Source organism: Klebsiella sp. CN_Kp073, from assembly GCF_040065495.2.
Taxonomy (GTDB): domain Bacteria; phylum Pseudomonadota; class Gammaproteobacteria; order Enterobacterales; family Enterobacteriaceae; genus Klebsiella; species Klebsiella aerogenes.
The window spans coordinates 2065439-2180781 of sequence record NZ_CM198051.1 but is presented as its reverse complement, the minus strand read 5'-3'; the positions used below and the strand labels follow the sequence as shown (position 1 = coordinate 2180781).

107 protein-coding genes, 3 pseudogenes and 1 other annotated feature (3 of these 111 only partly in view) are annotated in these 115343 nt (G+C 54.7%); of the genes and pseudogenes, 52 read left to right on the top strand and 58 right to left on the bottom strand.

Going from position 1 to position 115343, the window contains the following annotated elements:
- The 4 genes from ABLV66_RS10515 to rnm all read right to left on the bottom strand — a co-directional run.
- Positions 1-1631 carry the 5' portion of a bifunctional diguanylate cyclase/phosphodiesterase gene (locus ABLV66_RS10515; protein WP_348876438.1) on the bottom strand. Its footprint begins 850 nt before the window's first position, so only the first 1631 of its 2481 coding nucleotides appear in the window; its start codon is at positions 1629-1631; its stop codon lies off the left edge, out of view.
- A gap of 66 nt (positions 1632-1697) precedes the next feature.
- Positions 1698-3125: a GGDEF domain-containing protein gene (locus ABLV66_RS10510; protein ID WP_063414217.1), complete on the bottom strand. Its 1428-nt coding sequence runs from the start codon at positions 3123-3125 to the stop codon at positions 1698-1700.
- 149 nt (positions 3126-3274) lie between these two features.
- Entirely contained in the window at positions 3275-3895 is a 621-nt protein-coding gene (locus ABLV66_RS10505) for an L-threonylcarbamoyladenylate synthase (RefSeq protein ID WP_020078571.1), read from the bottom strand.
- Entirely contained in the window at positions 3892-4773 is an 882-nt protein-coding gene (gene rnm / locus ABLV66_RS10500) for an RNase RNM (protein ID WP_047066979.1), read from the bottom strand. The genes ABLV66_RS10505 and rnm overlap by 4 nt, the downstream gene beginning before the upstream one ends.
- Before the next feature lie 159 nt (positions 4774-4932).
- Positions 4933-5028, top strand: a sequence feature (Trp leader region).
- Between the two features lie 35 nt (positions 5029-5063).
- Between rnm and ABLV66_RS10495 the strand changes: the two genes are divergently transcribed.
- The 5 genes from ABLV66_RS10495 to trpA are packed head-to-tail and all read left to right on the top strand — an operon-like array spanning position 5064 to position 11600.
- Complete coding sequence (locus ABLV66_RS10495) at positions 5064-6626, top strand: anthranilate synthase component 1 (protein WP_047045030.1); 1563 nt, start codon at positions 5064-5066, stop codon at positions 6624-6626.
- Positions 6626-8221: a bifunctional anthranilate synthase glutamate amidotransferase component TrpG/anthranilate phosphoribosyltransferase TrpD gene (gene trpD / locus ABLV66_RS10490; RefSeq protein ID WP_047045032.1), complete on the top strand. Its 1596-nt coding sequence runs from the start codon at positions 6626-6628 to the stop codon at positions 8219-8221. The genes ABLV66_RS10495 and trpD overlap by 1 nt, the downstream gene beginning before the upstream one ends.
- Positions 8222-8224: 3 nt before the next feature.
- Complete coding sequence (gene trpCF / locus ABLV66_RS10485) at positions 8225-9583, top strand: bifunctional indole-3-glycerol-phosphate synthase TrpC/phosphoribosylanthranilate isomerase TrpF (protein ID WP_348876439.1); 1359 nt, start codon at positions 8225-8227, stop codon at positions 9581-9583.
- A 14-nt stretch (positions 9584-9597) separates the two neighbouring features.
- Positions 9598-10791, top strand: a complete 1194-nt coding sequence (gene trpB, locus ABLV66_RS10480; protein WP_015366207.1) for a tryptophan synthase subunit beta — start codon at positions 9598-9600, stop codon at positions 10789-10791.
- The gene (gene trpA, locus ABLV66_RS10475; protein WP_045374732.1) at positions 10791-11600 is read left to right on the top strand and encodes a tryptophan synthase subunit alpha; all 810 of its coding nucleotides are present in this window, start codon (positions 10791-10793) and stop codon (positions 11598-11600) included. The genes trpB and trpA overlap by 1 nt, the downstream gene beginning before the upstream one ends.
- Before the next feature lie 30 nt (positions 11601-11630).
- Here the strand turns inward: trpA and ABLV66_RS10470 are convergent, their stop codons facing one another.
- Positions 11631-12086 carry a MarR family winged helix-turn-helix transcriptional regulator gene (locus ABLV66_RS10470; RefSeq protein WP_348876440.1) on the bottom strand — a complete coding sequence of 152 codons (456 nt, stop codon included), beginning with the start codon at positions 12084-12086 and terminating at the stop codon, positions 11631-11633.
- A 75-nt stretch (positions 12087-12161) separates the two neighbouring features.
- Here ABLV66_RS10470 and ABLV66_RS10465 point away from each other — a divergent pair, with 75 nt between their 5' ends.
- Positions 12162-13109, top strand: coding sequence for a quinone oxidoreductase family protein (locus ABLV66_RS10465; RefSeq protein ID WP_348876442.1), 948 nt, complete (start codon positions 12162-12164; stop codon positions 13107-13109).
- 174 nt (positions 13110-13283) lie between these two features.
- Here the strand turns inward: ABLV66_RS10465 and ABLV66_RS10460 are convergent, their stop codons facing one another.
- From ABLV66_RS10460 to ABLV66_RS10450, 3 genes are read right to left on the bottom strand one after another with little or no spacing between them, the layout of a single operon-like run.
- Complete coding sequence (locus ABLV66_RS10460; RefSeq protein WP_348876443.1) at positions 13284-14420, bottom strand: HlyD family secretion protein; 1137 nt, start codon at positions 14418-14420, stop codon at positions 13284-13286.
- Positions 14421-14429: 9 nt separating this feature from the next.
- Entirely contained in the window at positions 14430-14780 is a 351-nt protein-coding gene (locus ABLV66_RS10455; protein WP_045393202.1) for a DUF3302 domain-containing protein, read from the bottom strand.
- Positions 14781-14817: 37 nt separating this feature from the next.
- The gene (locus tag ABLV66_RS10450; protein ID WP_047077948.1) at positions 14818-15081 is read right to left on the bottom strand and encodes a hypothetical protein; all 264 of its coding nucleotides are present in this window, start codon (positions 15079-15081) and stop codon (positions 14818-14820) included.
- A gap of 138 nt (positions 15082-15219) precedes the next feature.
- Between ABLV66_RS10450 and ABLV66_RS10445 the strand changes: the two genes are divergently transcribed.
- Complete coding sequence (locus ABLV66_RS10445; RefSeq protein WP_045393208.1) at positions 15220-16155, top strand: LysR family transcriptional regulator; 936 nt, start codon at positions 15220-15222, stop codon at positions 16153-16155.
- Between the two features lie 42 nt (positions 16156-16197).
- Here ABLV66_RS10445 and ompW read toward each other — a convergent pair whose 3' ends face one another.
- Positions 16198-16836, bottom strand: coding sequence for an outer membrane protein OmpW (gene ompW, locus ABLV66_RS10440; RefSeq protein ID WP_045374891.1), 639 nt, complete (start codon positions 16834-16836; stop codon positions 16198-16200).
- A 269-nt stretch (positions 16837-17105) separates the two neighbouring features.
- On the opposite strand from ompW, the gene ABLV66_RS10435 reads away from it, so the two are divergent.
- From ABLV66_RS10435 to yciA, 5 genes are all read left to right on the top strand, one after another.
- Positions 17106-17519, top strand: coding sequence for a YkgJ family cysteine cluster protein (locus ABLV66_RS10435; RefSeq protein WP_045393211.1), 414 nt, complete (start codon positions 17106-17108; stop codon positions 17517-17519).
- A 27-nt stretch (positions 17520-17546) separates the two neighbouring features.
- On the top strand, positions 17547-18290 hold the full coding sequence (locus tag ABLV66_RS10430) for a YciC family protein (protein ID WP_047045053.1): 744 nt from the start codon (positions 17547-17549) through the stop codon (positions 18288-18290).
- A gap of 51 nt (positions 18291-18341) precedes the next feature.
- A complete protein-coding gene (locus ABLV66_RS10425; protein ID WP_015366196.1) occupies positions 18342-18881 on the top strand; it encodes a septation protein A in 540 nt (179 codons plus the stop codon).
- A gap of 286 nt (positions 18882-19167) precedes the next feature.
- On the top strand, positions 19168-21351 hold the full coding sequence (locus ABLV66_RS10420; protein WP_348876445.1) for a TonB-dependent siderophore receptor: 2184 nt from the start codon (positions 19168-19170) through the stop codon (positions 21349-21351).
- Between the two features lie 101 nt (positions 21352-21452).
- A complete protein-coding gene (gene yciA / locus ABLV66_RS10415; RefSeq protein ID WP_015705756.1) occupies positions 21453-21851 on the top strand; it encodes an acyl-CoA thioester hydrolase YciA in 399 nt (132 codons plus the stop codon).
- Positions 21852-21884: 33 nt separating this feature from the next.
- On the opposite strand, the gene ABLV66_RS10410 is transcribed toward yciA, so the two are convergent.
- Positions 21885-22421, bottom strand: coding sequence for a YniB family protein (locus ABLV66_RS10410; RefSeq protein WP_047045057.1), 537 nt, complete (start codon positions 22419-22421; stop codon positions 21885-21887).
- A 151-nt stretch (positions 22422-22572) separates the two neighbouring features.
- Between ABLV66_RS10410 and hxpB the strand changes: the two genes are divergently transcribed.
- The 3 genes from hxpB to ABLV66_RS10395 all read left to right on the top strand — a co-directional run bounded on the left by hxpB (position 22573) and on the right by ABLV66_RS10395 (position 25484).
- On the top strand, positions 22573-23241 hold the full coding sequence (gene hxpB, locus ABLV66_RS10405; RefSeq protein WP_045393217.1) for a hexitol phosphatase HxpB: 669 nt from the start codon (positions 22573-22575) through the stop codon (positions 23239-23241).
- 127 nt (positions 23242-23368) lie between these two features.
- Entirely contained in the window at positions 23369-23959 is a 591-nt protein-coding gene (locus ABLV66_RS10400; RefSeq protein WP_015705758.1) for a metal-dependent hydrolase, read from the top strand.
- Positions 23960-24092: 133 nt separating this feature from the next.
- Positions 24093-25484, top strand: coding sequence for an L-cystine transporter (locus tag ABLV66_RS10395; protein ID WP_015366191.1), 1392 nt, complete (start codon positions 24093-24095; stop codon positions 25482-25484).
- 59 nt (positions 25485-25543) lie between these two features.
- Here ABLV66_RS10395 and cedA read toward each other — a convergent pair whose 3' ends face one another.
- Positions 25544-25783 carry a cell division activator CedA gene (gene cedA, locus ABLV66_RS10390; protein WP_045393220.1) on the bottom strand — a complete coding sequence of 80 codons (240 nt, stop codon included), beginning with the start codon at positions 25781-25783 and terminating at the stop codon, positions 25544-25546.
- A 205-nt stretch (positions 25784-25988) separates the two neighbouring features.
- On the opposite strand from cedA, the gene katE reads away from it, so the two are divergent.
- Entirely contained in the window at positions 25989-28247 is a 2259-nt protein-coding gene (katE, locus tag ABLV66_RS10385; RefSeq protein ID WP_289578395.1) for a catalase HPII, read from the top strand.
- A 41-nt stretch (positions 28248-28288) separates the two neighbouring features.
- On the opposite strand, the gene chbG is transcribed toward katE, so the two are convergent.
- The 8 genes and pseudogenes from chbG to osmE all read right to left on the bottom strand — a co-directional run bounded on the left by chbG (position 28289) and on the right by osmE (position 34201).
- On the bottom strand, positions 28289-29047 hold the full coding sequence (gene chbG, locus ABLV66_RS10380) for a chitin disaccharide deacetylase (RefSeq protein WP_047045065.1): 759 nt from the start codon (positions 29045-29047) through the stop codon (positions 28289-28291).
- A gap of 12 nt (positions 29048-29059) precedes the next feature.
- Entirely contained in the window at positions 29060-30406 is a 1347-nt protein-coding gene (locus ABLV66_RS10375) for a 6-phospho-beta-glucosidase (RefSeq protein ID WP_045374759.1), read from the bottom strand.
- Between the two features lie 102 nt (positions 30407-30508).
- Positions 30509-31333 (bottom strand): transcriptional regulator ChbR, encoded by an 825-nt coding sequence (gene chbR, locus ABLV66_RS10370; RefSeq protein WP_072251555.1) that lies wholly within the window; start codon positions 31331-31333, stop codon positions 30509-30511.
- Between the two features lie 27 nt (positions 31334-31360).
- Complete coding sequence (gene chbA, locus ABLV66_RS10365; protein WP_015366185.1) at positions 31361-31708, bottom strand: PTS N,N'-diacetylchitobiose transporter subunit IIA; 348 nt, start codon at positions 31706-31708, stop codon at positions 31361-31363.
- 52 nt (positions 31709-31760) lie between these two features.
- The gene (gene chbC, locus ABLV66_RS10360) at positions 31761-33119 is read right to left on the bottom strand and encodes a PTS N,N'-diacetylchitobiose transporter subunit IIC (protein WP_015366184.1); all 1359 of its coding nucleotides are present in this window, start codon (positions 33117-33119) and stop codon (positions 31761-31763) included.
- 11 nt (positions 33120-33130) lie between these two features.
- Positions 33131-33196 (bottom strand): annotated as a pseudogene (locus ABLV66_RS10355) (hypothetical protein); the annotation flags it as partial.
- 70 nt (positions 33197-33266) lie between these two features.
- Positions 33267-33587 (bottom strand): PTS N,N'-diacetylchitobiose transporter subunit IIB, encoded by a 321-nt coding sequence (gene chbB / locus ABLV66_RS10350; RefSeq protein ID WP_015366183.1) that lies wholly within the window; start codon positions 33585-33587, stop codon positions 33267-33269.
- Between the two features lie 275 nt (positions 33588-33862).
- On the bottom strand, positions 33863-34201 hold the full coding sequence (osmE, locus tag ABLV66_RS10345; protein WP_045393231.1) for an osmotically-inducible lipoprotein OsmE: 339 nt from the start codon (positions 34199-34201) through the stop codon (positions 33863-33865).
- Positions 34202-34496: 295 nt separating this feature from the next.
- Between osmE and nadE the strand changes: the two genes are divergently transcribed.
- Together nadE and cho are read left to right on the top strand one after the other, a co-directional pair.
- Positions 34497-35324, top strand: coding sequence for an NAD(+) synthase (gene nadE, locus ABLV66_RS10340; RefSeq protein ID WP_047077943.1), 828 nt, complete (start codon positions 34497-34499; stop codon positions 35322-35324).
- Between the two features lie 101 nt (positions 35325-35425).
- Positions 35426-36286: an excinuclease Cho gene (gene cho, locus ABLV66_RS10335; RefSeq protein ID WP_320482685.1), complete on the top strand. Its 861-nt coding sequence runs from the start codon at positions 35426-35428 to the stop codon at positions 36284-36286.
- 71 nt (positions 36287-36357) lie between these two features.
- On the opposite strand, the gene ABLV66_RS10330 is transcribed toward cho, so the two are convergent.
- The 6 genes from ABLV66_RS10330 to astC all read right to left on the bottom strand — a co-directional run bounded on the left by ABLV66_RS10330 (position 36358) and on the right by astC (position 44439).
- Positions 36358-38388, bottom strand: coding sequence for a DUF2207 domain-containing protein (locus ABLV66_RS10330; RefSeq protein ID WP_047045071.1), 2031 nt, complete (start codon positions 38386-38388; stop codon positions 36358-36360).
- A 441-nt stretch (positions 38389-38829) separates the two neighbouring features.
- Complete coding sequence (gene spy, locus ABLV66_RS10325) at positions 38830-39312, bottom strand: ATP-independent periplasmic protein-refolding chaperone Spy (protein ID WP_045393240.1); 483 nt, start codon at positions 39310-39312, stop codon at positions 38830-38832.
- A gap of 367 nt (positions 39313-39679) precedes the next feature.
- The gene (gene astE, locus ABLV66_RS10320) at positions 39680-40642 is read right to left on the bottom strand and encodes a succinylglutamate desuccinylase (protein ID WP_047045078.1); all 963 of its coding nucleotides are present in this window, start codon (positions 40640-40642) and stop codon (positions 39680-39682) included.
- A 73-nt stretch (positions 40643-40715) separates the two neighbouring features.
- The gene (gene astD, locus ABLV66_RS10315; RefSeq protein WP_047045082.1) at positions 40716-42191 is read right to left on the bottom strand and encodes a succinylglutamate-semialdehyde dehydrogenase; all 1476 of its coding nucleotides are present in this window, start codon (positions 42189-42191) and stop codon (positions 40716-40718) included.
- Positions 42188-43222 carry an arginine N-succinyltransferase gene (gene astA, locus ABLV66_RS10310; protein WP_032711851.1) on the bottom strand — a complete coding sequence of 345 codons (1035 nt, stop codon included), beginning with the start codon at positions 43220-43222 and terminating at the stop codon, positions 42188-42190. Before astA ends, astD begins: the two co-directional genes overlap by 4 nt.
- Positions 43219-44439 carry a succinylornithine/acetylornithine transaminase gene (astC, locus tag ABLV66_RS10305; protein ID WP_348876446.1) on the bottom strand — a complete coding sequence of 407 codons (1221 nt, stop codon included), beginning with the start codon at positions 44437-44439 and terminating at the stop codon, positions 43219-43221. The genes astA and astC overlap by 4 nt, the downstream gene beginning before the upstream one ends.
- Positions 44440-44885: 446 nt before the next feature.
- Between astC and xthA the strand changes: the two genes are divergently transcribed.
- The 8 genes from xthA to ABLV66_RS10265 all read left to right on the top strand — a co-directional run bounded on the left by xthA (position 44886) and on the right by ABLV66_RS10265 (position 52529).
- The gene (gene xthA / locus ABLV66_RS10300) at positions 44886-45692 is read left to right on the top strand and encodes an exodeoxyribonuclease III (RefSeq protein ID WP_315710841.1); all 807 of its coding nucleotides are present in this window, start codon (positions 44886-44888) and stop codon (positions 45690-45692) included.
- A gap of 239 nt (positions 45693-45931) precedes the next feature.
- The gene (locus ABLV66_RS10295) at positions 45932-46552 is read left to right on the top strand and encodes a TVP38/TMEM64 family protein (protein WP_161801924.1); all 621 of its coding nucleotides are present in this window, start codon (positions 45932-45934) and stop codon (positions 46550-46552) included.
- A complete protein-coding gene (locus ABLV66_RS10290; RefSeq protein ID WP_063415179.1) occupies positions 46545-47249 on the top strand; it encodes a TVP38/TMEM64 family protein in 705 nt (234 codons plus the stop codon). The genes ABLV66_RS10295 and ABLV66_RS10290 overlap by 8 nt, the downstream gene beginning before the upstream one ends.
- A complete protein-coding gene (locus ABLV66_RS10285; RefSeq protein ID WP_015366168.1) occupies positions 47246-47809 on the top strand; it encodes a carboxymuconolactone decarboxylase family protein in 564 nt (187 codons plus the stop codon). The genes ABLV66_RS10290 and ABLV66_RS10285 overlap by 4 nt, the downstream gene beginning before the upstream one ends.
- A gap of 9 nt (positions 47810-47818) precedes the next feature.
- Positions 47819-48997: an ABC transporter substrate-binding protein gene (locus tag ABLV66_RS10280; protein WP_315710844.1), complete on the top strand. Its 1179-nt coding sequence runs from the start codon at positions 47819-47821 to the stop codon at positions 48995-48997.
- Positions 48970-50502, top strand: a complete 1533-nt coding sequence (locus ABLV66_RS10275; protein ID WP_348876448.1) for an ABC transporter permease family protein — start codon at positions 48970-48972, stop codon at positions 50500-50502. The genes ABLV66_RS10280 and ABLV66_RS10275 overlap by 28 nt, the downstream gene beginning before the upstream one ends.
- Entirely contained in the window at positions 50502-51146 is a 645-nt protein-coding gene (locus ABLV66_RS10270) for an ABC transporter ATP-binding protein (RefSeq protein WP_047045092.1), read from the top strand. The genes ABLV66_RS10275 and ABLV66_RS10270 overlap by 1 nt, the downstream gene beginning before the upstream one ends.
- A 75-nt stretch (positions 51147-51221) precedes the next feature.
- The gene (locus ABLV66_RS10265) at positions 51222-52529 is read left to right on the top strand and encodes a sulfurtransferase (protein ID WP_348876449.1); all 1308 of its coding nucleotides are present in this window, start codon (positions 51222-51224) and stop codon (positions 52527-52529) included.
- Positions 52530-52534: 5 nt separating this feature from the next.
- On the opposite strand, the gene ABLV66_RS10260 is transcribed toward ABLV66_RS10265, so the two are convergent.
- Entirely contained in the window at positions 52535-53167 is a 633-nt protein-coding gene (locus ABLV66_RS10260; protein ID WP_047045098.1) for a CDP-alcohol phosphatidyltransferase family protein, read from the bottom strand.
- A 100-nt stretch (positions 53168-53267) separates the two neighbouring features.
- On the opposite strand from ABLV66_RS10260, the gene ABLV66_RS10255 reads away from it, so the two are divergent.
- A complete protein-coding gene (locus tag ABLV66_RS10255; RefSeq protein ID WP_047045100.1) occupies positions 53268-53666 on the top strand; it encodes a pyrimidine (deoxy)nucleoside triphosphate diphosphatase in 399 nt (132 codons plus the stop codon).
- Between the two features lie 193 nt (positions 53667-53859).
- Complete coding sequence (gene gdhA, locus ABLV66_RS10250; RefSeq protein WP_015705776.1) at positions 53860-55203, top strand: NADP-specific glutamate dehydrogenase; 1344 nt, start codon at positions 53860-53862, stop codon at positions 55201-55203.
- A 43-nt stretch (positions 55204-55246) separates the two neighbouring features.
- Here the strand turns inward: gdhA and ABLV66_RS10245 are convergent, their stop codons facing one another.
- The 5 genes from ABLV66_RS10245 to selD all read right to left on the bottom strand — a co-directional run bounded on the left by ABLV66_RS10245 (position 55247) and on the right by selD (position 60991).
- Positions 55247-56224: an NAD(P)H-quinone oxidoreductase gene (locus ABLV66_RS10245; protein WP_045393270.1), complete on the bottom strand. Its 978-nt coding sequence runs from the start codon at positions 56222-56224 to the stop codon at positions 55247-55249.
- 26 nt (positions 56225-56250) lie between these two features.
- The gene (gene hchA / locus ABLV66_RS10240; RefSeq protein ID WP_348876461.1) at positions 56251-57102 is read right to left on the bottom strand and encodes a glyoxalase III HchA; all 852 of its coding nucleotides are present in this window, start codon (positions 57100-57102) and stop codon (positions 56251-56253) included.
- Between the two features lie 32 nt (positions 57103-57134).
- The gene (locus ABLV66_RS10235) at positions 57135-57857 is read right to left on the bottom strand and encodes a PA1136 family autoinducer-binding transcriptional regulator (RefSeq protein ID WP_052766188.1); all 723 of its coding nucleotides are present in this window, start codon (positions 57855-57857) and stop codon (positions 57135-57137) included.
- A 136-nt stretch (positions 57858-57993) separates the two neighbouring features.
- Positions 57994-59943: a DNA topoisomerase III gene (locus ABLV66_RS10230; protein WP_015366158.1), complete on the bottom strand. Its 1950-nt coding sequence runs from the start codon at positions 59941-59943 to the stop codon at positions 57994-57996.
- Positions 59944-59947: 4 nt separating this feature from the next.
- Positions 59948-60991, bottom strand: coding sequence for a selenide, water dikinase SelD (selD, locus tag ABLV66_RS10225; RefSeq protein WP_045360482.1), 1044 nt, complete (start codon positions 60989-60991; stop codon positions 59948-59950).
- Between the two features lie 226 nt (positions 60992-61217).
- Here selD and phoC point away from each other — a divergent pair, with 226 nt between their 5' ends.
- Positions 61218-61964, top strand: coding sequence for an acid phosphatase PhoC (phoC, locus tag ABLV66_RS10220; RefSeq protein ID WP_015705781.1), 747 nt, complete (start codon positions 61218-61220; stop codon positions 61962-61964).
- 218 nt (positions 61965-62182) lie between these two features.
- On the opposite strand, the gene ABLV66_RS10215 is transcribed toward phoC, so the two are convergent.
- Positions 62183-62734 carry an NAD(P)H nitroreductase gene (locus ABLV66_RS10215; protein WP_348876450.1) on the bottom strand — a complete coding sequence of 184 codons (552 nt, stop codon included), beginning with the start codon at positions 62732-62734 and terminating at the stop codon, positions 62183-62185.
- 164 nt (positions 62735-62898) lie between these two features.
- On the opposite strand from ABLV66_RS10215, the gene sppA reads away from it, so the two are divergent.
- From sppA to chiD, 4 genes are all read left to right on the top strand, one after another.
- Entirely contained in the window at positions 62899-64752 is a 1854-nt protein-coding gene (gene sppA / locus ABLV66_RS10210) for a signal peptide peptidase SppA (RefSeq protein ID WP_047045111.1), read from the top strand.
- 140 nt (positions 64753-64892) lie between these two features.
- Positions 64893-65909, top strand: coding sequence for an asparaginase (gene ansA, locus ABLV66_RS10205; protein ID WP_045393280.1), 1017 nt, complete (start codon positions 64893-64895; stop codon positions 65907-65909).
- 10 nt (positions 65910-65919) lie between these two features.
- The gene (pncA, locus tag ABLV66_RS10200; protein WP_045393282.1) at positions 65920-66561 is read left to right on the top strand and encodes a bifunctional nicotinamidase/pyrazinamidase; all 642 of its coding nucleotides are present in this window, start codon (positions 65920-65922) and stop codon (positions 66559-66561) included.
- A 172-nt stretch (positions 66562-66733) separates the two neighbouring features.
- Complete coding sequence (chiD, locus tag ABLV66_RS10195) at positions 66734-67990, top strand: chitinase ChiD (protein WP_348876451.1); 1257 nt, start codon at positions 66734-66736, stop codon at positions 67988-67990.
- Positions 67991-68069: 79 nt separating this feature from the next.
- Here the strand turns inward: chiD and ABLV66_RS10190 are convergent, their stop codons facing one another.
- Together ABLV66_RS10190 and msrB are read right to left on the bottom strand one after the other, a co-directional pair.
- Entirely contained in the window at positions 68070-68348 is a 279-nt protein-coding gene (locus tag ABLV66_RS10190; RefSeq protein WP_015366149.1) for a YeaC family protein, read from the bottom strand.
- Positions 68349-68389: 41 nt separating this feature from the next.
- Positions 68390-68803 carry a peptide-methionine (R)-S-oxide reductase MsrB gene (gene msrB / locus ABLV66_RS10185; RefSeq protein WP_045393286.1) on the bottom strand — a complete coding sequence of 138 codons (414 nt, stop codon included), beginning with the start codon at positions 68801-68803 and terminating at the stop codon, positions 68390-68392.
- 338 nt (positions 68804-69141) lie between these two features.
- Here msrB and gapA point away from each other — a divergent pair, with 338 nt between their 5' ends.
- Positions 69142-70137 carry a glyceraldehyde-3-phosphate dehydrogenase gene (gene gapA, locus ABLV66_RS10180; protein WP_004203784.1) on the top strand — a complete coding sequence of 332 codons (996 nt, stop codon included), beginning with the start codon at positions 69142-69144 and terminating at the stop codon, positions 70135-70137.
- Between the two features lie 71 nt (positions 70138-70208).
- Positions 70209-71093, top strand: coding sequence for a D-hexose-6-phosphate mutarotase (locus ABLV66_RS10175; protein WP_047077932.1), 885 nt, complete (start codon positions 70209-70211; stop codon positions 71091-71093).
- A 332-nt stretch (positions 71094-71425) separates the two neighbouring features.
- On the opposite strand, the gene ABLV66_RS10170 is transcribed toward ABLV66_RS10175, so the two are convergent.
- Entirely contained in the window at positions 71426-72172 is a 747-nt protein-coding gene (locus tag ABLV66_RS10170) for a MipA/OmpV family protein (protein ID WP_045393290.1), read from the bottom strand.
- A 427-nt stretch (positions 72173-72599) separates the two neighbouring features.
- Between ABLV66_RS10170 and yeaG the strand changes: the two genes are divergently transcribed.
- From yeaG to ABLV66_RS10140, 6 genes are all read left to right on the top strand, one after another.
- On the top strand, positions 72600-74534 hold the full coding sequence (yeaG, locus tag ABLV66_RS10165) for a protein kinase YeaG (protein WP_015366145.1): 1935 nt from the start codon (positions 72600-72602) through the stop codon (positions 74532-74534).
- A 117-nt stretch (positions 74535-74651) separates the two neighbouring features.
- The gene (locus tag ABLV66_RS10160) at positions 74652-75935 is read left to right on the top strand and encodes a YeaH/YhbH family protein (protein WP_015366144.1); all 1284 of its coding nucleotides are present in this window, start codon (positions 74652-74654) and stop codon (positions 75933-75935) included.
- A 638-nt stretch (positions 75936-76573) separates the two neighbouring features.
- On the top strand, positions 76574-76789 hold the full coding sequence (gene ymcF / locus ABLV66_RS10155; RefSeq protein WP_047077931.1) for a cold shock small protein YmcF: 216 nt from the start codon (positions 76574-76576) through the stop codon (positions 76787-76789).
- A gap of 205 nt (positions 76790-76994) precedes the next feature.
- Complete coding sequence (gene dgcJ / locus ABLV66_RS10150; RefSeq protein ID WP_289578407.1) at positions 76995-78485, top strand: diguanylate cyclase DgcJ; 1491 nt, start codon at positions 76995-76997, stop codon at positions 78483-78485.
- Between the two features lie 60 nt (positions 78486-78545).
- Entirely contained in the window at positions 78546-79046 is a 501-nt protein-coding gene (locus tag ABLV66_RS10145; RefSeq protein WP_348876453.1) for a YbaK/prolyl-tRNA synthetase associated domain-containing protein, read from the top strand.
- 140 nt (positions 79047-79186) lie between these two features.
- Positions 79187-79633 (top strand): DUF441 domain-containing protein, encoded by a 447-nt coding sequence (locus ABLV66_RS10140; protein ID WP_045393296.1) that lies wholly within the window; start codon positions 79187-79189, stop codon positions 79631-79633.
- On the opposite strand, the gene ABLV66_RS10135 is transcribed toward ABLV66_RS10140, so the two are convergent.
- Positions 79617-80411, bottom strand: coding sequence for an AraC family transcriptional regulator (locus ABLV66_RS10135; RefSeq protein ID WP_348876454.1), 795 nt, complete (start codon positions 80409-80411; stop codon positions 79617-79619). The genes ABLV66_RS10140 and ABLV66_RS10135 overlap by 17 nt on opposite strands.
- Positions 80412-80508: 97 nt before the next feature.
- Between ABLV66_RS10135 and ABLV66_RS10130 the strand changes: the two genes are divergently transcribed.
- Complete coding sequence (locus ABLV66_RS10130) at positions 80509-81690, top strand: CynX/NimT family MFS transporter (RefSeq protein WP_213797709.1); 1182 nt, start codon at positions 80509-80511, stop codon at positions 81688-81690.
- A gap of 33 nt (positions 81691-81723) precedes the next feature.
- On the opposite strand, the gene ABLV66_RS10125 is transcribed toward ABLV66_RS10130, so the two are convergent.
- Positions 81724-82416 carry a CTP synthase C-terminal region-related (seleno)protein gene (locus ABLV66_RS10125; protein WP_047066927.1) on the bottom strand — a complete coding sequence of 231 codons (693 nt, stop codon included), beginning with the start codon at positions 82414-82416 and terminating at the stop codon, positions 81724-81726.
- A gap of 140 nt (positions 82417-82556) precedes the next feature.
- On the opposite strand from ABLV66_RS10125, the gene ABLV66_RS10120 reads away from it, so the two are divergent.
- Positions 82557-82904, top strand: a complete 348-nt coding sequence (locus tag ABLV66_RS10120; protein ID WP_047045364.1) for a DUF488 domain-containing protein — start codon at positions 82557-82559, stop codon at positions 82902-82904.
- A gap of 10 nt (positions 82905-82914) precedes the next feature.
- Here ABLV66_RS10120 and ABLV66_RS10115 read toward each other — a convergent pair whose 3' ends face one another.
- On the bottom strand, positions 82915-83163 hold the full coding sequence (locus tag ABLV66_RS10115; protein ID WP_045374851.1) for a putative hemolysin: 249 nt from the start codon (positions 83161-83163) through the stop codon (positions 82915-82917).
- 292 nt (positions 83164-83455) lie between these two features.
- On the opposite strand from ABLV66_RS10115, the gene ABLV66_RS10110 reads away from it, so the two are divergent.
- From ABLV66_RS10110 to ABLV66_RS10095, 4 genes are all read left to right on the top strand, one after another.
- On the top strand, positions 83456-84478 hold the full coding sequence (locus ABLV66_RS10110; RefSeq protein WP_063415163.1) for a sensor domain-containing diguanylate cyclase: 1023 nt from the start codon (positions 83456-83458) through the stop codon (positions 84476-84478).
- 47 nt (positions 84479-84525) lie between these two features.
- Positions 84526-84630: a YoaK family small membrane protein gene (locus tag ABLV66_RS10105; RefSeq protein WP_045374857.1), complete on the top strand. Its 105-nt coding sequence runs from the start codon at positions 84526-84528 to the stop codon at positions 84628-84630.
- Entirely contained in the window at positions 84627-84701 is a 75-nt protein-coding gene (gene yoaJ, locus ABLV66_RS10100) for a protein YoaJ (RefSeq protein ID WP_100279139.1), read from the top strand. The genes ABLV66_RS10105 and yoaJ overlap by 4 nt, the downstream gene beginning before the upstream one ends.
- A 132-nt stretch (positions 84702-84833) precedes the next feature.
- On the top strand, positions 84834-84953 hold the full coding sequence (locus ABLV66_RS10095; RefSeq protein WP_072201265.1) for a hypothetical protein: 120 nt from the start codon (positions 84834-84836) through the stop codon (positions 84951-84953).
- 47 nt (positions 84954-85000) lie between these two features.
- On the opposite strand, the gene ABLV66_RS10090 is transcribed toward ABLV66_RS10095, so the two are convergent.
- The 3 genes from ABLV66_RS10090 to lpxP all read right to left on the bottom strand — a co-directional run bounded on the left by ABLV66_RS10090 (position 85001) and on the right by lpxP (position 87023).
- The gene (locus tag ABLV66_RS10090) at positions 85001-85264 is read right to left on the bottom strand and encodes a DUF2534 family protein (protein ID WP_015366132.1); all 264 of its coding nucleotides are present in this window, start codon (positions 85262-85264) and stop codon (positions 85001-85003) included.
- A gap of 114 nt (positions 85265-85378) precedes the next feature.
- Positions 85379-86017, bottom strand: a complete 639-nt coding sequence (leuE, locus tag ABLV66_RS10085; protein ID WP_047045141.1) for a leucine efflux protein LeuE — start codon at positions 86015-86017, stop codon at positions 85379-85381.
- 91 nt (positions 86018-86108) lie between these two features.
- Entirely contained in the window at positions 86109-87023 is a 915-nt protein-coding gene (gene lpxP / locus ABLV66_RS10080; RefSeq protein ID WP_047045144.1) for a kdo(2)-lipid IV(A) palmitoleoyltransferase, read from the bottom strand.
- A gap of 924 nt (positions 87024-87947) precedes the next feature.
- On the opposite strand from lpxP, the gene ABLV66_RS10075 reads away from it, so the two are divergent.
- The gene (locus tag ABLV66_RS10075) at positions 87948-89135 is read left to right on the top strand and encodes an HD-GYP domain-containing protein (RefSeq protein ID WP_047045147.1); all 1188 of its coding nucleotides are present in this window, start codon (positions 87948-87950) and stop codon (positions 89133-89135) included.
- Positions 89136-89209: 74 nt separating this feature from the next.
- Complete coding sequence (locus tag ABLV66_RS10070; RefSeq protein ID WP_348876455.1) at positions 89210-90994, top strand: diguanylate cyclase; 1785 nt, start codon at positions 89210-89212, stop codon at positions 90992-90994.
- A gap of 43 nt (positions 90995-91037) precedes the next feature.
- Here ABLV66_RS10070 and ABLV66_RS10065 read toward each other — a convergent pair whose 3' ends face one another.
- The gene (locus ABLV66_RS10065; protein ID WP_047045152.1) at positions 91038-91466 is read right to left on the bottom strand and encodes a glycine zipper 2TM domain-containing protein; all 429 of its coding nucleotides are present in this window, start codon (positions 91464-91466) and stop codon (positions 91038-91040) included.
- Positions 91467-91541: 75 nt separating this feature from the next.
- On the bottom strand, positions 91542-91952 hold the full coding sequence (locus ABLV66_RS10060; RefSeq protein ID WP_348876456.1) for a Spy/CpxP family protein refolding chaperone: 411 nt from the start codon (positions 91950-91952) through the stop codon (positions 91542-91544).
- Between the two features lie 215 nt (positions 91953-92167).
- Between ABLV66_RS10060 and ABLV66_RS10055 the strand changes: the two genes are divergently transcribed.
- Positions 92168-93196 (top strand): diguanylate cyclase domain-containing protein, encoded by a 1029-nt coding sequence (locus ABLV66_RS10055; protein WP_047077923.1) that lies wholly within the window; start codon positions 92168-92170, stop codon positions 93194-93196.
- A 16-nt stretch (positions 93197-93212) separates the two neighbouring features.
- On the opposite strand, the pseudogene ABLV66_RS10050 reads toward ABLV66_RS10055, so the two are convergent.
- From ABLV66_RS10050 to ABLV66_RS10010, 9 genes and pseudogenes are all read right to left on the bottom strand, one after another.
- A pseudogene (locus ABLV66_RS10050) lies at positions 93213-93350 on the bottom strand (sugar-binding protein); the annotation flags it as partial.
- Between the two features lie 626 nt (positions 93351-93976).
- A complete protein-coding gene (locus tag ABLV66_RS10045) occupies positions 93977-94501 on the bottom strand; it encodes an SMI1/KNR4 family protein (protein WP_321140162.1) in 525 nt (174 codons plus the stop codon).
- Positions 94502-94517: 16 nt separating this feature from the next.
- Positions 94518-94598: an HNH endonuclease gene (locus ABLV66_RS10040; RefSeq protein ID WP_080687169.1), complete on the bottom strand. Its 81-nt coding sequence runs from the start codon at positions 94596-94598 to the stop codon at positions 94518-94520.
- 303 nt (positions 94599-94901) lie between these two features.
- Positions 94902-94985, bottom strand: a pseudogene (locus tag ABLV66_RS10035) (RHS repeat-associated core domain-containing protein); the annotation flags it as partial.
- A 127-nt stretch (positions 94986-95112) separates the two neighbouring features.
- Positions 95113-95580: a hypothetical protein gene (locus ABLV66_RS10030; RefSeq protein ID WP_047045164.1), complete on the bottom strand. Its 468-nt coding sequence runs from the start codon at positions 95578-95580 to the stop codon at positions 95113-95115.
- Between the two features lies 1 nt (position 95581).
- Complete coding sequence (locus tag ABLV66_RS10025; RefSeq protein WP_348876457.1) at positions 95582-99688, bottom strand: RHS repeat-associated core domain-containing protein; 4107 nt, start codon at positions 99686-99688, stop codon at positions 95582-95584.
- A 10-nt stretch (positions 99689-99698) separates the two neighbouring features.
- Complete coding sequence (locus tag ABLV66_RS10020; protein ID WP_015366119.1) at positions 99699-99827, bottom strand: hypothetical protein; 129 nt, start codon at positions 99825-99827, stop codon at positions 99699-99701.
- Positions 99824-101377, bottom strand: coding sequence for a hypothetical protein (locus tag ABLV66_RS10015; protein WP_320482671.1), 1554 nt, complete (start codon positions 101375-101377; stop codon positions 99824-99826). Before ABLV66_RS10015 ends, ABLV66_RS10020 begins: the two co-directional genes overlap by 4 nt.
- Before the next feature lie 12 nt (positions 101378-101389).
- Positions 101390-103606, bottom strand: coding sequence for a type VI secretion system Vgr family protein (locus ABLV66_RS10010; protein ID WP_320482670.1), 2217 nt, complete (start codon positions 103604-103606; stop codon positions 101390-101392).
- Between the two features lie 652 nt (positions 103607-104258).
- Between ABLV66_RS10010 and ABLV66_RS10005 the strand changes: the two genes are divergently transcribed.
- Both ABLV66_RS10005 and ABLV66_RS10000 read left to right on the top strand, forming a co-directional pair.
- Entirely contained in the window at positions 104259-104678 is a 420-nt protein-coding gene (locus tag ABLV66_RS10005; protein ID WP_015705808.1) for a translesion error-prone DNA polymerase V autoproteolytic subunit, read from the top strand.
- A 2-nt stretch (positions 104679-104680) separates the two neighbouring features.
- Positions 104681-105946: a Y-family DNA polymerase gene (locus ABLV66_RS10000; protein WP_045398194.1), complete on the top strand. Its 1266-nt coding sequence runs from the start codon at positions 104681-104683 to the stop codon at positions 105944-105946.
- A gap of 94 nt (positions 105947-106040) precedes the next feature.
- Here the strand turns inward: ABLV66_RS10000 and tssJ are convergent, their stop codons facing one another.
- Positions 106041-106580, bottom strand: a complete 540-nt coding sequence (gene tssJ / locus ABLV66_RS09995; RefSeq protein WP_348876458.1) for a type VI secretion system lipoprotein TssJ — start codon at positions 106578-106580, stop codon at positions 106041-106043.
- On the bottom strand, positions 106558-107643 hold the full coding sequence (gene tssG, locus ABLV66_RS09990) for a type VI secretion system baseplate subunit TssG (RefSeq protein ID WP_315710886.1): 1086 nt from the start codon (positions 107641-107643) through the stop codon (positions 106558-106560). Before tssG ends, tssJ begins: the two co-directional genes overlap by 23 nt.
- Positions 107607-109367, bottom strand: coding sequence for a type VI secretion system baseplate subunit TssF (tssF, locus tag ABLV66_RS09985; RefSeq protein ID WP_348876459.1), 1761 nt, complete (start codon positions 109365-109367; stop codon positions 107607-107609). Before tssF ends, tssG begins: the two co-directional genes overlap by 37 nt.
- A 72-nt stretch (positions 109368-109439) precedes the next feature.
- The gene (locus tag ABLV66_RS09980) at positions 109440-112823 is read right to left on the bottom strand and encodes an ImcF-related family protein (RefSeq protein WP_348876460.1); all 3384 of its coding nucleotides are present in this window, start codon (positions 112821-112823) and stop codon (positions 109440-109442) included.
- Between the two features lie 97 nt (positions 112824-112920).
- On the bottom strand, positions 112921-115343 hold the 3' portion of the coding sequence (locus ABLV66_RS09975; protein WP_512174048.1) for a Tle1 family T6SS lipase effector. It continues 19 nt past the right edge of the window; 2423 of the gene's 2442 nt are visible here — the last part of the coding sequence; the start codon falls outside the window, past its right edge; its stop codon occupies positions 112921-112923.
- Positions 115335-115343: the end of a Tli1a family immunity protein gene (tli1a, locus tag ABLV66_RS09970; RefSeq protein WP_348876404.1), read on the bottom strand. Its footprint extends 564 nt past the window's final position; the window shows 9 of its 573 coding nt (coding positions 565-573); its start codon lies off the right edge, out of view — the gene reads right to left on this strand; it ends in the stop codon at positions 115335-115337. Before tli1a ends, ABLV66_RS09975 begins: the two co-directional genes overlap by 28 nt.

Below are 115343 nucleotides of genomic sequence, written 5' to 3'. Positions count from 1 at the left end.
GCATGCTGTAAAGCCAGGCTAACATTCATCAGACATTCGCTGATATTCTCCGGCGTGAGCGACTCAATCAACATGCCAATATGGCCTGTAAATATATGCGATTCACCCGGCATATCAGAAGTAGACATACGAAAAACGGAAGCAATTAGCGCACTATACCAGGCGACATCTTTTTCGGCATAAATGCCGTCAAAAGCAATGATGAACAAGTCTTCGCGATCGCGGCAACATAGCGCCCCTGCAGGCAACATTTTCCGAATGCGTAAAGCAAACTGATGAATAAACTGCCGCGCCTGGGCGGTACCAAGTACATGCTTTACCGAGTTGTAATTGTTGACGTGAATCATCGCCAACATATTGCGGTGATAGTAAAGAGATTCACAATTCAGTAGACCACTACGGGTTAAAAAACCGGTTTCGCTATCCTCTTCCAGTTTCCGGCGTTTTAATTCAAACGTATCAGGAATAATTGAACAAAGATTGCTCAAGGCCGTATCCAGTGACGCTATTTCCGGAAATACTCGTTTAGTTTGTTTCTTCCACGGCATCAATCCGAGACGCACTTTATCTGCAACATCCTTTAAGGCACCGGTAAAATGCGAAATAATCATCAGCAGAATCAACATCAAAATAAAAATAAACAGCGTCGTGGCGAAGGTCAAAAGTAGACGCTGCTTATTCATTTCAGCCATTTCCGCATGCTGCGGGGCGATAAGAACCGCCTTCCAGTTCAACAGATGTTGGCTGTCCTGCACGCTAAAGGCGGTCGCCAGCAAAGTCTTCTCCCCAGCACGTAAGGAAAATGACGTTGGCGACGGTGGCGCGGAAGTCAGTTTTTCTATCAGTTGGCGATCCTGCTGCCAGATCTGTTGGCTACCGGTACGCGCGACAATACGATTGTTGTCATCAATAAGCAGGAGAGCATAGCTTTTGTCCGGCAGGAGACTCTGTAAATAAGCGGTCATATCTGCGGGTGTGGCGCCACTGGCGATCGCCCCGACAAAGCGACCTTGCTTGTCGTACACCGGCTGGTTCCAGCTCATGATGATGCTGCCGGTAGAGAGGGAGCGTTGCCAGAAACCGCTCGTTTGCTGGCGTGCGCGGCGAAACTGCGGAAAATCAGCGACATTAAAGGCGTTATTAACTTTGACAATATTGGTCTGCGGGCTTAAACCGCTGTATTTTACCAGGGAGTGATGATTATCGCGCTGGGTTCGCTGCAAATAAATTTGATTACTGTGATTGTCGCGAATGACAGCAATACAGGCGCCATTTTCTGCAAACCACGACAGGCTTTGAAAGGCAGGCATGGTTTTAAACGCGCTCGCGGTCAAATACACCATTTCAGGAACCAAAGCATCCTTATCGATGTTGTTACCTTCCCCCTGAATATATTGTAAAAATAGATTCGTTATTTGTCGCGGGCGGTCAACGGCATCCTCAAGTTTATGCTGAATCAACGCATACTGAGTTCCGATGATTTTTTTATCAATGGCGGTACTGACCTGACGCGACTGATAGTTAAACAGGCCGGTCAGGCTGACAATAATCAGCATTAACGCCAGCAGTGAAACAACCAACACGCTTTTTACCAGGGTGATGGGATAAGTATTTGGGGTCAGTTTGAGCATAAATTAACTGTATTCAATCACAAGCAAAAGGTCATTATTATTGAGTTCCACCAGCTTTAATCTTGACTATGAGCCGGTAACAATATTATTTATTAGAGGAGAGGCGCTGATACGATTGCGCCCCGTTTTTTTAGACTGATAAAGATAGCTATCTGCCTCAGATAATAACCGATCAAAGCTGTCAACAATATTCCAGCGCATCACCTGCCCGTAGCTAAGACCAATACTGACGGTTAGCGATAAATTCGCACTTTGCCAGGCAATATTCATCTCTTCAATCGCCTGACGAATATCTTCAGCTAAACGATAGCCATCTTCACCCGGTTTGCCCGTCATCACCACGGCAAACTCTTCACCGCCCAGTCGGGCAATCACCCCTCGATCGGCTACAGTGTTTTTGACCCGCCGGGCGAAAGTCATCAAAACATTATCGCCACAATCATGGCCCCAGGTGTCGTTAATTTTTTTAAAATGGTCAATATCAAGCACCAGCACGTTTAGCGACGTCTCATTGTCCGTTACTTCCAGTTCACGCAGATGTTCATAAAGACCAAAACGAGAATGAACCCGGGTCAGGTAATCGTAGCGAACCTGTCGCGATAGCTGTTTCACCATCTTGTTGACCGCCTCCACGCTGACCGCGACGATAACCGGACTAATGGCAATAGATGCGATGCCAAGGCGCGTGGAGATAATCATAGGCAGAAACGACGTCATGTTCGATTCAATAGCGTGCCGATCGATCAGCATCATTTCCACCATACCGGAGCACAAAGTCAGCAAGCAGGTTGTTGATAATGAATAGTTTAGCGCGCACCAAATTAACGCCGGAAGAATCATCGCCAGCGTTCCCATACTTCCCGTCACTCCGCTGAGAATAGAGACCAGCAGCGAGGCCATTAACATGCCAACCGGTACTAACCGCCGCAAATTCAATGCGCTAAAAAACTCTTTTTTCTGACACAACAGCGTAAAAGGTAGAATGAGCACACTAGTGGTAAACTCCTCGCTAAACCAAACAGGATAGATTTGCCAGAATTCAGCGTGAATACCGCAGGAATAAATATAACTCCCCAGGGCTGAACATAATAACGCGGAGATAAAACAATAGCTGTAAATTCGAAAGATGGTTATTTTTAAATTATCTTCATCTGCCTTCTCTTCTCTGATTATCAGCCAGTACATTATTAACATAAATAGCACATCGGAGAAATCCACCAGAATGCTATAGACTCCTCGCTCGCCCGTAGCAAAGCTTGATAATAGCATTGCGGCTAAAACAACTGCGGCGTATTTTTTATAACGTAACGCCTTATGCCTGATAAATAATCCGACAATGACTGCATTCAGTGGCCAGAACAAAGCAATATCGCTATGGCGTATGGCTTTTCCCACCAGATATAAAGTAACGGTAATGCTTGAAAGTATGAAAAAATTGAATAGCACTTTCTCCCTCTTAATAACATCAGAGGGTTGAATAGTCAGCTTATGCATGATGTTGAGTTTCTTTCTGGAAGCGATATCAATGAGTAATATCGTAAGCAGGCTAATAATATACCAGGAAAGAAATGACTCAATATGAAAGGTGTTTTAAATTAAATTTAAGCCGCGGGCGGCGGGTGAAACGCCGCCCGCGAGAAGCATCACAGGAAGGGTTTGATATCACCGACGCCTTCACGCAGCACCACCGGAGCGTCTTCGGTCAGGTCGATAACCGTCGTCGGCTGCTGGCCGAGATAACCGCCGTGAATAATCAGATCGACCACCTTTTCCAGACGGTCTTTAATCTCTTCCGGATCGGACTCCGTGAATTCATTACCTGGCAGCATTAATGATGTCGAAAGCATCGGCTCGCCAAGCGTTTCAAGCAGCATCTGGGCGATAGGGTTCGCCGGCACGCGCATACCAATGGTTTTACGCTTTTCTTGCAACAGGCGTCGCGGCACCTCTTTCGTTCCCTTAAGAATGAACGTGTAGTTGCCCGGCGTGTTGTTTTTGATTAGACGAAACGCCACGTTATCGACAAACGCGTAGGTCGACAACTCGGAGAGATCGCGGCACATCAGGGTGAAATTGTGGCCATCCGGCAACTGACGGATACGGCAGATCCGCTCCATCGCCCCTTTATCTTCGATTTTGCAACCCAGGGCATAGCCAGAGTCCGTTGGATAAACGATAACCCCGCCCTTACGCACGATTTCCACCGCCTGATTAATCAACCGCGCCTGCGGATTATCGGGATGGATATAGAAAAACTGGCTCATACTTCCCTCTCAATTTGTTCAGCGGCCACTTCCCAACTGCGCCAGATCCCTTCCACGCCAGCGGGTAGCCAAAGTTTACGCCCCAGTTCAATCCACGGGCAGGGCTGGTGGAAATCTGAACCCTGCGACGCCATCAAACCAAACTGTTTCGCGTAGCTCGCCAGCTGCGCGCGCTCATGCGGCGCCTGCTGACATTGGGCGACCTCCATCGCGTCGCCGCCCTGCTCGCTAAAATGGGCCAACAGCCGTTTCAACCATTTGGCGGAAAGATCGTAGCGCCCTGGGTGGGCGATCACCGCTTTGCCGCCAGAATGATGAATGACATCAATCGCTTGTTTTATTGTACACCACTGCGGCGGAACGTATCCGGTTTTCCCGCGGGCGAGATATTTTTTGAATACGTCGGCGATATTGCCGGCGAAACCCGCTTCAACCAAAAAGCGCGCGAAATGGCCGCGGGTGACCGCGCCGCCATCGGCGAGCTTTAACGCCCCTTCCCAGGCGCCGGGGATACGCGCTTTCTCCAACCGTTCGGCAATCATCCGCCCGCGCTGGTTGCGCCGCTCTTTCTGTTCGCAAAGGAGTTGCGTCATCGCCGGATGGTCGATATCAATATTCAGTCCCACGATATGAATTTCGTGATTTTCCCATAGGGTGGAAATTTCTACCCCGGTGATAAGCGTGAGCGGCAGTCCAGCCCGCGCAATTTCGGCACGTGCCGCCGGTATGGCCGCCACGCTATCGTGATCGGTGATAGCCAGCGTACCCACCCGCATCTCATGCGCGCGGTGTACCAACTCTTCTGGAGTCAATCGCCCATCGGAGGCGACGGTATGGCTGTGCAGGTCATAAATGACCGCGTAATTAGTGTCGCTCAAGATGGCTCCTGGTGGACCTGAACTGAAATAAGCGCATTATGATAACGACTGAGAAAGAAAATCTGCAAACAAGGGTTGACTTTATTTTCATGAACCAGTTAACTAGTACGCAAGTTCACAAAACGGGTATCTCTGATGAAAACGCAAATTATTACTCTTCATAGCTGGTGGCGTCGTTCCTGGAATCGGGCGGCGTAATCGCGTTTTGCACTCAGCAAACAGATACCTGGCCCGCCACTGAGCGGGCTTTTTTTTGAACAAAATAATGAACAGAACAGGCGAGAATGATAATGCAAACATCAAAACCAGCGCTCGAGCTTCTCACCAGCGACGCCATCTATCGCGAAAACCCGACGGCGTTATTCCATCAATTATGCGGCGCGCGCCCGGCAACCCTGCTGCTGGAATCGGCCGACATCGATAGTAAAGACGACTTAAAAAGCCTGCTGCTGGTCGATAGCGCCCTGCGCATTACCGCGCTTGGCAATACCGTCACTGTCCAGGCGCTGTCGGCGAACGGCGCCGCGCTGCTTGAACTGCTGGATAATGCATTGCCGTCCGGCATTGAGAATCTGCGCCAGCCGAACAGCCGGGTACTCACCTTCCCACCGGTTAGCGCCCTGCTGGATGAAGACGCTCGCCTGTGTTCGTTATCGGTGTTCGATGCGTTTCGTCTGCTACAAGATTTGGTCAGCGTCCCGCAGGCCGAGCGCGAAGCGATGTTCTTCGGCGGCCTGTTCGCTTACGACCTGGTGGCCGGTTTCGAGGATTTACCGCCGCTCGACGCCGATACCGCCTGCCCGGATTACTGTTTCTACCTGGCGGAAACGCTGCTGGTCATCGATCATCAGACCAAAAACACCCGCATTCAGGCGAGCCTGTTCACGCCGCTGGAGAATGAGAAACAGCGTCTTCTGCAACGTATCGCCCAGCTTCGCCAGCAGTTAAATGAACCGCCTGCGCCGCTGCCGGTCACTACCGTCGCCGAGATGCGTTGCGACGTCGATCAGAGCGATGAAGAGTACGGCGCCGTGGTGCGCAAAATGCAGCGCGCTATTCGCGCGGGCGAAATTTTCCAGGTCGTGCCGTCGCGCCGTTTCTCCCTCCCCTGCCCGTCGCCGCTGGCCTCTTACGATGTGCTGAAAAAGAGCAATCCCAGTCCGTATATGTTCTTTATGCAGGATAACGATTTCACCCTGTTCGGCGCCTCGCCGGAAAGCTCGCTGAAATACGACGCCGTCAGCCGCCAGATTGAGATCTACCCCATTGCCGGCACCCGTCCGCGCGGCCGCCGCGCCGACGGTTCGCTGGATCGCGATCTCGATAGCCGTATTGAGCTGGAGATGCGTACCGACCACAAAGAGCTTTCCGAACATCTGATGCTGGTTGACCTGGCCCGTAACGACCTGGCCCGCATCTGTACGCCGGGTAGCCGCTACGTGGCGGATTTGACTAAAGTCGATCGCTACTCCTTTGTGATGCATCTGGTTTCCCGCGTGGTTGGTGAACTGCGCCGCGACCTGGACGTCCTGCACGCCTACCGCGCCTGCATGAATATGGGCACTCTTAGCGGCGCGCCGAAAGTTCGCGCCATGCAGCTAATCGCCGCCGCAGAAGGCAAGCGGCGCGGTAGTTATGGCGGCGCGGTCGGCTACTTTACCGCCCATGGCGACCTCGATACCTGCATCGTGATCCGCTCAGCCTACGTTGAAGATGGTATCGCCACCGTGCAGGCGGGCGCCGGTATCGTGCTCGATTCCGTTCCGCAATCCGAGGCGGATGAAACCCGTAATAAAGCTCGCGCCGTGCTGCGCGCCATTGCTCAGGCCCATCACGCGAAGGAGACTTTCTAATGGCCGACATCCTGCTGCTCGATAATATCGACTCCTTTACCTATAACCTCGCCGACCAGCTGCGGGCTAACGGCCACAACGTGGTTATTTATCGCAATACCGTTCCGGCGCAATCGCTGATTGAACGTATCGGCACCATGGATAACCCGGTGCTGATGCTCTCTCCGGGGCCGGGAACCCCAAGCGAAGCCGGCTGCATGCCGGAGCTGCTGACCCGCCTGCGCGGCAAGTTACCGATTATCGGTATCTGCCTCGGCCACCAGGCCATCGTGGAAGCCTACGGCGGCTATGTCGGCCAGGCGGGAGAAATCCTTCACGGCAAAGCCTCCAGCATTGAGCATGACGGCCAGGCGATGTTCGCCGGTCTTGCCAACCCGCTGCCGGTGGCCCGCTACCATTCACTGGTCGGCAGCAATATTCCGGCCGGGCTCACCATTAACGCCAATTTCAACGGTATGGTGATGGCGGTTCGCCACGACGCCGATCGCGTCTGCGGCTTCCAGTTCCATCCGGAGTCGATTCTGACTACCCAGGGGGCGCTGCTGCTGGAGCAAACGCTGGCATGGGCGCTGCAGAAACTGGAACAGACCAATGTCGTACAACCGATTCTGGAAAAATTGTACCAGGCACAGACGCTGAGCCAGCAGGAGAGCCACGTGCTGTTTTCCGCCGTCGTGCGCGGCGAAGTGAAGCCGGAACAGCTGGCCGCGGCGCTGGTAAGCATGAAAGTGCGCGGCGAGCAACCGCAGGAAATTGCCGGCGCTGCCACCGCGCTGCTGGAAAACGCCGCGCCCTTCCCGCGTCCGGATTATCAGTTTGCCGATATTGTCGGCACCGGCGGCGATGGCAGCAACAGCATCAATATCTCAACCGCCAGCGCCTTTGTCGCCGCCGCCTGCGGTTTAAAGGTGGCGAAACACGGCAACCGCAGCGTCTCCAGTAAATCCGGTTCGTCCGACCTGCTGGCCGCGTTTGGTATTAATCTGGATATGAATGCCGATAAATCGCGCGCCGCGCTGGATGAACTGGGCGTCTGCTTCCTGTTCGCGCCGAAATACCACACCGGTTTCCGCCATGCGATGCCGGTCCGCCAGCAGTTGAAAACGCGCACCCTGTTTAATGTATTGGGGCCGCTTATTAACCCTGCGCACCCGCCGCTGGCGTTGATTGGCGTCTATAGCCCGGAACTGGTGTTGCCGATTGCCGAAACCTTACGCGTACTCGGCTATCAACGCGCCGCCGTGGTACACAGCGGCGGTATGGACGAAGTCTCGTTGCATGCGCCGACCGTGGTCGCCGAACTCAATAACGGCGAAATTCAGAGCTATCAGCTGACCGCCGCCGACTTCGGCCTGACGCCTTATCATCAAGAGCAACTGGCCGGCGGCACGCCGGAAGAAAACCGTGACATTCTCACGCGCTTGCTACAAGGTAAAGGTGAAGCCGCTCACGAAGCCGCCGTCGCCGCCAACGTCGCCATGTTGATGCGTTTACACGGGCATGAAGACCTGAAAGCCAACGCCCGGCAGGTACTGGATGTGCTGCACAGCGGAGCGGCCTATGACAGAGTGACCGCATTAGCGGCAAGAGGGTAAATAATGCAGACCGTTTTAGCAAAAATCGTTGCCGACAAAGCGATTTGGGTAGAAGCCCGCAAACAACAACAACCGTTAGCCAGTTTTCAGAATGATATCGTGCCGTCCGAACGCCATTTTTACGATGCGCTGGCCGGCGCCCGTACCGCCTTTATTCTTGAGTGCAAAAAGGCGTCGCCGTCGAAGGGACTGATTCGGGAAGATTTCGACCCGGCGACCATCGCCGGGGTTTATAAGCACTACGCTTCGGCAATTTCAGTACTGTGCGATGAGAAATATTTTCAGGGCAGCTTTGATTTTCTGCCGATCGTCAACAAGGTCGCGCCGCAGCCGATTCTGTGTAAAGACTTCACCATCGATCCTTACCAGATTTACCTCGCGCGTTACTACCAGGCCGATGCCTGCCTGCTGATGCTCTCGGTGCTCGATGATGACCAATATCGGCAGCTCGCCGCTGTCGCCCACAGCCTCAATATGGGCGTTCTGACCGAGGTCAGCAACGAAGAGGAGCTGGAGCGCGCGATTGCGCTGAAGGCCAAAGTCGTCGGCATTAACAACCGCGATCTGCGCGATATGTCGATTGATCTGAACCGCACGCGTCAACTGGCGCCGCGTCTCGGCCCGGATGTCACCGTGATCAGCGAATCCGGAATCCATACCTACGGCGAAGTCCGCGAACTGAGCCACTTCGCCAACGGCTTCCTGATTGGCTCGGCGCTGATGGAGCAACCGGACCTCAGCGCTGCGGTGAAGCGCGTGCTGTTAGGTGAGAACAAGGTCTGCGGCCTGACTCGTCCGCAGGATGCGCAAGTCACCTGGGAGGCGGGCGCTATCTACGGCGGCTTGATTTTCGTCGCCAGTTCGCCGCGCGCCGTTGACGACCAGCAGGCACAGGCGGTAATGGCCGCCGCGCCGCTCAGCTACGTTGGCGTATTCCGCGATGCAGCCATTGAAGAGGTCGTCACCCGTGCGACCAACTTGAAACTCGCCGCGGTCCAGCTTCATGGGAGCGAAGACCAGGCCTGGATTGATGCCCTGCGCGCGGCGCTGCCGGAGCAGATCCAAATCTGGAAGGCGCTGAGCGTCGGCGAAACGCTGCCGCCGCGTAACCTCAATCATGTGGACAGATATGTCTTTGACAACGGTCAGGGCGGTAGCGGTCAACGCTTCGACTGGTCGCTGCTGCAGGGCCAGGACCTGCGTAACGTGATGCTGGCAGGCGGCCTCAGCGCCGATAACTGCGTAGAAGCCGCGAAAAGCGGCTGTGCCGGACTCGATTTCAACTCAGGCGTAGAGTCGCAGCCGGGAATAAAAGAGGCAAGCCTGGTGGCTGCCGTTTTCCAGACGCTGCGCGCATATTAAGGAGCAATGCAATAATGAGCACTTTACTGAACCCGTATTTCGGCGAATTCGGCGGTATGTACGTTCCGCAGATCCTGATGCCCGCCCTGCGCCAGCTGGAAGAAGCTTTCGTCAGCGCGCAAAAAGATCCTGAGTTTCAGGCCGAATTCACCGACCTGCTGAAAAACTACGCGGGCCGCCCGACGGCGCTGACCAAATGCCGCAATCTGACCGAAGGCACCCGCACCACGCTATACCTCAAGCGTGAAGATCTGCTCCACGGCGGCGCGCACAAAACCAACCAGGTGCTGGGCCAGGCGCTACTGGCCAAACGTATGGGCAAAACGGAAATTATCGCCGAAACCGGCGCCGGCCAACACGGCGTCGCCTCGGCGCTGGCCAGCGCCCTGCTCGGTCTGAAATGCCGCATCTATATGGGCGCCAAAGACGTCGAGCGGCAGTCGCCGAACGTGTTCCGCATGCGCCTGATGGGTGCGGAAGTCATTCCAGTGCACAGCGGCTCCGCCACCCTGAAAGATGCCTGTAACGAAGCGCTGCGCGACTGGTCCGGCAGCTACGAGAAGGCGCACTACATGCTCGGCACCGCCGCTGGCCCGCACCCATTCCCGACTATCGTGCGTGAATTCCAGCGCATGATCGGCGAAGAAACCAAAGCACAGATCCTCGAGAAAGAAGGACGCCTGCCGGACGCGGTGATCGCCTGCGTTGGCGGTGGTTCTAACGCCATCGGCATGTTCGCTGATTTCATTGATGAATCCCGAGTTGGCCTGATTGGCGTCGAGCCTGCCGGCCACGGTATCGAAACCGGCGAGCACGGCGCGCCGCTGAAGCATGGTCGCGTCGGCATTTATTTCGGCATGAAGTCGCCGATGATGCAAACCTCCGACGGGCAGATTGAAGAATCTTATTCTATCTCCGCCGGGCTGGATTTCCCGTCAGTGGGGCCTCAGCATGCGTTCCTTAATAGCACCGGGCGCGCTGAGTATGTGTCAATTACCGACAACGAAGCGCTGGATGCCTTTAAAGCGCTCTCCCGGCATGAAGGCATTATTCCGGCGCTGGAGTCGTCGCACGCTCTGGCGCACGCGCTGAAGATGATGCGCGAGAATCCGGATAAAGAGCAGCTGCTGGTGGTTAACCTGTCCGGCCGCGGCGATAAAGACATCTTCACCGTACACGACATTTTGAAAGCGCGAGGGGAAATCTGATGGAACGTTACGAGACGCTATTTGCACAGTTAAAAAACCGCCAGGAAGGCGCCTTTGTTCCCTTCGTCACCCTCGGCGATCCGGGGCCGGAACAGTCGCTGAAAATCATCGATGCGCTGATTGAAGCCGGCGCCGATGCGCTGGAATTGGGGATCCCCTTCTCCGACCCGCTGGCCGACGGCCCGACGATTCAGGGCGCCACATTGCGCGCTTTTGCCGCCGGTGTTACCCCGGCGCAGTGCTTCGAGATGCTGGCGGCGATCCGCCACAAGCATCCGACCATTCCAATCGGCCTGTTGATGTACGCGAACCTGGTGTTCAGCCCGGGGATTGATGAGTTCTACGCCGAATGCGCGCGTGTCGGCGTGGATTCCGTGCTGGTCGCCGACGTGCCGGTCGAAGAGTCCGCCCCGTTCCGTCAGGCAGCGCTGCGCCATAACATTGCGCCGATTTTCATCTGCCCGCCAAATGCCGATGACGATTTACTGCGCCAGATTGCCTCCTATGGCCGCGGCTATACCTACCTGCTATCGCGCGCTGGCGTGACAGGCGCGGAAAACCGCGCCGCGCTGCCGCTGCATCATCTGATTGAAAAATTGGCGGAATATAACGCCGCGCCGCCGCTGCAGGGCTTTGGTATCTCGGCGCCGGAGCAGGTTTCGGCCGCTATTGACGCCGGTGCCGCCGGGGCAATATCCGGCTCGGCCATCGTCAAGATTATCGAGCGCAACCTTGAACAGCCGCAAAAAATGCTCGAAGAGCTAAAAACCTTCGTGCAGAGCCTGAAAGCGGCAACCAAAACCGCCTGACCCTTTGTCGCCCGGCCTCACGCCGGGCGGCTATTTCCGCTGCAGGCTGTTGGCGTATTTTCGCGTTAAGCGAAACAGCGCCAGCACCTCGTCTTCTGACCATCCAGCCAGCACCTGATTCATTAACTGCCGCCGCGCAACGGCAATAGCGTCAATCATCCGCTGCCCCTTTTCGCTGAGCGTCACCTCGCTAATCCGCCGGTCTTTGGCATTGGCCTGCTTGCAGGCAAGCCCCTGAGCCTCCAGCTTTTTCACCTGACGACTGACGGTGGTGTAATCGCGGCCTAAATGATCCGCCAGCTCAACTACCCCCACCGGGCCATAGCGCCCTACCGCCACCAGTAGCGGAAATAGTATCTGTTCAAGCTGCACCCTTGCCGCCTGCAATATCTGCTCATCGCGCAAAGGTTGATTCATCACGCTAATGATATCCAGCAGCGCGCCGTGAAAGTCGGTGATGTCGTAATTATTATGTGCATCTTGCATATATTAGTTAACCGCGTATATTGCTCCTGAAGAATATGTGCATATTACACATAATTATCATCAGGAGATAATGTTATGAAAGCCGCCGTGGTATTTGATCTAAGCGAAGGCCCGGTATGGGCCGATTTTAGCGAACCGCAGCCCGCCGTCGGACACACGCTGATCGACGTTCGCGCCGCCGCCATTAGCCACGTGGTAAAGGGCCGGGCATCAGGACATCATTATAGTTTTGACGGCACTCTGCCGTTTGTCGTCGGTATCGATGGCGTCGGTATGACCCATGACGGCCAGCGCGTCTATTTTGCTTTCCCCAGCGCCCCGTTCGGCAGTATGGCGCAACGCGCGCCGGTCGCAATGCAGAATTGCCTGCCGCTGCCGGATGAACTTGACGATATCAGCGCCGCGGCCATGGCCAATCCGGGCATGTCTGCCTGGGCTGCGCTTGTAAAGCGGGCGCAGTTTCAGGCCGGCGAAACGGTACTGATTAACGGCGCCACCGGCAGCGCCGGGCAGCTGGCGGTGCAGATTGCCCGCTACCTCGGTGCGAAAAAAATCATTGCCACCGGGCGCAATGCGCAAGCGCTGGCCGCCCTCGCAGCCGATGAGTGTATTGATTTAACCGCCGATGAGCAGACGCTTAGCGCACAATTCGCCGCCGCCAGCGCCGGGCAAGTTGATGCGATCGTGGATTATTTGTGGGGACGCAGCGCAGAGTTGCTGCTGCCCATGCTGGCGAAATATACCCCCGGCGATAAGCCGGTGCGTTATGTGCAGGTGGGTTCCCTTGCCGGGGCGGATATCGCGTTAAATGGCGCCGTGCTGCGCGCCGCGCCGCTACAGCTTATGGGCAGCGGCATCGGCAGCCTGACCATGCCGCAACTGCTGGCGGCAACCGGGGAGATGCTGCAGGCTGCGGTTCCCGGTCAGTTTACCATCGCCACCACGCCGCTGCCGCTCCGCGATGTCGCTGCGGCCTGGCCGCGTGATAACAGCCAGAAACGTACGGTTTTCACCCTTGATTAAAAAAATTCGCCTCCGCACAAAATCTGGGGTTGATATCTCAAATGAGAAATATTATCTTTCTCATTACCGAATAGTTGAGTGAACAACTCAGGTATTCGGTACGACATTGCTCACATTGCTTCCAGTATTTTTGCCCGCGTTTATCGCGGGCTTTTTTTCGCTCAACTTCAGCTTTTAGTGGTCGAGATACAGATAATGCAACCAGCTGGTCATCCGTAACAGCACCTTACGCATCACCGACACGTGGGCAAAATGGTCGGTATACACCGCCGCCTGGGCACTGACGCCATCAGGGAGATGGGCGAGATCGCGGCTCGCCGCGAGGTCAATCATCACATAAACCCCTTCCCGACCGGGCGTGGCGCTTAAACCCTGTAACGCGCCGCTGGCCTGGTAGCTGCCGTCGGGAATAGTTGGCAATACTTTTGTGACCTTGCCGGCATACACCTGCCCCGGTAGACCATTGAATACCACCTCTGCCTCGTCCCCCTGCTCCAGGCGCAGGATAGCGTTCTGGCGAAATACCGCCACCACCTGCCGTTTCTGCTGCGGAATAAAAATCATCACCGGTTTGAACGGCAGACGAACTGCCGTGGTTCCCGGTCGCGCCAGCACCTGGGTAACATAACCATCGCTGGGCGCGCGGAATACCGTCTGTTCAAGGTCATAACGCGCCTCGGCAATCTGCGATTTCAGGCTGGCGATTTGCGCATCCTCGCCATTGAAACGCGCAGAAAGTCTTTCTAACTCCTGTTGATACTGTGCCTTAGCCGCCCGCAGGGCCGCGGATTGCGCCTGATATTGCTGCTCGGCGTGATTCACGTCCTGCTCAGAAAAAGGGTTAACCGGCATGGCCGCGCCTTTCGCATAGCGTTGATAATCCTGACGGGCACGTTCATATTCCGCCGTCATCCGCTGGACGTTAGCGGCGGATTCACTTAATGCCGCTTTCCGGGTTCTGATATCCGCTTCGGCGGCACTGAGATCCGCCTCCAGTTTATTCAGTCGCGCGCGATAGCGGCTATCATCAAGACGAAACAGTACCTTGCCTTTGCGTAATAACACATTCGTTTTATCGGTAACTTCTACGATGGCCCCCGACACCTGCGGCACAATCGGGATCGACAGAGCTATTTTTTGCGCCCGGTCGGTGTACGGGTGATTATAATTCATAGTCAGAATTAGCGCGCCGACAATAAACACTCCACCAAGGACCGCCGTCGGTACCGTCCATTTATTTACCGGGATACGGAAAATTTTAAATACGCCATAGGCCAACGCCACATAGCAAAGAATAATGAGTAAATCCATATATTAGCCTTAGCGGTTATTTGACGAGTTTGTCGTTACAGTTATCTGTTGCTCCTGCAGACGCTTTAGCTCGCTTTCAAGTTGCCTGATTCGCTGATGCATTTCGGCGCTATCTTCGACTTTATGCGCCATTCCCCACCCGCGCTCGGGGCGATACAGCGTTGCCCAGATCCATAACAGCGGCCAAATCGCATGCAGGGTAAACAGGCTCACCCAGCCGGCCACATGGATCGCATCCTGATGAGGATGCTGACGTTTTTTGGCTAATAAATAGGGAATATCATGAATAATAATAATGCCGTAAAATAAAATCAAAAACACGGCAATTAACACGCCTAAGGCGAAGTAGTTAAGGAACATAATAACACCTGGTAATAAAAAAGGTAAACCGTACTAACTACGCTGTTTTATAATTAGCAATGCCACTCACTGCAATCGTGGGGCTGTGCCGAGAATAATCATTTTCCGACTGATAGACCAAATATTGGTAACGGTAAAAATCAGTACTTTTATCTTTCCGGTATAATATCTCTTCCCCCGAAACCGATAGTCCCTTGATAATATCGTCATATTCAATATATTTTTCTTTTTCGGTTACGCTGGAAGCGCACGCAGCCAGCAGCAACATTGCAGATAACGCAGCCATTCTTGTTATTTTCATCGAATTATTTCTCTGTATTTTTCGGCTGTAACAAATAATCCACGCAAATGATACCCAGCTCCCAACCAGAAGTCATATGACAATGACAGCAAAGATGTATATCATTTTTGATATAGCAAAACCAAAAGAAGCGACCTCGTGAAAGAAAAAGACCTGCGCATAGACGAACTCCGCATCGTCCGCGTGATTGCCGAAACGGCAAGCGTTAGCAAAGCCGCCCAGCTACTGGATATGCCGCAGTCGAACGTGTCGCGGGCGCTGAATGCGCTGGAACGGCGCCTGGGGCTGGAAATCTTTATCCGCCACCCACGGGCATTAATCCTGAGCGAGTTTGGCGAGCAGTTCCTGCGCCGGGCGGACATTCTGCTGGATAAGCATAATGACCTGCTTGATATGTCCGGTACCTGGAAACGCAGCCTCAACGGTATGGTGACGCTCGGCGCGCCAATCGGCATTCAGGCTTTCCTTGCCCGATATCTTTTGCCGCCGGTGCTGCGCTCAGCGCCGGAATTAACCGTAAACCTTCTCACCCGCAATCCCGACGAGCGCGAACAGAAACACGGGACGCTTTTCGATAGCGATTGCGATCTGCTGATTAGCTTTTTCCAGCCCCAGGACGAAAGCCTGATCGCAAGGCCTCTCACCCGCTTTCGCATGGGGCTGTTTGCCTGCGCGGATTATATTACGCAGTCGCCTCTGCACGATGTTGATGAGCTTGCGCAGCATCGTTGCATCACTTTGCGTACGTTGGGCGGGATCCGCAACAGCTGGCATTGCTATAACGCAGCGGGTGAAAGCATTCAGGTGGAGGTCAACGGTTCCAGCGTATGCGATAACATTTTGCCGGCCATCGAGCTTGCCAAGCAGGGTCTGGGCATCGTTTATGCCCCTTTTTACTCCGTCGCGGCGGAATTGGAGGCCGGTACGTTACAACCCTGTCTGCCACGGGAACGCGGCGTGAATATGCAGGCGTGGTTGATTTATCGTCAGCGAGGCGTGTTGCCGCATCGCGTGCAGGTGATAATGGATAGCATTATGGAAAGCGCCAAACTGCACGCCCATCGGCTGGTCTGAAGAGGATAAAACTGGCCGCAGGCGGCCAGTTTTTTTAAAGCATTAGAAGCGATAACCGGCAGAGAACATAAACACCCACGGATCCAGACGGGTACTGACTTTCTGGTCAACGCCGTTAGCTTTAAATTTCACATCGGTGTCGATATCCATGTACCAGACCGACATGTTAAGCAGCCAGTTGCGGTCAATCAGATAATCCAGGCCAACCTGTCCTGCCGCGCCCCATGAATCTTTCAGACTCAGGTCGGAAAGCCCGGCGTCCTTACCGGTATCGTTGAAATCATTGTTAAAGAAGGTCGTATAGTTAATACCGGCGCCGATATACGGGCGCACTTTACTTTGCGCATCGCCAAAGTACCACTGCGCCATCAGCGTCGGCGGCAGCTGATGTACGGTGGCGATAGTGCCGGTCGGCCCGGTACCGACCTTATGGCGGAACGGCGTTGCCGCCAGCAGTTCGATACCGATATTGTCGGTCGCCATATAGGTAAAGGTTAAACCCAACTGGGTGTTATTACTGACGTTAAAACCGCCGAGACTACCCAGCACGTTGTCAGAGCCCTCAGTCGGGCGAACCGTCGCCGAGCCCGCGCGAATAAAAAACTCCCCCGCTTCATGCGCCCAGGCGCTACCACCAGAAAGCGTACCTAAGATCAATGCCGCCGCTGCTATTTTCTTCATATCCATGTCCCCATTATGGTTTTTATCAGCGGCTGCAAATATACCTACAATGAGTTAGCTTTGATCTGTTTTAGATCACACCAGGCCATTAGATTTAACATTTATTGATCCAGATTAATTTTTGCAGCAGTTAGTAACGTTCTGATTTGTCTTTACATCAATTTTTACCCATGAGAAAAATTTTTGCTTGCCCCTCTTGTCGCCGATCGCGCGGATAGCTAATTTAATTGCCGACAATTTGTGTTGATGCGTTTTTTTCAGGTGTAATTATGAGTGAAATCAACCCGTGCATGACGTGCGGTGCCTGTTGTGCGTATTTTCGAGTCTCCTTCTACTGGGCTGAAGCCGACGACGCTGGCGGCGTGGTACCCACACAGCTCACCGAACCCCTTACCCCTTTTCTGCGCTGCATGAGCGGTACCAATCAGCGGCAAAGCCGCTGTACCGCCTTAAGCGGTGAAATCGGCGAATCGGTACACTGCTCCATCTATCACCAGCGGCCTTCCCCCTGCCGCGAGTTTGCCATGTCAGGCGAAGGCGGCGAACTCAACGAAGCGTGCGATCGCGCCCGTGCCCGCTATGGCCTGCCGCCGCTGGGAACTCTTTACAAAGATATACCTACCGTGACCTCGGCAGAGACTGCTACCCAACCACGTTTTGCGGTACAATCCCCGGCTAGTTAAAACACCTGCAAGACTCAAGGAGAATGCATGTCTATCACGGCGAAGTCCGTCTACCGTGACACGGGGAATTTTTTTCGTAATCAGTTCGTTACTATTCTGCTGATTGCGTTGTTATGCGCGTTCATCACGGTAGTCATTGGCCATGCCTTTTCGCCCAGCGACGAGCAGTTATCGATTCTCAGCGAGGGCGATAACCTCGTGGGCAGCGCCGGCTTGTTTGAGCTGGTGCAGAACATGACGCCGGAACAGCAGCAGATCCTGCTGCGCGCGTCGGCAGCCTCAACCTTCTCGGGCCTGGTGGGGAATGCCATTCTCGTCGGCGGCGTACTGTTGCTGATTCAGCTGATCTCCGCCGGGCATCGCGTCAGCGCGCTGCGGGCGATCGGCGCGGCGGCGCCGGTTCTGCCGAAGCTGTTGCTGCTTATTCTGTTCACCACCTTCGTGGTACAGATGGGGATGATGCTGGTGCTGGTGCCGGGCGTGCTGCTGGCGATTGTTCTGGCGTTCGCGCCGGTGATGCTGGTGCAGGATAAAATCGGCATCTTTAGCGCAATGCGCGGCAGTATGCGTCTGGCGTGGACGAATATGCGCCTGGTGGCGCCTGCGGTACTCGGCTGGCTGCTGGCAAAAACGGCGCTGCTGCTGCTTGCTTCAAGCTTTGCAACGCTGTCGCCCAACGTTGCCGCCGTGGTCATTAATACCATCAGCAATCTGTTCTCTGCGCTGTTGCTGATCTATTTGTTCCGCTTGTATATGCTTATTCGCAACTAACTTTAATCAGGGCCGGGCATTCCGGCCCTTCCTGAACGACGGAATTGATGTATGAAGCAGTTTCTCGATTTTTTACCGCTCGTAGTCTTCTTCGCTTTTTATAAGATTTACGATATCTACGCCGCAACCACCGCGCTGATCGTCGCCACCGCGGTAGTCCTCATTTATAGCTGGGTGCGCTATCGTAAAGTTGAAAAGATGGCGCTGATCACTTTTGTGCTGGTCGCCGTATTCGGCGGGCTGACAATCTTCTTCCACAACGATGAATTTATTAAGTGGAAAGTGACCGTCATCTACGCCCTGTTTGCCGGCGCCCTGCTGTTCAGCCAGTGGGTAATGAAAAAGCCGCTGATCCAACGCATGCTTGGTAAAGAGCTGACGCTGCCGCAGCAGGTGTGGTCGCGGCTGAATCTGGCCTGGGCGCTGTTCTTTATTCTCTGCGGGCTGGCTAATATCTACATCGCGTTCTGGCTGCCGCAGAATATCTGGGTCAACTTCAAAGTCTTCGGTTTAACGGCATTGACCCTGGTCTTTACCCTGTTGAGCGGCGTTTATATCTACCGCCACATGCCACAGGACGATAAGCACTAATACCTCTCAACGGTACGCGCTAGCCGGCGCGTACCGCCTCCCTTGTGCTTTTCATTTCTTTTCTCTACCTCCTATCCCGTTCAGTTCAAATTTAACTTCCGAAAGAGTGGGTAAGCCACCTCTTATTACGCCATTCCCCAACGGCTCGCCTTCACGCTTTCTTCATCAAACTGGAAAAATTGCGCCAATTGTGAGGATTTGATGAAGTTTCGTCTCGCCTCATTGTAATGATAATGATTATTATTAATATTCACGTTCTTGTTTTATTTTGATACGGATATTTACAATGAGAACGAACACCGCATTCCCCCTCGCTCCCCTTACCATCATTATCGCCAGCTTCTTTTCAGCGGAGAGTTTGGCCGAAGAAGCCGAACAGGATACTGAAACCATGGTGGTCTACAGCACCGCCGAAGAAGCGTTAAAACAACAGCCCGGCGTTTCGATTATCACTGCCGAAGATATTGCCAAAGAGCCGCCGGTTAATGACCTGTCAGAAATCATCCGTAAAATGCCCGGCGTGAATCTGACCGGCAACAGCGCCAGCGGTAGCCGCGGTAACAACCGTCAAATCGACATTCGCGGGATGGGCCCCGAAAACACGCTGATTTTGATCGATGGCGTACCGGTTACCTCACGAAATTCGGTACGTTACAGCTGGCGCGGTGAACGCGATACCCACGGTGATAGTAATTGGGTACCCGCTGAAATGGTTGAACGTATTGAAGTCCTGCGCGGACCCGCTGCGGCCCGCTATGGGTCCGGCGCGGCCGGCGGCGTGGTGAATATCATTACCAAACGACCAACCAACGACTGGCACGGCTCACTGTCGTTCTTCACCAATCAACCGGAGAATAACAAAGAAGGCGCCACCAACCGGGCCAACTTTAACCTCAGCGGGCCGCTGGCAGGCGATGCCCTCACCATGCGTTTGTACGGCAACATCAATAAAACCGATGCTGACGCCTGGGATATCAACCATGCGCAGAATGGCTCATACGCCGCCGGTCGCGAAGGCGTGCGTAATAAAGATATTAACGCCCTGCTGTCGTGGAAAATGACCCCACAACAGATCCTCGATTTCAACTATGCCTACAGCCGCCAGGGCAATATTTATGCCGGCGATACCCAGTACAGTAACGGCAACCTTAGCCCCAATGGCCTGGTTGATTCACTCTACGGCCATGAGACCAACCGCCTGTATCGCCAGTCGTGGGGGCTAACCTATAACGGAATTTGGGATTGGGGACAGTCAAAAGCCGGCGTTTATTATGAAAAAACCAATAATACCCGCCTGCAGGAAGGATCAACCGGCCGCGTCGAGGGGATGATCAATAGCGATGAATACGCCACCAGCCGTCTGGAATCATGGCGCTCCACAGGCGAGTTAAACATTCCGTTCTACTGGTTGGCGGATCAGACGTTGACGCTTGGCATGGAGTGGAACCGCGACGAACTCAACGATCCGGCGTCGATGCAGGCCACTGACGTGAGCGGTGAAACCATCGCCGGCACCAGCGGCAATGCCGCCGATCGTAGTAGCAAAAACAGCGCCACGTTAACCGGGATCTACCTGGAAGATAATATCGAGGCCACGCCGGGAACTAACATTATTCCCGGCCTGCGTTTCGATTACCACAACCAGTTCGGCAGTAACTGGAGCCCAAGCCTCAACCTGGCGCAGGCATTAGGTGAGTGGTTTAAAGTCAAAGCCGGTATTGCACGGGTATTTAAAGCACCGAATTTATATCAATCCAGCGAAGGCTATCTGCTCTCCACCCGCGGCAACGGATGCCCGAACGCCATTGCAACAGGCAGTTGCTATCTGCTCGGCAACCCGGATCTGGATCCGGAAATCAGCATCAATAAAGAGCTTGGGCTGGAATTCAACGCCGGAGGCTATAACGCCGGGATCACCTGGTTCCGTAATGATTACAAAAACAAAATCGTCTCCGGCACCGAGGTGCTTGGCTACACTTCCAGCGGCAACAACATTCTACAGTGGCAGAACGGCGGCAAAGCCGTAGTAGAAGGACTGGAAGGGACCGTGCTGATCCCATTGATTGCCGACACCCTGAACTGGCGCACCAACGCGACCTGGATGATTAAATCGGAAAGTAAAGATACCGGCAATCCGCTGTCGGTGATCCCGAAATATACTATCAATACCATGCTTGACTGGCAGGTAAACAGCAAACTGTCGGCTAACATAAACTGGACAATGTATGGCCGTCAAAAGCCGCGTCAGTACGCGGAAATTCGCAACGAGACCGGGGTTCTCGCCACCAATGAAGTCGGCGCTTATTCGATAGTCGGGATCGGCGGCAACTATCAGTTGATGAAAGATATTCGCCTGAACGCCGGCATCAGCAACCTGTTTGATAAGCAGATTTATCGCGAGAACGCCGGTGCGTCAACTTACAACGAGCCGGGGCGCGCCTATTACGCCGGCGTTACCCTAAGTTTCTAATCTGCCGACGCCCGTACCGACGGGCGTATTCCCCTATTCTCTCTGCGCCGTTTTCATAGTAGCATCGCGCCTGATCTCCTTTGACTAGTACAGAGTATAGAATGACAACAACAGATCTCGCCCCGAAGGGCGAATTGGTTTTACGCACCCTGGCCATGCCGGCGGATACCAACGCGAACGGCGATATTTTTGGCGGCTGGCTGATGTCGCAGATGGATATCGGCGGCGCGATTATGGCCAAAGAGATTGCCCGCGGCCGCGTTGTGACTGTCCGTGTTGATGGTATGACTTTTTTACGCCCGGTCGCCGTTGGCGATGTTGTGTGCTGCTATGCCCGCTGCGTAAAGCGCGGCAACACCTCGATCACTATTAATATTGAGGTATGGGTGAAAAAAGTATCGACGGAACCTCTGGGCCAGCGTTATAAGGCGACGGAAGCCCTGTTTATTTATGTGGCGGTAGACAATGAAGGCAAGCCGCGAGCGCTGCCTGCCGAGTAAGGCATTGCCCGGCTTGCCGGGCAGATCTTCTGCTTAAAGAAAGCCAAGCAGCGAGAAGAAAATATAACCGATCACAATCACCACAATCGGCAGCACGTAAAGCGTGAAATACTGCTTCAGAATAGTATGACGCGGAACGACAATACGTTCGGCAAGCTGTTCGCGCGACAGGCCTTCCGCGCCTTTAGCCTGTTCCAGAATCAACTGATCTTCCACGCCTTCGCGTAGAAACTTCGCCTGGCGGGCCATCCGCGCGCCGGAAGCCTGCAACGCCATACCGACAAACACCAGCGCGTAGATAATCCAGAAACCGATGTTCAACGCATGTTTGAACTCCGGCAGCGGCGAGTTGTACCAGAAGAAATTCAGGAACGGCGTATTGAAACGCACCATCTCAATCATCAGGTGGGCGAAATCCATCATCACCGCATCAATACCCGGTTTCTTTTCGCTATGCTCGTACATAAACTTCAGTACGGAAATCAGCGTAGACAGCACGGCTGGAATGAAGATGACCCATCCCAAAATGCGTTTAATGACCGCAATGCGTCCAGCTTGTTGATACGTCATGAGTTCCCCTTGTTTAAAACGCCAGACTCTCCATGCCGACATAGAGTCAGGTATAAGTCTATCTTCCGCAGCGAATTTCGCCTGCTTCAGCGCGGTATGATATACCATATGGACAATTTCGTTATCTACTTACGCCAATGGAGAGGAACTTATGTCAGCAAAGCGTCAGATTCTTGCCGCTATTTTCGATATGGATGGCCTGCTTATCGATTCAGAGCCGCTATGGGACCGCGCAGAGCTGGAGGTACTGGAAAGCCTCGGAGTGGATATTAGCCGCCGTGATGAATTACCTGACCTGCTGGGGCTGCGCATCGACCTGGTGGTCGATTTATGGTTTGCACAACAGCCCTGGCGCGGCCCGGACCGCGCGGAGGTAACCGCCAGTATTATCCGCCGGGCCATTCAGCTGGTCGAGGAGTCACGGCCGTTGCTGCCCGGCGTGCGTGAAGCCGTGGCGTTGTGTAAGGCCGAAGGACTAAAAATCGGCCTCGCCTCCGCGTCGCCGCTGCATATGCTGGAAAAAGTGCTGGAAATGTTTGAACTTCGCGACCAGTTCGACGCGCTGGCCTCAGCCGAACATCTGCCTTACAGCAAACCGCATCCCCAGGTCTATCTTGATTGCGCCGCAAAGCTTGGCGTCGCGCCAATGTCCTGCGTGGCGCTGGAGGATTCTGTTAACGGCATGATTGCCAGCAAAGCGGCGCGGATGCGCTCGATTGTGGTTCCGGAAGCAGAAAACAGCCGCGATCCGCGCTTCGTACTGGCCGATGTGAAACTGGCGTCTCTGCAGCAGCTGACGGTAGCAGACCTGCGCGGCTAAACGACTTGCGCTGGCATTAATGTCGTCAAAATATGTCAACCTTGTGACAAAGAGTTACACCGTCACCTCTTCCGTATACTGTATAAAAACCCTATACTGTATGAATTGACAGTTTAGGGTTTTTATCATGACGGCGGAAGGCCACCTCTTCTTTTCTATCGCCTGTGCGGTATTTGCAAAAAATGCAGAATTAACCCCCGTGCTGGCGCAGGGGGACTGGTGGCATATCGTTCCTTCCGCCGTGCTGACCTGCCTGCTGCCCGATATCGACCATCCTAAATCTTTCCTCGGGCAGCGTTTAAGCTGGGTCTCAAAACCGGTAGCCCGCGCCTTTGGCCACCGGGGCTTTACCCACAGCCTGCTGGCGGTATTCGGCGCGCTGGCGCTGTTCTATCTAAAAGTGCCGGAGAGCTGGATAATCCCGGCCGATGCGCTGCAGGGTTTAGTGCTTGGCTACCTCAGCCATATACTCGCCGATATGCTCACCCCGGCCGGCGTACCGCTGCTGTGGCCTTGTCGCTGGCGGTTCCGCCTGCCGATCCTCGCGCCGCGCAAAGGCAATCAGCTCGAGCGCGCGCTGTGCATGGCGCTGTTCATTTACGCCGTCTGGATGCCGCAAAGCATGGCCGAAAATAGCGCCGTGCGCTGGTCATCAAATATGATTAATTCGCTGCAAATAACCTTTAATCGTTTTATTAACCATCAGGCTGAACGATAAATACGCTAAATGATTTTTTGGTTATAACCCATTCCATTTGAGTATAAGAAAGCAATAAGGCCTTCTGCTACTCTTGGCGCCATAAGAGTTGGTTTCAGACCAACCCAGGTAACAAGATATCAGGAGAACGGGGATGAATTTTCCATTAATAGCGAACGTTGTCGTGTTCGCGGTTTTACTGTTTGCGCTGGCTCAAACCCGCCACAAACAGTGGAGCCTCGCTAAAAAAGTACTGGTCGGTCTCGTTATCGGCGTTATCTTTGGTCTTGGCCTGCAGCTGGTTTACGGCTCCGACAGCCAGGTTCTGAAAGATTCTATTCAGTGGTTCAATATCGTCGGTAACGGCTATGTACAACTGCTGCAGATGATCGTTATGCCGCTGGTCTTCGCCTCCATTTTGAGCGCGGTGGCGCGCCTGCACAATGCATCACAGCTGGGGAAAATCAGTTTCCTGAGCATCGGTACGCTGCTGTTCACCACCCTAATCGCTGCGCTGGTCGGCGTGCTGGTGACCAACCTGTTTGGCCTCACCGCTGAAGGCCTGGTGCAGGGCAGCGCGGAAACCGCTCGTCTGAACGCCATCCAGAGCAACTATGTCGGTAAAGTATCAGATCTGAGCGTTCCGCAGCTGATCCTGTCGTTTGTGCCGAAAAACCCGTTTGCCGATCTGACCGGCGCTAACCCGACTTCTATCATCAGCATCGTTATCTTCTCGGCGTTCCTTGGCGTCGCGGCGCTGAAACTGCTGAAAGACGATGTGGAGAAAGGCCAACGCGTCCTGACCGCCATCGACACGCTGCAGGGCTGGGTGATGAAGCTGGTGCGTCTGGTAATGCAGTTGACCCCGTACGGCGTACTGGCACTGATGACCAAAGTGGTTGCCGGTTCCAACCTGCATGACATCATCAAGCTCGGCGGTTTCGTGGTGGCCTCTTACATCGCGCTGGGGATCATGTTTGTGGTACACGGTCTGCTGTTAGCCGTCAATGGCGTCAGTCCGCTGAAGTATTTCCGTAAAGTCTGGCCGGTGATTACCTTCGCTTTCACCAGCCGTTCCAGCGCGGCGTCTATTCCGCTGAACGTGGAAGCGCAGACGCGCCGTCTGGGCGTGCCGGAATCTATTGCCAGCTTCTCCGCCTCATTTGGCGCGACGATTGGTCAGAACGGCTGCGCCGGTATCTATCCGGCGATGCTGGCGGTAATGGTAGCGCCAACCGTTGGCATCAACCCGCTGGATCCAATGTGGATTGCCACCCTCGTGGGTATCGTCACCGTAAGCTCCGCGGGCGTAGCCGGCGTTGGCGGCGGCGCGACCTTCGCAGCCTTGATCGTGCTACCGGCGATGGGTCTGCCGGTCACGCTGGTCGCACTGCTGATTTCCGTCGAGCCGCTGATTGATATGGGCCGTACCGCCCTTAACGTTAACGGTTCAATGACCGCCGGCACGCTGACCAGCCAGTGGCTGCGCCAGACGGATAAAGCCATCCTCGATAGCGAAGAAGACGCCGAACTGGCGCATCGCTAACGTTAACAGCCACAAAAAAGCCGCTGAATTTCAGCGGCTTTTTTATTTTACCCGCGAGGTCAGGCCTCTATTTCACCTTCCTGGCGTATCTGATTAGCCCAACGCTGCGCCGATTCCGGCACGGTGAACGCCGGTGAACGGCGGAAACGCTCGCCCATCAGTACAAAGGCGACATATTTGCCCCGCAATATCCAGACATCGCGAAAATGGTCCATTTTAACGGCATGATCCGGCGGCGCAGGCTCGACGCGCGGCACGTAGCTAATGACAGGGCGATTTTGTTGGCGCAATGTTTTCATAACAGATGGATTCACTAAGCAAAGCGGGAACATAAACCCCTATCATAGCCGATCGCCCCCCTTTTCGTCGCCCCTCCTCCGCTAATGCGCATTTTAGGATAACTCTATTCGTTTCTGCCCGGCGAACCCAGAACAATGTTCTATAGTTAGAAGGGTTTTGGTTTAGCAACGACCACTTTTAGCAATGAAAGCAGGAGACGAGCAGATGTCAGAAAAACACCACGACCCACACAGCCGACAGGCACCGGTACACGATAGCGATGAAGCAAAACCGGGCCTTGATTCGCTGGCGCCCGAAGACCGCGAATGGCGCCCTACTCCCCAGCCAACCGCGCCCGGGGAGGAACCGACGTCGCCCGGCAGCCTGAAAGCGCCGGATACTCACAGCATAAAATTAGATACGCTTGAGCCGCAGCGTAAAGGCGGCGAAAACTTCCCGCTGACCACCAATCAGGGGGTACGCATCGCCGACGATCAAAACTCGTTACGCGCCGGCAACCGCGGACCAACGTTGCTGGAAGATTTTATCCTGCGTGAGAAAATTACCCACTTTGACCATGAACGCATTCCCGAGCGTATCGTTCATGCTCGCGGTTCCGCCGCGCACGGCTATTTCCAGCCTTACAAAAGCCTGAAAGAGATTACCAAAGCCGATTTTCTGTCCGCGCCGGAAAAAATCACCCCTGTTTTTGTCCGCTTCTCCACCGTTCAGGGCGGCGCGGGCTCGGCCGATACCGTGCGTGATATCCGCGGCTTTGCCACCAAATTCTATACCGAAGAGGGCATTTTCGACCTGGTGGGCAACAACACGCCGATTTTCTTTATCCAGGATGCGATTAAATTTCCCGACTTTGTCCATGCGGTGAAACCCGAACCGCACTGGGCAATTCCGCAGGGACAAAGCGCCCATGACACCTTCTGGGACTATGTTTCGCTGCAGCCGGAAACATTGCATAACGTGATGTGGGCCATGTCCGACCGCGGCTTGCCGCGCAGCTATCGCACGATGGAAGGTTTCGGCATACATACTTTCCGTTTCATCAACGCCGAAGGCAAAGCCACCTTCGTACGCTTCCACTGGAAGCCGGTGGCCGGTAAAGCATCCCTGGTGTGGGATGAGGCGCAGAAATTGACCGGCCGCGACCCGGATTTTCATCGCCGCGACCTATGGGAAGCCATCGAGGCTGGCGATTATCCGGAGTTTGAGCTCGGCCTGCAGTTAATTCCAGAGGAAAACGAGTTCGATTTCGACTTCGATCTGCTGGATCCGACCAAACTCATTCCGGAAGCGCTGGTGCCCGTGCAACGAGTCGGCAAAATGGTGCTTAACCGTAACCCCGACAACTTCTTCGCTGAGAACGAACAGGCGGCATTCCATCCGGGTCATATCGTGCCGGGTATCGATTTTAGTAACGACCCGCTGCTGCAAGGGCGACTCTTCTCCTATACCGATACGCAAATTAGCCGCCTCGGCGGGCCAAATTTCCACGAAATTCCGATTAACCGCCCTACCTGCCCGTATCATAATTTCCAGCGTGACGGCATGCACCGAATGGAGATTGATACTAATCCAGCAAATTATGAGCCTAACTCTATCAACGATAACTGGCCTCGCGAAACGCCGCCGGCGCCGAAACGCGGCGGCTTTGAATCACTGGCGGAACGCGTTGATGGCGAGAAAATCCGTAACCGTAGCCCCTCCTTCGGCGAGTACTACGCCCAGCCTCGCCTGTTCTGGCTCAGCCAGACGCCGATTGAGCAGCAGCACATTATCGGCGGCTTTAGTTTTGAGCTGAGCAAAGTGGTCAGAGTCTGGATCCGCGAGCGGGTGGTCGATCATCTGGCGCATATTGATATCGGGCTGGCGGAAGCGGTAGCCAACAATCTCGGTATCGAACTCAGCGATGAGCAGAGGAATATTGCCCCGCCAGCGCCGGTTAACGGCGTGGAGAAAGATCCAACCCTCAGTCTTTACGCTGATGGCGATGGCGACGTAAAAGGACGAATTGTCGCGGTATTACTCAACGAGAAGACCTGCGCGCAGGATGTACTCAACCTGTTGCAAGCGCTGCAGGCCAGAGGCGTCCACAGCAAACTGCTCTATTCGCGTATGGGCGAAGTCAGCGCCGATGATGGATCGCAGCTACCGATCGCCGGAACCTTCGCCGGCTCGCCATCGTTGACGGTTGATGCGGTTATCGTTCCCGGCGGCGATCTGAGCAGCATCAGCGATAACGGAGATGCCCGCTACTATCTGCTGGAAGCTTATAAGCATCTGAAGCCTATTTTACTGGCGGGCGATGCGCGGCAGTTTAGTTCGCTGCTACAGGTGCCCGCTGCGGGTGAAGAAGGGGTTATCGAATGCGACGCGATTAATACGCTTAGCGTCGATAAACTGCTGACGCTACTGGCCGCGCATCGCGTCTGGTCAAGAAGCAGTAAAGTTGCGGCCATACCCGCGTAACAAAAAGCCCGGCAGTTCATGGCTGCCGGGCTTTCCTCTCTTTATACGTCGCGATAGTTTCCGAGCCGGTAGCCGCGTTCCGCAATAGCGTACTTCAGTTCGCCGGACGTCAGCACGTCCAGTTCGGTCAGCCGCGGATAGCAGTAAGCGCTGCCCATAATGGTGTTATCGACAAATGCCGGATGACACATCACTTCCAGCGAGTTTTCCTGCCGTTCAAGTGAGGCATCCAGCGTCTGCAGGAACAGCGCTTGTGAAACCGCTTCACCGTAAAATTCGCTGCTGAAGCCATCGCTACTGCGAGCCGCATCCTGATCGAGGCCATTCAGCGCCGCCACCTGGCGGTCGATACGCAAAGCAACGCCCTTTTCGCGCGCAAAAGCGGCGACGATGGGGTAGATCTGCGCGATCATATGCACGTGGTGGTGGCTGTCGATATGGGTCGGTTCGCAACCAAACAGTTCGATAAAACGCCGATACTGACACTCCAGTTCGTGGGCGATCTCATCCAGCGGCAGGCTGTCTTCTTCCGCCATCTGCCAAATCCATTTGCCCAACCGCCCGTCGCGGGTTAACCCCGGCATCGCCGATAATGGCTCGCCCAGCGTCAACACAAAGTGCATCCCCACCGCCAGCTCGGGCAGGCTGCGACTCAATTGGGCGGCGTGGCCGATAGCCGCGCCGTTGACCAACGCCGTGGTCGACGTCACCAGTCCGTTCCTGCAGGCTTCGATAATACCGTAGTTCTGCCCTTTGCTCAGGCCATAATCATCGGCGTTAACGATCAATACGCGTTCCATCGGCCGCTCCCGTTACTGTTTCAGTTTTTCGATAGTGGCTGCAAAGTTCGGCAGCCACTTCTCATGGGCGAGGATCATCTCCCGCGCCAGCTGCTCGGCATCGCGATCCGAATGAATCAGCGGGCTTAAATTGAGCGCCAGCAGCACATCATTGAGCTCGCCGCTTATTGCCGCCTGGCTGGCCGCCACTTCAAAGCCTTTGATGGTATAAATCAGCCCCAGCACTTTTTCATCAAAATGCGTGATTCGCGGCGTGGGTTTCGCGCCATCGCGGCCCAGCGTACAGGTCATTTCTACCGCCCAGTCGGCCGGAATATTATCAACGTGGCCATGGTGCGGAATATTCACATAGTGCTCGGCCTGCTTATCATTGTAAATGGCGTTAATCACCTCGCAGGCGGCATCAGAGTAGTAAGCGCCGCCTCGCTGCTCAAGCTCCTTCGGCTTAATGTTCAGATCCGGATTTTTGTACAGTTCGAACAGCTGTTTTTCAACCTTCTGTACGACCTGAGCGCGCGCGCCGCCTTTGTAGTACTCGCCCATCTCAATCGCCAGCATCTCTTTCGGCTTGAAGTAATAAAGCAGATACGAGCAGGGGATCAGGCGCAGTGAGCGAATCAACCCTTCGCTAAACGGCAGGTCGAAGATGTTTTTCACCGAGTTCGCGGTCAGGCGGCCAGAAGCCACGCCGTCCAGCAGTTCATCGAAGCGCGACACGCCATTGACCAGCACATCGCGAACGAACACCAGGTGGTTAAGGCCGAACAGATCGATATTCAGTTCATCGCTCGGGCTCAGCTGCAGCACATCGGTAATAAACATCTTCATACCGATTGGAATGTTGCACACGCCGATAAAGCGTTTGAAATTGGTGTGGCGATATACCGCCTCGGTGACCATACCCGCCGGGTTGGTAAAGTTAATGATCCACGCATCGGGGCAAATTTCCTGCACATCTTTGACAATATCGAAAATCACCGGGATGGTACGCAGGCCTTTAAACAGACCGCCCGCACCGTTGGTTTCCTGGCCAAGATAGCCATGGCTTAGCGGGATACGTTCATCTTTTTCACGCGCTTTCAGCTGGCCAACGCGTAGCTGCGTGGTGACGAAATCCGCCCCTTCCAGCGCCGCGCGGCGATCCAGCGTTTTGTAGACTTTCATCGGCACGCCGGCTTTTTCTACCATCCGCTGGCACAGCGCATGGATGATATCGAGCTTCTCCTGCCCTTCTTCCACGTCCACCAGCCACAGTTCCGTTACCGGCAGCTCATGATAGCGTTTGAGGAAACCTTCCAGTAATTCCGGGGTATAGCTGCTGCCGCCGCCGATAGTCACGACTTTTAATTTCTGGCTCATATCTTTCTCCCTTAGGCGCTACGCGTAGACGTAGACCGCTCTCCGCATAAATGCGGACAGTTAACTTGAATGAATAAACCGCGCGGTAAATTCCGCTGCGAGTTAATTAATATTGGTCAGCTGTTTGCGATAACTGCTTGGCGTAAAGGAAGTCAGCTTTTTGAATGTTTTAATAAACAGACTTGGGCTGCTATATCCTGATTCATACGCAATATCAGTGACCGAATAGTTGGTAATTTCCAGCTGTTTTTTCGCGAAATTGATGCGGATATCATTAATGATCTGCATCGGCGTCTTACCATAATAGCGCTGGGTCGCCCGGGTTAAATATTCTTGCGTTTTCCCGGACAATTGCACCATATTTTCCAGCGCGCTTTCGCCAAATTTGTTTTTATCGTGCATATCCTCTACGGTATTTTTCAGCCAGTGAGGAATCACATCTTCAACGGGCTCTTCACGATAATGACGTAAGCGGTTAATGGTGTAAAACGAGACCAGTTCAATAAACTCGTCAAATTCAGTCTCGCGAAAATTCAGTGAAGCAATAACCGACTCGATATAACTGAGAAAGGCGCTTTGCACCGCATAGACCTGAGAGGCGACCAGACCGAACGGCAGCAGCGGCAGATAATGTTTCTCAAAGAAGCGTCTGCTGATGCCAACGTTAAGAATGCGCGTCGCACCAAACTCGTAAAAGCTCTGATGGTGCGACCCCATTGGGATAAAGACAAAGTCCCCGCGCTCCAGCAACACCCGCTTGCCATTAATTTCCTGATAATAGCGCCCGGTTAAAACGATAGTGAACTCGTAGTAATCATGCTGGTGAAGCCCGCTCACACTCTCCGTTTTGTTATAGATGACCACATGAAAGTTTTTCCCGTTGAAGAGCTGTTGTTCCCTGGCGGTACTGATCTCGGTGGTCATCATCTTCGGCTGCCTCATCGTTCGGATAGCCTATTGTACCTTCTCGTGCAGCTCGATCAATTCGGCCACCAGTTCACGGGCCAGCATTGAGGTCATCAGATGATCCTGCGCATGAACCAGCACCAGACTCACCTTCATCTTGCCCTCGCCTTCATCGCTTTCAATAAGCTGGGTCTGGACGCGATGCGCTTCGCTCAGCGCCATCCGCGATTGCTCCATCATCGATTTCGCGGCGGCAAAATCCCCCTGCTTCGCCTGCTTCAGCGCCGCATAGGCCAGGCTACGCGCCTGTCCGGAGTTGATAATCAGCCCCATCACCACCTCTTCGAGGTCATTTTCCGGGGTTTCTACCGCGTCGATGTTATCCAGATCAAACATAATATTTCCCTCGTTTCTCAGGCGGTACGGGAAGAGCCCGTACCGCTCGACATCAGAATTTCAGTGCGTTAGCAATATCTTCTTCGCTTTCTTCCTGCTCGATGGTGCTCTGCGCTTTGTTCGACAGGATGACGAACGGCAGGTACACGGCAGTAGCGACACAAAGGTTGAAGAGCGCGACCAGCAGGGCAGCAACGCTACCGTTACTGTTAAAGAAAGCGCCCAAACCGGTTGGCATCGTCCACGGGGCCAGGTTGGTCACCGGTGGGATAATGCCCAGGCTATAAGCGGCCAGCGTAATCGCGGCCAGAATCGGTTGGACCAGAACGAACGGGATGAACATGACCGGGTTCATGATGATCGGCAGACCGAACAGAATCGGTTCGTTAATCTGGAAGATGCCTGACGGCAGCGCCAGCTTAGCGACCTGACGATGATCGGCGCGGCGAGAAGCGATGAAGATGGCGATAATCAGACCCAGCGTCGCACCGGAACCACCCAGCAGGATGTAGGAGTCGAGCATCGGCTTCGCCCAGAAATGGAACTGTTTGCCGGCTTCGATGGCCGCGTCGACAGAACCATACTGGTTATACAGCGCGATGTTTTCCAGCGCCCACGGCGTCATAATGCCGTTATCCAGCGCGGTCAGCGCCAGCGAACCGTGCACCCCGAAGAACCACAGCAGGGAGTTAAAGATTACGTACGCCCAGCCAACGACGCTGCCCATCGCCGCCAGCGGCGTGGAGATGGAGTCCATGATGATCTGATGGAAGTTGCTGCCGTAGTTTGACAGAATCCACGAAATAATGCCGAAGACCGACAAAATCAGGAAGCCCGGGATCAGCGCCGAGAAGGAACGCGATACCGATGACGGCACGCTATCCGGCAGTTTAATGACCCAGTTGCGACGAATGACAAAGGTGAATAGTTCCGCCACCACCAGGCCGATAATCATCCCGGAGATAATGTTCTGCCCGCCGAGCCAGTTGGCGCCAACGGCGTAGGCTTCACCCACGCTATAAGGCGTGACGGTCATAAAGGCAGCGACCGCCAGCAGACCGGCAGCCATGGGGTCGACTTTACGCTCTTCGGCCAGCGCGGCGCCGATAAAGAACGGCGCCATCAGCGACATAATGCCCAACGTACCGTTATAGACATTACCGCCGATGGCTTTAAAGCCGTTTAAGGTTTCAATGGTGGAGGCATCCAGGCGAATCCCCATTGAATAAAAGAAAGAACCTTCACCAAAGCTCAGAAAAACGTTGTTGATTAATACGAACATGGCCCCGGCGAGGGTCAGCGGCATTAATTTAATAAAGCCGTTTTTAATCGCATTAATGTGCGGTTGCTTTCCTATTTTAACAGCAAAAGGAAGGAGTACCTTTTCAAGCGAATCGATCACTTTACTCATAGTCAATACCCTTAAAAGCCGCAATAAAATATTACGGCGATGATGTATGAAATTACTCTTTGACGGGAAAATAAACTGTTGAATATAGTGGCGGCTAGTATTAATTAACTACCAGACGCCAGAATATCGCGAGTTTAAAAAATAAAATTATTGTGCAGCAGCTTTCTTAATGGCCGCGACGGCCGCTTTCAATACACCTAAGCCATCAACTTTACCGTACAGAATGGAGTCAATGACCTCTACCGGCTTGTTCGGCAGCAAACGTTGGATTTCCGGCAGCATATACGCAATTTGTGGCCCTAATAATACGACATCAGCTTCCGGCCCTTTTTCACCGGCCAGCGTTTCAGGATACGCTTCAATAATTACCGGGACTTCATATTTTTCTGCCTGGGCACGCATTTTGGAGACCAGTAGTGAAGTGGACATGCCAGCCGAGCAGAACAGATAGATATGTTTCTTTTCCATGAACGCTTCCTCAATTTGTAGGACCTGGGCCTCAGCAATGACTGAGAGCCGGTAAGACTGGTAACTTTCGGTTAGTTTTGTTTATGCATTGAGTATACGGCAACATTTGGCGGCAGGATAATTCCCTGTTGAACAGAATTGTCTCTCATTGACCTCGCGTTTTGACTACCCTCACATTTCCCCCAAATAATTCGCGCAATTAAATAAGCATTAGCCGCCATAAAAAAGCCCGACCAATGGTCGGGCTTTCGTAGCTCTCAGCTTGTGACGCGTAGTTATTTGCTGTTACGCGGATCGGTGTCGTACTCGGCGCAGGTCTGGTAGCCGGAGTTCATCACGTGACCGGTCTCGTCCAGCGCGACGAAGTAGGTTTCAATTTTACCATCCCGTTGACCCAGGATATAAGTCTGGCAAGTTCCGCGTGCGTGGATCATGGTGACTTCAGATGACGGTTTACCGGCAATCTGCATAACCTGGCTGCGGGTCATGCCTTTTTTGACATCCTTAACAACTGGCTGTGTGAACTGGTCTTTGGTGCGGTCATAGGCCGTACACCCCGCCAGCATGGTTAATACTGCCGCTGCGCCCATCAATCCTGCTAATTTTTTGTTCATATTCCGTCCTCATTATGTAATCGGCGTGTTTTAAGCCTGGAATAAAAAGCGTTATTTTTCAAGCCAAACGTCGAATTCATGTAAATTCAGAACTTTTCTGGTAACCAGATATGTGCAAAAAAACAGCGGCGCAGCGCACTCTACTTCCAACTACCTTCCGCACCATAATTAAATGCTATGCCATTGGTTGCCTTCTTTTCGGTCAGTCAGCGGTACCAGCCTTGTCGTTTCAGCAGCAAAGAGGTAGTTTTAGACCATGCTGGTTGCCATACAGGCTCACTTTCCGGAGGGCGTAATGACGCTTCAACAACAAATTATTCAGGCGCTGGGCGCGAAGCCGCAGATTGATGTCGAAGGCGAAATTCGCCGCAGCGTGGATTTCCTGAAATCCTATCTGCAGACCTACCCGTTCATTAAATCACTGGTGCTCGGCATTAGCGGCGGCCAGGATTCGACCCTTACCGGCAAACTATGCCAGATGGCGATCGATGAGCTGCGTGCCGAAAACGGCGATCGCAGCCTGCAATTTATCGCCGTGCGCCTGCCTTATGGCGTCCAGGCCGATGAGCAGGATTGCCAGGATGCCATCGAATTTATCCAGCCCGACCGCGTGCTGACCGTCAATATTAAAGGCGCGGTGCTGGCCAGCGAGCAGGCGTTGCGAGAAGCGGGTATTGAGCTGAGCGATTTTGTTCGCGGCAACGAGAAAGCCCGTGAGCGAATGAAAGCCCAATACAGTATCGCCGGCATGACCAAAGGCGTGGTCGTGGGAACAGATCATGCCGCAGAAGCGATCACCGGCTTCTTTACCAAATACGGCGATGGCGGTACCGACATTAATCCTATCTTCCGTCTCAATAAACGTCAGGGCAAACAGCTACTGGCGCAGTTGGGCTGTCCTGAGCACCTTTATATGAAGCAGCCGACCGCCGACCTCGAAGATGACCGCCCTTCTCTGCCGGATGAAGTCGCGCTGGGCGTGACCTACGAAAACATTGATGACTATCTGGAAGGTAAAACCCTGGACGAGAACATCGCCAAAACCATCGAAGGCTGGTATCTGAAAACCGAGCATAAGCGCCGCCCGCCGATTACCGTCTTCGACGATTTCTGGAAGAAGTAACTACTCCCCTGCACCCCGGCCAGCGCCGGGGTTATTTTTTGTTCTTTTCGCCGTAAAACTCGCCTGCTATACTGGATACATAAACAGTATCAGGAGTTGTTGTGGCCAGAAAACAATCTGCCCCGCGTCTGGAATTTGAAGCGGCGGCAATCTATGAGTACCCCGAACACTTACGTCCATGGCTTGAGGCCTTGCCAAAGCTGCCAGGGGTGTATCAGTTCCATGGGGAAAGCGAGACGCTGCCGCTTTATATCGGTAAGAGCGTGAATATCCGCAGCCGGGTGCTGTCGCATTTGCGTACCGCTGATGAAGCCTCCATGCTGCGCCAGTCGCGACGCATCAGCTGGCAGCGGACCGCCGGGGAATTAGGCGCGCTGTTACTTGAAGCGCGGTTAATTAAAGAACAGCAGCCGCTGTTTAATAAACGACTGCGGCGTAATAAGCAGCTCTGCTCCTGGCTGCTGGAGGCGGGTAAACCGCAAGTTGTGTATGCGCGAGAAGTCGATTTCTCCCATCAGCAGCACCTGTACGGCCTGTTCGCTAACCGCCGCGCGGCATTACAGGCGCTGCAAACCATCGCCGATGAGCACCGTCTGTGTTACGGCATTCTGGGGCTGGAACCGCTGAGTCGCGGGCGCGCCTGTTTTCGTTCCGCGCTGGGGCGCTGCGCCGGCGCCTGCTGCGGTAGAGAGCGCGTCGAAGATCATAACCAGCGGCTGCTGGCGCAGATGAGTAAGCTTCAGCTGGTGTGCTGGCCGTGGGCGGGTCCGGTGGCGCTGGAGGAGCGCGGTCCGGATATGGTCCAGTACCACATCATTCATAACTGGCTGTGGCTGGGCGCGGTGGATTCGCTGACGCAAGCTGCTGAACTCACCGCACTGCCAGCCGGTTTCGATCACGATGGCTACAAGATCCTTTGTAAGCCTTTGCTTAGCGGTGAGTATCAGCTGCATTCATTTTAAAGCGTTAATTTGCGCCGGGTTCTGGCGCAAAGTAACTCCGGCAAACCTAACGGCCGTAGATCATAGCTTTACTACCAGCCGCCGCCGCCACCGTCATCTCCCCCAGAGCTACTATCGGAAAAACCACTATCGCTGGAGCCATAACTACTGTCAGGCAAATCCTGTGAAACAGCTCCAGAGTCAGGTTTAGCAGCAGCCATTGAACAAGCATGACAGCACTCGCAAAATTGAGTTATGTCGTTCCACTCAATACCAGCGAATAATTGCGAGTTCATATCGTGGTCTCTAAGGTAGTCTGCGAATGTCTCCATCCATTCTTTACCTAAGCCGAGCGCTACCGCCACGGGCAACAGCGTTTCGAAATGCGACATGATTTGAGCAGGCGGGTATCGATAGTGTAGATTTTCTTTTTGTGCTGACGCCAGATACAGTTTCACCCCTTTAGCAACGGCGAGTTCATTCAAGCCGCGCTGGGTATAGCGCGGCGTTCGCCAACTTACAAATACGAGAAATGCAAATGCCATCGCCATACCACCAAGGTATCCAGCCGGGAGCTGATTAACCGGTTGCATAAACATGAGAACGTAGCCTCCCCACGTCGTCAAGGAACCAAAAATTAATCCTAAAACAAGAGGAACTGGCCCCCAAAAACGCCACATGTCACGGCGATGACATAAAAATCTCGCCAGGAAAAACCAGATTGCCCCTCCTACCAGCCATAAGAAAAGCACCGGAATAGTGATAAGCGCAATGCGAAAATCCACCCAAATAGCGCAAACTGCAGGCATCAAAAGCGACAGGTAAATACAATGCCTGAGGGGTGGCCCCCACTTACGAAAAAGCCTCTCACGCTGCGCATCATAATATTTTTCCTGATTTCGACGCGCCTTATGTAGTGAGGGTTGATGCCCTGTACAAAGAGGAAGATTTTTTCGCTTTCCACTAAAAATCTGACTAACAAGCGCTTTGTCAGCACGATCCAGACGGCTGTTTCCTGCGGTGTTTAATAGCGAGAGCCGTAGTATTACACCGGCCTTCCTCAGAGCATCCCGTTTTCCACTTACTAACGCGACCGCCCTCTTGGTCACTAATCCAAGCACATCGCTACTGAAAGCAATATCATCATAGTCACGGCGGATAAGAAAACGCAGATAGCCCGGAGTCATACCATTTGGTACATGATCAAGCGAGAAAATAGCCGGCATCTTTAAGCCGGTTTGAATGACATTTTTTTGCCACCAGCAATAGTAATAGCCAATCATTAGCAATAATGGCAGCCATATCACCAGGGTTTCGGGTGTAGGTATCAACAAATGTACTAATGGCGCAACGGCCTTCGGCTGGGGAGCGTTAGCCAGTACCGCTTGCGGCCAGCTATAGACAACCGTTAGACCCTCACCTTTTGCCATAGAGCGTATAGTACGGACACTGCCGTCTGGTAATATGGTCGCTGCAGATCGCTTCGACCCGACCATTACGGAAAACGCTTCAATGGAGTGTAACCGGCGATCTTTTGCTTGAGCGTTCAGATTTTCACTTGCGTTCGGAAGCTGCAGACGAAAACTGGCCCTACTGATAGGCCAGGGCCAGCTACTCCCGGTAACATTCCAGTAAAGCTCATCTTTGCCATGAGATCGGCTGAAATGATTACTCACTTTATAGCGTATTTGATAATGATAGATACCGGGCCTGAGGATATGTCCAGCGCTGCCAATACGCACAATCACTGCTTGCGGTTGTTGATCAAGCTGAAAAAGCTCTGGAACGCCGTTTAGTAATACTGACATTACCGTATAGTTGGCACGGAATATTCTACCATCACGTCGCTCCCAAATATCAGGCAACGTTCGGAAAATGCCCTGGCGGATCCTTCCACGCATAGCTAAAACGCTTATATTCTCCTGGACTTCCATGCTCCCATCGGGATTAAAGCTGGCCAGAACGTCAAATGAAAGGATATGCTCAAAAGAAGGTATTGCTGTGGTTGAGAACTGTCGCGGCTTTTTTACATCCCCAATACCATCGGCGGCGAAAGCCATATAATTCATTAAAAACAATAGGACAGTAAGTAGTTGCGATAACTTAAGGAGTAATTTCGTCATGACATCACTCCGGATGCACGACTAATAGCAAGCCTGGTACCACCGCCCGAAGCTCTTTGGGCTCTATAGCAAGCCGTCGCCCTGTTCCCTTTTGCCAACGATAAAAATAAAAAGAGATGATGGCGATTAGCGCCAAAACATTCCACTCAATTAAAACCGGTTGACTCCCAGCAGATACCATTCAGCAACCCCATTCTTACATAAATATATATAAACATTTGATATTAAATATAAATATTCTTCGAGAGGGGATATTAGCGTGCATCAACAGGGGAGATAAACCGTATCTTTATAAATGTATTCCGATAATGGCGAGCAACTCGCAGAAACAGACGAGCAGGCTGAACGCAACGGGATTAAACGTAAAAAACCGCCGGCCCTGCCCAAAGCCTTACTGGCAATGATTGGGCAAGACCGGCGGTCTTCATTCTTCGCGCTGAGTTACTCAGCAGGTACAGGCATTTTACCTTCCGGCGCTTTACGTTCTGTCAGATGCTTCTCAAAATTCGCATTGAACTGTTTTTTCTGTTCCGGCGTCAGGATGTTGTAAATCTTGTTCTGGGTTTCCATGCGGGAAAGCATCATCTCTTTATGCTGCGCTTCCATTTTGTCGATCTGCGCGCTGGCTTTCGCTTTGTCGAAAGTATCGCTGGCGATCAGATCGTGCATGGCACGACGTTCGTCAAGGGACGGACGTTTCATGTTCTGGCGTTGGCTTTTCATGATGTCACGAACCTGCTGTTTTTGCGCATCGGTCAGGTTCAGATCTTTGAACATCATATCGTGATGACCCGGCATACCTTTATGGTGCATCATCGGTTTGCTATCGGTTTGGGTGGTAGCGGTGGTATCGGCCGCGTGAGCCAGGTTAGCAGCACCCAGAGCCAGAGTAGAGGCAACAAACAGAGCAGTAATCTTCTTCATGGTTATGTCCTTACTATCAGTTATTCTGACGGCGCATTGCCGTGTTGACGAGATTAACTTTACGCGCTTTATCGTCAATTAGTCAGTGCAAGCGTAAAACAATGAAAGTGTAAAAAACATTTTCTCACCAATTGTGGAGAAAATAAGGAAAATGAGGAGGGATATGCAACAAAAAATAAATAACAGGCTGTTTTATAAGGAAACTATGAAGATTATAAAACAGTGGAGATTAAAAAAAAAGCATTTAACCAGGAATAATCCGCAAACCATGCCAATGGCACAAATAAATAAGATCGGTGCGCAGCCATATTTCACTCGATATTCACAACCGCGAACAACAACGGCTGTGAATAGTTAAGAAAGGAAATTACAACCGTTCCAGCATCAGCCCAGCCCGTAGCCCTGGCGCTACGCCGGGGTTGGGAAACAGCACGTACTCCTGCGCCTTTTCGACGACATAGCGCGTTTCGCCATCCTCAGCCAACAGCGTCCCGGCGCTGAACGGTGTAAAATTGAGCGTCTCCCCCGACATATGCAACTGGAACTGGTCGCTGTGGCGGGTGATCTGCTGCACCACCCGGTAGCGCAGCGGCGCAGTCGTTTCTTCCACCGCCAAATCGCCCACCAACAGCCTGCTTAACGCCCGCTGCGTCGCTGAGAACTGGGTTAAATCGTTGTCGCCAAAAGGCAGCGCTTTGCCCAACTCCAGCGTACAGGCCAGCGCGGCAAAACGTTCGCAGCTAAAGTGGGTAAAGGTTCCCGCCGGTTGTTGATGGAACACCAGCGCCTCCAGCCCGGCCGCGCCAAGCCAGCTGAGAAAATCTTCGCCCCACGGCTCCTCGCGTGCCGGCAACACGCCAAAGCGCGGATGCAGCGAGCCGCGAATAGCGGTATGCATATCCAGGTGCCAGCGCACGCCATGGCTATCGCTAAAAAAACGCGTCACAGCGCTTTCCAACTGCCGCGCCCGCACCGTTTCACCACTGGGCGCGAACTTGCGCCAGCGTTCGCCGAACATGCGGTTCATATCGCTATCGAGATAGCGTTTATTTTGCCGCAGCGCCGGCGGGTTGCCGAATATCACCAACACACGCCAGCGCAGCGGGAGTTCGCCGCTAAACAACTGCTGAAGCAAAGCGTTGACTATCTCCACCGGCGCGGTTTCATTGCCGTGAATACCGCAGGAGAGCACCAGTGAACGTTCGCAGCGCGCATGCGGGGTCAGCAGCAGGATGCCGCAATCGATCCAGTGCCAACGAAAATGGGCGGTTTCGCCATGAAAATGATGCGGCCAGCGCCCCGCCAGAGTTAGTGCCAGAAAGTCGTCCACGACGCCTCCTTTATTACTGAAACGGATCGAGGAAAACTCGCAGGGCCGAGAATCCCGGCCCCGCGAACTTTCATCAACTTGCCTGCGATGAAAAATCCAGCCCCGGACTGAGCGTCTCCGGTAGCGTCAGTTCGGCGGATTCCAGGCTGGCCATCGGCCAGGCGCAATAATCGGCGGCGTACCAGGCGCCTGGACGATGATTTCCCGAGGCGCCGGTTCCGCCAAACGGCGCGGTACTGGCAGCACCGGTGAGCGGCTTGTTCCAGTTGACGATCCCGGCGCGGGCCTCCAGCAACAGGCGCTCGAACTTATCGCGCTCGGCGGAAATCAACCCACAGGAGAGACCAAACCGGGTGGCGTTAGCCATCGCGATCGCTTGCTCGAAATCGTCATAGCGCCACACGCACAACAGCGGGCCAAAAACTTCTTCATCCGCCACCTGCTGCACGTTGCTCATGTCGATGATCCCCGGTGTCAGCAGCGAGGTACCGTCGCGCAGCAGGCGCGGCTCCAGTAACGTCTGTCCGCCGCTCGCCACGTGCCCAAGCCAGGCCTGATGCACCTTTTGCGCGGCCTGCGGCGATACCAGTCCGCCCAGGAACGGCTGCGGCTGCGCATCCCACTCGTCGGGAATAAGACGTTGTGACACCGTCACTAAACGCTGTAAAAACGCATCGCCCGTCGCGCCGCGCTTCACCAACAGACGGCGCGCGCAGGTGCAGCGCTGCCCGGCGGTGATAAACGCCGACTGGATTGTCAGGTGGACCGCAGCGTCAATATCCTGCGGTTCGTCAACAATCAGCGGGTTGTTACCGCCCATTTCGAGGGCGAGGATTTTTTGCGGCTGCCCGGCCAGTTGACGGTGCAGTTGGAAGCCGGTCGCGGAACTGCCGGTGAACAAGAGACCGTCGATATCCACCTGCCCGCTCAGCGCCTCGCCGGTCTCCCGGCCGCCCTGCAGTAGATTCACGACTCCAGCGGGTAAGCCCGCCTCCGCCCACAGCTTAACCACCACTTCGCCGCTTTGCGGCGTAAGCTCACTGGGTTTAAAGACGATGGTATTACCGGCGAGTAGCGCCGGTACAATATGTCCGTTGGGTAAATGGCCCGGGAAATTATAAGGCCCGAACACTGCCAGTACCCCGTGGGGACGGTGGCGCAGGGTGGCGGCGCCGTCGGCCATCGCCGTCTCGCTCTCGCCGGTGCGGCTATGATAGGCGCGCACCGAGATCGCCACCTTATTTATCATGGCGGTAATTTCCGTGGCCGCCTCCCAGCGCGGTTTACCGGTCTCGGCGGCAATAATCGCCGTCAGCTGGCTTTTGTTCGCTTCCAGCAGCGCCGCAAACTTCTCGACGATCGCCTGACGCGCGCTAAATGGCAGGCGGGCCCAGGCGGGAAAAGCCTGACGCGCGGCGCTAACCGCCTGCGCGACCTGCCCGGCGTCGGCGTCATTCCCCTGCCACAGCAGCGCCTGGTTGACCGGGTTATATTTACTGCGCTGCGGGCCGCGCCCGTTTTGCCATTCGCCGTTAATCCATAAACTCATGATGCTTTCTCCTCGGGGATCAGGCGGACCATCCGTACGCGGTCGCCTGGGTGGCATTTCAGCGTATCCAGCTCACGCGCGCTCAGCAGCAACGTTTCGCTATCCGGGTCGGCATGGACCAGGATGGCGCGGAACTGCTGATACTGCTCGTTGGTGACCAGACACTGCGGCCACTCTCCCGGCGCAGGTTGCCCTTCCTCCACCGTCAGCAGGCGGCTTTTGCGTATCGCCCGCACCCGGTCAATTTCGCACTCCAGCGTCGGGCCGCCGTCAAAAATGTCGATGTAGTTGTTAAAACGGAAGCCTTCTTTTTCCAGTACCGCACGCGCAGGCGCCGTTTGCGGATGAACCTGGCCGATGACCGCCCGCGCTTCATCGGAGAGAAAGTCGATATATAACGGATGTTTTGGCATTAATGCGGCGATAAACGCTTTTTTACCGGTGCCGGAGAGATAGTCGGCGCGGGAAAATTCTATCGCGAAGAAGCGCTTGCCAAGGCTTTCCCAGAACGGCGAATAACCATGCTCATCAATCACGCCGCGCATCTCGGCGACCACTTTGTCATTAAAGTGGTCGCGGAAACCGGCCATAAACAGCAGTCGCGATTTCGACAACAGGTAGCCGTTGCCCTCTTTACGCCATGCCGGATCGAGAAACAGCGTGCAGAGTTCGCTACAGCCGGTGTGATCGTTGCTAAGGAACAGCGTCGGCAGCGCGTGATAAACATTGAGCTCTTTTGAAGCATGTACCTGGGTGCCGACCCGATAGTTGTACCAGGGATCGTTGAGGCCAACGGCGACTTCAATCGCGCAGATCCCAACAACCGCGCCGCTGACGCTATCTTCCAGCACAAAGACATAGCCCTGTTCGCTTTTCGGCAGTTCGCCGCGCCAGGTCCGCTGGGAGCGTTCAATGCGGGCAGCCAGAGTGGGTTCGTCCGCCGGCAGCGACGTCAGGCCGCCGCCGGTTTCTCCCGCCAGGGCCATCAGCCCCGGCAAATCGGCTTTTTCAACCGGTCGGATCACCATCATGATGAAACTCCCGCAAGGAAGTGACGGCAGGCCAGCTCAAAGCGATCGAGACCGGTGTTAACCTCTTCCTCGCTCACGTTAAGGGCCGGGGCGAAGCGAACGACGTTTGCCCCGGCTATCAATACCATCAGCCCGTCTTCCGCCGCCTGGGTACTAATGGCTTTTGCTTTTCCGGCATATTCGTCGTTCAGTACGCAGCCAATCAGCAGCCCCAGTCCGCGAATTTCCTTGAACAGGCCGTATCTGGCGTTAATCGCGCTCAGGCGTTCGCTAAACCACTGATGACGCTGTTTAACGCCGTTCAAAAGCGTCGGGGTATTGACGATAGACAGCAGTTCCCCGGCAACAGCAGTGGCGAGTGGGTTACCGCCGTAGGTCGTACCATGAGTGCCGACGGTCATCACGCTGGCGCATTTCTCCGTCGCCAACAGCGCGCCGATCGGGAAGCCGCCGCCCAGCGCTTTCGCCGTCGACAGGACATCCGGCGTCACCCCGTAGTGCATATAGGCATACAATTCGCCGGTACGCCCGACGCCGGTTTGTACCTCATCAAAAATCAGCAGCGCGTTGTGCTGGTCACACAATTCGCGCAGGCCGCGCAAAAATTCCGCTTTCGCCGGCACCACGCCGCCCTCGCCCTGCATCGGCTCGACGATTACCGCGCAGGTGTCGTCATTAATCAGCGCGCGCGCCGAGTCGAGGTCGTTATAGGTAGCATGCTGGATCTGCGGCGGCAGCGGCGCAAAATCCTGCGAATAGGAAGGCTGACCGCCGGCGGAGACGGTGAACAACGTGCGCCCGTGGAAAGCGTTTTTGAAGGCGACAATGCCGCTTTTGTGGCTGCCGTAATGATCGTGGGCGTATTTACGCGCCAGTTTCAGCGCCGCTTCGTTGGCTTCGGCGCCGGAGTTACAGAAGAAAACGCGGTCGGCAAAGGTGGCGTCGATCAGCTGTTTGGCAAGGCGCAGCGCCGGTTCATTGGTGTAACCGTTACCGGTATGCCAGAATTTTCCCGCCTGCTCGGTCAGCGCTTTTACTAGCTGTGGGTTAGCGTGTCCCAGCGCATTCACCGCGATACCGCCGGCAAAATCGATATACTCTTTCCCCTGCTGATCCCATAACCGTGAACCTTCGCCGCGTACCGGAATAAAAGCCGCCGGCGCATATACCGGCATCATCCATTGATCAAAATTGCTACGCGTAATTGACTTAGACATATCGACCTCTTCCGGTAAATTAAAAGTAAGAACAATGTTAAAATTTATGAGTTATTACGCTGTAAATGTAGATTGCACGCATCGTGCCAGCCAGAGGCAAAAATGCATAAATTGAGCTCAATCACGTGATATCAACGAGTTACAGGCACTAATTATTCAACAAAAATGCATATCTAGTGAATAATTATCAGGTATACGGCGCTGGATAGTGGAAAAAGACGATAAGTTATGCAGCGATAAGATATAATTCTGTAATTGTGATCCTCTACGAAATTTATCGTAGATATCTGCGCTTTTTTGGCGCGACATGCGCCAAAACGGTGCATAATTTGTGCGATTCGCTCGCCAACCGCAGTAATCGGTAGAATTAACCACCTGCCGGCAGCCACCATGATGAAATTCTGCTAACATCCTTGCACTATTCACCTTGCACAGTGGCAGCGACTATGAAATTCATCTCTTTTAATATCAACGGCCTGCGTGCCCGCCCCCATCAACTGGCCGCCATCGTCGATAAACATCAGCCCGATGTTATCGGTCTCCAGGAAACCAAAGTTCACGACGATATGTTTCCTCTCGAAGAGGTGGCGAAGCTGGGCTACAACGTCTTTTACCATGGGCAAAAAGGCCATTACGGCGTGGCGCTGCTGACCAAAGAGACTCCGATAGCCGTGCGTCGCGGCTTCCCGGGCGACGGCGAAGATGCGCAGCGTCGCATCATCATGGCGGAAATCCCCTCACCGTTTGGCAATGTCACGGTAATTAACGGCTATTTCCCGCAGGGTGAAAGCCGCGACCACGAGACCAAGTTCCCGGCAAAGGCGGCGTTTTATCAGAATCTGCAGAACTACCTCGATACCGAGCTGAACAAAGAAAATCCGGTGCTTATCATGGGCGATATGAATATTAGCCCTACCGACCTTGATATCGGCATCGGCGAAGAGAACCGCAAGCGCTGGCTGCGCACGGGTAAATGTTCGTTCCTGCCAGAAGAGCGTGAATGGATGGATCGTCTGCTGGGCTGGGGCCTGGTCGATACCTGGCGTCACGCCAACCCGGATAATAATGAGCGCTTCTCATGGTTCGATTACCGCTCTAAAGGTTTTGATGACAACCGCGGTCTGCGTATCGACCTTCTTCTGGCAAGCTCGCCGCTGGCCCAGCGCTGCGTCGAAACCGGCATCGATTACGACATCCGCGGCATGGAAAAACCCTCCGATCATGCGCCGGTATGGGCAACCTTTAAATCATAATTCTTCTCCGGGGCTCCGGCGCGGAGCCCCGCTATCCTGAGCAAAATCAATAAAGTGAACGGTATACATTGTCGCTAACGGCAATTTACTATACTGTCGCGCGCACCCGGCGTTTCCTGCCGGGCAAAACGAAGACAGGAGACCCCTCATGCAAAAGAAGCCGTTACCAGGCACGCTATAAACTGCTGTTTGCCGTACTCCTGTTTGCCCTGCTGGCATGGCTTGTTCATCACGCCGGGCTGACGAGACTGTTCAGCCACCTTCACGATCTTCAATTACTTATTCTGCACAGCGGTAGCGCAGGTTATGCGCTTTATATCCTGCTGTTTATCATCGCCACCTTGTGCCTGATGCCCGGCAGCGCGTTGGTCATCGTCGGCGGTATGATATTCGGCCCCTGGTTGGGCACGTTACTGTCGCTTATCGCCGCGACTGTCGCCTCATCGCTGTCGTTCCTGCTGGCCCGCTGGCTGGGGCGCGAAGCGCTGCAGCGCTATTGTGGTCACCATGCCGTTTTTCAGGCGTTCGAGCGCGGTATTGCCCGCAGCGGCTGCGATTTTCTGATTTTCACCAGGCTGGTGCCGCTGTTCCCTTATAATCTGCAGAACTATGCCTATGGACTGACGGCGATCCCCTTCTGGTCCTTTACGTTTATCTCCACCATCGCCACCCTGCCGGGATTGTTTATTTATACTTTTATGGCCAGCGAACTGGCCCGCGATGGCATCACCCCGGCCTTTATTGGCAAACTCAGCATCGCCGGCCTGGCGCTATTTGTATTAACTCAGGCCGCCAGGCGTTATGGCCGCTATAAACGCATTAGTGTCGCAACATCCGCGGTAGGCGATGAAAATGGATAACAGAAAACGGCTGTGGCTCTCACGCGGCGCTATCGTCCTGCTGGCGCTGGCAGCACTCGTCGGCTGGTGGTTAATACCGGGCGTACGCTCCTTTCTGCAACATAGCCTTAGCGCGTTTGCCACCCTCGATCAGCAGGCGCTGGAGCGTTTTATTGACGCTTATGGTCCGCTGGCAGCCCTGGTCTCTTTCGGTCTGATGATCCTGCAGGCAATTGTCGCGCCGCTGCCGGCGTTTTTGATAACTTTTGCCAACGCTTCGCTGTTCGGCGCACTGTGGGGCGGCGTATTGTCATGGGTCAGCGCGATGGCTGGCGCGGCGCTGTGCTTTTTTATTGCCCGCGTACTGGGCCGTGAAGTGGTAGAAAAACTGACCGGCAAGGCGGTATTACAGAGCGTAGATGGCTTTTTTAGTCGTTACGGCAAGCACACCATCCTGGTTTGCCGCCTGCTGCCCTTCGTCCCTTTCGATCCGGTGAGCTATGCCGCTGGGCTAACCTCAATCCGCTTTCGCCATTTTATGTTTGCCACCGGCGTCGGCCAATTACCGGCGACTATCGTCTACTCGTGGGCCGGAAGCCTGCTGACGGGGGGGCGGTTCTGGCTGCTCAGCGGCTTATCTATTTTGTTCGCTTTGGCTATCGTAGTCGCGATAGCCAGGGCGCAATACGTTGCGCATCACAATAGGAAATCGCCATGAATCTACCGCCGTTAACGTCGATTCCATTGATCCTGCGCCCGCAGGCATGGCTACACCGTCGCCATTATGGCGCGGTGCTCAGCCCTATCCGCTGGTGGGGTCGCATCCCGCTGGCGTTTTATCTGGTTTCGATGTTTGTCGGATATCTGGAGCGCCGGCGCTCGCCGCTCGATCCGCTGCTACGCTCGTTGGTGAGCGCCCGTATCGCCCAACTGTGTCACTGTGAATTTTGCATTGATATCACCAGCATGAAACTGGCGCAGCGCGCCGGCGGCAGCGAAAAACTATTGGCGGTTAACGACTGGCGCAATAGCGGATTATTCAGCGATAGCGAACGGTTGGCGCTGGAATATGCCGAAGCGGCGAGCATGACGCCGCCCGCCGTCGATGACGCGCTGCGCGCCCGGCTGGCGCAGCAGTTCGATGCTCAGGCGTTAACCGAGCTAACCGCGCTGATCGGCCTGCAAAATTTATCCGCGCGCTTTAATTCCGCGCTGGCGATTCCGGCGCAGGGCCTGTGCCAAATCCCGAAGCCCGATGTTTCCGACACTCATCCCTAAGGAGTCAATATGCGCAGTCTGCGTTATTGTTTAATTTGGCTTGCCGCGCTGCTGCTGGCCCCGACTCTCGCCAACGCCGACGAGAGCTGGCAGAGCATCAGCCAGCAGGCGCGTGGCCAGACGGTGTGGTTCAACGCCTGGGGCGGCGATCCGGCGGTTAACCGCTACCTCGACTGGGTCAGCGCCGAGGTTAAACGTGATTACGCCGTCGATCTGCGTATTGTACATATCGCCGATGCCGCCGATGCGGTTAAGCGTATTCAGACCGAGGCGCGTGCCGGTCGTTCCCGCGGCGGTTCAATCGATTTATTGTGGGTTAATGGCGAGAATTTCCGCACGTTGAAGCAGGCGAATTTACTGCGCAGCGGCTGGGCTGAAAAGCTGCCTAACTGGCGCTACGTCGATACGCGAAAACCGGTTCGGGAAGATTTCTCCCTCGCCACCGATGGCGCGGAGTCCCCGTGGGGTGGCGCGCAGCTGACCTTTATCGCTCGCCGCTCGCAGCTGTCTGCCCCCCTGGACAGCGCACAGGCGCTACTGGCGTTCGCCACAGCGCATCCAGGCAGCGTCACCTATCCGCGGCCGCCGGATTTTACCGGCACCGCTTTCCTTGAGCAGTTGCTGATCTCGCTAACCGATCGACCGGATGCCCTGCGCCAGCCGCCGCAGGCGGCCAGTTTCGCCGCGGTGACCGCGCCGCTATGGGACTATCTCGCCAGGCTACACCCGCTGCTCTGGCGCCAGGGTCGCGATTTTCCGCTGTCACCGGCGCGGATGGACGCGATGCTGTCGCAAGGCACGCTACAACTATCACTCACTTTCAATCCGCTGCATGCGCAGCAAAAAGCCGCCAGCGGCGAACTTCCGCAAGACAGTTATAGCTTCGGTTTTAAACAAGGGATGCTCGGCAACGTGCATTTTGTCGCTATCCCCGCCAACGCCCGCGCTACGGCAGGCGCACATGTGGTTGCCAACTTCCTGCTATCGCCGCAGGCTCAGCTACGCAAAGCCGATCCGCAAATCTGGGGCGATCCCAGCGTACTCGATCCCGAAAAACTCAACGACGCCCAGCGCGCCGCATTGTACGCCGTGCAACCGAAAGCGACGCCGCCGATGCTGGCTGAACCGCACGCCGCCTGGGTTGACGCGCTGGAGCAGGAATGGTTGCGCCGCTACGGTACCCACTAATTGCGCTGACGTGGGGAGCGATAGCGCTTGTCTATCTCCCTCTGCTTCCCGCCGCCGCGCTGATGGCGGTACCTGCCGTCGACGCCGCGGCCTGGCGGGCGCTATTAAGCGATCCGCAGTTGCCGCAGGCGCTGGCGGCGACGCTAGCTTCTACGCTGCTGGCGGTGGGCGGCGCGCTGTTCATCACCCTGACGGTGATTGGCGCGTTATGGCCAGCCGCCGGCTGGCAGCGCCTTGCGAGAAGATTACCGCTGCTGCTGGCGGTACCCCATGTCGCTTTCGCCACGGCCGCCCTGCTGCTATTTGCCGAAGGCGGCTGGCTGTATCGTCTGTTTCCCGCGTTGAGCCCACCGGCCGATCGCTACGGTATCGGTCTGGGCCTGACGATGGCGGTCAAAGAGAGCGCCTTTTTACTGTGGGTGGCGTATGGCGTACTGGGTGAAAAACAGCTGGCGGCCCACACCGTAGTCATGAAAACCCTCGGCTACAACTGCTGGCAATGTCTGCAGTGGATTATTGTGCCGGCGCTGCTGCCATCGATGAGCCTTGTTCTGCTGGCCACCGTTGCCTGGAGTCTGTCGGCGGTGGATGTCGCTTTAGTGATCGGTCCGGGAAATCCGCCAACGCTGGCGGTACTGGCGTGGCAGTGGCTTAATCAGGGCGATCCGTTGCAACAGGCGAAAGGCGCGTTGGCCAGCCTGCTGTTGTTGGCGTTCACGTTAATCTTCGCGGCCATAGCATCGATAGGCTGGCGCCGTTGGCGGCAAACTATTCCCGCACTATGCGGCAAGCGCGCCGCCCCCGCCAACGCTGCGACCGGACGTATTCTGGCGCAGGTGGTACCCGCCTGCGGTCTGGTTTGCGCATTGTTATTGGCTGGCATTTCGCAATGGACGCAGCCAACGGCTGAGGCGATCGGTAACAGCCTCTGGCTGGCATTGGGCGCAGCGATACTGGGAGCCGCGCTGTGTCTGCTGTGGCTGGAGTTCGGTCCCGCCAGATATAACGGACTCTGGCTGCCATTAATCATCCCGACGCTGCCGCTTGCCGATGGTCAATATCAATTAGCACTCGTGGGCTGGCTCGACGGTCAATTGATGACGGTATTATGGGGGCATCTGTTATGGGTCGTGCCATGGATGCTGTTTATCCTCTCCCCGGCGTGGCGCAATCTTGATCCACGGTTGTTATTAATTGCCCGTACGCTTGGCTGGCGGCGCGGCCGCCTGTTTTGGTGGGTCAAACTGCCGTCAATGGCGCGACCGCTGCTCACCGCGCTGGCGGTCGGGTTTTCGGTGAGTATCGCGCAGTATCTGCCGACCGTGTGGCTCGGCGGCGGACGGACGCCGACGTTGACCAGCGAAGCGGTAGCGCTGAGCAGCGGCGGCGACAGCACGCGGCTTGCCGCACAAGCGCTGTGGCAATTGCTGCTACCGGCGATCTGCTTTATGGTTACTGCGCTGATGGCCTGGTTTATGGGCCGTCGTCGCCGGGGATTACGCTAATGCTAACCGTTAACGACCTGACATTAACCCTCCACCGCCAACCGCTGTTGTGTGGAGTCAATTTTTCTGTCGCTCCCGGCGAAGTGTTGACCCTGATGGGCCCTTCCGGCAGCGGTAAATCAACCCTTTTTGCCTGGATGATCGGCGCGCTTGCCGACACCTTTCGCGCTGAAGGTGAATTATGGCTCAACGAACGCCGCTGCGACGGGCTCGCCACCGAAGCGCGGCGCATTGGCATCCTGTTTCAGGATGCGCTACTGTTTGACCACTTCAGCGTGGGGCACAATTTACAGCTCGCCCTGCCTGCGGAGATCCGCGGCGCGGCGCGGCGGGCCGAAGTCGAGCACGCGCTGGCGCGCGCCGGTATGCCGGGCTTCGCCTCGCGCGATCCGGCCACGCTCTCCGGCGGACAGCGCGCGCGCGTCAGCCTGCTGCGCGCCCTGCTGGCGAGGCCGCAAGCGCTGCTGCTGGATGAGCCTTTTAATCGCCTGGACGCAGAACGCCGCGCCGATTTTCGCCAGTGGGTATTTGCGGAAATTGACCGGCTGGCAATCCCGGCGGTGCTGGTGACTCACGACAGCCAGGATCTCCCGCCGGGCGGACGCTATATTAATATCGCCGCCTGGCAGGCAAATTCCGTCTAACCTGCGTTATCGCAAAGAAATTCCCTTATCAGGAGCAGAGAATGAGCCCTCCTCTTTCTACCGTCGGGCATTTCGATGAAACGTGTTTCTCAATTGACCGCACTCGCCCTGCTCATGGGGCTTGCTGCTTCCTCTTCTTTCGCCGCTGATACCATGCCAACGCTGGACTTTTCAACGCTGCAACAGCGGCACGGCGTGGCGATAGACACCCGCCTCAGCGCTTTCTATAACGGTTGGCCGCAAAGCGCCAACGGGCCACAGGGCCATGAACCTAAGGCGCTAAACCTCTCCGCTACCTGGCTTGGCGCAATGAGCGACGAACAACTGCGCGCATGGGCTACTCAGCACCAGCTGCAGGCCGATACGCCAATCGCGTTATATGGCGGCGCCGAGGATAACGCCAGAGTTGCGGCGCGGCTGAAAGAAGCCGGATTCACGAAGCTCAGCACGCTTAGCGACGCCTTCAGTCAGAGCGAGCGCCTGCAGAAGCTGCCGCACTTTGAGCTGCTGGTGTATCCGCAGTGGATCCACGATTTACAGCAAGGTAAAACCGTTACCGCCGCCCCGCAAGGCGACTGGAAACTGTTTGAAGTGGCCTGGGGCGCGCCGAAATTTTATCTGCTGAATCACATTCCCGGCGCCGGTTATATCGATACCAATGAAGTGGAAAGCGAGCCGCTGTGGAACAAAGTGTCCGATGAACAGCTAAAAGCGATGCTGGCTAAACACGGTATTCGCCATGACACCACGGTGATTCTGTACGGCCGCGACGTCTACGCCGCCGCGCGCGTCGCGCAGATCATGCTGTATGCCGGGGTGAAAGATGTACGCCTGCTCGACGGCGGTTGGAAAAGCTGGTCCGACGCGAATCTGCCGGTCGAACGCGGTATGCCAGCCGCAGAAAAAGCGGCGGCGGATTTCGGCGCGCCGATCCCCGGTCAGCCGCAGTTAATGCTCAATACCGAACAGGCGCGCGGGTTACTACACCGCCAGGATGCTTCGCTGGTCAGCGTCCGCTCGTGGCCGGAATTTATCGGCACCACCAGCGGCTACAGCTACATCAAGCCGAAGGGCGATATTGCCGGCGCGCGCTGGGGCCATGCCGGCAGCGATTCCACCCATATGGAAGACTTCCATAATCCGGACGGCACGATGCGCAGCGCCGACGATATCGCGGCGATGTGGAAACAGTGGAACATTCTGCCCAACCAGCAGGTCTCGTTTTACTGTGGCACAGGCTGGCGCGCCTCAGAGACCTTCATGTACGCCAGAGCGATGGGCTGGAAAAACGTCTCCGTTTACGACGGCGGCTGGTACGAATGGAGCGGTAATCCGCAAAATCCGGTAGCCACCGGCGAACGCGGCCCGGACAGCAGCAAATAATCCGGCTACTGAGGGAGGTTCTGGCTTTGCGCCTCCCTCAGCGTCAGGTAGCCGCTCCAGATACGGGTGAAGGTCGTCAGCCAGCATAGCGCGCCGAAGCACCACGCCAGCCAGGTGAAGTGCGCCGGAAACAGGCAACACAGTACAAATAGCAGGATCGTCTCCGTTCCTTCCGTCAACCCGCCAAGATAATAAAATGATTTATGCGCATAGCCCGGATTGGCAATTTGATGCTTTGCCGCAAGGGTCGCAAACGCCAGGAAGCTGCTGCCGGTGCCGATAAACGCAAACAGCAGCCAGCCGCCCGCCAGCGCATTTTGCGCCGGGTCGGCGACAATAAAACCGAACGGCACCAGCGCGTAAAACAAAAAATCGAGCGAAATATCCAAAAACCCGCCGGCATCGCTGAGGCCACGCCGCCGCGCCAGCGCGCCATCCAGGCCATCCAGCAACCGGTTGAGCAAAATGGCCGCCAGCGCGGCGCCGTACCAGCCGAGCGCCAGAAACGGCAGGGCCAGCACGCCGATAGCAAAACCGAAAAGCGTCAGGCCGTCAGGGGAGATCCCTGGGCGATCGAGCACGCGGGCGATGGCATTCAGTACGGGCTTCAATCGGGGGTGCAGGCGGCTATCAAGCACGGTGACGCTCCATCAGGCTAAAAGGTTGTCGGTACAGGGGAAAGACGGAGATAATACGCCATTATAAGCAAGGCCGGTATTTGAATGATTCAGGACAACTATGCAAAAAATCATTGATGTTGTCGCCGCGATTATCGAACGCGACGGCAAAATTCTCCTGGCGCAGCGCCCGCCGCATGCCGATCAGCCGGGGCTGTGGGAGTTCGCCGGCGGCAAAATCGAACCCGGAGAAAGCCAGCCGCAGGCGTTAGCGCGCGAGCTGGAAGAGGAGCTGGCTATCGTCGCGAGGCCAACCCGCTATATCGCCAGCCATCAGCGGGAAGTTTCCGGACGTTTGATCCACCTGCATGCCTGGTGGGTAGGCGAGTTTAGCGGTGAACCGGTCGCCCGTTACCATAGCGAACTGCGCTGGTGTACGCCGTCGCAAGCATTAGAATTTGATCTGGCGCCAGCGGATATTCCTCTGCTGAATGCCTTTATAAACCAACAAGCAGGCTAGCTTCTTTCCCCCTCATCTCCGGCCTGGGTAATCGTTTTTAGTTATGACCCTCGTCGGATTATAAATTTTTCTCCGCGCTCAATTTTTCCTTGTCAGCCTAACTATTTCCGGTGTTATAGTCGGAAAATCGGCTTTTTCAAGGCCGGGTATAAAAAATAACAAGCAACCACAACCGTAAGGGGAAATTACATCTATGGATCAGGCGTGTACTCTGGAAAGTTTTCTCGCCCGCGTTCAACAGCGCGACCCGCATCAAACTGAATTCGCTCAGGCCGTCCGCGAAGTGATGACCACTCTGTGGCCGTTCCTTGAACAGAATCCGCGCTATCGTCAGCTCAATTTGCTGGAACGCCTGGTCGAACCGGAGCGCGTCATCCAGTTCCGCGTCGTCTGGGTTGACGATCGCAATCAGGTTCAGGTTAACCGCGCCTGGCGTGTGCAGTTCAACTCCGCGATTGGCCCGTACAAAGGTGGTATGCGCTTCCATCCGTCGGTCAACCTGTCGATCCTTAAGTTCCTGGGCTTCGAACAGACCTTCAAAAACGCCCTCACCACGCTGCCGATGGGCGGCGGTAAAGGCGGCAGCGATTTCGACCCGAAAGGTAAAAGCGACGGCGAAGTGATGCGCTTCTGCCAGGCTTTGATGACGGAACTGTATCGTCACCTCGGCCCGGATACCGACGTTCCGGCGGGCGATATCGGCGTTGGCGGCCGCGAAGTCGGCTTTATGGCCGGCATGATGCGCAAACTTTCCAACAATAGCGCCTGCGTCTTCACCGGCAAGGGTCTCTCCTTCGGCGGCAGTCTCATCCGCCCGGAGGCCACCGGTTACGGTCTGGTTTACTTTACGGAAGCGATGCTTAAGCGCCACGGTCTGGGCTTCGAAGGGATGCGCGTCGCAGTATCCGGCTCTGGCAACGTGGCGCAGTTCGCCATTGAGAAAGCGATGGAATTCGGCGCGCGCGTCATTACCGCCTCCGACTCCAACGGTACGGTGGTAGACGAAGCCGGCTTCACTAAAGAGAAACTGGCCCGCCTGATCGATATTAAAGAGCGTAGCCACGGCCGCGTCGCCGACTACGCGCGCGAATTCGGTCTGACCTACCTCGAAGGCCAGCAGCCGTGGTCAGTGCCGGTAGATATCGCGCTGCCGTGCGCGACCCAGAACGAACTGGATGTCGATGCCGCGCAAATGCTGATCGCCAATGGCGTTAAAGCGGTTGCCGAAGGCGCCAACATGCCCACCACCATTGCCGCCACCGATCTGTTCCTCGACGCTGGCGTGCTGTTCGCGCCGGGCAAAGCAGCCAACGCCGGCGGCGTTGCCACATCCGGCCTTGAAATGGCGCAAAACGCCGCGCGTATGGGCTGGAAAGCGGAGAAAGTGGATGCGCGTCTGCATCACATTATGTTGGATATTCACCACGCCTGCGTCGAGTACGGCGGTGAAGAGAAACAGACCAACTACGTCCGCGGCGCCAATATCGCCGGCTTCGTCAAGGTCGCTGACGCCATGCTGGCGCAGGGTGTGATTTAATCTGTGTCTTTATCCCCGACGCCCGGCGTCGGGGATATCAACTCTACTCCATGGTAATCACCACTTTCCCCAGATGATTACCGCTATCGAGGCAGGCATGCGCCTGCGCGATTTCAGCCATCGGATAGCTGGCGTAAATCAGCGGCTTACATTTACCCTGCGACAGCAGCGGCCAGACGTGGTCCTTCAACGCCTGAGCGATCTGCCTTTTTTCTTCTGCGCTTCGGCCGCGCATCGTTGAACCGGTCACGGTCGCGCGCTTGAGCATCAAGGTTTGAATATCAACATCATGGGCGATTCGCCCGCCCATAAAGCCGATAATAACCAGCCGCCCGTCTCGTTTCAGCAGTTCCAGGTTACGATTAAAATAGGGTCCACCCACGATATCGAGAATAACGTCGACGCCTTTACCATCGGTCAGCTGAGTGATTTTCTCTGCGAAATCATCGGTTTTATAATTGATGGCCGTGGCATAAGGACGCAGCGCCGCCACTTTTTCTTCCTGCCCGACGGTGGTATAGACTTTCATACCTAACTCATGACACAACAGGATCGCCGTCGTCCCGATGCCGCTGGCCCCGCCGTGAATCAGGACGCTTTCATGAGGTTGCGCCCGGCCCATCTGAAACAGGTTCGCCCACACGGTGAAGAAAGTTTCAGGTATCGCCGCCGCTTCGCTAAAACTCAGCCCAGGCGGTATTGGCAACGTTTGCCCCGCCGGTACCGCGCAATACTCCGCATAGCCGCCGCCGTTGGTCAGGGCGCAAACCTTATCGCCGGGATGAAAATCCGTCACCTGCGATCCTACCGCCGCGACCACCCCAGCGACTTCCAGTCCGGGTATCGGCGTTACCCCTTCCGGCATCGGATAAACGCCCTGTCGCTGTAAGATATCCGGCCGATTGACGCCAGCGGCTTTAACCTGGATCAGGACGTCGTTATCACCGACCGAGGGGATGTCGCCTTCACCAATCTGAAGAACCTCCGGGCCGCCCGGTTGACTAATTGAGATATACTTCACTGCTCCCCCTCATCATCAGATTGATGTTACTTTGCATATTCGTCGAGCAACGCTTTTGCCGCCAACTGACCGAGCGCATTCGCCGCAAAAGGGCTGTCCCCGGTCAGCAATTTACGGTCCTGATGTACACGACCTTTAATATCGCTGTTTACGATCTCAAGCCCCATTGCTTTTAACGCTTCGCCAAAATACCAGGTCAGGTGACCGGGCATATAGCCGATATCAGGCGTTTGTTTATCGGCGGCATCCGGAAACGCGCAAATAGCATAACCGTTTAACGGATTCTCCCCCTGTCGTAACGCGAGGAACGCCGCCGGGCCGTGACAGAGCGAAATCACAAACCGATCGTGTCGTAGCGCCCAGCGCAGCGTTTCGGCGACGGCTTCGCTCTCCGGCAGGCCGATAAGCGCACCGTGGCCGCCGGGAATAAATACCGCCGCATAATCGCTATCAGCATCCAGCTGCGCTACGACGTCAGAAAGGGCCAGGGGCTGGCGGAACTGCGGAAGATAACGCTCGAAGAACGGCATAATCTTTTGGTCTTCGCGCGGCATCGCCCAGTATTCAAACTTGACCATTTGCCCGGAGAGCGTCGCAATATCAAAATCGAAACCTGCGGCGTGCAGATGGTACATCGGCAGCAGCGTCTCTACCGGATGATTACCGGTCGAAAAGAGCGCGCCGTTATCGGTAGGCAGATAACGTTCATCGGCGGCGATAACCAGCACTTTCCGCCGTCCATTATAGCGCCGCGTGTAATCAGCGCCGCTGAGGTCAGACACCGGGCTGGTAAACTGGCTGAGAGAATAGGCCGAAGGAAAAAAAGCATTCTCTTCAGCATGGTCCACTTGCGGTTGTTTACTGATTTGTTCGCTCATCATCTTTTCCTTTTCATCTGCGGATATAGCGATTATTCACTGTGAGGCGGCGATATTTCACCGTTCAGCATCGCCACCTGGACGGCCTGCGCCGTGGTCACCACTCTCAGGCGACCGCGCGCATGGCGCAAATGATTCTCCACCGTACGTTCAGAGATCCCCAGCACGGCGGCAATGTCTCCCTGCCTAAGCCCTTTGGCTACCAGAGTGAGTACTTCGATTTCTCTCCGGGTCAGTACGGTTGCGTTACCTTCCTCAACAGAGCTCAACAATCTCCGCGCGCAATGAAATGCCTCTATGCCCAGTAACATCAGCAGCATTTCGGCTCGTGGAGAAGCGTCGATGGCCATGCCGCCAAGGCTCAGCGCCCCTTCAATCCCCGTGCGGCCGAAAATGGGGATCTGCATGCCATGAAGCGCGCCTTTCAAGGGAACGTCGACAATTTGATACTCACTGCTGGCCGTGTCACTACCAGTTTTTCGCCACAAAAATGGCCGGGAGGTATGGATGAAATGCTGGTTGACCGGACAGCGCTGCAGGTAGGTTTGTTCATCTATCTCATCGTCAAACCAGTGCCCTTCAATCCAGTAAATGCGTTCAATATAGGGAGTACGTAGTGGGGAAATAGAAAATAGTACGATCCGGTCATAGCCAAAAGCGGACATCACGTTTCTGACGTGTCGTTGCAGTTCAGCCATGGTGCTGACCGATCTGATTTTGAGGATACTGTCCATTGGATCGTTTGCCATCATCATCCCTTCTTTAACATCAATGACCCTATTTTAGAGCAGGGAGGCGGAAATGATATGCGGGAAAACCCTCAACCGGGTTAAGCGCCCTCAGGCGGAAGGGCGTTTTAGCTAAGCCCCTCCGTGGCGAGGGGCGGAGACATTATTGCGGACTTTCCGGCGCGATATCCGCCGCCGGCTTTTTGCCTTTCGGCTTACCCTTCCCTTTACTAAACGATTTTTTCGCTCCGCCTGGCGCAACCAGCCCGCGGAACTGGCGCACCGGCGTGCTCCGCGCCTGATCGATAAGCTGGAAAAGCGTCCCTACCAACGGCTGCATAAAGTCCTGATAGCGGCACTGTTTTTCGCTGATTTGCGTCAACACCGACTCCCAATGGGCGGTCATATCCGGGCGCGCGGCCATTTCCGGCAGGGAATGGATTAGCGCCCGACCGGCGTCCGATGAGTGGATATAGCGCCCCTTTTTATTCAGAAAACCGCGCTTAAACAGCAGCTCGATAATCCCTGCACGGGTCGCTTCCGTCCCCAAACCGTCGGTTGCGCGGAGGATTTTTTTCAGTTCTTTATCCTGCACAAAGCGGGCAATACCGGTCATCGCCGACAGTAGCGTCGCGTCGGTAAAGTGGCGCGGCGGCTGGGTCTGTCGCTCCACCACTTCACCTTTTTCGCACAATAGCTCATCGCCTTTGGCGACCACCGGCAGCGGCGTACCGTCGTTCTCTTCGTCGCGCTCTTTGTTGCCAAGCAGCGCGCGCCAGCCCGCTTCGGCGAGGAAGCGCGCCTTAGCGACAAATTTGCCGTTAGCAATATCAAGGTCAATCTGACACTTGCGGAATACCGCATCCGGGCAGAACTGCATCAGATACTGACGAGCGATCAGGTTGTACACCTTCTCTTCGTTATCGTTGAGTTTGACCTGACTGCTGCGCGCGGTCGGGATAATCGCGTGGTGCGCATCGACCTTTTTATCATCCCAGCAGCGGTTGCGGATCTCCGGATCCATCACCGGCTGCGGTAGCAGATCCGGCGCATGGACGCTAATCGCGTTCAGTACCGCATGGCGGCCAGCAAAGTGTTCTTCCGGCAGATAGCGGCTATCCGAACGCGGATAGGTAATTAGCTTATGGGTCTCATACAGCTTCTGGCAGATATCCAGCACGTTCTGCGCGCTGAAGCCGAAGCGTTTCGCCGCCTCAATCTGCAACGCCGACAGCGAAAACGGCAGCGGCGCCGGTTCGGAATCGCGTTTATCGTTATAGCCGGTTACGATTGCCGGCTGCCCTTCTATGCGTTTAACGACATGCTCGGCCAGCGGACGATGCAGTAAACGCCCCTCTTCATCCTGATAGGGTTCGCAGGCTTCGCTTGGCACCCAGGTGGCGATAAACCGCTCGTCTTGCGGCGTGACAATATGCGCTTTGACGTCAAAGAAATCTTTGGCGACGAAGTTTTCAATCTCTTCATCGCGACGGACTACCAGCCCCAATACCGGCGTCTGTACGCGGCCAACCGACAACACTCCCTGATAGCCGGCATTACGCCCGAGAATGGTGTAGGCGCGGGTCATGTTGATGCCATACAGCCAGTCGGCGCGAGCGCGGGCCAGCGCCGACACGCACAGCGGGACAAACTCGCTATTCGCGCGCAGGCGGTTAATCGCCCGTTCAACCGCCTGTGGGTTAAGGTCGTTAATCAGGCAACGCTGCACCTGCTGGCGCTTTTCCGGCGCCAGCTGCAGGTAGTCCAGCACTTCATCGACCAGCAGTTGCCCTTCTCTATCCGGGTCACCCGCATGAACCACTTCCTGCGCCTCGCCAAGCAAGCGCTTGATGACGTTCAGCTGTTTTGTGACCGACGGTTTTGGTTGTAGTTGCCACTTTTCCGGAACGATGGGCAGGTCGAGCAGATTCCAGCGCGCATAGCGGCCGTCGTAAACATCCGGCTGCGCCTGCTCCAGCAGGTGGCCGATACACCAGGTGACCACCTGCCCGTTGCCGCACTCAATAAAACCATCGCCTTTGCGATGCGGTTTTGGCAACACATCGGCGATAGCGCGACCGAGACTCGGTTTTTCTGCAATAAACAACCGCATCTAATCAACGGATCTCGATCATTGGACGCCCGCCGCGGGCGGTTACCAGCTCGCCAATGGCGGCCAGCTTGATGCCAAATTCCGCGGCAGCGGCCTGGACTTCGGCTTCAGCTTCCGGCGTTACCGCCAGCAGCAGGCCGCCGGAAGTTTGCGGATCGCACAGCAGATCGCGCCATTCCGCCGGCATCTCGCCCATCAAATGACCGTAGCTGGCAAAGTTGCGCCCGGTGCCGCCCGGCACCGCTCCGGCGGCGATATAGGCTTCAACGCCCGGCAGTTTCGGGATATCGGCGTAATTTAGCTGCGCCTGAACGCCCGCGCCGCGGCAGACTTCGCTGAGATGCCCCAGCAGACCGAAACCGGTGACGTCCGTCATCGCTTTTACCCCTTCGATATTGGCAAATGCGGCGCCGGCAAGGTTCATCTGGCACATGGTCTCCGTCGCCAGCCCCTGATGTTCCGGCTTCAGCAGCGATTTCTTCTCGGCGGTAGTCAGCACGCCAATGCCCAGTGGTTTGGTCAGATACAGCTTACAGCCCGCCTGCGCGGTGCTATTTTTCTTGATACGTTCGGTTGGTACCACGCCGGTCACCGCGAGCCCGAAAATCGGTTCCGGCGCATCGATGGAGTGACCGCCCGCCAGCGCAATTCCGGCCTGCTGGCAGGCAAAACGCCCGCCTTCAACCACTTCGCGAGCAATCTCCGGCGCCAGCGTGTTGATTGGCCAGCCAAGTATCGCAATCGCCATAATCGGTTTGCCGCCCATGGCGAAAATGTCGCTGATGGCGTTAGTCGCCGCGATACGGCCAAAATCAAAAGGATTATCGACGATCGGCATGAAAAAATCGGTGGTGCTGATGATCGACGTCCCGTTACCCAAATCGTAGACCGCCGCATCATCGCTGGTTTCGTTGCCGACAAGCAGGTTCGGGTCGACAAACTTCGCCTGCTCGCTATGCAGAATGGTTTCCAGCACTTTGGGGGAAATTTTACAACCGCAACCGGCTCCGTGGCTGTATTGCGTTAAACGAATAGCTTGCTCGCTCATGGACATCTCCTGTCATTGCAATCCCGCTATGGTAGCGCCCAAACGGCAAGGTGATAAGTGCGACAGTCCGAAATCGCGAGTGGTTGCTCATTAAGCAGACAAATATGCGTTTTTGCGATACCGAACAATTTTTTCAATGTGATTTTAACTTTTACTTACAGATGACAAAAATGTGACTAAAAACAAAACCATTGTTCTGGACATATAACACCGTAAGGAAATGTAGATGAAAAAGCGCGTTCTCGCCCTCTGCCTCGCCAGCCTGTTTTCCGTTAACGCTTTCGCACTGGTCCCTGCCGGCAACGATGCGACAACCAAACCCGATCTCTATTATCTGAAAAATGCCCAGGCCATCGATAGCCTGGCGCTGCTGCCGCCGCCGCCGGAAGTTGGCAGTATCGCATTTTTAAACGATCAGGCGATGTATGAGAAAGGACGACTGCTGCGCAATACCGAACGCGGTAAACTGGCGGCTGAAGATGCCAACCTTAGCGCCGGCGGCGTGGCGAATGCCTTCTCCAGCGCCTTTGGTTCGCCCATCACCGAAAAAGACGCGCCGCAGCTGCATAAGCTGCTGACGAATATGATTGAGGATGCCGGCGATCTGGCCACCCGCAGCGCGAAAGAAAAATATATGCGCATTCGCCCGTTTGCGTTCTACGGCGTCTCAACCTGTAACACCACCGAGCAGGACAAGCTGTCGAAAAACGGCTCTTATCCTTCCGGTCACACCTCAATCGGTTGGGCAACCGCGCTGGTACTGGCGGAGATCAACCCGCAACGACAAAACGAAATTCTCAAGCGCGGCTATGAGCTGGGCGAAAGCCGGGTTATCTGCGGCTATCATTGGCAGAGCGACGTCGATGCGGCGCGTATTGTCGGCTCGGCGGTAGTGGCGACCCTGCATACCAATCCGGCTTTCCAGCAGCAGTTGCAGAAAGCCAAAGATGAATTCGCCAAAACGCAGAAGTAACGTCATCGCCTTTGCATTCCCGGAGGCGGCGCGCTGCGCCTTCTCCGGGCTACCAAATCGCAAAGCGCTGTAGCCCCGGTAAGCGGCAACGCCACCGGGGATTTTGAGATAGCCAGCATCAGTAGTTTCAGCCAGCATGGTGAATAAATTAAAGGCAGGCCGCACGCCCCGTAGGCCGGGTAAGGCGCCAGCCGCCACCCGGCGTAACAAGCGTTGACTCAGAAGCGCGTGACGAACGGCGCGGTATCCGGTCGCGCAAACGTGGTTGCTGCTTTTAACTGCGGCGTGCCGAGGTAAAGGAAACCGACAATTTTGTCCCGCTCGCGGCAGCCAAAGCCTTCGCGGACAACCGGACTCTCGGTTAACGCGCCGCTACGCCAGATACCGTTAAAGCCCTGCGCCACTGCGGCCATTTGCATCGCCATCACCGCGCATCCGGCGGACATCTCCTGTTCCCACTGCGGCACCTTCGGATGCTCTTCGCAGCGCGCGACCACCGCGATAATCAACGGTGCGCGAAACGGCGCATTGCGTGCTTTTTCAATGGCTTTTTCATCCTGCCCGGCGGCCATCGCCCCTTTTTCCAGCAGTTGACTAAAGCGTTCGCGACCATCATCGGCAATAATAAAGAACCGCCACGGCTGTAACGTACCGTGATCCGGCGCGCGCATCCCCGCATGAAGGATATTTTCCAGCTGTTCGCCAGCCGGAGCCGGGTCGGTCAGGCGCGACGCGCTGCGGCGATTTACCAGTAGTTCGAGAGCATCCATCTGTGTAACTCCTGTGATGTCATTTTGCATAAAATTAACATGCGCATGGATTTTGTTACAGCCCGATGGGTGATTCCTGCTGACAAGCGTCGGCACTCTCTTTAGGATAGCCAGACGCGGCAGCCCCTGCGGCTGACCCATCATCAAAATATTAGGGAGAATACATGCGAACCCTTTGGCGATTTCTTGCCGGATTTTTTAAATGGACATGGCGAATACTCAATTTCATTCGCCAATTCGCGCTGAACCTGGTGTTCCTGGCACTGGTGCTGATTTGCGTCGGCATCTGGGCGCAGTTTAGCAGCAGCACCGCGGAACATACCGCACGCGGCGCGCTGCTGATGAACATCACCGGCGTGGTAGTTGATAAGCCTTCCGCCAGCAGCAAACTGGGAGTCATCGGTCGCCAGCTGTTCGGCGCCAGTTCCGATCGTCTGCAGGAGAACTCACTGTTCGATATCGTACAGACGATTCGCCAGGCGAAAGACGACCGTAATATCACCGGTATCGTACTGGATCTGAAAAACTTCGTCGGCGGCGATCAGCCTTCGATGCAGTACATCGGTAAAGCGCTACGCGAGTTCCGCGACAGCGGTAAACCGGTATATGCCGTCGGCAGCAGCTACACCCAGGGGCAATACTACCTGGCGAGCTTCGCCAATAAAATTTGGCTCTCGCCGCAGGGTGAAGTCGACCTGCACGGCTTTGCCACCAACGGTCTGTACTACAAATCGCTGCTGGATAAACTGAAAGTCTCGACCCACGTTTTCCGCGTCGGTACCTACAAATCCGCCGTCGAGCCGTTTATTCGCGACGACATGTCGCCGGCTGCGCGTGAAGCGGACAGCCGTTGGATCGGCGAACTGTGGCAGAACTATCTCAACACTATTGCCGCTAACCGCCAGATCACCGCGCAGCAGCTGTTCCCCGGCGCTCAGGGCGTGATCGACGGCCTGCGTAAAGTCGATGGCGATACCGCGAAATACGCGCTGGATAACAAGCTGGTCGACGAGCTGGCCACCTCGACGGAAGTGGAAAAGGCGCTGACTAAGCAGTTTGGCTGGAGCAAAGCGGATAACAACTATCGCGCCATCAGCTACTACGATTACAACGTCAAAGCGCCTGCTGAACAGGGTTCAGCGGTAGCGGTTATCTTTGCGAACGGCGCCATCATGGATGGTGAAGAAACGCCGGGTAACGTCGGCGGCGACACCACCGCGGCGCAAATCCGCGACGCGCGCCTGGATCCGAAAGTCAAAGCGATCGTTCTGCGCGTCAACAGTCCTGGCGGCAGCGTCAGCGCCTCGGAGGTCATCCGCGAAGAACTGGCGGCGGCGAAAGCGGCGGGTAAACCGGTGGTGGTCTCAATGGGCGGCATGGCGGCATCCGGCGGTTACTGGATCTCCACCCCTGCGGATTACATCGTGGCGAACCCGAGCACCCTTACCGGCTCCATCGGTATCTTTGGCGTGATTAACACGGTGGAAAATACGCTCGGTTCAATTGGCGTCCATACCGATGGCGTCGCCACCTCGCCGTTGGCCGATGTCTCAACCACCAAATCGCTGCCGCCGGAAGTGCAGCAGTTAATACAGCTGAGCATCGAAAACGGCTATAAGCGCTTTATCACCCTGGTGGCTAACGCGCGTAAGAGCACGCCGGAGAAGATTGACCAAATCGCGCAAGGTCACGTCTGGACCGGTGAAGACGCCAAGGCCAACGGTCTGGTGGATAGCCTCGGCGATTTCGACGACGCGGTGGCGAAAGCCGCGGAGCTGGCGAAACTGAAACAGTGGCATATCACCTGGTACCAGGAAGAACCCACGTTCTTCGCGATGGTGATGGATAGCCTGACCGGTTCAGTGCGCGCGGCTCTGCCGGCCGCCATCCAGGCATACCTGCCTGCGCCGGTTGCGGCAGCCGCGGACGTTGTGAAAACGGAAAGCGATAAACTGGCGGCATTTAACGATCCGCAGAATCGCTATGCCTTCTGTCTGACCTGCGCCAATATTCGTTAATCCCCCGTCTGCCCCCTCCGTGGGGCAGCGTTTCAACAACATTAAATTCAAGCGCTTCTCTGCAACTCCCAGGGTTAGCGCTTTATTTTTTTGCCTGCCACTTTATACTGCGCCTGTTCACATCCAACCTAAGCGATGCTATGCAAAAGAAATCGATTTACGTTGCCTACACCGGTGGGACCATCGGTATGCAGCGCTCCGATCACGGTTATATCCCCGTTTCCGGCCACCTGCAGCGCCAGCTGGCGCTAATGCCCGAGTTCCACCGCCCGGAGATGCCGGACTTCACTATTCATGAATATGCGCCGTTGATGGATTCGTCTGATATGACGCCGGAAGACTGGCAGCATATCGCTGACGATATTCGCGACCACTACGACCAATACGATGGCTTTGTTATCCTGCACGGCACCGATACCATGGCCTTCACCGCTTCGGCGCTGTCGTTCATGCTGGAGAACTTAGGTAAGCCGGTGATTGTGACAGGGTCACAAATCCCGCTAGCCGAGCTGCGTTCCGATGGGCAAATCAATTTGCTCAATGCGCTGTACGTCGCCGCCAACTATCCCATCAACGAAGTTTCGCTGTTCTTCAATAATCGTTTGTATCGCGGCAACCGCACGACTAAGGCCCACGCAGACGGTTTTGATGCCTTTGCTTCGCCAAACCTCGCGCCACTGCTGGAGGCCGGCATCCATATCCGCCGTCTCGGTACCCCGCCGGCGCCGCACGGAAATGGCGAGCTGATCGTTCACCCGATTACGCCGCAGCCGATCGGCGTGGTCACCATCTATCCGGGGATTTCTGCCGATGTGGTGCGTAACTTCCTGCGTCAGCCGGTGAAAGCGCTGATCCTGCGCTCTTATGGCGTAGGCAATGCGCCGCAGAACGGCGAGTTTATTCAGGTCCTGGCGGAAGCCAGCCAGCGCGGTATCGTGGTGGTGAATCTGACGCAATGCATGTCGGGTAAGGTGAATATGGGCGGCTACGCCACCGGCAACGCACTGGCGCAGGCCGGTGTCATTAGCGGTTTTGATATGACCGTGGAAGCGACGCTGACCAAGCTACACTATCTGCTCAGTCAGAACCTTGATGGTGCGGCCATTCGAAACGCCATGCAGCAAAACCTGCGCGGCGAGCTGACCCCCGATGAATAAGGAGCATGCTATGAGCCACCGCGCACTGCTATTGGTCGACCTGCAAAACGATTTCTGCGCCGGCGGCGCGCTAGCCGTCCCCGAAGGCGATAGCACCATTGATATCGCAAATCAGCTGATCGACTGGAGCCTGGCGCGCGGCGACGCCATCATCGCAAGCCAGGACTGGCATCCGGCCAACCACGGCAGCTTTGCCAGCCAGCATCAGGCAGAACCCTATGCCCAGGGCGAGCTTGATGGCCTGCCGCAGACTTTCTGGCCCGATCACTGCGTGCAGCATAGCGATGGCGCCGCGCTGCACCCGTTACTGAAACAGCAGGCCATCAACGCCGTGTTTCATAAAGGGCAAAACCCGGCAATCGACAGCTACAGCGCGTTTTTCGACAACGGTCACCGGCAGAAAACCGAACTGGATGGCTGGCTACGCGCGCACGGCGTGACGGAGCTGAACATTCTTGGCCTCGCGACGGATTACTGCGTTAAATTTACCGTGCTCGATGCGCTGGATTTGGGCTACACCGTTAACGTTATCACCGACGGCTGTCGCGGTGTCAACCTGCAGCCGCAGGACAGCGCCGTTGCCTTTATGGACATGGCCGCCGCCGGAGCCACGCTCTACACCCTCGATGACTGGCTGGAAACTCAGCCCTGACGTCTCGCCCGGCGTGCCTCACGCCGGGCGGTATTTACCGCCTCGTTGACCTCGATAAATTGAGCTGTCTCGCAGTTTCCCCGGATAAGGGCTGATACTGTGGGCAGGCTGTTTTTTCGCCACGCCATTTCCGTGGCGTGTGCATTTTTATTATTGTCAAAGAGGAACTCCGATGAAACTTTTGCCCTTGCTGGCAGCATTACCCCTGCTCTGCGCCTCTGTCGTTTCCGCGCAATCTTACATGTCGGTCGGCTACTTTAACGGCGGCGGCGACGTCACCGCAGGCCCCGGCGGCGATATCGACACGCTTGATGTCCGACAAATAACCCATCTTAACTACTCGTTCGGCCTTATCTACAACGATGAAAAAGACGAGACCAACGACGCGCTGAAAGATCCTGACCATCTCCATCAAATCTGGCTGTCGCCGAAAGTACAGGCGGATTTACAAAAACTGCCGGCGCTACGTCAGCAAAACCCGGATCTAAAAGTCCTGCTCTCCGTCGGCGGCTGGGGCGCGCGTGGATTTTCCGGCGCGGCGGCCACGCCGGAAAGCCGGGCGGTGTTTATTCGTTCGGTTCAGCAGGTCATTAACCAGTATGGCCTTGATGGCATCGATCTTGACTGGGAATTTCCGGTTAACGGCGCCTGGGGATTAGTGGCTAGCCAACCGGCGGATCGCGATAACTTTACCGCGTTGCTTAAAGAACTGCGTGCCGCCGTTGGCACTAAGAAACTGGTGACCATCGCCGTGGGCGCTAATGTTGAAAGTCCAAAAAGCTGGGTCGACGTGAAAGCGGTCGCCCCGCAGCTGGATTACATCAATCTGATGACCTACGACATGGCCTACGGCACGCAATATTTCAACTCCAATCTGTATGACTCCCGCCACTGGCCGACGGCGGCCGCAGCGGATAAATACAGCGCCGATTTTGTGGTTAATAACTATCTGGCTGCTGGTCTCAAACCCAGCCAAATGAATCTCGGTATTGGTTTCTATGGCCGGGTACCGAAACGTGCCGTCGAGCCAGGCATCGACTGGAGTAAGCCGGATGCGCAGAAAAACCCGGCCACTCAACCTTACTTCGGGGCGCAGCAAATCGAGTTGTTTAAATCGCTGGGTTATGACCTGAGGAAAGATACCTATGTGAAATACAACGATATTGTCGCCAAACTACTAAACGATCCGCAGAAACGCTTTACTGAACATTGGGATGACGAAGCGAAGGTGCCGTGGTTATCGGTAAAATCAGCCGATGGCAAAGCGCTATTCGCCCTGTCCTACGAGAACCCTCGTTCGGTGGCGATCAAAGCCGATTACATCAAGAGCAAAGGGTTAGCGGGCGGCATGTTCTGGGAATATGGCGCAGATGATAAAAACCAGCTTGCCCGACAGTTGGCCGAGTCGCTAGGTATCAAGACGCAGTAAAGCGCGAGCCCCGGAAGCACGACGCGACCGGGGTGACTTAAAGAGCCGCCCGGTTAAACCGGGCGCTCAGTGCAGCAGATTACTGCGGTTTGAACGTCGCAATCGGCTTCGGCACGATTCCGAAATCCTCTTTCAATTGCTGTTTGCTCTTCATCACCATCTGACCGTTGGTGTCGATGGTCATATGCTGCGCATCCGTGTTGTTGCGCGCCTGCCACAACATCACCAGCTGCATGCTGTTTTCTTTTTGTTCCGGGGTCAGCGCAACGCCGTCCGGCCATTTTCCTAACTCCACCGCGGTGGCTAAACGTTGGTACAGTTCCGGCGTCATACTGGCAATAATTTGCTCGATATCCATCTTCTGCTCATCCGACTTGGAATAATTTGCTGAATCGTTTCTTAGCCTTTAGTTCGCTCGCCGTTTTGGTCATCGGTGAAGCTTAATGAGGCCGAATTGACGCAAAAACGCTCGCCGGTCGGCTGCGGGCCATCCGGGAAGACATGCCCCAGGTGCGCATCGCAATTGCCACAGCGAATTTCCGTACGCTGCATACCGTGGGAGTAATCATTGAGATAACGAATCGCGTCGTCGCTCACCGGCTCATAGAAGCTCGGCCAGCCACAGCCGGAGTCATACTTGGATTGTGAGTGAAACAGCGGCGCATCGCAGACCAGGCAGTGGTAGATGCCGTCTTTTTTGTTATGCAGCAACCGACCGGTAAACGGCGGTTCGGTACCGTGATTCTGCGTCACATAAAACTGCATCTCGCTCAATTCTTGTTTGAGCTCGTCAGGAGATGGTTTATTAGCCATGTGATTACTTCTCGCTTTGAAAGGGCAACTTTACCCGTCGATTCTAACAAAACATTAACAATGAAACCTGTACTTTTGTTCTAAACTTATCCGATGCCATCAGGCAGCCAGATAATTGTGATACTAATCACATTTTTATCTTATATGACCTTTAAAATTCCGGACGCAGTCCCCATATGGAATTGGGCTCAAAGGGAGAGTGAGGCAAATCAATCGCGCAAAGGTCTGCTCAGGATTGATTTGTCGCAATGATTGACACGATTCCGCTTGACGCTGCGTAAGGTTTTTGTAATTTTACAGGCAACCTTTTATTCACTAACAAATAGCTGGTGGAATATATGACTATCAAAGTAGGTATCAACGGTTTTGGCCGTATCGGTCGCATTGTTTTCCGTGCTGCTCAGAAACGTTCTGACATCGAGATCGTTGCAATCAACGACCTGTTAGACGCAGAGTACATGGCTTACATGCTGAAGTATGACTCCACTCACGGTCGTTTCGACGGCACCGTTGAAGTGAAAGACGGTCATCTGGTCGTTAACGGTAAAAAAATCCGTGTTACCGCTGAACGTGACCCGGCTAACCTGAAATGGGACGAAGTTGGTGTTGACGTTGTTGCTGAAGCAACCGGTATCTTCCTGACCGACGAAACCGCTCGTAAACACATCACCGCTGGCGCGAAAAAAGTCGTTCTGACTGGCCCGTCCAAAGACAACACTCCGATGTTCGTTCGCGGCGCTAACTTCGACACTTACGCAGGCCAGGACATCGTTTCTAACGCATCCTGCACCACTAACTGCCTGGCTCCGCTGGCTAAAGTTATCAACGACAACTTCGGTATCGTTGAAGGCCTGATGACCACCGTTCACGCTACCACCGCAACTCAGAAAACCGTTGATGGCCCGTCTCACAAAGACTGGCGCGGCGGCCGCGGCGCAGCTCAGAACATCATCCCGTCCTCTACCGGCGCTGCTAAAGCTGTAGGTAAAGTACTGCCAGAACTGAACGGCAAACTGACCGGTATGGCGTTCCGCGTTCCGACTCCGAACGTATCCGTTGTTGACCTGACCGTTCGTCTGGAAAAAGCAGCGTCCTACGAAGAAATCAAGAAAGCAATCAAAGCGGCTTCTGAAGGCGCAATGAAAGGCGTTCTGGGTTACACCGAAGACGACGTTGTATCTACCGATTTCAACGGCGAAGTTTGCACTTCCGTGTTCGATGCTAAAGCTGGTATCGCACTGAACGACAACTTCGTGAAACTGGTTTCCTGGTACGACAACGAAACTGGTTACTCCAACAAAGTTCTGGACCTGATTGCTCACATCTCCAAATAAGTTGAGATGAACAAGTAATTAATAAGAGCGGCTTCGGTCGCTCTTTTTTTTGCCTGAAAGAGGATGGCGTAATGATTAATAAAATTTTTGCTCTCCCGGTGATTGAACAACTTTCTCCTGCTTTATCCCGCCGCCAGCTGGACGATCTTGAACTTATCGTGGTTGACCACCCGCAGGTAAAAGCTTCCGTCGCCCTACAGGGCGCTCACCTGCTCTCCTGGCAACCGGCCGGTGAAGAAGAAGTTTTGTGGTTGAGCAACAATACCCCATTTAAAAGCGGCGTCGCCCTGCGCGGTGGCGTACCCATCTGCTGGCCGTGGTTCGGCCCATCAGCGCAACAGGGGCTGCCGTCGCACGGTTTCGCACGTAACCTGCCGTGGGCGCTACAATGCCAGGACGAAGATGAAAACGGCGTGATGCTGACCTTCGAACTGCAGAGCAGTGACGAAACCCGCAAATACTGGCCGCACGACTTCACGCTGTATGCGCGCTTCAAGCTGGGTAAGACCTGCGAGATCGAACTGGAAGCCCACGGCGAGTTTGAAACCACTTCTGCCCTGCACACCTACTTCAACGTTGGCGATATCGCGGCGGTGAAAGTTAGCGGCCTTGGCGATCGCTATGTTGATAAAGTGCTGAATGCCGAAGAAGGCGTGCTGAAAGACGGCATCCAGACCTTCCCTGACCGTACCGACCGCGTTTATCTGAACGCCGAAGCCTGCAGCGTGATTCATGATGATGTCCTGAAGCGCAACATCGATGTGGTCCATCGCCACCACGGTAACGTCGTTGCCTGGAACCCGGGCCCGGCGCTTTCCGTCAGCATGGGCGATATGCCGGATGATGGCTACAAAACTTTCGTTTGCGTCGAAACCTGCTGCGTGACCGTGCCGCAGAAAGCCAGCGAAGAGAAACCCACCCGCCTGGCGCAGACCATTCGCGTCGTGAAGCGTTAATCAACGCGCAAACCCTGTACGAAAACGCCCGATAACCGTCGGGCGTGAGCGGGTAGCCTATGTGCGCCTGATGGCGCTTCGCTTATCAGGCCTACTTTAATGGGGCGACAGGGGGCGGCCAGTCGCCACCAACACCGGCAGTGTCAGTAACCATAGGTACGAGATAGAGATTTAAGCTCACAATGGCACGGACCGTAGGCCGGATAAGGCGTAGCCGCCACCCGGCATAAACGCGAATTGTCGTGGGAGTTCGCCACTTTCGCGCCACCGTATAGCAAAACAGGGCATAACGCCCTGTTTTGATGCACAAAAAAGTCTGTCGTAGTGCGCTGTTAGAAGGAGTAGGTAATCCCGGTCGAAATCAGGCCGCTCCAGGATTTGTCCACCATCGGGCTATCGGTGATTTCGTCAGACAAACGAGTGTAGCGGGCGATACCGTAAACGCTCCAGTCGCCGAGGAAACGATAGTTCGCCGCCAGCTCCAGATACGGGTTCCAGCTGCTGTCAGGATCGTAGCTGCGCATGCCGCTGCGATTAGACTCATGCTTCGAGACGCCGTAGTAGTATTCGTTTTGATTGTCGCTGTTCCACTCCACGCCAATACCCGGCGTCAGGGTGAGGTTGCCGTTGGTATAACGGTACAGCCAGGCCAGATCCCAGGTGATACCGTTGCTGTTGTCCAGCGTATCACCGGCAAGCGTCGTACGCAGGAATCCGTACTGAGTGTTATGAACGTAGCTCAAACCCGCCATCATGGTGGATTTGCGGCGGTCCAGCTTGCGCATCTGCGAATTGTCGCTGTCGCCCGGCTTGAAATACATCGGCGACCAGTAAGCGGTCACGGACAGTTTGTCGTTGGTATCATTCCACAGGTAGTAACCACCACCCAAACCGTGGAACCAGAAATTATCACTTTCATAACTAATGACAGGTACCGGATAAACATCTGCATCATATTGTTTATAAGGATGCTCGACGACGCCCACGCCGGCCCCCAGCGTTAACTTCCCGTCAGCGTGCGCTGCGCTAGCTGACGTCGCGATGAACACACCCAGTGCCAGAAGTTTGATTTTAGTCACGATCCATATTCCTGTTGTCAAATAATTAGCGCGTGCAGTTTAACGTCGTAGAGGTCATGCCTCAAATGCTTTACTTGCTCTTACACTAAACCGAACAATTTCCCACTGCTTGATGACCGCCCTCTTGCAACTTCATGACGCATTGATGAACGGCTTTGGCAAGATATGCGAAAAATTGCCTGGTTTCCGGATGAGTTATTGATATGTCATTGAAATTGAGTTTTAGCGGCATGCAAGTTTTCTAAATGCATCTACGCTTAAATTTAGAAGGTGTAGTCGCAGAGCACGTTATCCAAATCGCTTCTGTAACCTGGCACGAGGGTTGCTGAGAAGTGAAGGATGTCGTTCAGCCTGCTCCTTCCGGGGGCCCCTACTATTCATATGAACGGCTCTCAACCTGTGCTAAAAAACGAAAGGACGGCATGCCATGAATATATTCGATCACTATCGCCAGCGCTATGAAGCTGCCAAGGACGAAGAGTTCACACTGCAGGAGTTTCTTACCATCTGCCGGCAAGATCGCAGTGCTTATGCCAACGCGGCTGAGCGGCTATTGACGGCCATTGGTGAACCAGTCATGGTCGATACGGCCCTGGAGCCGCGGCTGTCCCGCCTCTTTTCAAACCGGGTTGTTGCACGCTATCCGGCGTTTGAAGAGTTTTATGGTATGGAAGATGCCATCGAGCAGATTGTTTCCTATCTGAAACATGCTGCGCAGGGTCTGGAAGAGAAAAAACAGATTCTGTATCTGCTGGGGCCGGTCGGCGGTGGTAAGTCCTCGCTGGCGGAACGACTGAAATCGCTGATGCAGCGAGTGCCAATCTATGTACTGAGCGCCAACGGCGAACGCAGCCCGGTCAACGATCATCCGCTGTGCCTGTTTAACCCGCAGGAGGACGCGCAGATCCTCAACAAAGAATACGGTATTCCTAACCGTTATCTCGGCACAATTATGTCGCCATGGGCGGCGAAACGCCTGCACGAGTTCGGCGGCGATATCACTAAATTCCGCGTCGTGAAAGTGTGGCCGTCAATCCTCGAACAGATTGCCATCGCCAAAACGGAACCCGGTGATGAAAATAACCAGGACATTTCGGCGCTGGTGGGGAAAGTGGATATCCGCAAACTGGAACACTATGCGCAAAACGACCCGGATGCCTATGGTTACTCCGGCGCGCTGTGCCGCGCCAACCAGGGGATCATGGAATTCGTCGAGATGTTTAAAGCGCCGATTAAGGTACTGCACCCACTGCTGACGGCGACCCAGGAAGGCAACTATAACGGTACCGAGGGGATCTCCGCCCTGCCGTTCAACGGCATTATCCTCGCGCACTCCAACGAATCCGAGTGGGTAACCTTCCGTAATAACAAAAACAACGAGGCGTTCCTTGACCGTGTCTATATCGTCAAAGTGCCTTATTGCCTGCGCATCTCGGAAGAGATCCGTATTTATGAAAAACTGTTGAATAACAGTGAACTGACCCATGCGCCATGCGCCCCAGGAACGCTTGAAACGCTGTCGCGCTTCTCTATTCTGTCGCGCCTGAAAGAGCCGGAAAACTCGAGCATCTACTCGAAGATGCGCGTCTATGACGGCGAAAGCCTGAAAGATACCGACCCGAAAGCGAAATCCTACCAGGAGTATCGCGATTACGCCGGCGTCGACGAAGGGATGAACGGTCTCTCTACCCGTTTTGCCTTTAAAATTCTCTCAAGGGTGTTTAACTTCGATCATGCCGAAGTGGCGGCCAACCCGGTCCATCTGTTCTACGTCCTGGAACAGCAAATCGAACGCGAACAGTTCCCGCAAGAGCAGGCCGAACGTTATCTGGAATTCCTTAAAGGCTATCTGATCCCGAAATACGCCGAGTTTATCGGCAAAGAGATCCAGACGGCGTATCTTGAGTCTTATTCCGAATATGGACAGAACATTTTTGACAGATATGTCACTTATGCGGATTTCTGGATTCAGGATCAGGAGTACCGCGATCCGGATACCGGGCAATTGTTCGACCGTGAATCGCTGAATTCGGAACTGGAGAAAATCGAGAAGCCTGCGGGGATCAGCAACCCGAAAGATTTCCGTAATGAAATCGTCAACTTCGTGCTGCGCGCCAGAGCGAATAACAGCGGACGTAATCCGAACTGGACCAGCTATGAAAAACTGCGCACGGTTATTGAGAAGAAAATGTTCTCCAATACCGAGGAGCTGTTGCCGGTCATTTCGTTCAATGCCAAAACGTCTACCGACGAGCAGAAAAAACACGACGACTTTGTCGATCGCATGATGGAAAAAGGCTATACCCGTAAACAGGTGCGCCTGCTGTGCGAATGGTACCTGCGGGTACGTAAATCGTCCTGATAGCGACAAACCCGGTAGCCGCGGCTGCCGGGTTTCAGCACCACGGCTCGTATAACGAAAGACATCTACCCTAATCAACATCTGGGTACAGTTGGCAAATGCAGTACAGGAGGGCATATGACCTGGTTCATAGACCGACGCCTGAACGGGAAGAACAAAAGCGCTGTCAATCGTCAGCGCTTTCTGCGCCGTTACAAGGCGCAGATAAAGCAGTCGATCTCCGAAGCCATCAATAAACGTTCGGTGACCGATATCGACAGCGGTGAGTCCGTCTCTATTCCGACGGACGATATTAACGAGCCGATGTTTCATCAGGGGCGCGGCGGGCTACGTAATCGCGTCCATCCCGGCAACGATCACTTTGTGCAGAACGACCGCATTGAACGCCCTCAGGGCGGCGGCGGCGGAGGCGGCGGTGGTCAGGGGCAGGCCAGCGCCGATGGCGAGGGCCAGGATGAATTCGTCTTTCAGATTTCCAAAGATGAATATCTTGACCTGCTGTTTGAAGATCTGGCCCTTCCCAACCTGAAGAAAAACCAGCAACGCCAGTTGAACGAGTTCAAAACCCATCGTGCGGGTTTTACCGCCAACGGCGTGCCGGCCAATATCAGCGTGGTGCGCTCGCTACAGAATTCGCTGGCGCGGCGAACCGCGATGACCGCCGGTAAACGGCGCGAACTGCGGGCGCTGGAAGACGATCTCGATACCATTGCCAAAAGCGAACCAGCGCAGTTGCTGGAAGAGGAGCGGCTACGTAAAGAGATTGCTGAACTGCGGGCTAAAATTGAGCGCGTGCCGTTTATCGACACGTTCGATTTACGCTATAAAAACTATGAGAAACGACCGGAGCCTTCAAGTCAGGCGGTGATGTTCTGCCTGATGGATGTTTCTGGTTCAATGGACCAGTCCACAAAAGACATGGCGAAACGTTTTTACATTCTGCTGTATTTGTTCCTCAGCCGGACCTATAAAAACGTTGAGGTGGTCTATATTCGCCACCACACCCAGGCGAAAGAGGTGGATGAACATGAGTTTTTCTATTCCCAGGAGACCGGCGGCACGATCGTTTCAAGCGCCTTAAAGCTGATGGATGAGGTTGTTAAAGCCCGCTATGACCCGGCGCAGTGGAATATTTACGCCGCGCAGGCGTCGGATGGCGATAACTGGGCGGACGACTCGCCGCTGTGTCATGAACTGCTGGCGAAGAAAATATTGCCGGTGGTTCGTTACTACAGCTATATCGAAATCACCCGCCGCGCCCACCAGACGCTGTGGCGCGAGTATGAGCATCTGCAGGCGACGTTTGAGAATTTTGCAATGCAGCATATTCGCGATCAGGAAGATATTTACCCGGTCTTCCGCGAGCTGTTCCATAAACAAGGCGCCACCAGTAATACTTAGTCTCATAAATCAGCCAGATAAATACCCATTCTGGCTGATTTATCTGTCACGAAAACACATTGCCAGGCAGATTCTGGCTCCGTACATTTACATTTTGATAATTGCCGAATTAATCCTTTACGCATCGGGTCTCCGGACGGCTAAAATAAAGGTTGCACTATTTTTTCTACTATGCGTTAATGGTTACGTCGATTTGAAAGACACAAAGATATTACCCAAGCAGTTACTCACACCTCCAGGCGCTATCGCTGATACCACCTTTCCTGAGTCTCTCCAATAGTATTAAGATTCTTCTGCAAATCAAATCCTGTATGCTTTGATACATTAAAAACTGGATAGAAGATGACTAATAAGAGTAATGGCTTAGTAAGACGGTTAAACGCTGGCTGAATTTGATGCGAACTTCTGATTTACGATAACGATGACGGCCTTGACCTGAGTAGATAAATAAGAAGCATCTCATTCAAATCAACACAAAATGGCATAAATTGATAACATAATTTGTCAGGCATGCTATTTTTAGTAGTAACGCAAACGATATTTCCGTTTTGCAGTTCAGCCCATCAGAAATTTACATATTCATCTGTGGGTCAGTGACAAAATGTAAAAAAAACATAATAATATAAAAGGATAAAATTATGATTAACAATATTCATTTCCGATGCCCGTGCTGCCATGGGTCACAGTACAGAACCTCACATTTTGATGTGAGCGAAAAAAACCCCTTCGGCGCGAAATGCATTTTTTGCAAATCCGACATGGTGACTTTTGACAATATCGAATCTATCGATGTTTATCAGCCTGTCATGTCACAAGTCGCCGGAAGCAAAATGTTTGCCTCCGCCGCCTCATGAGTGGCCTTTGGCCAGTCCTGCGCACTCTTCAGACACGCGTCATGAAGAGTGCCGCATTTTAGTTAGTCTGCCCTGCCTCGTTCTCCACACCTACACTATCTGTCAGCATAGTTAATCTGACCAGCCGTTCGTTCACCCACGCTCTGGTAGCCTGTTTATCCACTATGATAAAATCAGCTAAACGGGTAAGACGAATCCAAACATCATGAAATTACAGAATAAATTACTGCGACATGTTATTTCCGCAGGCGTTGTGGTGTTGACGTCTTCATTTCTTGTATACGAATTAATCGCTACCCATCGCGATATGTCAGGCTATATGCGATACATCATAGAAAAAGGAGAATCGACCTTTCTCTATGATAAGTATCAGAATCAACTCATCATCTCTCAATTTCTGCGCAAACTGGATACTCCCCCAAATCAAACGGAGCTAGAGCAGGTCTGCAATAGCGTACAACACAACGGGGATGTCAGTGGTTTGAATATCGCCGGATATACCTATCCCCAACTGCATGGCACGCTAAGCGCCGCGCATGCCGACTGCGGCAAGTGGCGTGGCGATATTCCTGCGCTCCAGGCATTCGATCGCGCGGTTGCCAGGAATGATAGCTGGCAGCCAGAGGTTCCTGCGACGCTCAAATCAGAAAAACGCTTTCGCTATTACATAGATCTGGTAAATAAATATATCTATTTTTATGCACCCGTCAGAATTAAAAGCAATCCGATACAGAACTGGAATTTTCTTCAGGACAGTAAACTGGGTATTAGCCAGGCCAGCCTCGATGGTTTAGAACAGGGTCGCTCGCTCATCTCAACCGTGTATGTTGATGCGATGACGGGAAAGAATATTTTATCGTTTTTAACGCCGGTGTATTTCAAGGATAAGCTAAAAGGCGTAGTGATGGTCGATGTGACCGCGCAAGAGATTGAGGCGTTGTTATATACCAGCGACCGGCCTTTAGTGTGGCGCTATCTGGATATTACCTTGAAGGATTCCGATACCGGCGCCCTCATTGAGGTACATCATAGTAAAACACATCTGTTGAATTACGCCCATTACACCCATCAGGTGGCAGAAAACTTACGGATAAGCTTATCTCTTGATATTATGTATTTTCTGCTCAGTTCGTGGAAACTCTTCCTGTTTTATTTACTCTCTACCGCCGCGTTACTGCATCTGGTGCGGGTTCATTTCCGCCTTTATAACTCGGTATCGAAAGAGAATATCAGCGATACCATGACCGGCCTTTATAATCGTAAGATCCTTACCCCGATGCTGGAGTCGCGCCTGCAACGGCTTACCGCGCAAGGGGTTAACGTGGTAACGATAGCGCTTGACTGCGATGGACTGAAAAAGATCAACGATACCTGGGGGCATAACGCCGGCGACGAAGCGATTATTCTTCTGGCGCGGGCTATTTCCGCTTCCATTCGTAGCAGCGATTATGGCGTGCGCTTAGGAGGCGATGAGTTCTTTCTAATTCTGATCGATTATCCGCACGATGAAGCGGAAAATATCCCGGCGAAGATCCGGCAATATCTGGCGATTCATGACCATCAACAGCGCGTCGATTTTTCCTGGGGCGGGGAACATCTCGCGCCAGAACAATCACTCAGCGACGCAATGAAAGCTGCCGATGCGCGCCTGTATATGAACAAAAAGCAGAAAAAAAGCCCCGACCTTCGCAGATAAGTTTTCATTGCCATCGCGCGGGGTTAAGCTTTGCCTTTTCTGTAGAGGAACTATCGCAACATGCAATCGCCAGAGACCGCAGACATACACCAGCGGTTATGTCGCCTCCTTGATCGGCAACAGGCTCGCTACCGGGTTATGGAACATGAAGCCGTTGGTAAATGTGAAGCCGTATCTGCAATCCGCGGTACCGCGCTGGGACAGGGCGCCAAAGCGCTGGTCTGTAAAGTGAAAGGTAATGGGATAAACCAGCACGTGCTGGCTATCCTTGCCGCCGATCAGCAGGCCGATTTATCCCGCCTGGCGCAGCATATTGGCGGCAGTAAAGCGTCACTCGCCAGCCCGGCAGAAGTCGATGCCCTTACCGCCTGCGTATTCGGCGCCATTCCGCCGTTTAGCTTCAACCCTAAGCTAAAACTGGTCGCCGACCCGTTGCTGTTCGAACGTTTTACAGAGATAGCCTTTAATGCCGGCCTGCTGGAAAAATCGATCATTATGAATACCGACGATTATCTGCGTATCGCCCGTCCTGAGCTGGTAGCGTTCCGTCGCGTCATTTAACGCATCGCCGGTATGCGACAAGGTTCACGGGCGGCGCTGGTAGCCTTATTTGCAGCAAATAAATTAAAAGCCTGTTTATTCACGCGATTATGCGTAGAGTAAGCAGGTTTTCTTTTTTTATTTTGGCAAGGATCTCTGGCATGTTCGATACAACCCTGTTTATTTTGCTGGGGCTGGCGGCGCTCGGCTTCATCAGCCATAACACCACTGTCGCTATCTCAATACTGGTGCTCATCATCGTGCGGGTGACGCCGCTTAATGTTTTCTTCCCCTGGATTGAAAAGCAGGGGCTGACCATTGGTATCATCATTCTGACCATCGGCGTGATGGCTCCCATCGCCAGCGGAACGTTACCGCCCTCGACGCTTATCCACTCTTTTGTGAACTGGAAATCACTGCTGGCGATTGCCGTGGGCGTGTTCGTCTCGTGGCTTGGCGGACGCGGAGTCGCTCTCATGGGTTCGCAGCCTCAACTGGTCGCCGGGCTGCTGGTGGGTACCGTGTTGGGCGTGGCGCTGTTTCGCGGCGTCCCGGTCGGGCCGCTTATCGCCGCCGGCATTATTTCACTTTTTATCGGAAAGGCTTAGATAAACTGGCGTGGTAGCGGCCAGGCGTTTGCCCTAATCCTTTTTTAAACATGGTGATAAAGGCGGTTGTTGAATCATAACCGAGCGTCTGGGCGGTTTGCTGTACCGTCTGTCCGCGCACCAGCATCTGCAGCGCCAGAATCAACTGCAGCTGATGCCGCCAGCGGCGAAAGCTAAGCCCGGTCTCCCGCACCACCAGCCGCGCCAGGTTGCGTTCGCTCATGGCGAACGCCGCCGCCCACTGCGACAGCGTCTGCCAGTGCGCCGGATCGCGGGCCATGGTGTCGGCCATCCGGCGGATCTTCGGATGTCCTGAAACCGGCAACTGCAGGTGCCCCTGCGGTTGTTGCGGTAGCTCATCAAATAATACCTGCACCAGGCGCTGCGTAGGCGGCGCGTCAAGCGCCTCCCTGCCGCGTTCGGCAAGGGTCATAATCAACTCTCGCACCAGGGGTGAGATTTTTAACGTGCAGCAATGCTCAGGCATCGGCGCCGCCCCCGGTTCGATGAACAAAAAGCACACCTGCGCCCCTGGCGTTGCACGATTGCTGTGTGGAAGCTGACCCGGTACCCACACCGCATACAGCGGCGGCACCATCCACATAGCGTTATCCACTTCGCAGGTTAAAGCGCCGTGCAGCGCGAGGATCAGTTGACCTTTGCGGTGCTGATGGCGCGGAATAAACTGCTCGTCGTCCACCACCTGGATGCGAAACGCCAGCGCCGCTTCATGGCCGCTGTCTGGTTCATAGCCGTCTAAACCCAGTCCAATCATCAAATTGTCCGATATTAGCGATAATCTGTCATTTTAGCTTGATTCAAACAGCGGTTAAACAGGCTATTGTTACGACCCTGTTTATTAGTCTGAGAACGTTATGAGTCCTGTTTCTTCCTCTGCCGACGGCAGCAAGCTGCTGCTGATTGTCGGCATTTTATTTATCGCCGCCACGCTACGGGTAACTTTCACCGGTATCGCCCCACTGCTGGATGCGATACGCGCTGAATACCAACTGACGACGGCGCAAACCGGGCTGCTCACTACACTACCTTTGCTGGCCTTCGGACTGGTCTCTCCGCTGGCGGCCGGCGTCGCCCGCCGTTTCGGCATTGAGCGTAGCCTGCTGCTGGCGATGGTGATTATTTGCCTCGGGATCGGATTACGTTCCCTCCCCTCAACAGCCTGGCTATATCTCGGTACAGCGCTCATTGGCTGCGGAATCGCGCTGGGTAACGTGCTGCTGCCTGGGTTAATTAAGCGTGATTTTTCCGGCCATGTCGCCCGTATGACCGGCGCCTACTCCATTACCATGGGCGCGGCGGCGGCGGCAGGTTCCGCAATGGTGGTGCCGCTGGCGCTAGTGGGTTTTGGCTGGCGCGGCGCGCTGCTGCTGCTGATGATTTTCCCCCTATTTGCGCTCTTTCTCTGGCTGCCGCAGGCCCGCCGCCAGGCTTCCACGCCGATGACCGGTTCGGGCGCCGCGCACAATCGGGGGATCTGGCGTTCGGCGCTGGCCTGGCAGGTAACGCTGTTCCTCGGCATTAATTCACTGGTCTATTACGTGATCGTCGGTTGGCTGCCCGCAATCCTGCAGAGTATGGGCTACAGCGAAGCGCAGGCTGGCTCTCTGCATGGTCTGTTGCAGCTGGCGACCGCTGCGCCTGGCCTGGCCATCCCGCTTGTACTCCATCGCCTGAAAGATCAGCGTGGCATCGCCGTTCTGGTAGCCTTAATGTGCGTGTTCAGCACGCTCGGTCTGTGGTTACTGCCCGGTCAGGCGGTGATCTGGACATTGATTTTTGGTTTCGGATCCGGCGCTACCATGATCCTTGGCCTGACGTTTATTGGCCTGCGCGCCAGCTCAGCGCATCAGGCCGCGGCGCTCTCCGGCATGGCGCAGACTATCGGTTATCTGCTGGCCGCCTGCGGGCCGCCGCTCATCGGTAAAATCCATGATGCTTACGGCGATTGGCATATACCGTTAATTATCGTCGCACTCATCGCAGTGATCATGGCGCTGTTTGGCGCCCTTGCCGGCAGGGCGCGGGAAATTCATTAATAACAAGGGTCGGCAGCCGGGGCTGCCGATTTTTTATTGTCGGGCTGCGTGCAGGAAAGCCTGTACCAGCGGCGCCGGACGCCCTTCCAGCGCGTTGCGCTCGTGCTGGAACAACGTGGCGACGAAGAACGGATGGGTGGTTAACTCCACGGCGCGGATCTCGCCGTTCTCATCCCAACCGGTCACCCGCAGCGCGCCCTGCTCCAGCTCATGGGCAAAGCTTTCGGCAATGCCGTAGTTACAATGATATCCCTCTTCAATGCTGTCCCGGCCATAAGCGCGAGCAATCAGCGTGTTCGCGCGCAGCTCGATAGCGTCTGATTTCTCCACCAGCGAACAGCTTAACGGCGCAATGACCATTCGCCCTTCGCTATCGGTTTCGGCGTGCGCCGCATCCTGCCATCCCATTACATTACGGGCGTATTCGATAATCGCGTGCTGGAAACCGCCGCAGGTGCCGAGGAACGGAATACCATTTTCACGGGCGTAACGAATGGCGATAAATGCGCCTTCGGCGTTTTTATACGGGCTGGCGGGAACCACCCAGATAGCGTCATAATCGGTGAGCCGGTCTGCGCTGGTAATCTCGCTGGTGGCTATCCAGTCATAACTCACCGGTTGTTCCAGAACCGCGGCAGCGTCATCAATAGCCAGCGGAATCGCCTTATGGGCAATCACGTCAGGGTTGTAATCGCCAACAAGGGCAATGCGCAAAGGGGTATTCATAGCAGGATCCTTATGTCTGTGGATTATCGGGCAACACAAGGAACCTCAGATTAGCGTTATCATTCGCGGAACACAATGGTTATTTATCGGTGCGCTGCAAGGGCTTGCCGCCAGATTGACATAACGACGGGAGAATAATGATGATTCAATGTAAACGCGTTTATGACCCTACAGAGGCCAGCGACGGTTACCGCGTGCTGGTCGATCGCCTGTGGCCACGGGGGATAAAAAAAGAGGATTTGCATTATGACGAGTGGTGTAAAACCCTGACGCCTTCCAGCGATTTACGCAAGGCTCTGCATGGAGAAGCGATTGACTTCCCTCACTTCCGCCAGCAGTACCACAAAGAACTGGAAAACCATCGCGATGAAGGGCTACGGCTCGCCAAATTGGCCAACCAGCAACCATTAACCCTGCTCTATGCGGCAAAAGATACGCAACAAAACCATGCGCTGGTGCTGGCGGAGTGGCTAAAGAGCTTAATCTAGCGGCGGCGAATTATTTTTTCGCCGGATGATCGCGCCGCCACAGTTCCCATTCATCGAGCGTTTCGCCACTGGGAAGTTTACAGTCGGTGCGCACGCCCTGAGGTGTCTGGACCGGAACCTGCTTACCGCCCTTCTGGTCGCAATAGACGGCGGCCGGATTGGCCATCCCGATCGAGTTTGGCGGCGGCGGCGCATCAGGCTGTTGTGACTGAGCGCAGCCCGCTAACGCCAGCGGCAACATCATTACTATCCACTTCATAATTGCTCCTGTTTTATTCAAAGCGACCTTTCGCCCTGAATCTCCACGGTTTCTCCATTTTAACTACACTTTTGCCCTTTAGAGTAGCGCTCGTTCTCGAATTGACCAGAGAACAGATCATTCCATAATCAATGAGTTTTGCCCCATCGCCCCCGATGGGGCTTTTTTTTACCGTCGCGATAGCAGATATCCCCCTGCTAAATGTGATACATTCGTTATAAATATGTTTGTTATTAGCTGTTCGCTGCGCCAGCTCGCAGTACTGCGCTAACGTCCGGGGGCCGTTTCATTCATGTCAGACTTCATTCTTGCCCGCGTCTCACAGACGCTTGCTACCGAACGAACGCTCGAAACGTTGGTGCGACAATTGCTGGAAATGCTGGAGCTGGTGACCCGTATGGAGTCAACTTATCTCACCCGCATTGACTTCGAAGCCCAGCGCCAGCTCGTCATGTATGCCCACAACAGTAGCGAAATGCAGATCCCCGAAGGGTTCTCCGTTCCCTGGGACGAGTCGCTTTGCAAACGCGCGATCGATGATAACTGTATATTTTGCAACGACGTTGGCCAACGTTGGCGCTCCTGTATTGCCGCGCAGGAGCTCGGTATCGCTACGTTCTTCAGTATCCCGGTCCATCTTGCCGATGGTTCCTTATATGGCACGTTGTGCGCCACCAGCCGCGTCAAGCAGCCCTTTAACCTGGAAGGCGAGCAGGTCATGATCCTGTTCGCCAGCCTGATCTCTCATTACGTGGAGAAAGAGACGCTGGTTCAGCAACTGCGCAGCGCGAATGCGGCGCTGGAGATGCACTCCTATACCGATGAGTTGACAGGTTTAGCTAATCGTCGCGCATTGTTTAAACATCTTAAGACGCTGTTTATCACTGCTGGCGCCCAACAACGCCGACTTCTGCTTATCTTCATCGACCTCGATGATTTTAAAGCGATTAACGATAAACTGGGCCACCCCTGCGGCGACAGTTTTCTCATCCAGATAGGCGAACGATTAAGTGCCAGCGTGCGTGACGAAGATACCGTTGGCCGCCTCGGCGGCGATGAGTTTTTAATCATCGGCCCGGCGCTTGAATCATCCGCGCAGGAGGCGTTTATTGCCCAGTTACGCCAGCAGCTTACCGGACGTTACCGCTTGGCCGGACACGGTATAGAATATCCTGGCGCCAGCTTTGGTGTGATCGAAGTCGATCCGCGAAATATGGATGTTGAGCAGGCGCTACGCGCGGCGGATGAGGCTATGTACCGCGACAAAAACGCACGCCGCATGCTGACCCGGTTCGATATTGACCAGAAAGCATAACTTTCCAGTATGATAGATAACATAACGTTAATAGACAGGAACTGAGCATGAAATTGGGTATTCTTTTTCCGGTGGTGATTTTCATCGTTGCCGTGGTCTTTCTGGGCTGGTTTTTTGTTGGCGGCTATGCGGCGCCAGGGGGGGCATCATGAAAAAGACGACCATTATTATGATTATCGTCGCCATCGTGGTGGTTGCCGGTACCGAATTGGGCTGGTGGTAATCTCATTTTTCCCCTCCGCCCGACATTGCAGAGTTGTCTTATCTACTCAATAAGTTAAGACGATACACTCACTTCATCAGCCGCTTCGCTGTATTTATTTGCTAAAGCGGGCATTAACTGGAGAAGTGAGTAATGAAAAAACCGATGGTGTTACCGTTGATTATTGCGCTGTGCACGCTGTTATCGGGATGTATCGTAGATGATGGTTATCATCATCGACACCACCACCATCATCATGACCGTGGCTGGTGATAGATAGGATCTTTCAACAAGGCGAACAAGAGTTCGCCTTGTTACATTTAGTCCTGACGATCAGAACCTAAAAACAGAAAGCCCAGCGGGATAGCAAATAACACGGTGAACACGGTACTGTAAACCATCACCATCGCGCCTTGCAGGAAGAACATTGAAGTTGTCCACTCCGAGTACGGCATGTTGTACTCGCTCACCACGCCACCGAACGTTGCGCGGCCCACGACGGCAAGCGCAATAGCAAATACCGTCGCCATCGACAACAGAAACTTCTTGCCGTTTTTATTACTGAGGATTTTTTGCAGAATCATCCGGGTTCCCTTCTCTGTGAGCGATAATCGGCTGTATATGTAACACCAATGCAATAAAAATTGAAGGGTTTTTGTTACAACACAGCGATTATCGCTGGCAGATAGTTTCCGGGATCAGGACTGCAGCGTCGCCAGGCGTGCGGCAAAGCCGACAAAGACCAGACCGATCAAGCTGTTGCCCAATTTCGCCAGTTTCTTTTTGGTTTTCACATAGCGCGTCACAAACGAACCAGACAGGATAAGGAAGCTCATGTAGATAAAACTAATGATCTCCAGCGTTAGCGCCAGGATAAAGAACGCGACGCCCGGCGATGTCGCATTAACGTCAATGAACTGGACGAAAAAAGAGACATAAAAAAGGATCGCTTTTGGGTTGGTCAGGCTCAGGGTTAACGAGCGTTTGAGGATCGCGCTCCCCGGCTCAGCATCGGCGGCATCATGCCCCTCGCGCTGTTTAAATACCGAGTAGAGCATTTTGGCGCCCAACCAAAGCAGATAAATCGCGCCGAGATAGCGCACAATATTAAACAGCACCGGGGTCGTTTTGATAAGCGTCGCAACGCCAGCAAAAGCCAGGAACATCAGAACCGCATCGCCGATAAATACGCCAGCGGCGGCAAGGTATCCTTTCTTAACGCCGTGCGCGATACCGGTTTTCAGTACAAAAAAAGTATTGGGACCTGGTACGAGAATGATAAAAATAGCCCCGACCAGGTAGGTCAGATAATTCAAAACACCAAACTCAGCGAACACGCTGCACTCCTTCGCTTTCAACAAAAAGTATGATCCGGCTCACGTTAACGCAACTGCGGTCATTTTGAAAGCGTGGAGCGCAACTGTGGTACTAATATACCGAAGTTTCGCCAAGCGGGCGGGTTTTGAACCGGCGATGCACCCACAGGTACTGCTCCGGCGCACGCAGAATTTCGCGTTCAATGACCTTGTTGATATAACTGGCGGCAATCTGTTTATCTTCGCCGGGATAATCATTCATGACTTCACTGATATGCAGGCTGTAGCCTTTACGATCCAGCTTGCGCACCATACTGATACTCAGCATTTTTGAACCGGAGAGGCGCGACAGCACCCAGGTACCATTAGTCGTCGCCGCCTGTGGAACCGAGAAGAACGGCGCAAATACGCTGCCCTTCGGGCCGTAATCCTGATCCGGCGCAAACCACACCGCCTCACCGGATTTCAGCGCATGTACCAGACCGGAGAGATTACGACGGTCGATCATCGCTTTATTCGAGCGCAGACGAGCGCGAGTCTGCACCCACTCCATAAGCGGGCTATTGTGCGGGCGATACGTCGCCATCATCGGACGACACAAGCCCATTGCGCGGCCACCCAGCTCCAGTGACATAAAGTGAATGCCAACAACCATCACGCCTTTATCGGCGCTGAGCGCGTTGTTCAGATTGGCGATGCCTTCGACGTCAAACCATTTTTTAACGCGTTCATCGCTCCAGAACCACGCCATACCCGTTTCGATAAGCCCCATGCCGAGAGACATAAAGTTCTCTTCCAGCAGCTTTTCGCGGGCAGCGCATGACATCTCCGGAAAGCACAGCTCAATGTTACGCCGGGCAATGTGTTCCCGACGTTTCAGAAAACGACGTGATAACCGCCCTGCGCTAGTACCGAGCGTATGTAACACGGGATAAGGGAGTTGGACGATTAACCAAAGAATGGCCAGGCCAAACCAGGTCACCCAATAGCGGGGAAGCAATAGATGTTTTTTAAAGGCGCAAGACATGGTTTTTCCTGTAAACATTAAAATATAGGGTAACGCTTAAGGAAAAAACGAGTCCCTTCATCCGTCATTAGGCGATACAGCAAGTCAGACAATAGTAATCCTGGTAAATTCACGGCAGCAAGAAAAAATTACACTTAATGCCAAAATACATAATAGATTCACAGATGTTACAAATTGTAAAGCGAAAATGAAGTCCGTTCATTCATATTCACGCTGATAATCATTTTCGCGCTAATGATTTTTTCTGATATAGGAATGGACTTAAACTGCTATCTGGCGATTTTACAGGCATGACATCACGCAGGCCGCTGTTGACGCCGCCTTCCGGCACATTAGGCCCTGAACGCGCACGGGCAAAAACATACATACATCAAATATAGTCAGCGCAAACAATCACTGTGGATAATAATATTTGCGACCGTGCTAGCCGATTAAAAATGTTAGCTATTAATAAATATAAATAAGAACAGGATTATTTATGCTTACTGATAAATACTGACAAAAGTATAACATTGCAATTAACTAATAGTCGCGTTCGCAGGACTCTCAACTATTCCCTGGTTGTTACTCTTTGCTGCACTCCTGGCAATTAAACCGCATTGCCGATGCCATCTCGCAAAATTGAGACTGACAACACATTATCGCTGATTTGGGTTTGTCAGTCCGCGCCTATCGCCTCCTGAAAGGTGATGTAAAAGCAATCACTCCTCATCGCAACTAGATATGAATCAAACTGTGAAAGGATTCATCAAGTGATTAGCAGAATGAAAGCGACTATGTGAGCTAAAATGAATTGTTTACGGAGCGTGGATGAAGCCTCAGATATACATCTCTTCACTCATGCAGCGTCCGGGAGGCATTTGAGCATGCTTTCGGATGCCACAGGATTAACGGCAACAGCGGTTTACATGGACGGAGAGAAAAATGCGTATTGCCTTAAAGTCGGCTTTAATGCTGGTCACGCGCGTCATTAACGCCATCAACCCAAGGTTGGATCTGCATTTACTGCGCACGGCGCTGATAAGCTACAAATTATCGCTGGCGTTGGAGCTTCCAGCACTCCAGCAAAAAACCATCTTTCTGGCCGCGCTGCTGCATGATATCGGCGTACTGGGTGATAAGCGGCGCATTGACTCACTGAATGCGATAGATAACCTTTATGACCCACACCAAATCCGCGGCGTACAGATGCTTGCCGGCCTGGACACTTTTACCCTTATTCGCCCTATTATTGGCGATCACCACTTTGATCCAACCCGCAAAGGCACTCTGGAGCAGCATATCGTCTATTTTGCGGACTGCTTTGAGCGTCTCCTTCCTACGCAAGGCGTCGTTGCTCCAGACCAACAAAAGGCGCTCGTCGCCCGCTTTGTCGATGACTATCGCGATATCGATCCACCACTTTGCGATACTCTGCGTGAACTAGCGCAACACCCTACCTTCTGGCGCCATATGCAAGCAGAGCATATTCAGCGGTTGCTGGAAATTGTGGGGCCGATTAACGACGTATATATTGACATCGATGGTCTGAAAGATATTTGTTTGCTGATCGCGAAAATTGTCGATACCTACAGTAGTTTCACCGCCAGCCACAGCATCATGGTTGGCGAAATTTCTTATGCCCTCGCCGTCTATATGAATTTACCGCCGCTGGTGTGCCGTAAAATTGAAATTGCCGGCTATTTGCATGATATCGGCAAAATATATATTCCACTGGCGATCCTCGAAAAACAGGCTGAACTTAGCGATGACGAAGCCGAATTGATTCGCGAACACAGCTATATGACCGGTGAAATATTACGAGATTTCACCGATCTGGCGGAAATCATCGATTGGGCCGCTAATCACCATGAAAAACTCGATGGCAGCGGCTATCCACTTCATTTGAATCATCGTTATTTGCACCTTCCAGACAGAATTATCGCCGTTGCGGATATCTTTACCGCGCTCGTAGAGGATCGCCCTTATCGGCTCGGTATGCCGTATCAAGAGGCGTTACATCTTATCGAAACTGATGTTATAAATGGCGCTCTGGATAACGATGTGTATCTTGTTTTGCGCCAGCATGCCGAGGAGTTACACCACCTCGTCACCCGCATACCGCGCCTCTGAATCTTCCGGTTGGCTGCGGGGTTCTATAATAAAAAGACGAATGTCTCATTCATCTGCCTGCAAGGAAATATTCGGTGAGAATCGCCACCATGACTAACTGGGCCTACGGGATCACCGTAGGCCTGACCATTGCATCCGGTATGGCGATGCTAATGGCTTCCGGCGCCGATCGCGCTGAACGCCAGGCAGTACAACAACGGGATGCGTTCGTTCGTCTTGCCGATGAGATAGAAAGCGACGCGTGGGAGCTTTCGGACCTCACGCGACTGTACGTCATCGAAAAACAACCAGAGACCCTGCAACAGTATCGTCAGCAGATCCAAACTCTCAAATCAATTGAAGATCGGTTGCTTAAACTAAAAGACATTGGCGCCAGCCAGCAGGAGTTGGCGCTGTTGCGCGACGGCCTGCGTATTGCCGATGAATTACAAGATGAACAGCAGGCCGCCATCGATCGCGTCGCTCGCGGCGAAGAGAAAGAGGCGATTTTGCAGGTTTACGGCAAGCCTTATGAGCAGGAGTTGGATCGGGTGCAAACGCAGATCGATCATTTCCGCCTGCTGCTGGAAGGCCGAACGAACAACGCCATGCAGCAAGCTACTGAAAAATCGCACCTCTGGCGGACGCTTTCGGAAGCGATGGTCGGCCTGACCGCCTTAATGTTTTTATTTGTTCTCGGTTTTATTCTCAAACGCCGGGTACTCACCCCTGTGGTACGACTCAGCGATGTGGTACAACGTCTGGCATCACAGGATTATGCCGTCGAACCACCGCACTTCAAACAGATCGATGAAATCGGCGATATGGCGCAGGCAATCCGCATCTTTCGCGAAAATGGCCTTGCCCGCCAGCGCCTTGAACAACAACGCGATGCCGACTGGGCGGTTCGTGAACTGCTGGCGCGAATGACTCAACGCTTGCAGGGATGTGAGTCATTCGAGGATGTGGTGAAGGTCGCTGAACTTTTCGCGCCCAACATCGCGCCGGACGTTCCTGGCCGACTGTATATTCTGGATACCAATCCCTGGCAAATGCGCTGCGTCGCGCAGTGGCTTTCGCCACCTGACGAGCCCGCAGTCTTTTATCCTGATAACTGCTGGGCAGTACGCCGCGGTCTGAGCCATCCGCCGGTTAACGGCGAGCCGGACATCGCCTGCTATCATCTGCCGCAAGAATGTAACGAGCAATCATTGTGCGTCCCACTGATCGCCCAGGGTGAAGCCATTGGCCTGCTCTCTTTTCGTAATGTCACCAGTGAGACAGCCCCTTCCCGCGCCTATCTCGAACTCATGGCGGAAGCGCTGGGCCTGGCGCTGTCCAATCAGCGTCTGCGCAACGCGCTGCTGGAAAAAGCGTTGTTTGATTCTCTGACCGGGTTGCGAAACCGCCACCATCTTGAGGAAGCGCTGCATACGCAGATGAATCTGGCGGTGCGCAACAACAGTCCGCTGAGCTGCCTGATGATTGATATCGATCACTTTAAGGCGGTTAACGATAATTACGGCCATGAAGCGGGCGATCTGGTGATTAAAAACGTCGCAGCGATCATCCAGCGCGTGGTTCGCGATATTGGCATGGCATTCCGCTATGGCGGCGAAGAGTTTTTGGTGCTGCTTTCCGGCAGCGATGAGGCCAGAGCGGAAGCCTGCGCGACTGAAATCTACAACAACGTGAGAAATATGACTTTACGCTGCGGGCTGACGGACATAGGCCAGGTGAATGTCTCTATCGGTATCGCCAGCTATCCGCAACACGCGCAAAGCGACAGCCTGCTACGTGCTGCAGATGCCGCGCTGTATCGGGCGAAAGAGCTGGGACGTTCGCGGATTATCCGCTTTGATATGCTGAAATCGGCATAACGTGTCACGCCAACCGGGAGTATATTGGCTCCCGCTTGGCGTATTACACCGATTTATCCACCCGGGTATCATTTCCCGACGTCAGGATACGCACCTTATCTCCCTTGTTGAAGATAAGCCGACCGTCGTAACCCTGTAGCACCTGTATCACCTGGCCACTATTGGTTTTGATTAGCAGTTCAACCTGCTGAGCGCCCTGCTGCCGATCCTGGTGATAGCGTGAAGCGCCAGCTCCGGCCAGGGCGCCTGCGGCGGTCATCGCCGTCTGCCCTTTACCATTACCGAATTGATGGCCGACAACGCCGCCCAGCGTTCCCGCAGCCAGCGTACGAAGCGGCTGGCGCTGATGCGGGTTGCTAATAATATGGCTTTCCTGTACGACGCCATAATCAACCAACGTTTTAGTCCCGGCGACCCCAGCCTGGCTAAACAACGCGGTCATTCCCAGCGCAATAAAGAGAAACTTCTTCATGATGACACCCTTGTCTTTTCATTGCGGAAAGTCATTACGCATGTTCCGCCAAAGGGCGCAACATGCGTACATTGTTTAGTTTAGTGCCTGCTGCAGATCTTTTTTTACCTGCTCGCGCTGTTCAGCCGTCAGTACCTGATTAATACCGAAGTAATATTTCACTCGGTAATAACGCGTTTGCTGATCCAATTGCGCAAAAGCGGCTAACTGCTGTTTTACTTTCGCATCATCCCATTTGCCGGATTGGATCACATCAACCAGCGCACCATCCTGGTAACCACCAATTTTGATTTTTTTGAGGTTTGTTTCGAGCTCCTGACGCAGGGCCTGAATTTTGCTGACCTGATCGTTGCTCAGCTTGAGATGTTGCACCACCGGGTCCTGGGATAACGGCGGTACTTCGGTTGTCGTCGCGGCCTGAGCGGCAACGGAAAGACCCGCGGTCATCAACACGGCGGCCAGGGTGTTACGCAAGAAAGTATTCACGATAAATTGTCCTTAATACGCTTTATAAAGAGTGCGGATTATTACCTCCGGAATATGATCCATCTGTAACTAAGCGTTAAATTTAAATCTGGACAAATTTACAATAGATTTTATTTAATAGATAAAATAGCGGAGATGTCAGCAGCGGATCTTTTTTTAACTACACTTATTGTTATATTGGTTGAATATTCTCTTCGATTCATCAGGAACGCCTTATGCCACCACGTAGCGCCAGCGATCTCTACGCCGAAATGAAAAATATGTCAGTAGAAGAGCGTATTCGCTTTTTCTCGCTTTCGCTTGCGGAAATGCATCGTGAGCTGCAAGAGAGTATCAGCGAGATTGAGTCGATGCAGCGAGCGCTGGCAGAAAGCGAGGAGAACCATCGACAGCTGGTTGAGACCGCGCAGGATGCGGTGATTACCATCAATCATGCGGGCGTAGTGATTAACTGGAATCAGGCCGCGGAAAGAATGTTCGGCTGGTCCGCAGGGGAAGCTATCGGCAACAACCTGGGCGAGATGATCGTGCCGGAAGAGTTTCGCGAGCAGCACGCACGAGGTTTAATGCGCTTTCAGGCGGCTCAGCCGTCGAATATCCTTAATCGCACCATCGAAATTACCGCCCTGCATCGCACTAAAGGCAAGTTTCCTATCGAGCTGTCAATCTGGCCACATCAACAATCAGGCAAGCAGATTTTCTCCGCGTTTATTCGCGATATCACCGACCGCAAACAGCGGGAGCAGGTGGTCTGGCTGCACGCCAACTTCGACGCGCTGACCGGATTGCCAAACCGCAGGCTGTTGGTTAATCGCCTGGAGCTGGCGATTACTCAGGCTATCGCCAATGAGACAGAGGTGGCGCTGCTCTTTATCGATCTCGACCGCTTTAAGCCGGTGAATGATGTTTACGGCCACGCCGTGGGTGACGAACTGCTGCGGCTGGTAGCATTCCGTCTACAAAGCGTTTTACGAGAAGGTGATACGGTAGCCCGCCTTGGCGGCGACGAGTTTATCGCCCTGCTCCCCGGATTAAAGGTAAACGATCCGCTCCCCCGACAAACGGCGGAAAAAATCAGCAATGCGCTGACTCAGTCATTTTTGATCCACGAGTATGTTATTACGATTTCCGGCAGCATCGGCATTGCGCTTTTCCCTCACGATGCCGCGGATGCCGATACATTGCTGAACAGTGCGGATAAAGCGATGTACAGTAGTAAGAAGGGGATGCCGCGAGAGAGGTAAGTAAGGTATTCAGCCGTTCAGCGTCAAAATACTGGCCCTGAAAACGCAGCGGGTTGCTGATACGTTCGGCGTAGACCTCCCCTTTTTCTCCCCATACGCCCGTCTTCTCAGACCACACTATCTCGCCCTGCAATGACGTCAGGCGGACCGGCGCATGCTGCCGGCTGCCGGAATCAAAAAAATGCCTGTACCGCCGGCTGGAATCCTTTTTCCCGGCATTATACCATTTGCTCAAAGGGCTTTCGCATTGCAAAACCCACACAGTAGCGAGGATTTTTATCATTTAAAGAAATATTTCTTACTCTCGTTTGCAACGTCATTTCGCCCCTTTTTTTGCCTCATTGTAATCACCAAGGTCAAAATAAGCGCTGAATATATTTGCGGTAATCCAGTTAGCAACTTGCCATTCTGGTTTTGGTTCAGGCAAAATATTCCAGGCTTTTTCATATTGCTCTTAAGCCTGAGCATATTTTTTGTCATTACGCAACGCATTTCCTTTTTCAACAAAGGAGTTAACTTCGGATTCAATTCTTGGATTTTCGAGTTCTTTCATAGTGCAATACTCCTTTACTGGAAATACTGAGATTTTTCTTCTGGGCCAATAAAATCTCCAGAATGTTTATATCTATCAGGAAGCAAGACTCCCTAAATCCTATGATCCAATTTATTACTTTTTAATACTTGACATTATAGATGTGCAATCCAATTTATTATTAAACCCTGCATGATAATTAACCATGCAGGGTATTAAAGAAGTATATCCTTAAATTAAGAGTATCATTACAATCCCGTAGATAACTTCATTCCTTTATTGGCTGTTAGATTCATTATACTTCCAAAAAAATCCGAAAAGGTTTTATTTATAAGATAAAGATGATTTAAATCATCATCATCATCACTAATATCATAGCTTTGTTTATTATCCTCAGCATGTAGGCAAGTCCGGTCCCAGTAATAAACTCCGGCCAAATCATTTTTAGTTATCAGGACATAGCCATTGTCACTTGGATCCATGCCAATTATTAGTGCACCATCAATAAACGATATTTCATCTAGTAACTCTTCATTAATTTCAACTATATCAAAATTACTATTACTAGTCTTATAACCAAGAAGCACATCGAATGAAATAAAATCATTATCAACTTTATCGAATGGTAGATCGCAATAGTCAGGTGCCACGATTCTATATCCATTGTATTTTTTTAAAAAATCTTTGTAATCATCAGGAAAAGCAACAGAGAAATGTCCCTCCAGATAACTAATATCTTGTTTATCAATACTTAATCCAGTCAAAATAGGCATTCTATAACTCCTGATATTATTGACAGTTGCTTTTTATTTTAGATACACCGCCTCTATGGGTGAACCGGCGATGAATATTTTTGGGAACTTCCTGCATTGTGATGCCATTTTGATGATGATGCCACGTATTAAGATCATAATTCGCCTGGCCTTTTGGCGCTAATGCATCTGCTTTACCAAAATCTCCTCCAGGTGACTTACTATGATCTCCCCTTAAGTCTGGAACATTAACACTCTGCCTTTCATATGGTGTAAAATCTGGAAACCCTTCTGGATAGCGAACAACATTGCCAGCACTATCTTGGTATACCCAAACTTTGCTTTCAACTTCTTGCCAAACCGTTCCCCCTTTATTAAGCCACTTGCTTATATCAGGTGAGTTTAACGGTTTTCCAGTCAGCCCCCACGGATCCACCCATCCCAGCGGGTTCGGCGCATACTGATAAACATTCAGCCCACCGGCTAATCCAATCGGATCAGACGAACAATCCTATCCCCTGGGCCAATCGTACCGTCAACCCGCACCAATCTAAGCTCTAAGATAGAGTTCCCAAAGCGCAGCGTTGCTATAAAGGCCGGGAAGAGTTAATTTATTACCCGGCTTTGCTTTGTTATTTACATGGATTCCAAAATGAAAAATCCCCTATATATATTTCATTCAATTTCAAGTCGGACGGAATGTTATCTATACTGTCAGCTATCTCATCAAATGGTGAGGGTAATATAAATTGAATGCCAAAATCCTCGTCTATAATAATGGAACCATTAAATATTCTTTGCCGATAAGTGAGTTTTTTTATCTCACCAAATTCTTGACCGGCATATAATAAGTTTTTGTATAACCCTTTGTAATTTTGATTGCATCCAATAGAAAATATATTTCCATCAGGTTCGGTTGATATAGTTAAAGTATCATCCAATACATAGGCAAATCTCTTACTCGCATCAGGTAGAAGATACTCTTTGTACTCAACACAATGGTCAGCATACATTTCAGCAAGATAGACAGATATATTTGTATTTAACAGCACATCGCCTAACGAATGAAATGATTTTATTTCTGCAGAAAAATCAAACATTTTACATCCCACCATTTACTAATACACCGTCGACATAAACAGGAGAGTCCTTTATTAGATCATAATTTTCAAAACCACCATGACCTATACGTCCATATACGATATCCTCACCTTCACTATTAGTCCTATAAACCTTCCAGTAATCATTTCCATGAATATTTTGTTGTTTTGCGTTACCACCAGGATGATAATCTAATTTATATGTTGTACCAGATTTTGTCGTTTTCACATAATGTATATGTTGAATAGCCTCAGGCCTACCAGCTTGTGGATAGATCTTCGTCCAACCTTTAGATGTTAAAAGGGAGTCTATTTCAGCCGGAGTTTTACCTGTTAATTTATTTACCCACCTTTGGGTTATATTGTCCTTTTCCGCGAAGCCACATTTTAGTCCCAGCGGATCGATCCAGCTTAATGGGTTCGGCGCATACTGATAAACATTCAGCCCACCGGCTAATCCAATCGGATCCTGACTAATAAATCCCGCAATTTCAGGATCATAGTAACGATGTCGATTATAGTGCAGCCCCGTTTCAGCGTCAAAATACTGTCCCTGGAAACGCAGCGGGTTGCTGATACGATCGGCGTAGATCTCCCCTTTTTCTCCCCATACGCCCGTCTTCTCTGACCACACTATCTCGCCCTGTAATGACGTCAGGCGGACCGGCGCGCCGTTCGGGTCACAATGATAGTGCCAGCTCTCCTTCCTGCCCGCTTCCTGCGTCAGCAGCGCCAGCGGCTGAAAACTTCCCGGATAGTACACGTACTCGCGCATACTGCTGAACAGCGCGGCCTGCGCTTTCTGCCGCTGCAGCCGGCTGCCGGTATCAAAAATGTTCTGTGCCGCCAGCGGTTCGCGGGTGATAGTGACCGTTTCCCCCGCCAGCGCGTCGCCCTGCCAGTAGAACCAGCGCGTCTCTTCCGCCGTCTGCTTGAACACCCGGCGCCCCAGCCCGTCGTAACCGTAGCGCACCAGCCGCTCGCCCTTGCGCACCGCCACCAGCTGGCGGTTATCGTCCCAGCTAAAATCCTCTTTCTCGCCGTTATGCCGGACATCGCGCCGCTGTCGCAGCTCGCCCGCGCGATCGAATACATAACGCACCCCGCGCTGCTGCCCCTCGCGGAACCAGCCTCCGGCGCTCTCATTCACCGCCCGGGTCTGCGTCTGCAGGTGGCTGCCTGCCGCATCCTGCACAAACTGCCGCAGCGTACCGTCCGGCGCGGTATGGGCCGTCAAGCGCCCCACCGGATCGTAAGCGTAACGATCGCTGCCCCACAGGCTGTCATCGCGCCGGGTCAGGTTACCCAGCCTATCCCAGCTGAAGCCGCTGGTGAACAGCGGTAAATCATTCTGCAACACCTGCTGCGACGTCAGCTGGCCGAGCCGGTCGTAGGTGAAATGACGCGTCACTTCAGCCGACAGCTGCTCGCTGACCCGCCGCCCGGCCTCATCGTAACCCAGCACGATCGGCGCATCGTCATTCAGCTGGATCTGGCTCAACCGGTCATACTCATCCATGGCGTAACGCACCTGATGACCGCTGTCGCTGCGCCGGGAGACCAGCAGGCCGCGCTCGTTATAGCCATAATGCAGCTGAAAACCGTCCTGCTCCTCCAGCAGCACCCGCCCGGCGTCATCATAGCGCCACGCCAGCCGCCGCCACGGATTCTCACACAGCACCATCCGCCCGCAGGGATCGTAATGATACTTCGCCTGCAGGGTATCGCCGCTGCGCCGCTCGCTTAGCCGCCCGCCGCGGTCGTAACCGTAACGCACCAGCCGCCCCAGCGGATCCTCACGGCCGATCAGCCGGTTGCCTTTATCCCAGCCATAACGGGTTACCTGTCCCCAGAAATCGGTCTCCGCGGCGATGCGCCCCAGCGCGTCGCGGTCCAGTTGCCAGCGCTGACCGTTCTGGTTGATCACCGCCAGCAGGCGATCTTCCAGGTCGTACTGATAGCCAAGCGTCGCGCCATCCGGCGTCTCGCAGGCGGCCAGCATTCCTGTGCGGTTATAACGAAAACGGGTTATCTGGCCGGCTTCATCGGTGAAGTGAAGCGGTGAATCTTCCCGGTCGTAAGCGACGCGAATTTCGCCACCCTGCGGATTGACCATCGCCACCAGCCTATCCTTGCTGTCCCAGTGGAAACGGCTGCTGCCACCACTAGCGTCAATACGCTCCAGCAGCGTACCGCGCGCGGAATGCCGCAGTTGAGTGGTTCCCGCGCCGGCCTGGCTCAGCGCCTGCAAAAAACCAAACCGATCATAGCGATAACGACTCTGCCCGGAACCCGGCACGTCCGCCGCGCTCAGTTGTCCGTACTCATCATACTGATAGCGCGTGGTGACGCCGGTAGGGTCCGTTCCCGCCAGCAGGTTGCCGCGTTCGTCATAGTCCGAACGCCAGCACGCGCCTTTCTCATCAATCAGCGTCAGCAGATCGCCGTCTTCATTGTAGGCCGCCTGAATCTGGCTACCGTCCGGCAGATGTTCGGCGATCATTCGCCCCTGTTCATCATACTCCCAGCGACGCGCGCTGCCGTCCGGCTCAATGAGTTCGACGGTACGGCCAAAATCATCGTAGTGGAAGACGGTATTGCCGCCGATCGGATCGACCTCCGAAACCGGCAGGCCGTTATCATCAAAGCTGACAGACGTTACATGGCCGTTGGAATCGGTGATTTCCACTTCGTTGAGCAAGTCGTGCCAGGCGAAATGGTAATCCCATACGCCGCCGTCGCCCCAGGCGTGGACCACCTGCCACTCGTCATTGAACTGGTAGTGGAAGCCCTGGCCGTTACGGTCGACATGGCTGGTCATATGACGCTGTTGATAGTAGAAGCGCCGCGGATGCGAAAGCGCATCGATCTCCGCGCTCAACTGATTATCGCTATCGTATTCATAGCGGGTCAACGGCGTGATCTCGTCATCCAGCGCGTTGCGCAGGCGTAGCGCCCGCAGGCGGCCATCCTGCCAGGTGACGAGGATCTCTCTGCCGCTCATGCCGCGCGTGCTGAACTCGCGGATGCGCTCAAGCTCGCGCCCCTGCCAGTCGAACTGCCAGCCATTACCGTTACGGTCCGCCAGCCGGTAAATCGCCAGCGGCCCGCGCTTACCGCGAAACTGCAGCCGCGCGCTCCCTTCCTGCTCAACATGCCAGAAGCATTCGCCATTGCGGGTTTCCCGCCACAGGCGGCTACCGTCCGGCAGGCCGACAATACCCTGATCGCGGCCGTTGGACTGTGGCAGCGCCGCAAACAGCGTCATCCCTTCAGGCTGGGTCAACACCGCGACGCCTTCATCGGCCAGTATTTCAAGGCGGGTGTCCGCCGGGGTTGACCAGCCGTAACCGCACAGCCCTTCTTCATCGAGATCCGCCGACGAGTAGCTTCGCGTCCACGCCAGCGGCAGGCGGCCGGGTAACAAAAAATCCTCATGTTCCAGGCTCACGCTACCGTCGCGGATATCAACCGGTTCGGCGCGTAGCACCCGGCATTTCAGGACGCCGGGATCCATGTTGCGAAACAGCTTCTGGCGCAGCTTTTTAAACCGCCGCATAAACAGCCGCCACTGCGGCGTTTTTTTAACTTTCTTCAACCCCTTGCCCAACCCGCTTAACCCGGCGCGCATCAGCAGCGCCATCAGGTTGATGGTTGGCGGCCCGCCGACAATCACATTGTTGGGAATCGCGAGGTTAAACGTCAGCGGCAGCGTTAGCGAGAGCGGCTTTGGTTTGCTCAGCCGCTTCAGGCGGAACGGCGGCACCATCCCGAGGATGTTACAGCTCAGCACCGGCATGCCGATTCGGGAAAACGGCTCACCGTCGACGGCGACGGTTTTACTGCCCATAAACAGCTCGTCTTCCATCTGCGGGCCGCCGGGCGCGCGCAGCGGCGGTACCCACACGCCGCCGACCGGAATATGCACCGCAATACCGCCGGTCCCCGCGCTGGCGCGTTTGATGCCGTTGACGTGTACGGTAGTGCCCAGCAGCGGCAGATAATCAAACACGTCGAAAACGATGCCAATATGCGGCGTCGGCAGCGGCCAGGGATAAGTATGGATATCCAGGCCAAGCTGCGGGTCGAAGTGAGCGCCGGAGTGCATCAGACGCGCCTCAGAACATGGCGCGCAGCAGCGCGCGCAGGAAGGTGCGCACTTCGGTGGCGAAACCGCCGTCCGAGAGGCTTAAAAACAGGATTGCCAGTAGCGTCACAGCAACAATAATAATAATCCGGGTCTTCATAGCGGGTTGCTCCCTGCAGTTTCAGTGGATGATGCATCGGTATTTCCCCAGGCAGGCAGGCTTTGCCATTCACCCGGCGGGGCATCAAAGGGGTGGGCGATCTCCGGCAGGCCGTTCCAGTGCGGATGCAGCGTCTCCCGCGCCAGGCGGATCACGCGACGAAAGCTGTCATCGCCGCCGCGGATCAGTTTTTCCCGCGCTTCGCGGATCAGCGCGAACGCGGCTTCCAGCTGTAGCTGTAACTGCCGGTCCACGCGTTTTACCTGTTCGACGACGGGTTCCCGCGGCAAGCGGTCTTCCGCCTGCTGGATTAAGCGCTGTTTTTCGCTTTGCCAGCGCGTCGCGCAGGCTTCAAGCGCCTCGGTTCGCCGTTTATCATGGATGCGCAGCAGATCCTGAAATGCCAGCGGCAGCGTGGTCTGGGCGCGCTCTTGCCGTGGGATCGGCTCCGCCGCCTGGATGGCGTGGGCATACTCCTCCATCGCTTTTGCCCGATGCCCGGCGAGGTTGAGACAAAAACCGGACATCCGCCAGCCTTCTACGGCAAATACCGGATGTGGAATGGCTTGCGCTTCACCCGCCGCCCGGCGATAGCCTTTCGCCGCCTGGAGATACTCTTTGCGCGCGAACCAGGCGCCGGCCTCGCCAAAAGTGCTTTGGGTACGCAGTTGTCCTTTAAGCGCCGGATCGGCAATTTCGCCGCTGATGTTTTGCGCCTGCCGGTAGTGTTCGACGGCCCGTTGATGATCGTTACCTTTCAACCAACCGCCGGCGATCAGATTATGCATCATCGCCTGCTGGTCGGCCCAACCGCAGCGCTGGGCGACGCCGAGCGCCATGCCGCCGCGCGCGGCCACCTGCGCGGCGCTGCCTTTTTCCAGCAGCAGCATGGCGTCAGCCAGATAGCGGCGAAACAGCAGGCGATCGGGATTCGGATCGCTCTGCCCGCGCGCGGTTTGGTGCATCACTTTCATACTGTCGACATCATCGGTCAGCAGCCGTACCCTGCGCGGATGCGCCTCATACAGCGGCTGCCAGATCGGTTGCTCAAGGGTGTCGATCAGTAACAGTCTGGCGTTGCACGCCTCCTGCGCCAGCCAGCCGTTCAACCAGCGGTTCAACGCCTTTTCATCGCTGACGGCGGAGGGTTTCAGCACCAACACCAGATAACGTAAATCGTCATGAAATGTCGTCGCAAAATCCTGCAGCAGCTGCCGCAACTGCGCCGGGCTATAGGTCGGAAGAAAGCGTTCGGCATCCCATATGGCGGCATCCGGCGTCGCTTCGTAATGTTCCACAAACTCGCGCCCGAGCGCGTCGCTGTAGCCATAGCTGGTCTCAAACGGCGTGGTTAGCCCCAGCAGCAGATCCGGCAGCGAGCGCCCTTCGGGGTGCTGCTGCAGCGCGATAAAACCATCAAGCAGCGACTCGCCGCCGGCAGGCACCCGCCAGATAAATAAGCGGATCTGCTCCGCCTGCTCGCTGGCGTCCAGCCAGCTAAGCTCAAGCTCGCTCATCACTTTTTCGGTCGGATTCTTCGCCGCGTTCATTCCTTTTCCCTGTCAGGCATTGAGCTCAATCTTCTTACCATTCACCATCACGCCGGCAGCGTTAATGGTGATCGTCGACCCGCCAGCGGTAATCTCCACGCTGCCGTTGCTTATCAGAATGCCGCTTTCACCCACGTTGATATGTACGGTATCGGTAGCGCTGTCGGTTACGCTCCCTTGCGTAAAGCGGGTATCACCGCCGGTGATGCTCAGGGTACGCCCGGCGCCGATCGTCACCTCTTGCTTGCTGGCAATGGTCTGCGTTTGCTTACCGGTCACGGAAATATCGTGATTGCCGGTCACTCCCAGCGTCTGATTGCCGGTGACCTGCACGTTACGGTTCTGCTGGACGCTGACGCTTTCGTTACCCTGCACCTGACGGGTGCGATCCTGTACGACCGTCAGAGACTGCTTGCCTTCGACGGTCGCGGTATGGTTGCTTTTCACCGTGGTGGTATGGTTGCCGCTAATAGTTTCATCGCGGTTCTGCTCAACGCTTAGGGTCTCATTCCCCTTCACGCTCTCGGTACGGTTCTGCTCAACGGTGGTGGTTTCATTACCATTGATGGTTTTGCTGCGATCTTTGCCGACGGTAACGCTTTCATTGCCATCCACCGTGCGGGTTCGATTCTGTTTGATATGGCTGGTTTCGTCTTTGCCGACGGTTTTGGTGCGGTTATTGCCGACATCATGGGTCTCGTCGTTTTCGACTTCAGTATCCATGTTGCGCTCGGCGTGCAGCCAGAGCTGCTCTTCGCCGGGTTTATCTTCAAAACGCAGGGCGTTGGCGTTGTCCGGCGAACCATCCTTTGAGCGGCTCATAAAGCCCATTTGCGTGGCTGCCGCCGGTAGCGCCCACGGCGGCATACTGGCTTCGTTATAGACGCGGCCAATGACAATCGGCCGGTCCGGCTCGCCGTTAATAAAGTCCACCACCACTTCATCACCGACGCGTGGGATCTGCACACCGCCGTAACCCTGGCCGGCCCAGGCGCTGGAAACGCGCACCCAACAGGAGCTATTTTCATCGCCCTGGCTTTCGCGGTCCCAGTGGAATTTCACCTTAATCCGGCCATATTTATCGGTCCAGATCGATTCTCCTTTCGGCCCTACCACGCGAGCGGTTTGCGGCCCGTAGGTGCGCGGCCAGTCGGTTTTTGAAGCGGGGACAAATGGCGTTGCGGCGGGAATGACGGTGAACGCGATGCGGTGCTGCGCGGTATTTCCACCGCCGGAGGCATACTGATTCTCTTCAAAATCATAGCGGGCGCCCACCACCAGCCATTTAGCGTTATCAGCCATATTGGGCGCATGCGTCAGCGTAAACGTGTGTCCCGGGACGATACCGGTCGCGGTGGCGATACCCTGCGTTTGCTGCTGTTCGGCCTGCCAGGACTGCTGACGAATGCGGGCGTAGGCTTCGCCGTCGCCGTGCTCCATAAAGCGCCCCGGCCAGTCGTAAACGTCGATTTTGCCCGGCGTCGGCGAGACCGGGTTCTGCAGCGTTTGCAGCATCCAGGCGTGGGGCTTGCGAAAATCATAGTCATCGGTGCTGTAAAGCCCCGGCGTGACGACGTGGCTCGCCATCAGCTGGCTGATGCCCTCTTCGCCGACCGCGCCGCCGCCCGGCTGCGCATGCCAGGGAATAGTTTCATAACCGGGGAAGGATTCAGCCTGCTGATAGTCATCCATCAGCACCAGGGTATGGCCGTCTTTATCGTGGCGGAACAGATAGCTAATACCTTCCAGCTCCAGCAAACGGCTGATGAAATGGAAGCTGCTTTCCGCGTACTGCACGCAATAATCCCACTGCCGGTAGCTACGCGTAAGTTTGTCCTCAAACTTAACGTTATGCTCGCTAAACAGTTTGGCCACGATATCCGGCACCCGCTGCTGCTGGAAAATACGGAAGTTGCGGTCGCGCATCATCGGCCAAAAATCGGGTTCCAGCGTGGTCTGATAGACGGCGTAGCGCGTCTCGCCAAGATCTTCGGCGCGCACGGTAACGGCGGTGATTTTGCCGGAAAGATAACGCTCCTGCCCCCATTGGCCGGGGACCGCCACCGTCATGTTTTTGCCAAGCATGGCCTGACGGTCGATAGCAAAATCCTGGCTGAGTAAATCGACCTGAAAGTGGAAAGGTTCGGACAGTTTCTCCTGCCCGCTGAATTTCCAGAATAATAACGAGGAGCTGTCGACAGATGACAGGATCGATATCCGATTAACCATATGGATTCCTTTATGGTACAGGCAGCCGCGGGGCAAATTCCTTAAGATTGATAAATTATCCTGAATATTTATCAGAAGTCATCTCTCTGCCCGATAATTCCCCCAGGAATACTCTTAATTATTCAACTCTGTGCTTTTGTTCATCTTTATATCGTCATTATTAGTAGTGGAGCTTTCTTAACAGGCGTTAATTAGTGGTTTGACTTATTAGCAACGGTAATGAGGTAAGTCTGAAAATAGCCTCCTGGCGCGAAGAAATATGTTTAAACCTGCGCGGACGCTTTAAAATAACCGCGGCTGCGAACTGCCATCACAGCCATTTGCTCACCGGCCAGCTCTTGCATACGGTCGGCCGGTGAGCAATCCCTGCGCGTTAATCGCGCAGACATCCCGGTCTCGTTAATATCAGATCCTTTACCTCAGTCATATTCAGATTCTTTTTACATAAAATCGTCGCGCTATTTTCGCCAGCTAAACGGCGAAGTCGTTAATATTAGCGATGAGGTAATCTATTGTTTATCAACCGGCTTCAGACATAAAACCCCCGCCAGCCGGGCGCTGGCGCAGGTTTTGATAAGGTACGCCCCTCTTGATCTCTGCCACCGATCTACAATACTGTATATGCATACAGTAAAAATAATCGGTGATCATCATGCAGTTTTTCACACTAACCGAACTACGCCAGATCGTGGCATTACCGCTGTTCAGCGACCTTGTTCCCTGCGGTTTTCCTAGCCCCGCGCAGGATTATGTTGAGCGGCGTATCGACCTGAATGAACTGCTGATTCAGCATCCAGGCGCCACCTACTTTGTGAAATCAAGCGGTGACTCAATGATTGGCGCTGGCATTGGCGATGGTGATTTACTGGTGGTGGATAGCTCCCGCAAGGCCGTCCATGGCAGCATCGTTATTGCCGCAGTGGATGGAGAATTCACGGTTAAGCGCCTCCAGTTACATCCTGTTGTCATGCTCAAACCTGATAATCCCGCCTACCAGCCGATTATGCCAGGCAGTGAAGAGTGTCTGGAAATTTTTGGCGTGGTGACCTACATCGTGAAATCGGCGGGCTGATCGTGTTTGCCCTGTGTGATGTGAACTCGTTCTATGCTTCCTGTGAAACCGTCTTTCGCCCGGACTTACGCGGCCGCCCGGTGGTCGTTTTGTCCAATAATGACGGTTGTGTGATTTCACGTTCTGCGGAAGCCAAACCGTTTGTGAAAATGGGTGAACCGTACTTTAAACAAAAAGATATCTTCAGACATCATGGCGTGGTTTGCTTTAGTAGCAACTATGAACTCTACGCCGATATGTCCAACCGGGTAATGACGACGCTTGAAGAGATGTCGCCTCGCTGCGAAAAATACTCCATTGATGAAGTTTTTTGCGATCTTACCGGCGTGCGTAACTGCCGCGTTCTTACCGAGTTTGGACATGAGCTCAGAGCCACGGTACGGCAACGCACGCACCTGACGGTAGGCGTCGGTATAGCCCAGACAAAAACGCTGGCTAAACTGGCGAATCATGCGGCAAAACGCTGGCAACAGCAGACAGGAGGCGTGGTTGACCTGTCGAATGCGGAGCGGCAAAGAAAATTGATGGCGGCGCTACCGGTGGAAGAGGTTTGGGGAGTGGGTCGACGCATTGCGAAGAGGCTTGAAGCGATGGGGATCCGGACAGTATTGCAGTTGGCTGACACGGATATCCGATTTATCAGAAAACACTTTAATGTCGTACTGGAAAGAACCGTCCGTGAATTACGCGGCGAGCCCTGCCTCGAGCTGGAAGAGTTTGCCCCGGTAAAGCAAGAGATCGTCTGCTCCCGTTCGTTCGGCCATCGCATCACCGAGTACGAAGAAATGCGCCAGGCCATCTGTAGTTACGCCTCCCGGGCAGCAGAGAAACTTCGTCAGGAACATCAATACTGCCGGTTTATCTCCGTCTTTGTAAAAACCTCACCCTTCGCGCCTGACGAACGGTATTACGCCAATAATGCCTCGGTGGCCCTGCTTACCCCAACGCAGGACAGCAGGGATATTATCGCCGCCGCGACGCGTTGTCTGGATGCCATCTGGCAAAGTGGCTGCCGGTATCAGAAGGCCGGGGTAATGCTGGGCGATTTTTATAGCCAGGGCGTCGCGCAACTTAATCTGTTTGACGAAAATGCGCCGCGAAAAAACAGCCAAAAATTGATGGAGGTGCTGGACCGCCTGAATGCAGAAGACGGACGTGGGACGCTTTACTTCGCCGGCCAGGGTATCCAGCAACCGTGGCAGATGAAGCGGGAAATGCTCTCCCCGCGATACACCACCCGATATAGCGATCTGCCCACGGTTAAATGATTCCCCAACAGGCCAAACCTTAAATAAAATCAGGTTTGGCCATCATGGCGTCCGTGAGGTTATTAATTGAATATAAAATTGCGCAGCGCGTTTCTCACTTGTCCTTCTGCGGTTGCAGAACAAGTTGATGATGGCTGGCCTCAATGACGCGCGCGCGGTCCGGGTCAAGATCCTCACGGGCAAGCACCAGCTTCCAGTCGTTTTTCGTCAGATCCGGCGCCCGGAACAGCGCCACCACGGCGACATACTGCGCCTGTTCATCCAGCGGCATGGTGAGACTCATCGCCGTTCCCGGTTTGAGCACCAGGCCGCGGCTGGCCAGTTGGTCGTCTTTTAAAATGTCCTCTCCTTCCGCCGCCAGCTGCTGGTAAACCGTCTTATCGAAGGTCTTGCGATCTTTCAGCACATAGACCCGCACCATCACCGGCTGGGAGGCGCTGTTATCCTCGCGGTTATCGGTGTTTAACGCATTGCGCGCGCTAAAATCCAGACGCAGCGTTTTCACCTGGCGATAAAATACTGACTTTACGGCGGATGAGGCGCCGTCGCTGATTTTCTGTGTTAGCCCGCAGCCCGCCAGCATGAACGGCAGAATAATCAGTGCGGATAGTTTAAGTGAAGTGATATGCAACACGTTGGTTTCCTTGTGATAATGGTGCAAGCGGCATGCCGCGGTAGCCGCCCAGTTCCGTGGTAAACGTGGCCGGTAAATCCGGCGGAACCGCGTCCCCCTCCATGCCCAGAACGCCGGTAATACCGAGCATAAACGGCGTTTCGCCGAGTACCGGCGCGGGTAACAGCGGCGTGGGAAGCGTTAAGGTGATTTTGGCCTTATAGCGCCAGCCGAGATAAACCCGCAGCAGAACCAGAAAGTCCGCATAGATTTGCCCTTCCGGCATCCAGCCTGCGGCCTCGGCGATATCATCGGTATACAGCGCGATCAGCAACTGGCTGGCAATCTCGGTCGTTTCATCGCCCAGCACCGTGTAGCCATCAAGCAGGAAATCGTTATCGCCGTAAAAACCCAGCGGCTGCGCCGGGTACACCGTCCGTGGGCAGTGCGGCGACGCTTCCGCCCGCGTATGGGGCGCCAACAAGCGTACCAGCGCCTGAATTCCCTCTTCGGTACGCGCGGGCAGGCGCATCACGCTGAGTAATGCCAGAAAGCGAGATACCGGCGCGGCAATATGCTGCGCGGTGCCGGGAATGCCCAGCCCGATCAGCCCCAGCAGGCTCTGCGAAGTACGGTCGCGACCGCCGTCTTCAAAGGTTGCCGGATACGAGTATTTGCGCCAGATGCGATAAAACTGGCTCAGAATGCGGTGGTTGAAAATATCGAGAAATGCTTCCTGCGCCTCATGCCCTTCTCTTTGCTGCGCAATATCATCCAGCCAGGCGGTAGGTAACGGCGAATCGACACCGTATAGCCCCATAAAGGTGGTGCGCAGCGTCGGCGGCGCGTCGGGATGCGCCTCATCATACTCCACCGCTTTGAGTTCGCTGACCGGAAAACCCATCCCCGGATGCGGGCGAAAGCGTATCGGATCATCCGCCGGGTTCAGCGTGCTGCCTAATGCCGGCGCGCCAGGTCGCGATTTTTCCAGTAGCTGACAGAAGCGGTAAAAGTTGATGCGCTGAATATCCCGCTCAAGCCGTGGGCTCAGCCGGGAATGCGGCGTTTGTGGTTCTCCTGCCATTCGAGACGCTCTCCGGTAGGTTGCAGTATCAGAATCAGACGATTAAACAGGTGGATGTCGGTATACAGGGCAAAGAAGCGGTTGAGCATCTCGCCAAACAGACAGATGTCGCCGTGCCCGGCGAAGCCGTTACCGTCGAGCGTCACTTCTATCTGCACGCCGCGTAGAAAATGCCCCTCGGCAAAACGTTCCACCTCACAGTGGCTCACATCGACGATCGCCTGCAGGCGACGGCGGTTCATTTCGTTATCCGTCCAGTCATACAACGCCAGCGCGCCGCGCAACACCTCGGCGTTATCCATCATCCACAAGAAACTACTGCCGAGATGACTCAGCACCCGCCAGTGAAAACGGTCGCGATCCGGTGGATAACACGGTAACGTCGGCGCGCTGAGATTACGCACCTGGAGGCGCGACGTCGTGGATTTGACCACCGTGTCCAGCAGCGTGCTTTGCAACGCCCGGCGCGGCAGCTGGCCGTTGGTGCCGATCAGGCTCAATGACAGGGTTTCATTCTGCGGCACGCGATGCTGGTCAAACGCCTCGCCGCCCAGCGTCAGCCAGGTATCATGTAGCCCGGACGGGCCACGTTTAACGCGCGTGTGGTAATAATATTCCGGCGCATCATGGCGCAACATGCCGCCTTTGTGGCGAAAACTGGTAAACGGCACATACGCCTGAGTGCCGGAAAGGTGAGAAGAGGTGACGGACTCCACCGAATAGATTTCGGTGTGTCCACCCTGGACGCGCATGGGGCGCAGCAGATACTCACTTTGTAGTGAGTCCAGATGCAGCGGGTCCGACTCCAGCGGGAACAGGTTAATAACCGGGGTGCAGTGTAAGCGCAGATGTTTCTCTGACAACGCGTATTCCTGCGGCCACGATTTATCCAGCACCACGTCTATCTCAAACCATCCCGGCGCATCAGGAAACGTCATATTCTCCAGCCCGCACAGCGCGACCGACATAAATTTTTCACGAAAGCTGAAATACTCCAGCAGCAACTGGTAGCCGCTGAACCCGCCGCTTTGAGGCAGCAGCGCCTCATCGTTGGCAAACCCGCAGACGGCAAAATGGGCCGCCAGCGGTCTACTATCAGTCTCCCCCGCCAGACGTATGCCGATGTGCGCCACGTTCAGGGTCAGCGCTTCATGCAGCGCGCAGGCCAGCGGCGCATCGGCATTCAGGTATAGCGGGATACGGCGCAGGTCGAGCGTGCTCCAGTCAACCAGCTCGCCACAATCAAAACGCAGACAAATCGCCTGGCGGCCATCCGCCAGCGTCCTGATACTGGCGCGGGAGAGCGCGAGCGGCTGTAAGGTTAGCGGCTGGGTCGTGGTGTAACGGCAGCGGGTGCCCGTCTCGCCGATAGGCCGGGAGATCACCTCCGTCCCCTTCTCCAGCCGCTGTGGCTCTTTCATCTCCCGCCAGTCGATGCTGAACTCCACCATCGCCAGCGACGGAATGGTACGTAGATAATGCGGCCAGATCATACTCACCAGCCCGCCGGTCAGCTCCGGCAGGTCGTCGTCGAGCTTTTCGCGCAGCCGCCCCATCAGGAAAGCAAAGCCCTCGAACAGCCGCTCAACATAGGGATCGCGGGCGCCGGCTTTATCGAGGTTTAACGCCGCGGCGCGATCGGGATGGGCGCGGGCAAACTCCTCGCCAGCCTCGCGCAGATAGCGCATTTCAGCGTCAAAATAACGCAGAGTTAAATCGTCCATGGAATATCTCAGATGTCAGAATTAGAAAACTCGCTGCTTGTAAAGCAGCGCTTGCAGAGTGAATGTCGGCCCTTATTCCTCTACGTCACCGTCGGCAAACGGTTCTGCTCGTGGGGCCTCCACGATGAAAATCTGTGTCGGCAACGTGAAGTTTCGCAGTTTCAGCAACGCCAGCGGGCCATCGCCGAGTTCCGTACGCAGTAACCACTGCAGTTGCCGGCTATCCGGCGTATTGACCGTCAGGCGAAACAGCCCATCGCCGATCTGCTGGCGCTTCATTCTCTCCAGCATACGCAGCGTGCCCCACGGGCCGCTGTCGTTCGCCAATAGCCGGGCGCCCGCCGCCGTTGAGCTCCAGGTCAGCATCGCGCCGGGTTTGTTGAACGTCCCCGGCCAGCGGAAACTTTTCCATTCGGCAAGCTGGTTAAAGTAGTGCATATTCTGGCCGTCGAGGGTGAGCTGCGTTTCAACAATACCCGGCGTCGCCACCCCCTGTAGTTCAAACCCCATCCCCTGGCTGCCGTCGGTAAACAGGATGTCGGACAAGGAACTCAGTTGATTAATCGCCTTCAGGAAGGCCGGGTTAAACGTCAGCCCCTGACTGTGCGTGCTATCGGCCACCCAGCGGCTGCCCTCGCGGTTGAGCACGCCACCCAACTGGCTGGTGAGAAACCGGTCGATCCGCCCGCTGTCGCGGCGGATAAATGCCGCCAGCATCGGTAGCGAGACATCGTTTTTACCCGCGGCAAACGGATAGCGGCCGTCAAAAGCCGAATGCCAGTTGGCGACCACAGAACGCTGCCACGCCTCGTTGAGGCTGGCCGCCGATGGCTGCAGCACCGTCTCCCAGGCCTGCGTCAGCGGCTGGACGAACATGGTCTGGCCAAAACCGCTCCACTCTTCGCCGAGGCTGGCCGCCACCAGGCTGCCGTACTCCTGGGTGTCGGTCAGGTCGACGCTTTTGCCCTGGAACACGGTCTGCGCCAGCTGCTGCATCATCGCCTGCGGGTCGGGGGCGTTTGCCACCTGCTGGAGCCGCAGGCGTACGCGAGTCAGGCGAGTCAGCCAGGTCTGTAAACTGAGGGTGCTGTCTGCGGCGACCACGCTCTGAGAGGGATTTTTGCCCATCAGCGCCAGCAGCGGCCCAAAGGTACTCTCCAGCGGGCCGCGCACGCCGCCGGCCTGCTGATCGATAAACGGCTGCTTATCCTTATCGAGTAGATGTTTAGCCGATTTCACCAGCGAATCCGCCACGCCCTCACGCTGCTGCCCGGTCTGCCCCTGCCAGGCAAGGGTATTCATCAACGCAATCAGCGGCGACTGACGAACGTCGCCCGCCAACGTCAGCTGATCGGTCACATCGGCAATATTGCGCGCCGGATTCAAGCGAATGCTATTGAGAAAACCCAGCCACGCCCCGGCGAAATCGGTGAAATAGCGCTCGGTCAGCCGCTGTTTCAACGCCTCCGGGGAGACATCGCCGCTGACGGTCTGGCGGCTATCGCTCAGCACCCAGTCGATCTCATCGCGCCTGGCCGCCACCGCCTTATCGATCGCCTCGCGCACGCCGCCTTCCCACGCCTGGCGGGTGAACATCCCCGGAACCACCTCTTCCGTGGTAAACAACCGACTGGCATTGGTCTGCGGCGTCATATCTTCCAGCGTCATGTCGGCATAGTTGCGGCGCACCTGCAGCAACATGTTCTCGTAAAGCGTGCTTTCAGCGTTGCGCCGCCCGATTTGCGCCAGCAGCACCTGACGCGCTTGCGTCACCAGCGCGGCGTCCGGGGTGATTTTCCACGCCGGCTGCGACGGCAAGTTGTCCATATAGAAGGCCCATAGATCGGGGGCGATACTCTGCCATAGCGCCGGGGCGACTCCCTGACGCGTCTGCTGCGCGGCGGTCATTGTCTGGCGGTAAAACGCCGCATCGGCTTTATCCGGACGCGCCATCATCAGATAGGCCTTTAACTGGTCATAACCCGCTTTCGCCAGCTGCGCCCGCTGCGGGCTGCGCGGCGGCAGGTTGACCAACACCGTCAGTTGCCGGGTGAGCGCTTCTGCCGCCGCGTCGCGGATCAGACGCTGGTTAGCCCGCCCATACCACGGCAGCAGCGCGGTAGAAAGCGGCTCGTTATGATTAAGACCAAAGCGCTGATACCAGGGCGCGCCGTTGGCGAGCTGATTCTGTAGACGGCCGATATCGTTGCGCAGCACCTGCAAATCGATCAACTGCTGGTCGTTAACGACGGGCTGCCGCAGCAGCTGTACCCGCTGGGTGGCGCTGACAATTTGCTGGCGGTTGACGATAAAAGAGAGCAGGCTTCCCGCCGCCCACAAGCCAAACAGCGCCAGCAGGCCGACGCCGAGGGAGCGGCGCCACGCCACCCCCACCGGCACGCCGCGCGCGCGGCCACAGTCTGCGATGATCCCCTGCCAGACGGCCGGGGCTGACCAATGGTGGGGATAGAGCCCATTGTCCGCCTCCTCTTCCGCCTTTAACGATGGGCTGAACAGCAGACCGCGGAGCGGGATCTGTTGCAGATACCCGGTAAGCCACGGCGTCAGTAGCGTCTTCCAGCCGCTGATACCGCCCTCCTTCAGCCATTTAGCGACACGCAGCAGGTAATCGTGGGACGAATCAGCGCACAACTGCTGGGTCCCCTGCGCCAGCATGGCGGGCAGAATGGCGCGAAGCTGCCGTTCAACATCCTGCGGGACGGCCCGCGGCGGGAACAACGCCCCCAGCGTCTGGGTAATGCGCGTATCCTGAGGCCAGTCGCTGTCGTGGAGTTGCCACAGATAGACCGGCGGCTGGTAGCGCAGAACCTGCGCAACCTGCTCCAGCGTACGCAAATACCCGTCCAGGTTCGCGTCGGTGGCCTGAGCGCTGTCCAGCGCCAGCACGATACCATCCAGCGGCCGGCGGCCACGCAGCCGACGCAGGACGCTGAGCCGCTCGTTATCCACCTTCGCCGACAGGCTACCGCCGTGAATTAGCACCGTACCGCGGCCCTCCAGCCATTGCTGTTGCGCAAGGCCGGGAACGATGGCGGCAATCTGCGCCGCCTCGCCAGCGACCCACAGCAGGCGGACCTTATTGCGCCACAATCGGCCGTAGCGGCGACGAAGAGTGTGCTTTAAGGACGCAAACGGCTGCGCCGGTTTTGTCTGCTGGCTAATAAAAGTCCGCGTCTGACGCTGTTGCCCATCGGCTTTTTGCCTGATAAACAGGTGGAAAGCAATAAAGCCCAGTACCCAAAGACAGAGACCAAACGCCCAGACCAGGCTGCAGACGGTCACTATCTCGCGGACCGCCGTCCACTGCAGCGTGCGGTTGGCGTGCCAGTTCCACCATCCCAGACCGCCCAGCAGGACCACAATTGTCCAGACGGCAAGACACAGGGTCGCGGTGGCCGCTACGGTCATTACCGCGGCATTTTTTTCCTTGAACATAAAATTGATGATTCCCTTAGCCACGGGCGTGCATCATCACGCCCGTATAGCGTTATTAAGGATACTTAGCGGATATAATGAATATGGCGATAACGAATTAAGGCAGCAGTATTTTAAAAGCCTCGCTTTTTATATCGCGATATATTTTACCCAGCACGCCCGATACCGTATTCAGATCTTTCATATCCGTTCTCGCCTGCACTAATATATCGCCGACATTAATATCTATAATCGCTTTTACCCGCTGGCCAAATTGTTTCACCGAATCCCACGTATCATCATCGTTATCGTAAATCGTCCGCGACGCAAAATAACCGTGGGAAAACGAGGAGTGCAGCGGATCATGATTATATTTGGCCAGCGTGTCATGCACGTAGTTATCATAAAAATCCAGCATCGTCGGCGAGCCCATCAGCGCCGCCCGCCGGGCATCGCCGCTTTTCTTGATCTGGATATATTCCGACTCCTGCGCCGCCACCAGCGGACCGCCAAGCTGGTCGGTTTGCGTGGTGGGGATCACATCCAGCAGCACCTGAGCCAGCAGCGCCACGATACCGGTATGGGCAAAGTCATAGCCCCACGCCGCGCGATCCAGACGATCCTTATCGATAAACGGCACTTCACGCGGCCCTTCGCTTTCCGCGGGCGCCGCCGCCGACGGCAGCGCGCCGGACGATTCATTCAGCGCCTGCTGATAAAAAGGCTTACGCTGATAATACTTATCGGCGTATTGCGGGCTGGCAAAGCGCTCGGTGCGCCACGCGGTGATCCAGCTCAGCTGGTCCGCCAGCATCACCTCCAGCGCTTTGGCCTTCAGCGGCACATACACCGGATCCGGCAGTTTACCCAGCGGGCCGTTCTCCGGCGGCTTCGCGGCGGCGGCGGCTTTCGCCTTATCGCTATCCGCCTTGTCGTGAGCCGCCTTCAGCGCGGCAACCGGATCCCGGCCCTGAGCCACGGCGATGGCCACCACCTCCGCCTCGTTGACGGCCGGCGTTTCGGTCTTCGCCCCCGCCTGCTGCGCCCCGGCCTGCTGCCAGGCGTTAAACAGGGCGATCGCCTGGGCGGAGATTTTGAATTGTTTTATAACGGCATTACTCATTACCCGATACTTTTTGCCTTTGGCGCCGCCGGGCAATACCTCCTCAGGTACGCTCAGCGGCGCCCCGGCGTCAAAGGCGGCGGCATACATATCGTGCAGCACAATCTTTGACAGCAGGCTGGCGGCATCGGTCTGCACTTTGCCGAGCTCCGCAGGCTTACAGTCGCCGCCGACATCGGCATGCATTCCGGGATAGACCACCTCCACCGCTCCCGCCGGGTATTTACCGTCCGGACCGCGGATGGAGTCCAGCGGCAGGTCGCCATGCTGTTCGTGGCCGGCGACAAAGTGGTAGCAGCTTTTTAAAAAACCTTTGGTGGTCGGCAGGCGCAGACTGTTAGCCGCCCAGCCCAGATGCCCGGTGGCCGACGGCAGGATATGCGGCACGCCAACCGCGGAGACCGTATCCAGCAGCCCCATAAACTCGATACTGATGGGGATGCCCAGCAGGGTCGGGCCGCCGGGCACCACCGTTCCCGCCGGCAGCATATTTGTCGCATCAAGCGGCATTTTAGCGTCATCGAGCAGCGACTCCAGCCCGCGGGCGAAGGCGCGGGCGGTGGCGGCCCCCCGGCAGTAGCCGTAGACAAAGAGCTTGATTTTGGCGATGCGCCGCTGCGAGCGCTGGATATGCAGCCGCGTTGGCTGCCGCGGCCACTGATTGACCACGCACCCCAGGTGGTCGTCGCAGAATTTGTCAAGCGCGCTTTTACGGTTAAACTTCTGGGTCAGCCGCGAGAAGGGCCAGACGGTGGCCATACTGTTCCGGTATCTGGTCAGTTCGCTGTCTTTGATCGCGGTTTTGTTCACCGCATAGCAGATGCTGCTGTAGGTTTTAAGCAGCGCCTGGTTGATACGGTCCTCACCGCCGTTGGCAAACAGCTCGCCGTCCAGCGAGTAGTGCTCTTCGCCAATCTCCGGAAAGCGCGCCCCGCAGCCGGGAAAGTAGTAACTGAAGTAGCCGTCATCTTCCGCTGGCGGTGACTGGCCACTCCAGTTTGCCGCATGGTAAAGACGGCCAATATTGGTCAGCGGCGGATTGCGGGAGCCGTACACTTCATCAGCCCCCTCTTTATTACAGCAGGTTCCGTCGAAGAACAGGCTAATATGCAGGCTGGCCGGGCAGCCCGGTTCCGTTTTTTTATCCGATTGATGATCGGACTCTTTAACATACCCCTCCAGGTACTGCCTGGCGTAGTTGCCTTCGGTCTGCGTTCTGCTCGCCGGCAGGCGCCCGCGCTCGTTGTATTCGGTTTTCTGCTGCTTGGAGTTATCCGCTGGCGCTTTCCCCTTTTTATCATCCGGCCCGGGAAAGTGTGGCGGTAAACTGGCCGCTTCTGCGGTGGACGTTTTGACAGCGACCGGGGTGGCGCCGGTCTGGAAGGCGGCAATAAGCGCCTTCAGGGCACTTAACGTGG

Bases quoted from the DNA above. Each gene is read 5' to 3' on its own strand.
- ymcF (WP_047077931.1), top strand. From the start codon at position 76,574: ATGATTAACAATATTCATTTCCGATGCCCGTGCTGCCATGGGTCACAG.
- lpxP (WP_047045144.1), bottom strand. From the start codon at position 87,023: ATGTCTTGCGCCTTTAAAAAACATCTATTGCTTCCCCGCTATTGGGTG.
- ABLV66_RS10410 (WP_047045057.1), bottom strand. From the start codon at position 22,421: ATGACGTATCAACAAGCTGGACGCATTGCGGTCATTAAACGCATTTTG.
- yeaG (WP_015366145.1), top strand. From the start codon at position 72,600: ATGAATATATTCGATCACTATCGCCAGCGCTATGAAGCTGCCAAGGAC.
- ABLV66_RS10290 (WP_063415179.1), top strand. From the start codon at position 46,545: ATGGATAACAGAAAACGGCTGTGGCTCTCACGCGGCGCTATCGTCCTG.
- pncA (WP_045393282.1), top strand. From the start codon at position 65,920: ATGAGCCACCGCGCACTGCTATTGGTCGACCTGCAAAACGATTTCTGC.
- ABLV66_RS10020 (WP_015366119.1), bottom strand. From the start codon at position 99,827: ATGAAGACCCGGATTATTATTATTGTTGCTGTGACGCTACTGGCAATC.
- tssF (WP_348876459.1), bottom strand. From the start codon at position 109,367: ATGGACGATTTAACTCTGCGTTATTTTGACGCTGAAATGCGCTATCTG.
- ABLV66_RS10465 (WP_348876442.1), top strand. From the start codon at position 12,162: ATGAAAGCCGCCGTGGTATTTGATCTAAGCGAAGGCCCGGTATGGGCC.
- ABLV66_RS10330 (WP_047045071.1), bottom strand. From the start codon at position 38,388: ATGACGAAATTACTCCTTAAGTTATCGCAACTACTTACTGTCCTATTG.
- ABLV66_RS10130 (WP_213797709.1), top strand. From the start codon at position 80,509: ATGAGTCCTGTTTCTTCCTCTGCCGACGGCAGCAAGCTGCTGCTGATT.
- ansA (WP_045393280.1), top strand. From the start codon at position 64,893: ATGCAAAAGAAATCGATTTACGTTGCCTACACCGGTGGGACCATCGGT.
- ABLV66_RS10395 (WP_015366191.1), top strand. From the start codon at position 24,093: ATGAATTTTCCATTAATAGCGAACGTTGTCGTGTTCGCGGTTTTACTG.
- ABLV66_RS10045 (WP_321140162.1), bottom strand. From the start codon at position 94,501: ATGCCTATTTTGACTGGATTAAGTATTGATAAACAAGATATTAGTTAT.
- tssG (WP_315710886.1), bottom strand. From the start codon at position 107,643: ATGGCAGGAGAACCACAAACGCCGCATTCCCGGCTGAGCCCACGGCTT.
- ABLV66_RS10510 (WP_063414217.1), bottom strand. From the start codon at position 3,125: ATGCATAAGCTGACTATTCAACCCTCTGATGTTATTAAGAGGGAGAAA.
- msrB (WP_045393286.1), bottom strand. From the start codon at position 68,803: ATGGCTAATAAACCATCTCCTGACGAGCTCAAACAAGAATTGAGCGAG.
- ABLV66_RS10095 (WP_072201265.1), top strand. From the start codon at position 84,834: ATGAAAAAACCGATGGTGTTACCGTTGATTATTGCGCTGTGCACGCTG.
- ABLV66_RS10495 (WP_047045030.1), top strand. From the start codon at position 5,064: ATGCAAACATCAAAACCAGCGCTCGAGCTTCTCACCAGCGACGCCATC.
- spy (WP_045393240.1), bottom strand. From the start codon at position 39,312: ATGAAGAAGATTACTGCTCTGTTTGTTGCCTCTACTCTGGCTCTGGGT.
- ABLV66_RS10400 (WP_015705758.1), top strand. From the start codon at position 23,369: ATGACGGCGGAAGGCCACCTCTTCTTTTCTATCGCCTGTGCGGTATTT.
- sppA (WP_047045111.1), top strand. From the start codon at position 62,899: ATGCGAACCCTTTGGCGATTTCTTGCCGGATTTTTTAAATGGACATGG.
- katE (WP_289578395.1), top strand. From the start codon at position 25,989: ATGTCAGAAAAACACCACGACCCACACAGCCGACAGGCACCGGTACAC.
- astA (WP_032711851.1), bottom strand. From the start codon at position 43,222: ATGATGGTGATCCGACCGGTTGAAAAAGCCGATTTGCCGGGGCTGATG.
- astC (WP_348876446.1), bottom strand. From the start codon at position 44,439: ATGTCTAAGTCAATTACGCGTAGCAATTTTGATCAATGGATGATGCCG.
- ompW (WP_045374891.1), bottom strand. From the start codon at position 16,836: ATGAAGAAAATAGCAGCGGCGGCATTGATCTTAGGTACGCTTTCTGGT.
- chiD (WP_348876451.1), top strand. From the start codon at position 66,734: ATGAAACTTTTGCCCTTGCTGGCAGCATTACCCCTGCTCTGCGCCTCT.
- ABLV66_RS10145 (WP_348876453.1), top strand. From the start codon at position 78,546: ATGCAATCGCCAGAGACCGCAGACATACACCAGCGGTTATGTCGCCTC.
- ABLV66_RS10125 (WP_047066927.1), bottom strand. From the start codon at position 82,416: ATGAATACCCCTTTGCGCATTGCCCTTGTTGGCGATTACAACCCTGAC.
- yciA (WP_015705756.1), top strand. From the start codon at position 21,453: ATGACAACAACAGATCTCGCCCCGAAGGGCGAATTGGTTTTACGCACC.
- ABLV66_RS10375 (WP_045374759.1), bottom strand. From the start codon at position 30,406: ATGAGCCAGAAATTAAAAGTCGTGACTATCGGCGGCGGCAGCAGCTAT.
- chbC (WP_015366184.1), bottom strand. From the start codon at position 33,119: ATGAGTAAAGTGATCGATTCGCTTGAAAAGGTACTCCTTCCTTTTGCT.
- ABLV66_RS10280 (WP_315710844.1), top strand. From the start codon at position 47,819: ATGCGCAGTCTGCGTTATTGTTTAATTTGGCTTGCCGCGCTGCTGCTG.
- ABLV66_RS10455 (WP_045393202.1), bottom strand. From the start codon at position 14,780: ATGTTCCTTAACTACTTCGCCTTAGGCGTGTTAATTGCCGTGTTTTTG.
- astD (WP_047045082.1), bottom strand. From the start codon at position 42,191: ATGAGTTTATGGATTAACGGCGAATGGCAAAACGGGCGCGGCCCGCAG.
- chbG (WP_047045065.1), bottom strand. From the start codon at position 29,047: ATGGAACGCGTATTGATCGTTAACGCCGATGATTATGGCCTGAGCAAA.
- ABLV66_RS10230 (WP_015366158.1), bottom strand. From the start codon at position 59,943: ATGCGGTTGTTTATTGCAGAAAAACCGAGTCTCGGTCGCGCTATCGCC.
- ABLV66_RS10010 (WP_320482670.1), bottom strand. From the start codon at position 103,606: ATGGTTAATCGGATATCGATCCTGTCATCTGTCGACAGCTCCTCGTTA.
- ABLV66_RS10285 (WP_015366168.1), top strand. From the start codon at position 47,246: ATGAATCTACCGCCGTTAACGTCGATTCCATTGATCCTGCGCCCGCAG.
- chbA (WP_015366185.1), bottom strand. From the start codon at position 31,708: ATGTTTGATCTGGATAACATCGACGCGGTAGAAACCCCGGAAAATGAC.
- ABLV66_RS10235 (WP_052766188.1), bottom strand. From the start codon at position 57,857: ATGATGATGGCAAACGATCCAATGGACAGTATCCTCAAAATCAGATCG.
- ABLV66_RS10450 (WP_047077948.1), bottom strand. From the start codon at position 15,081: ATGAAAATAACAAGAATGGCTGCGTTATCTGCAATGTTGCTGCTGGCT.
- trpA (WP_045374732.1), top strand. From the start codon at position 10,791: ATGGAACGTTACGAGACGCTATTTGCACAGTTAAAAAACCGCCAGGAA.
- gdhA (WP_015705776.1), top strand. From the start codon at position 53,860: ATGGATCAGGCGTGTACTCTGGAAAGTTTTCTCGCCCGCGTTCAACAG.
- gapA (WP_004203784.1), top strand. From the start codon at position 69,142: ATGACTATCAAAGTAGGTATCAACGGTTTTGGCCGTATCGGTCGCATT.
- ABLV66_RS10075 (WP_047045147.1), top strand. From the start codon at position 87,948: ATGCGTATTGCCTTAAAGTCGGCTTTAATGCTGGTCACGCGCGTCATT.
- phoC (WP_015705781.1), top strand. From the start codon at position 61,218: ATGAAAAAGCGCGTTCTCGCCCTCTGCCTCGCCAGCCTGTTTTCCGTT.
- ABLV66_RS10420 (WP_348876445.1), top strand. From the start codon at position 19,168: ATGAGAACGAACACCGCATTCCCCCTCGCTCCCCTTACCATCATTATC.
- ABLV66_RS10435 (WP_045393211.1), top strand. From the start codon at position 17,106: ATGAGTGAAATCAACCCGTGCATGACGTGCGGTGCCTGTTGTGCGTAT.
- ABLV66_RS10275 (WP_348876448.1), top strand. From the start codon at position 48,970: ATGGTTGCGCCGCTACGGTACCCACTAATTGCGCTGACGTGGGGAGCG.
- hxpB (WP_045393217.1), top strand. From the start codon at position 22,573: ATGTCAGCAAAGCGTCAGATTCTTGCCGCTATTTTCGATATGGATGGC.
- ABLV66_RS09980 (WP_348876460.1), bottom strand. From the start codon at position 112,823: ATGTTCAAGGAAAAAAATGCCGCGGTAATGACCGTAGCGGCCACCGCG.
- ABLV66_RS10215 (WP_348876450.1), bottom strand. From the start codon at position 62,734: ATGGATGCTCTCGAACTACTGGTAAATCGCCGCAGCGCGTCGCGCCTG.
- ABLV66_RS10065 (WP_047045152.1), bottom strand. From the start codon at position 91,466: ATGAAGAAGTTTCTCTTTATTGCGCTGGGAATGACCGCGTTGTTTAGC.
- chbR (WP_072251555.1), bottom strand. From the start codon at position 31,333: ATGATGACCACCGAGATCAGTACCGCCAGGGAACAACAGCTCTTCAAC.
- ABLV66_RS10140 (WP_045393296.1), top strand. From the start codon at position 79,187: ATGTTCGATACAACCCTGTTTATTTTGCTGGGGCTGGCGGCGCTCGGC.
- xthA (WP_315710841.1), top strand. From the start codon at position 44,886: ATGAAATTCATCTCTTTTAATATCAACGGCCTGCGTGCCCGCCCCCAT.
- ABLV66_RS10270 (WP_047045092.1), top strand. From the start codon at position 50,502: ATGCTAACCGTTAACGACCTGACATTAACCCTCCACCGCCAACCGCTG.
- ABLV66_RS10175 (WP_047077932.1), top strand. From the start codon at position 70,209: ATGATTAATAAAATTTTTGCTCTCCCGGTGATTGAACAACTTTCTCCT.
- ABLV66_RS10120 (WP_047045364.1), top strand. From the start codon at position 82,557: ATGATTCAATGTAAACGCGTTTATGACCCTACAGAGGCCAGCGACGGT.
- nadE (WP_047077943.1), top strand. From the start codon at position 34,497: ATGACGCTTCAACAACAAATTATTCAGGCGCTGGGCGCGAAGCCGCAG.
- ABLV66_RS10030 (WP_047045164.1), bottom strand. From the start codon at position 95,580: ATGTTTGATTTTTCTGCAGAAATAAAATCATTTCATTCGTTAGGCGAT.
- hchA (WP_348876461.1), bottom strand. From the start codon at position 57,102: ATGAGCGAACAAATCAGTAAACAACCGCAAGTGGACCATGCTGAAGAG.
- ABLV66_RS10090 (WP_015366132.1), bottom strand. From the start codon at position 85,264: ATGATTCTGCAAAAAATCCTCAGTAATAAAAACGGCAAGAAGTTTCTG.
- ABLV66_RS10055 (WP_047077923.1), top strand. From the start codon at position 92,168: ATGCCACCACGTAGCGCCAGCGATCTCTACGCCGAAATGAAAAATATG.
- ABLV66_RS10005 (WP_015705808.1), top strand. From the start codon at position 104,259: ATGCAGTTTTTCACACTAACCGAACTACGCCAGATCGTGGCATTACCG.
- ABLV66_RS10025 (WP_348876457.1), bottom strand. From the start codon at position 99,688: ATGCACTCCGGCGCTCACTTCGACCCGCAGCTTGGCCTGGATATCCAT.
- chbB (WP_015366183.1), bottom strand. From the start codon at position 33,587: ATGGAAAAGAAACATATCTATCTGTTCTGCTCGGCTGGCATGTCCACT.
- ABLV66_RS10110 (WP_063415163.1), top strand. From the start codon at position 83,456: ATGTCAGACTTCATTCTTGCCCGCGTCTCACAGACGCTTGCTACCGAA.
- ABLV66_RS10190 (WP_015366149.1), bottom strand. From the start codon at position 68,348: ATGGATATCGAGCAAATTATTGCCAGTATGACGCCGGAACTGTACCAA.
- ABLV66_RS10160 (WP_015366144.1), top strand. From the start codon at position 74,652: ATGACCTGGTTCATAGACCGACGCCTGAACGGGAAGAACAAAAGCGCT.
- ABLV66_RS10505 (WP_020078571.1), bottom strand. From the start codon at position 3,895: ATGAGCCAGTTTTTCTATATCCATCCCGATAATCCGCAGGCGCGGTTG.
- ABLV66_RS10265 (WP_348876449.1), top strand. From the start codon at position 51,222: ATGAAACGTGTTTCTCAATTGACCGCACTCGCCCTGCTCATGGGGCTT.
- trpB (WP_015366207.1), top strand. From the start codon at position 9,598: ATGAGCACTTTACTGAACCCGTATTTCGGCGAATTCGGCGGTATGTAC.
- ABLV66_RS10015 (WP_320482671.1), bottom strand. From the start codon at position 101,377: ATGAACGCGGCGAAGAATCCGACCGAAAAAGTGATGAGCGAGCTTGAG.
- ABLV66_RS10430 (WP_047045053.1), top strand. From the start codon at position 17,547: ATGTCTATCACGGCGAAGTCCGTCTACCGTGACACGGGGAATTTTTTT.
- ABLV66_RS10255 (WP_047045100.1), top strand. From the start codon at position 53,268: ATGCAAAAAATCATTGATGTTGTCGCCGCGATTATCGAACGCGACGGC.
- ABLV66_RS10425 (WP_015366196.1), top strand. From the start codon at position 18,342: ATGAAGCAGTTTCTCGATTTTTTACCGCTCGTAGTCTTCTTCGCTTTT.
- selD (WP_045360482.1), bottom strand. From the start codon at position 60,991: ATGAGCGAGCAAGCTATTCGTTTAACGCAATACAGCCACGGAGCCGGT.
- ABLV66_RS10460 (WP_348876443.1), bottom strand. From the start codon at position 14,420: ATGGATTTACTCATTATTCTTTGCTATGTGGCGTTGGCCTATGGCGTA.
- ABLV66_RS10105 (WP_045374857.1), top strand. From the start codon at position 84,526: ATGAAATTGGGTATTCTTTTTCCGGTGGTGATTTTCATCGTTGCCGTG.
- trpD (WP_047045032.1), top strand. From the start codon at position 6,626: ATGGCCGACATCCTGCTGCTCGATAATATCGACTCCTTTACCTATAAC.
- ABLV66_RS10115 (WP_045374851.1), bottom strand. From the start codon at position 83,163: ATGAAGTGGATAGTAATGATGTTGCCGCTGGCGTTAGCGGGCTGCGCT.
- trpCF (WP_348876439.1), top strand. From the start codon at position 8,225: ATGCAGACCGTTTTAGCAAAAATCGTTGCCGACAAAGCGATTTGGGTA.
- ABLV66_RS10040 (WP_080687169.1), bottom strand. From the start codon at position 94,598: ATGCAGGAAGTTCCCAAAAATATTCATCGCCGGTTCACCCATAGAGGC.
- osmE (WP_045393231.1), bottom strand. From the start codon at position 34,201: ATGAACAAAAAATTAGCAGGATTGATGGGCGCAGCGGCAGTATTAACC.
- cedA (WP_045393220.1), bottom strand. From the start codon at position 25,783: ATGAAAACATTGCGCCAACAAAATCGCCCTGTCATTAGCTACGTGCCG.
- dgcJ (WP_289578407.1), top strand. From the start codon at position 76,995: ATGAAATTACAGAATAAATTACTGCGACATGTTATTTCCGCAGGCGTT.
- ABLV66_RS10470 (WP_348876440.1), bottom strand. From the start codon at position 12,086: ATGCAAGATGCACATAATAATTACGACATCACCGACTTTCACGGCGCG.